The sequence below is a fragment of the Pseudoalteromonas nigrifaciens genome (assembly GCF_002221505.1).
Taxonomy (GTDB): domain Bacteria; phylum Pseudomonadota; class Gammaproteobacteria; order Enterobacterales; family Alteromonadaceae; genus Pseudoalteromonas; species Pseudoalteromonas nigrifaciens.
Genome location: NZ_CP011037.1, coordinates 403700 through 519042 on the forward strand (window position 1 = coordinate 403700; position 115343 = coordinate 519042).

Genomic DNA, 115343 nt, shown 5'->3' on the forward strand with positions numbered 1-115343 from the left:
GTGAGTTTAGTCAGCATGTAAAAGAGCATTTAAGCTTAGAGTTACCAACAAACTACAGCCCAATAGAGTTTACCTCGTGGATGGGCGGAGATCGTGACGGTAACCCTTATGTAACCGCACAAGTAACCAAAGAGGTGCTTGATCATGGTCGTTGGATGGCACTGGACTTATATGGCCGCGATTTAGAAACGCTAAGTACAGAGCTGTCGATGTCTGATGCTAGTGATGAGCTGATAGCCCTTGCGGGGCAAGAATTTGAACCCTACCGCTGCGTGATTAAAACACTCAAAAACCAAGTGTTAGAAACCGTGATGCATTTAGGGGCAAAAATAAAAAATCAGCGCAGCGAAGCCCAAGACTTAATTACCGATATAAACCAAATAAAACATCCAATTGAGGTGTGCTATCGCTCGCTATTAAAATGCAATATGAAAGTAGTTGCTGATGGCCTATTACTGGATGTATTACATCGTATTAATAGTTTTGGTTTGCGGTTAGCTAAATTAGATGTACGCCAAGATTCATCGCGCCATGGTGATGTGTTTTCAGAGCTTACGCGTTACTTAGGTTTGGGCGATTACAACCAATGGCAAGAGCAAGACAAACAAGCCTTTTTACTCACTGAGCTTAACTCGCGCAGGCCGCTAATACCTAAGCGTTGGCAGCCAAGCCCAGAGGTACAAGAAGTACTCGACACCTTTGACGTGATTGCACAGCAAGACGAGCAAACATTTGGCTTATATATTATTTCGATGGCGCGCACAGCCTCCGATATTTTAGCGGTACAATTGCTGTTAAAAGAAAGTGGTTGTAGCTTTAAACTACCGGTTGCGCCGTTATTTGAAACCTTAGATGATTTAAATGATGGCCACAATGTTATTACTACTTTGTTGGATAATGACTGGTACAGAGGCCAAATTAACAATACCCAAAACGTCATGATAGGTTACTCAGACTCAGCAAAAGACGCCGGTATGATGGCAGCTGGTTGGGCGCAGTACGAAGCAATGGATAAGCTAGTGCAATTGGCCGACAAACGCGGCATAGAGCTGGTGTTATTTCATGGCCGTGGCGGTACGGTAGGGCGAGGTGGCGCACCTGCTGCACAAGCCCTACATTCACAACCACCGGGGTCATTAAAAGGTGGTTTGCGAGTAACTGAGCAAGGCGAGATGATCCGCTTTAAATTTGGTTTACCCGATGTTGCGCTACAAAGCTTAAATATTTACGCCGGCGCTGTACTGCAAAGTAATTTATTACCACCGCCAGAGCCTAAACCACAATGGCGCGAAGTAATGGCTTTGATCAGCGAAGAGTCGTGTGAGCATTATCGTAACGTGGTACGCCACGATGAAAACTTTGTACCTTATTTTAGAATGGCAACCCCAGAGCTTGAGCTTTCTAAACTGCCGCTTGGCTCGCGCCCTGCAAAACGAAACCCTACAGGTGGGGTCGAAAGTTTGCGGGCAATACCATGGATTTTTGCATGGAGCCAAAATCGTTTAATGTTACCTGCGTGGTTAGGCGCATTAACAGGATTACAAGCGGCCTTGGCAAAATACGGCGTTGAAACCTTGCAAGAAATGAGCTTACAATGGCCATTTTTTAGATCGCGCCTAGAAATGCTCGAAATGGTATTTAGTAAGGCCGACAGCTGGTTAAGTGAGCATTACGATAACGCGCTGGTGGAAGATATGTACAAACCACTTGGTGTTACCTTGCGCAAAGAGCTCGCTGAAGCGATTAGTTTAGTACAGTCGCTTAGCCCGCAAAAAAGCTTATTGGCCGATCAGCCATGGATCAAAGAGTCAATTGCGCTGCGTAACCCTTATACCGATCCGCTTAATGTGTTGCAGGTAGAGTTACTTCGCCGTGCGCGCTCAAGCGACAACGGCAGTGAAGGCGATATAGATAACGCGTTAATGATCACCATGACCGGCATAGCAGCAGGTATGCGCAATACTGGTTAATGGCTAAATAAAAATAAGGGGATTGCGCAGCGCCGTAATCCCTTATTTTATGCATATGCGCTGGCATTTTATGCGCTAACCTTTTAAACTACTTAGCCATTGAATAACAAAAATTATATTATGGCTTCTGCAACCTTTTTAGTACAAGCAAACACCGCACTAAGTAATACCCACATCTCTTTAAGCGTAGCGCAAACACAGGCTTTACGTAGCCAATTAAAAACCCAGCGCGGTATTTTAAACGCAAATAATATTAACCAACTATGCGCGCAACTTAATGTAACAAACGACGCCTTATTACAAGGTTTAGTGCCTTTAGCGTCTGAGTTTGCGGTAGCACCCGTATCGAACTTTCATGTAGGTGCAATCGTTAAAGCACTCGATGAAAGCGGCGAGGTTAATTTTTACTTTGGTGCTAATGCCGAGTTTAACCGCCAAGCACTTAGTTTAGTGGTGCACGCAGAGCAGTCTGCAATTAATAATGCTTGGTTAAATGGCGCGAAAAAAATACTAAAAATAGCGATTAGTGACGCACCTTGTGGTTATTGCCGCCAATTTATGAACGAATTAGCTGATGCGCGTGAATTTGATATTTTACTGCCCGAGCAGCAATTTAAACTTGCAGACTTGTTACCGCATTCGTTTGGCCCCACCGATTTAGGCAATCAGTACAGCTTATTTAATCCAGCCCCGCAGGCTCGCTCATTTAATAATACAGAAGTAGAGCAACAGCTGGCAGCCTATGCGTTAGCAGCTTATGTACCGTATAGCAAAAACTACAGCGCAGTAAAAATCACTACGTTTAACAACGGTGACTTTTATGGCAGTTACGCAGAAAACGCTGCATACAGCCCTAGCTTATCGCCATTGCAAAGTGCATTAAGTCAGTTGTTTTTAGCTGGTTTGAGTTTTGATCAACATACCGTAAAGGGAATAACACTGTTAGAAACCGCTGGTCATGAAAACCAAGCAGGAGTGGCTCAAGCAGTGTTAGCAAGCTTTGTAAACTTGCCACCACTTGAGCTAATTAGTGCGCCATTAAGTGAGTAACTTGGCAAACTGACACACTAAAAAGTACTGTTACTTAGCGAGCAGTACTTTAGCGGCTTCTAATACTACCGCAACTGATTTTCTTTCAATTTCGCCGTGGTCAACATTAGGAATTTCTTGGCGAGTACGATTAACTAATACACCGGCTACGCACGCTGCTTGTAAACCAAGTGCCGCACACATAGTAAATAAGGTTGCCGATTCCATTTCGTAGTTCATCACCCCCAATTTTTGCCACTCTTCGCAGCTGCCTTGTAACGACTTTGGCACATAACCAGAGTGTGTATCGTAACGCTCTTGCCCTGGGTAAAATGTGTCGCTTGATGCAGTAATACCAATATGAAAATCGATATTAAGGTTTTCACAGGCTTTAACCATAGCTTGGGTAGCAAAAAAGTCAGATACCGCAGGGTAGCTAAGCGGCGCAAAATGCTGGCTTGCACCATCTAAACGCACAGAGGCTTGGCTAATTAAAATATCGCCTTCGTTAATGTGTGGTTGAATTGCGCCAGTAGTACCAATACGCAAAAAGCTGTGCACGCCAAGTTGGGCTAATTCTTCAACGGCAATCGACGTCGATGGACCGCCAATACCGGTAGAGCATATAACCACAGAATGGCCATTAAGCTCACCTAAATAAACATGAAATTCACGCGTTTTAGCCAGGCAAGTTGGGTTATCTAAAAATTGCGAAATACGTGCAGCACGATCCGGATCGCCCGGAACAATAGCCAGTTTTGCACCTTTAAGATCGTCAATACATAACCCTAAGTGAAATACCTTTTCCATAACTAAGCCTTTATAAAATTACTATCAATTTAGCATCATTACTATAATTGTTTGTTTAGTACAGGACGTATGTCCGTGTTGATTTGTTTTGATTTATTCACCCACATTGAATATTCAAGCATATATTAAAATTACCCGTAAAATGAGGCGGTTGACTTGTATAGGCAGACATTATATTGATCGTCTAAAGTAATCAGTAAATTATCATAAACAACAGGCACATTTACACTAAGTTGTTTTTATTCATATGGTTAGTTGTTATTTTTTGGATGGTATATACATTAGTGAAGCAAGGCTAATTTAACGTTAGTTTGCTTTTAGCAAGCAGTACTAATGTTATTGTTAGTATTTAAATATTAGCAATTTTGCATAACTAATCAGTACCACGCAAAACATATAGATTTATAAGGGTTTACCATGAGCACCGAATTTCAGGAATTTAAAAGCAAAATTGAGCATTGTTTGTGCGCACCAGGTGATGGTGTATATACAGTTAACACTGCAAAAGAGCGCAAAGCTGCATTAAGAAATAAGCTTTATGGGCAAACCGAAAACATTGGCCCATTATGGCGTGAGTCGCTTAACGAGTTACCCAATTCGCCGCATAAAGCGGTTATGCTAGGTATTAGCTCAGATTGTGGCGGCGGTATTTTACGTGGCGCAAACTGGGGGCCGTTATTTTTACGCTCAGCATTACTTGATCAGCAACCTCAGTGCCGCTCATTCGATTTAGGCGACGTACGCGTTATTCCTCATTTATTACATGATAAATACTTAAACAAAGCCACTATAACCAATTGCCAAAAAGCATTATACGGCAACGAAAATAACGACTATTACGTTAGCCCACTGTCGATCACTGAAGATGTGTGCGACAGCTTTTATGCAACATTTGAAAATAAAGGCATTTTTGGTATTGGCGGCGATCATTCAATTAGTTACCCATTAACAAAAGCGTATTTAAAAGCTAAGCGCACACAAGGCAAGCGTACCGCAATTATTCATTTTGATGCCCATACCGACTTATTGGTTGAGCGCTTAGGCATTGATTTATGTTTTGGCTCTTGGTGTACGCATATTTTAGAGTTTTTACCTGCGCCGCATCATTTAATTCAATTTGGTATTCGTTCAAGCGGTAAACCGAAAGAGCATTGGGAAAGCACTTTTGGTGTTAAACAACACTGGGCGCATGAAATTATAGAGCGCGGTGCAGCAGCCGTTGCCGCAGATGCCATTGCCCAGCTTAAAGCCGACAACGTTGACGAAGTGTATGTTAGCTTTGATATTGACGCCCTTGATGAAAAATTTGCCTCTGCAACAGGCACACCAGAGGCAAACGGCTTAACGCCACAGCACGCACTGGATATTTTATCAGCCATAGCCGATGAATTTCCGATCACCGGTGCCGATATGATGGAAATTGCGCCTTTTACCGACAGCTCGCTAGTAGGGCAGTCAAGTTCAGAAACCACCTTACGAGAAGGCGCTAAAATTTCGGCGTTTTTGATTAGTGCGATGAACAAGTAATCTTAAAGCAGGTCGAAAGGCCTGCTTATTGTATTGATAATAAAAGCCTTTTAATAAATATTAAATTTAAATTGCCCCGTTTAAAAAAGCGACTATAATCCAGCTGCTTTTGCTATAAAAGCGTATTTTATTGGAGCTATAAATGGGTGATTTAGTCGGGATTGGCTTATTAATCTTGATCAGTGCGTTGTTTGCAATGTCGGAAATTGCGATTGCAGCATCGCGTAAAATAAAGTTAAGAGTGATGGCTGATGAGGGCAATGTTCAAGCAGCTGCAGTATTAAAGCTACAAGAACAACCTGGGGCATTTTTTGCCATGATCCAAATAACCCTTAATGCTATTGCTATATTAGGCGGCATTGTGGGTGAGCAAGCACTTTCGCCTTATGTGCAAAATGTATTGCAGTTTTTTTATCAAGGCCCATTACTGGCACAAATTAGTTTTTTACTGTCGTTTTTAACCATTACTTCACTGTTTATTTTATTTGCAGATTTACTACCTAAACGTTTGGCAATGATTTTGCCAGAGGCCGTTGCTGTGCGCGTGGTAACAATAATGCGCTGGGTTACCTATGCCTTAACGCCCTTGGTATTATTTTTTAATGGTTTAACAAATATTATTTTGCGTATTTTTAAAGTACCAAGCGAGCGCGAAGATATTGTAACCACAGAAGACATTGTTGCCATGATGGATGCAGGTGCAGAATACGGTAGCCTACAGCAACAAGAATACGATTTAATCGGTAACGTATTTGACCTAGAAGCGCGCTTTATATCGAGTGTGATGTCGCCGCGCGACCAAATAGTTTATTTTGATATTAATGAGTCGAGCCATGATATTGCTAACAAAATAATAGAGCATCCACATAATCACTTTTTAGTGTGTAACGATAATTTAGATAAATTAATCGGCTCTGTAGAATCAAAAGATATTTTACGCCAAGTACTTAAAGGCGATGCAGCGAATATTAATAGCGAAATGCTCGAAAAAGATATTTTTTATCTACCCGAAACCCTTAGTTTATCAGAGGCATTAAATGCGTTTAAAACAGCCGTACAGCCTTTTGCTGTAGTAGTTAACGAATACGCATTAGTGGTAGGCATAGTAACAGTAAAAGATTTAATGAAAGGCTTTATGGGCGACTTAATTACTCACAGCGATGATGAGTTAATTGTTGAGCGCGACCAAAACTCCTGGCTAGTTGATGGCTTAACCCCCATAGTTGAGCTGGCTAAAGTACTTGATATTGATGAGTTTCCTCATCAAAGTCATTACGAAACCGTGGCCGGATATTTAATTTATACCATGAAACGCATTCCAAAACGTGCAGAGTATATTCAATACGCCGGCTTTAAATTTGAAGTGGTCGATGTTGAAGGCATTCGGGTTGAGCAGTTACTGGTATCAAAAATAGTACCCACGCCCGAGCCACCGCAAAGCTAAGTACAAACTAAGTTAGCAAGTAAAAAGTAGCAAGTAAACAGTCAAAATCACAAAGTAAAAACACCTTATTTTATTATTTTAAGGTGTTACTACGTAGGTTGGTTTGAGCGCAGAGAAGCCCAACGAAAAAAGGCAGCCTCAATTAACATTAGCGTTTTGTATTATCGATTACCTAAAAAGTACCGAATGTAGGTCGGATAAGCAAAGCGCCATCCGACACAGTAAAATACCTTTCCAATTATTATCAGCATTTTATATTGTCAAATTGCTAGAAAATGCCATGAACGGGCCTTCAAGGCGTGAATCTGAAACTTTGTTGGGTGGCGCCTTCGGCTTAACCAAACTACCTTTTGACGTTGATTGAGGTAGGTTGGTTTGAGCGCAGCGAAGCCCAACGAAAAAAGCAGCCTCAATTAACATTAGCGTTTTGTATTATCGATTACCTAAGGAAGCACCGAATGTAGGTCGGATAAGCGAAGCGCCATCCGACACAGTAAAATATCTTGCCAATTATTATTATCATTATGTTATCGAATGGCTTGAAAGAGAATCGAAGGGGTCAAATCTTGACTTCATACATCACAATTCTTGACTGACCGTTTATCGTTCTATGCAGCTCAACTAAATGTCTATACCAATCACCATTCAAAGCATAACCACGCTGAATTCAGCCCTATTTGGGCTTTACCCAATGCCCTCGGGGAGTTTTGACTGTAAGCAAATAGTCGCTTTAGTCAACCAAATTTACATATGTTTACAGTATTAAATCTAGTTAAAAATAATTCTTAATTAGCATTGGAAAGTGCATGTAAATAATTTAGAATGAACGTTCATTCTAAAGTTTAAATTCAAGTTAAAAGGTAATTTAATATGCAGCGTTCCCGCATCGCGCTATTGGTATTTTCGGCCCTCGTTGGTTCTGTCGTTTTAACTGGTTGTGATCAGGCTACTGAGCAACCTAAAGCTACTGCTTCTCAAGGCACTCCAGTAGGTGTAGTTACGATAAAAAGCCAAACACTTACACTTAAACAAGAATTACCAGGGCGTGTAAGTGCATATCAAATAGCAGAAATTCGTCCTCAAGTTAGCGGTATTGTGCAATCTCGTTTGTTTACAGAAGGTACGCAAGTAGAAAAAGGCCAAGCGCTATATCAAATAAATCCAGCCATTTTTGAAGCTGAGCTTGCAGCAAGTGAAGCAGCTGTAGCCCGTGCTGAGGCGAGTATTGCCAGCAGTAAATCAAAAGCTGCGCGTTATAAAGAGTTATTGGCAATTAAAGCTGTAAGTCAGCAAGACTTTGACGAAGCAGATGCAACTGCTAAGCAGGCAAAGGCTGAGTTACTTACTGCGAAAGCGCAATTACAGGCTGCACAAATTAATTTAGATTACAGCCATGTAGCATCGCCTATTGGTGGTCAAATTAGTAAATCGAGTGTGACTGTTGGTGCTTTGGTAAGTGCTAATCAAGCAATGGCATTGGCAACAGTCACGCAGCTTGATCCAATTTATGTTGATTTAACACAATCGAGTAATGAGTTAACCAAGCTTAAAAAAGCGTTGTCGTCGGGCTCGTTAAGTGTTGATGCAGATATTCAAACCGAGGTTGAACTTTATATGGAAGACGGTTCGGTTTATCCGCATAAGGGCACCTTACAGTTTTCAGAAGTAACGGTTAATCCAAGTACGGGTTCGGTAACATTGCGAGCTAAATTTTCTAACCCTGAGAAACTACTTTTACCGGGTATGTATGCCCGTGCATCTATTGTTGAAGGGGTTCAAGAAAATGCTGTTTTGGTTCCGCAGCGTGGTGTAACGCGTAATTCCAAAGGCCAGCCAACAGCTATGGTGGTAAGTGAAAATAATACAGTAGAGAGCCGAGTACTAGAAGTTGATAGAACAATAGGTTCGAACTGGTTAGTGACTAAAGGTTTATCTGCTGGTGATAAGTTAATTGTTGAAGGCTTACAAAAAATTCGTCCTGGCGCGCCAGTGATTGTCACTGAAGCAACACCTTTAGCCACTCAAGCGCAATAACGGAGAGTTTAAATGTCACGATATTTTATCGATAAACCGATATTTGCTTGGGTACTCGCTATTATTGTTATGTTAGCGGGTATTTTAGCAGTTAAAAGTTTACCTATTGCACAGTATCCTTCTATTGCACCGCCTGCGATTAGTATTACTGCAAATTACCCAGGTGCATCAGCGCAAACCTTAGAAGACTCTGTAACTCAAGTTATTGAGCAAAAAATGAAAGGGCTAGACGGCTTGTTATATATGTCGTCAACGTCAGAGTCGAGTGGCTCAGCAACGCTTACATTAACGTTTAATGCTGATACCGACCCTGATATTGCTCAGGTTCAAGTACAAAACAAATTAGCAACCGCAACGCCGTTGTTACCAGAGGAAGTACAACGCCAAGGTGTTGTAGTAGCCAAAGCGGCGCGTAACTTTTTATTAGTATTAGGTTTTGTGTCTAAAGATGGCAGCATGACTAATATTGATATTGGTGATTATGTAGCCTCAAACGTGCAAGATATTGTTTCTCGTGTTGATGGTGTAGGTGAAGCGCAGTTATTTGGCTCGCAGTACGCTATGCGTATTTGGTTAGATCCAGCAAAATTACAAAACTTTAAGTTAACGCCAAACGATATTGGCGCGGCAATTACTGCACAAAATGCGCAGGTTTCTGCCGGCCAACTCGGTGGTATGCCTGCGATTGCAGGGCAGCAGTTAAATGCGACAATAACGGCACAAAGCCGTTTGCAAACACCTGATCAGTTTGAAAACATTTTAGTTAAAACCAATAGTGATGGCTCAGTAGTACGTCTAAAAGATGTAGCGAGAGTAGAGCTAGGCGGTGAAAACTATGGTGTAGTCGCACGTTTTAATGGAAAACCCGCATCGGGCTTAGGGATAAAACTGGCCAGTGGTGCGAATGCGCTAGATACGGCAAATGGTGTTAAAAAAGCCCTTGAAGAGCTTAAACCGTTTTTCCCTCAGGGCTTAGAAAGTGTTATTCCTTACGACACCACACCATTTGTATCTTTGTCGATAGAAAAAGTAGTACACACGTTAATTGAAGCTGTGATACTTGTGTTTGTTGTAATGTATTTGTTTTTACAAAACTTTCGTGCGACGTTAATTCCGACTATTGCAGTACCTGTTGTATTACTGGGTACGTTTGCAATTTTGTATACCTTTGGTTATTCAATCAATACGTTAACTATGTTTGCTATGGTACTTGCCATTGGCCTGTTGGTTGATGATGCGATTGTTGTAGTAGAAAACGTAGAGCGTTTAATGACTGAAGAAAAACTCTCGGCATTAGATGCAACACGTAAATCAATGGACGAAATTAAAGGCGCATTGGTAGGTATTGCTATGGTGCTGTCGGCAGTATTTATTCCGATGGCGTTTTTTAGTGGCTCTACCGGTGTTATTTACCGTCAGTTCTCTATTACTATTGTGTCGGCAATGGGCTTGTCGGTATTAGTGGCACTTATTTTAACGCCTGCATTATGTGCAACCTTACTTAAGCCAAGCCATGTACACGATAAAACATCATTTATTGGACGTTTTTTCTCTGGCTTTAACCGTGGTTTTGATAAAACAAACCGCGGTGCACAAGGTATTGTTGGGCGTATGATCAGCCAATCAAAGCGCTACTTACTTATTTATGGTGTGCTTGTGGGTGGTATGGTATATGTGTTTTCAAGCTTACCAACTGCTTTTTTACCAGACGAAGACCAAGGTATATTATTTAACCAAGTAATGTTGCCTGCAGGCTCTACCATTGAGCAAACGTTAGGTGTAGTGGAAAAAGTAGAAAACCATTATTTGAATGATCAAGCCGAAGCGGTAAGTTCTATCTTTACGGTAACAGGCTTTAGTTTTGCAGGTTCTGGACAAAACTCAGCAATTGGTTTTGTGAGCTTAAAGCATTGGGATGAGCGCCAACGTGACGACCTATCGGTAAATGCAGTAGCAGGTAAAGGAATGGGGTATTTTTCAACCATAAAAGAAGCGTTTGTATTTGCTTTCCCACCACCGGCAATTGTAGAACTTGGTACAGCTAATGGCTTTAATATGTTTTTACAAGACCGCGTTGGCTTAGGCCATGACGAGCTATTAAATGCACGTAATATGTTGTTGGGTATGGCAAGCAAAAGCCCTGTTTTAGCGGGTGTGCGTCCAAATGGCCAAGAAGACATGCCAGAGCTGCAACTTGATATTGACCTTGCAAAAGCAGAAGCATTGGGTGTTACTCAAACCGATATAAATAGTACTTTGTCTACCGCATGGGGTAGCCGCTATGTTAATGACTTTATTGACCGCGGCCGCGTGAAAAAAGTATACATGCAAGGCGAAGCTGATTCGCGCATGGTGCCAGAGGACTTAAATAAGTGGTACGTGCGTAATAATACTGGCGAGATGGTGCCGTTTGCAGCATTTGCTAGTTCGCACTGGTCTTATGGCTCACCACGCTTGGAGCGCTACAATGGTTTTTCTGCGATGGAAATACAAGGTAGTGCAGCACCTGGCTATAGTACAGGGCAGGCTATGGATGAAATGGAGCGTTTAGTTAAGCAATTACCAAACGGTATTGCCTCTGAGTGGTCGGGTATATCTTATCAAGAACGCTCAAGTGGTGGGCAAGCGCCTTTACTGTATGGTTTATCGCTGCTATTTGTATTTTTATGTTTAGCTGCGTTATACGAAAGCTGGTCGGTACCATTTGCGGTAATGATTATTGTGCCACTGGGTATATTTGGTGCCATTATGGCGGCATTAATTGGTAACTTATCAAACGATATTTACTTACAAGTAGGCTTGTTAACCACCATAGGTTTAGCTTCTAAAAACGCGATATTAATAGTTGAATTTGCTATTCATAAAATGGAAGAAGGCCTGAGCTTAGTGGATGCTGCAATAGCTGCTGTTAAACTGCGTTTACGCCCAGTATTAATGACCTCGCTGGCCTTTATTTGTGGTGTTGTACCTTTGGCTATTGCGTCGAGCGCAGGGTCGGGTGCACAAAATGCGCTGGGTATCTCTATTATTGGTGGTACATTAGCTGCCTCTACCTTAGTGGTGTTATTTGTGCCTTTGTTTTTTGTTTTAGTACGTAAAACATTCTCAAGTAAATCGGCAGTAGCAACGAAGGAGAGCGAATAATGAACTTAAAAACATTAGGTTTAAACGCACTTACTTTAGCTGTATTAACGGGGTGCCAACTTGCCCCAGAGCAACAAGAAATAGCTTTACCTGTGCCTGATGCGTATGCATCGGGTGCAGAGCAAGCGCAAGCTACGCAGCTAAATTGGCAGCAGTTTTTTAATGATGAAAAACTGCAAGCGTTAATTGCACAGAGCCTTGAGCATAATAAAGACTTACAAATTGCTGCATTAAATGTGCAGCGCGTGCGTGGCTTATATCAAATAGAAGACTCGGCATTATTTCCATCGCTTGATATAAATGGCTCTGGATCGCGTCAGCGCTTGCCGGGTGATTTATCGAGTACTGGTGAGCCGCGTATTAATTCGCAGTACAGTGCTACCGTAGGTATTACCTCGTATGAGCTTGATATATGGGGCAAGGTGCGCAATCAGTCAGCGCAAGCACTGCAAACCTTATACTCTACGCAGCTGAGCCAATACAGTATGCAAGTGTCGCTTATTGCTGAGCTTGCTAATGCCTGGCTTAACTATGCAACCGACCAGCAGTTATTAGCACTGGCCGAGGAAACCCTAACGTCGCAACAGTCGTCGTTATCACTTACTCAACAAAGTTTTGATTTAGGTGCTGCATCAGCAATTACCCTAGAGCAACTTAAAAGTACGGTTGCTACAGCTAAAGTTGATATAGCAAAGTATAAGCGTTTATTAAAACGCGATAAAAATGCGCTTGATTTACTAGTAGGTAATAGCGTTGCCAGTGATTTACTGCCAAATGCGTCACTTAATCATTTACTCGACTTACCAGAAGTACCAGTTGGTTTACCGTCTGATTTACTCACGCAACGCCCTGATATTAAAGCGGTTGAGCATCAGTTGTTAGCGGCTAATGCAAATATTGGTATTGCGCGTGCTGCGTTTTACCCAAGTATTAGTTTAACCGCTAATGCGGGTACTGCATCAAGCGACTTAAGTGGTTTATTTGATGGTGGCTCGGGTACGTGGAGCTTTGTACCTACTATTAATTTGCCTATTTTTAATATGGGCCGTAACCAAGCTAATTTAGATGTTGCTAAAGCGGCGCAACAAATAGCGCTTACCACCTATCAGCAAAAAATTCAGCAAGCGTTTCGTGAAGTTGCTGACGTACTTGCAGATAGAGAAGGTTATAACGCCCAGCTAAGCGCACTTGAGCAGTTAGTGCAAAGCCGTCAAGCAACCTTTGATATTTCGCAAGCGCGTTACGACAAAGGTGCCGACAGTTACTTGCAAGTTCTTGATTCGCAAAGAACTTGGTACAGTGCCCAACAGCAGTTAATTACGGGTAAGCAAGCATTACTTGCCAGTAAAATTAACTTATACAAAGCAGTTGGCGGCGGTTGGCAAGTTACCTCACCAGCGGTGCAAGATTAAGTAGTCTATATGGTCTATAGCTTTTGCTATAGGCCATCACTAGAATGTTAAATTTATAATACTTCTAATTTAACAGCGCTTTATTTGCTGTAACTAAATATTTAGATGCAATTGGTTTTTATAATAGACAGGTTAAATAGTGGAGTTGTAAGTGACCCATAAAAGTAAAAGACATGCAGATCCTGCATTAGTCGAAGCACGGCGCACACAAGTACTAGATGCTGCAGCAGACTGCTTTCGTCGCAAAGGCTATCATGGGGCAGGCATGGCTGAAATTGCAAGAACTGCGGGTATGAGTGCCGGCCATATCTATAACTACTTTGAAAGTAAAGAAGCAATAATAGAGAGTATTATTGAGCAAGATATGCAAGAAATGTTTTCTATATTTCAAGAGTTTGAAGAGCAGCCTGGCGATATCCTCACAATACTTTTAGGCAGTTTGCACAAAGGAGTGCAAAGGCATATGGATACCGGGGCGTGTGTAATCGATTTAGACATGATGGCAGAAGCGGCCAGAAACAATAAAGTGGCTACGTTACTACACGAGGCTGATACCCAAGCGCGCGATAGAATGAGACAGTTATTAATTAGCGACAGAAGCTTGTTAAAATCACACTCAGAGCAAGAACTCGATAGCCGTATTAATGTTATTTTTTCGATGATGGCGGGCTTATTTCTTCGAAAAATGCTCTACCCAGAACTCACCGAAGAAACAGTATTAATAGCACTTCGCCCAGCGATGAAAACGCTACTCATGCCTTTTGAAGTGCATGACGAAGTACTGTAAAAAGCACTATAAAAAGTGCTCAAAATTGGTATTAGGGCGGTTACAGGTTAAAACCGCTCGACTGACCATTGTAATGCAATCAGTGCTATAGCAAATGAACCCACCGGCATTAACCATTTCTTATACCACTGATAGCCTCTTATGCTGATTAACACCGGCAATGCTATGAGTAAAATACTGAGCTGACCAATTTCTACCCCTAAGTTAAATGCTACAATACTCAATAGCTGATAATCGCTCGACAACCCCAACTCACCCAATACACTGGCAAACCCCATGCCGTGCAATAAACCAAAGGCAAATGTTACCCAACCTAAACGTAATACCAGTGGCCATACATTATTAAGTGCAGCAAAAAGTACTGACAGGGCAATACCTAGCTCTACCCAGCGGCTATTAGGCGATACTAAATTCATAGCGGTTGCAGTAAGCGTAATTGAATGGGCTAGGGTAAAGGCGGTAACTATCCACGCGGTGTGTTTAATAATTTGTTTTTTTGAGCTAATACCTTGCCATTGTTTTTCGGTGCGGGTAAGTACGCAGGTAAGTAATAAGGCGATTAAAAATAAAATATGATCAATACCAATCCAAATATGCAATATTCCTTGATATACATATTGATTAAAGGTGCTTAAGTAGCTTGATTGGCTAAAATTAAATGTTTGTTTTGCGTTAGCTGCGCTAAACACTCGCGATAAATTATTAATATTTACAATGGCTTTGTGGTTACCATCGGTATTAAAAAAGGCGCTGTAATGTAAGCTAGTTTCAGTTTGATCAGCGCAGCTAAACAGCAGCGGTATTACTAAATAGGGTTGATTAAAGTGACTATCTAATTGATACGCCCCTTGGGTAGAGAGCGTGCATGCCTGTTGTTGCTGAATTAGCTGTAAATTAGCATACACAAAACTATTAATAGAGCTGCGTTTGGCTTTTATTTCAGCCCAGGTTATTTGTTTATCGTTATTAATATCGAACGCCACGACTTGCTCTAAATCGGTTATATTTACTTGCCACTGACCACTATACTGATTTTGGCTAGCAGCGGTATTATTTAAAGTTATATAGCCGGTACTTAACTGATGAGCAAAGCTATTAGTGGCCACTAAACTCGTTGCTAAAGTGAGAATAAATACACAAAATGTTTTCATAGTGTTGCTCGCTGCATGGCTTTGGCTTGTATTAATAATTGCTTATCGGTGCTCATTTTAGCTTGTTGCCAATTTATATTGGCCCAGTACAGAGCTTTATCACTATTTGGCGCTACTGCAATATAATAGTGGGCCAGATCACTGGCATGAAAGGTATCTTGACGCAGCTCGCGCAGCGCCACACGGCTTTTCATCATTGTTTGCCACTTTGTACTAACCGCATTAGTATTTTTTTCAGCAATAGCCAACCTGAGTAGAATAGCATCTTCTAAATTACTGTTATCTGTTAGCAAACCAGCTAAAGTATTGAGCACTTGCTGCGTGTTATTAAGTGCTAATTGAGTATCGGCCCACAGTACAATAAGGCTCACCGGCGCAGACTGTAAATCGACATGGCTAATGTAGCTCAGCGCAGTTTGGTAATTATTTAATCGATAGCTCATTTCACTTAGTACATGGGCAGTGGCTAAGCTAATATTTTTATTATGGGTAATCTTTTTTAATGCATTATAACTTTGTATTAGTTGCTCTTGCTGGCTTTGTACATCTAACACGCAAGTACTTACGGTAATAAGGCTTACTTGCCCAATTAATGCCGTACAATGCCCTTTGGCAGCAGTAAATTCACCTTTGGTCATGTAAATATTAGCCAGTAATAAATGACTATTACTGTGATTTGGCTCAGCAACTAATACTTCAGTGGCAATTTTAATTGCAGCATCAAATCGGTGCTCTTTTTGTAGTACTCGTGCATATAAATAACCAATTAGTGGAGTGGGGTTTTGGTTATACAAAGTTGCTAAATGTGTTTTTAACACACCTTGCAAACGTTCAGTTTGCCCAGCATATTGGCTATTTATAACTAGTTCGTTTATTTCAGCAACAGACAGTTGAGCTACTATATTTGAGTTGCTAGGGGCAATAATTGCATTATCGGCGGGGGTAAAAGCGCTGGCAAATACATTGCTTGAAAATAACATACCCATAAGTAGCAAAATTAATTTAGTGTAAGGTAATTGCATTTTATAGTCCTTTTGAAAAAGCCATCCGTGGCCTGTCAGCTTTGATTATGACTTACTGATTAATTACCTGTTGCAGGGTGGAGGCCACCGACATCTGTTTCGGTGTTGGTAAATACCCGGCCGTTAATAGACAGTGGCTCAGCGTTAGCAGGTTGATTAAATGCATCGGTTGCAAACTGAGCAAAGTCGACTTGCAACGCTTCAATAGTAATACTTATCGTTGCTGTTACTTGGTTGTTAACCCCATCAGACACACCAAACATAAAGCTATCTGACCCTGTTTGTTCTTTATTGGGCGTGTAGGTGTATGTGCCATCGGTATTTACAACTACGCTGCCGAGTGTGGGCTGTGTTGTTATGCTGTAGGCAAGTGTGTCGCCATCGGCATCTGCTGCGTCAAGCATGTCGTTAATAGCCACCTCAGTTTGCGTGGTAACCATGGCATCGCTTGCTGTGGGAGCAACATTAACAGCCACTGTTGGCTCGTTGTCATTATCGCTACCACAGCCGCTCATTGCTAAAACACTTATAAGCAAATATGCCTGTGTATATTTTAAATTACGCATTCTTTTACTCCTTATTTAGAACCCGCAAGTGGGGTAGTAAGGTAGGGAAAGCTTGCATCCATCATAGTGGCATTTATTGGTGCGCCATCGGTAAATTGCACAGTACCTACTTCAGCATCCTCTGGTTTACAAAGCCCTAAATCAGTGTCTACGCCTGCTACAGGGATAGGATGACATAAACGACCCATAACAACTCTTAGTGCTATATCAACAACGTCATCACCTGGGCGACGGCCATTTGGGAATCCGGCTAAATCATTACCTGCTACCCCAAATGTTGATTGTTCAGCTTGTGCTGTTGCTGCAATTTTAGTGTTTAAACGCAGCATTTCTGATGGCGTTACTGTTGTTTGCTGGTTAACACCGGCAAAACCAGTTAAAAATGCGGTTATAAGGTCATTACGTGGAAAGTTTGTAGGTGCAAGCGTTGCAAAATTTGTCCCTAGGGTGGTATTAACCGCATCTTTAAATAAAATATTTAATAGTTCAGGCAGTGAAGGATGCGACACATAATCTAAAAATTGGCCATCATCTTTAGGATGCGCAGTAGAGAAGGTGTCTTTATCTTTAATACCAATTACTAGCTCATTAACCAGTGGGTTACCTAAACGCGAAACTTGCGTTAATGCGCCGCCGTTAACTGCGTTATTTGCAAACTTAGCATTAGGATTTAAAATACGCGCTTGCGGTAAGCTTGCTGTTGTCCACGAACCAATTACGCCATTACTTGAGCCAACCACACAGCTTTTAGGTACTTCAATTGCTATAGAGGTAATGTTTTTATCAGCTAAATCATCGTTATCTGCCGATTGTGTTATGCCACCAGGAAAGCCCGAGCCATCACCAGCACCCGCAGCACTGTCGCCTTCAACGGGTACGTAGTTTACTAAATCAAAGGTTTTGCCTAGGTTAACTACAAAAGGGTCTTTACGTTGACCAACGAACACTTTAGCCATGCCATCACAGTTCGCAATAGCGACTTGATACATAAATTGGTCGGCATACATTTGGTAATCTTGCTTTGAGGTAAAGGTTTTATTACCTACATAATCAAGCGGTTTATTAAAAGTAGTTGAGCTAGTAGTAGTGTTACTAAGCTGTACGCTAGTGCCTGTTTTTTGCGGGCCGCTGATCATTCTTACGGTGTAAGATTCACTAAAGTTAGCAGCACTATCATTACCTGCCGTAATACCGCCGACATTTTTTAGTGGTACAGATACAGTACGCTGATTACCCTCAGGGCCTACGGTTAATTGGACACCTTGATTATTATTAGGCAACATACTTTTAAAGTTAAACGCAAAAGTAATATCTTCAACAGCGTCACCATCGTTATCAATGTGAATGCTGTAAGTAGCATCAGGATCCATGGCAAAGTAATTAGGACCACCGTAGGCATCTTGCAATGGAATGTAATTAGCAATCAAGGTAACAAAGTCACCACGACCTTGCTCATAACTATTAAAAACATAAAAGTCGGTAGAGTCTAATGTTGGAAAGCGACTAATATTAGGCGCTTCTCTGTGGCTTGATGCTTCACTTGGTGCACTTACAAAAGTAGCACATATAACAACTGCGAGTATTGATGGAGTAAAAGCTTTCATGACTTTGTCCTTTAGTTTTTGATTGAAGTCATTAGTAATACGAGGCAGGGTTTAAATTGGACGCAGGGAAGTTAATTTATTTTTAATTAATGTGATTTATTTGTTAATTCACGCTATTTAGCTCTAATACCTTATTACTGAGAAAAGATAAAAGAGCTGTTTTTAGTAATTTATAAAAGTAGTAATTCAGTAGTATAGAGTACTTCGCTTGGCTCGCCGTTTGGCGAGCCGCCAATAGGTTCTAAACTTACAGCCAATAGAGCAACATTACTGGCTTTAAAGCGGCTGTTTTTAGCTAGCGTTTTGCTACCTGTTTTAGGGAGTAAGCCCAGCGATATTGGTGCGTCTTGGTCTTTTAGTATCATCCACAGCTCATAGTCTTTATCTGTTTTAGCCACAAGCTGACTACTTGCCTTAATTGATAAAGCCTGCTCATTAACATCAATAAACCATAACGGTTGCTGCGCTTTATTTTGCACTAATGCAATTTGCTGAATATTGCTAACATTAGTGGCCGGTTGCATTACTAAAAAGGCTAATACAATTGAAGCTGCTGTAGCAACAAGCGACCAAGTGCGCCAAATTGAAGGTTGTGTACGAATTATTGTTTTCGTTGGTTGGGGCTGGTTTTCAATTTGTTGTAATATTTTTGGCCATAAGTCGTCACTTGGTGCTAGTGGCGTAATAGCGCTGGCTAAATTATTTAAATTTTGCTCCCACATTGTTGTGGCCTCACGTGCTTTGCTGGAGTTGAGGAGTAATCGCTGAAAACGCTTACGGGTTGAGCTTGATAGGGTACCAAGTACATATTGCCCTGCAAGTGCATTTAATACCTCGGGTTTATTATAATTCATAGGGTTAAACACCTTTGTAGCTGAACTAGTCCACGGCGGATCCAACTTTTTACCGTACCTAAAGGCGTGTCGATATGTTCAACTAATTCACTGTGGCTTAAGCCTTTGTAATAGGCCAAGTGAATCGCTTGTTTTTGCTGTGGCTCTAATTGCTCTATACAGCTTACGAGTTTGGTGTTTTCGGCATAACTTACCTCAATATCGTGCTCGTTTATATCGTCGTCGCCTAGTGATTGCTCCTTGCGCACTTTGTTGTAGCGCAGCGCATCAAGGCTTCGGTATCTAACAATGCTGATCATCCAGCTAATAACCGTTCCCTTAGATGAATTATACTCAGATGCGTTATGCCAAATTTTAATAAAAGCTTCTTGCAATACTTCTTCCGCATGCGCTCTGTTTGTTAACATATTTAAAGTTATAGCAAATAATTTTCCGCTGGTTTGCTGATAAAGATTAGCGAATGCGTGTTTATCGCCTTGAGCGGTTGAACACAAAAGGGGGAGTAAATCGTCGTTTTCCATGATTACCTTAATATTTTTATTATTAGTTAAATAAACGTGTGAGAGTTGTTTGTGGATGCAAAAACATGCTTAGATGTGCTTATAGATTAGCTGTAATACAGCTCAATACAAGTAAACAAAGAGTATTGCTGTTACTTTATACCAGTGTGAACAATTGACCTACTATAGTGTAAAAATAGCTACGGTTTATAAGTGGGCTAAAAAAAGGCTTAATAAATAAAAGTTAAAATGTTAATTATCAATAATATAACTAACGAGGAATAAGTGAATGCTGGCGTGAAATTTGCTCTTACAATATCAAGGCATGATTAATAAATATAACAACAACGAGCATATATTATAAAAGGAGAACATATGTGGGCTGCAATTAGTTACTTACTATTGGCATTTATACTCATATTTATTGGCTGGGAAGTTAACTCAATTTACTTTTCGATTGTATTTTATTGGAGTGCATTGTCACTACTTTTAGTGGGGGGCGCTTATATATTCGATATAGCAAAAGTGTTTAGAAAACGAGAAAACGGCGTTATCCCTTTTTATATTCGCTGGGCGTTTATTCCTTTTTTATTTGGCGCTCAATTATACAATGCGTGGGCTCGTAAACACGATAAAGTGCCGCCTATTCAAAAGATTAATGAACATTTGTTTTTGGCATGTCGATTATTTCCCTCTGACATAGATACGCTAAAAGAAAACGGTATTACCGCAATACTTGATGTAACGTGCGAGTTTGACGGTTTAGAGTGGAGCTCTACGCAAGAAAACATTAATTATTTAAACATTCCGGTACTCGATCATAGCGTTCCTACGCATTCGCAGTTAAACCAAGCAATTAATTGGATCCATCATCATGTACAAAAAGATCGCCGTGTGGTGGTGCATTGTGCTTTAGGGCGCGGGCGCTCTGTGTTTGTAATGGCGGCCTACTTGCTTAGCCAAAATAAAGATGCCGATGTGCATCAAATACTGGCACAAATAAAAGAAACTCGCGAGACAGCTAATCTTAATAAACGCCAATTACATCACTTAGCTAAGCGCCATAAAAAAGGTGAGTTAGTAATTAAAAACAAAGCATTTTTGATTGCAAATCCAGTATCGGGCACAAAAATGTGGCAAGACAAACAACACCTAATTGTTGCTAGTTTATCGGCTTATTACGACTTAACCGTATTAACAACCTCAAAAGAAGTTAATGGCGTAGCGCTTGCTAAACAGGCAATAAAAGAGCAGCCAGATATTATTATTGCTTGTGGTGGTGACGGCACAGTGACAGAAGTGGCCAGTGTATTAGTGCACACTAAATGCAGGTTGGGTATTATTCCGCTGGGCACGGCTAACGCATTAGCGCATGTGTTAATGGGCATAAAATCAAAATTTATTCCTGTTGAACAAGCCTGTGATTTAATTATTGATGGGCAAACAAGTTTAATCGACACAGCTTATTGTAACGACGAGCTAATGTTACTACTGGCAGGAATTGGCTTTGAACACTCCATGATTGAAAAAGCCGACCGTGAAGCTAAAAACAAATCTGGGCAACTGGCCTATTTAAATGGTTTTTTACAAGCTTTTGGTGAACAAAAAGCACAAGTATTAACGATAAAGCTTGATGATAACGAACCAACGCAAGTGAGTACCAATAGTTTTATTGTTGCTAATGCCGCACCCTTTACTACTTTGCTAGCTCAAGGTGGCGGGCAGCCTGATCATAGTGACGGGCTTCTTGATGTGAATTGGTTAATACCCAATAAAGAAAATGGCACTACAGTACTGAGTATTGCCGAGCTTATGTTTAGCAGCATTACACAAACACATTTAGCTATTAATTCGCATCATACAAATGCTAAAAGAGTGGAAGTAAGTGCAGAGCAAGAGATTAAATACGTAGTAGATGGAGAGGTGAAAACTTCTAACAAATTAGTTATTACAATCTCACCTGGATCATTAAACGTTATTTGCAAAGAACAGTTTGATAAATAACACACGGCTATAAACTATAAAACGGCGTTATTACACGCCGTTTTATAGTTTATTTTTTCATCGAAGGCCAAACAAAGGCTGATGTATCAGGTGCTCTATCGGAAGTGGGCCTTGGTGCACTTTTAGGCCTACGAATTGGCTTGTTATTTATGGTATGAATATAAAGCGCTTCTACTTTATCTCGTGCCCATGGGGTTTTACGCAAAAATTTTAAGCTCGATTTAATGCTTGGTGCATCAGTAAAGCATTTAATTTTAACCTGTTCACCCAAAGTTCTCCAGCCAAGTCGTTGCTCTAACTCAACAAGTATTTGTTCTAACGTTACCCCATGTAAAGGGTTTTTAGGTTGATTATCCATAGCTACACTACTTATTTAAACTGCGCATAGTGTAACTTAATTCACTCGTAGAGGCTAATTCACTGTAATTGTAGCGGGCTTAGTAGGGTAAATTGCATTGCCTTGTTTATCGAGTTTAAGCCAAATTAGTTGACTGTTGTTATGTTGTACAAATTTAGCCCCGCAAATAAGCGTAAATGAGTGTATTTGTATTAACGCTCCTTCGCTGTAGCGTTTATTGTCGTACCAACAACTTGTGTCGGTATTTACAAACTGATTAGCATCGATAACAGAGTGGGTTTTAATTGTATTAGCATGGCTGAGTAGCGAATAGCTTAAGCAGCTAATATAAAAACATAAGATTAATAAATGGCGCATTTTAGTCTCAAATTGTCGAGGGTTTAAAAATAATACACTAAGCTAAAAAACATGCTAGGGTAAGGTATACACAAACACCATAAAAATGCGTAATTGGGTATTTTATAGCACCTTAACATTAGACAGCTGCTTATAAAAAAGGCGCTTTCTTGATTTGGGTATATTTATATTTAGTAAAACACAGAACAATAAATAGGTGAAAATATATGCAATTTAACCAAACAATGATCGATGAATTTACACTATTAGCTAAATTTCCGCGTGAAAGTAAAATGCAGGGAATTAAACTTCATTCAGACGCAGAGCCTAGCTTGTTAAGCGCCGCACAACGTTTATTTGATAAAGGAATTATAGATAGCCCAGATGGCGGTTATTTAACTGATCTGGGCTTAGAATTAATTGACCATGTAACTGTGGTGCACAGTGCCTTACAAGGCTAATTTTCTGGGTTAATTACCTAGGCTAATTATTTAGACTAGGTTGCATCAGGTTGATTTTGTGGTGCGGCATCAATAAATGCATCGAGCTTATTACAACGCTCATAAATGGCTGCTATTTTAGGATATGCGGCCATATTTACATTAAAACGAATAGCATTAAATACCTGCGGTACTAAGCACACATCGGCAAGGCTTGGTTGCTCACCCACACAAAAAGCGTTATTACGATCAAGTAGATGCTCTACTTTTTCAAACCCTACTTCTACCCAGTGGCGATACCAAGTGTTTTTAGCCTCATCGTCTACCCCTAGTTCGTTACTTAAATACTTGAGTACGCGTAAATTATCTAACGGATGAATGTCGCAGGCTATGGCGTAACTTAAATTACGAATTTGTGCTTTTTGCCACGCGTTACCAAATAATAATGGCGTTGTGTTTGGATGGCTTTCTTCAAGATACTCTAAAATAGCCAGAGATTGCCCAAGCACACCGTCAGCTGTTTCAAGTGCTGGGAGGAAACCTTGTGGATTTTTATCTAAGTAGGCTGCACCTAATTGTTCAGACTTTAGTAAATTAACACCAACCAATTCGTGATCAATGTTTTTTAAGTTAAGCGCAATACGCACCCGGTATGCGGCAGATGAGCGAAAATAACTATAAAGTTTCATGGTTTATTATCCTTGTGATCCAGTAAATTGCTTTTTAATTGTGCGCCAGCAATCAGTGTAGTTAGTTTGGCGCTCTTTGCCCTCAAGAGCGTATTTAGTTGGGGATATGACATAACGTGATTCAAACATAAATGCCAGCGTATTATCATAACGTTGTGGCTCAAGCTGGGCATTAGAGGCTTTGTCGAACACGTCGGCTTCAGGTCCATGTGGCGACATACAATTGTGTAGACTCATACCCCCGGGAACAAAGCCATGCTCTTTAGCATCGTAAACGCCTTCTATTAAGCCCATAAATTCACTCATTATATTGCGATGAAAGTAAGGAGGGCGAAAGGTGTTTTCGGCCACCATCCAACGTGGAGGAAAAATAGCAAAATCAATATTAGCCACGCCTTCAGTACCTGATGGCGATGTAAGTACGGTAAAAATAGAAGGATCTGGGTGATCAAAGCTCACTGTATTCATTACATTAAAACGTGCTAAGTCATATTTATACGGCGCACTGTTACCGGTCCACGCAACTACATCTAGAGGCGAGTGGCCGATATCACAACGAAACATGTTGCCGTTAAATTTAGCCACTAATTCAAACTTACCTTCTATATCTTCAAAAGCAGCAACTGGGTATTGAAAGTCACGATCGTTGGCAAAACCGTTAGAGCCGACCGGGCCACGCTCAGCTAATTCATACTGATGGCCATAGTTTTCACAAATATAACCGCGCGCAGTCGCTGTTAATAGTTGTACCTGAAACTTTATACCACGGGGAATAACCGCTATTTCGCCCGCTTTTATGGTTAAATTACCACACTCAGTTTTGAGCAATAATTCACCTTGCTGCGGTACAAACAACATTTCGCCATCGGCATTATAAAAATAACGTCCGTCCATCGATTTATTAGCAACATAAACATGAATAGCAATACCGGTTTGGCCATTTGCACTACCATTAGCGGCCATAGTAATTAAGCCATCAATAAAATCAGTTGGTTGCTGCGGAATATCGATAGGGTTCCAGCGCAGCATAGTTGGTGGAGTTACTACTTCGGTAATAGGCGCAGTGCGAATTAAGCCATTATCCATTGCGATATAATCGCCTTGAATAACAGAGGGGCGAATACGGTACAGCCAACTACGACGGTTTTGTGCACGCGGCGCAGTAAACGCGGTTGTACTAAATTGCTCTGCATATAAATCGTACTTTACTTTTTGCGGACTAAATTGTCCGATAGGCAATGCACCTGGCAAGGCTTCAGTTTCAAACTCATTGCCAAATCCTGTCATGTATTGTAATTCGCTGGTCATCACTCGACTCCTTATCGTTTTACTGTAAGATACTCTCAAGTGAGAGTAAATTCAAACATCATGCTTTTTGTCACTGTACATATTTATGAACACTTAAACATGATTGTAAATTAAGAGGACATAGCACAATGGCACTCGATTTAGAGACATTTTTACCTTATCGACTAGCAAATTTAGCCAGTAAAATGAGTGAGGAGTTTGCGCCCGTGTATCAACAACAAAGTGATTTAACTATTCCTCAGTGGCGCATTTTATTTAATTTAGCCCAGTTTGGGCAAAGCCATGCAAAAGCACTGTGTGTGCAAGCAGCAATGGATAAATCCACTGTATCACGGGCAATAAAAGCGCTGAACGATAAGCACTATGTGGTGAGTTTAGTTAACCCAGATGACAAGCGCGCTAGCTTATTAGCGTTGAGTGGGCAAGGGTGGCGCTTGTATCAGCAGTTAGCACCAGCAGCTTTAGCGTGGGAAAAGAATCTATTGGGTATTTTAACTCAAGCTGAGTATCAAACTTTACTTAGTTGTTTAGATAAGTTAACTAGTAAATTAGATGAATAAAACAAAAAGCCCATCAAAAGATGGGCTTTAAAATTACTTTAATTTGTTAAGTTACCTTAGCAAATTAGAAAGTGTAACGAACACCGATACGCATTTCCCAAAGTGAGGCATCACGTTGTACATAAGTACCAACATTGCCTGAGTTGAAACTTTCGTAAACGTAACGACCTTGATCATCACGAGATGTTTTTACAACCGGGTTACCCACAAAGTTTCCTTTTTCAAGTTTACCCCAATCATCGTTTAGGAGGTTGGTTAAATTATCAATAACAAAGTAGGCTTCACCTTTATGACCTTCCATAAAACCTGGTAGCTCTTGAGTTACTTTGAAGTCGAATTTAATAAACCAAGGCGCGTATTCACTATTACGACCAGTGATACTACCGCGTTTTAAATTTTCATCATTAACAAAGGCATTGAATGCATCAATATCAAAGTCATCTCCATAAACTACATTTGGATCATTGACTTGTGGGACATAAAGTAATTGACGGTTTTTATCAGCAAATGACGGTGACCATAAATTATCTGAGTCAGCAAAGGTATAGCTATATGGCATACCTTTTGATGCTTGGCCAAATAAATTGAAGCGTGTTGCATAGCCATCAAAGAACTCATGCGCGTAACCTAGTTTCAGAGTAAAGCGATGTGGTACTTCATAATCTGATGTTGCGATACCTGGATTGTTAGGATTTACAGTTGCTAAGTTATGATAATTTGAATCCGCTACTGAACTGGTCATTGGATTGATATCTTTAGCATCGGTATATGAATACGCAAGCGTAAAGTCAATACCATTTTCATAACGTTTGCTAAGTGCCGTTGAAAGTACCAATGCATCGCCACCATTATCAGCATTGGTTAGCATAAACTCACCATTACGACCTTCAGGTGCTGTGTAGATTGGGCGTCCATCTACTGGCTCATAGCCATTTTGCGCTACCCCTAAATCAGTTAGTACTGCGGCATCATTTTTACGTGAATAAAGCGCATCAGCAGAAATAACATAATCGTTATCAGTAGTAAATGTAGCACCTAAGGCATATTTCCATTCTGAAGGCATTTTAAAGTTTGGATCAATTACATTTGCAATACTATCACCTAAACGAATGTTAGTATTGGCAACTTCATCGAACATTTCTTGTGGTACATCGTAACCTGGCGTACCACCATCAAAATTAGTCATTGCAGTATTAAATAGATCAACATTATTACGGCGAGTATAGATATTTGTTACACCATCATTTGAGTAAGCATTAGATACCCACACATTTGGATTACCACCAGTGTATAAGCCAACCCCTGCACGCACTTCTAAGGCATCAGTGGCATACCAATTAAAGCCTACACGAGGTTGGATAAGATCCATACCGTCTAAGTTTTGTTGGTTTGAAAACCCGTAACGATTAGTAAAGTTTTCGTTAAAGTTTGGTACATCACTGCTGTCATAACGGTCATAGCGCAAACCAAAAGTTAAACTGGCATCAATGTTGTCGAAGTTATATTCATCTTGCAAATACAAAGTGTGTTGTTTATAAGAAAATTCTGCTGCAGCATCAGCAGGATTATTAGTACCAGCAGCATTATTATATTCAATTCGTGAAGCTAAACCATTTTCAAAATCTTCAATTGAATTAAAGCGAAACTCACCTTGTGTGTGTTGTACAAACATATTAAATACATTTAACTTCTCATATTCATAGCCAGCACTAATTGTATGTTTATCAAGATAGTACTTACCAGCTAATTTAAATGTAGTTGTGTCATATTTCAGCTTATTGGAATGACGAGAATCATCTGGGCCTATGTAAACCGTTGCACCACCTGCAGTCTTAACTTGAAATTCACCAAAACCTGATGCTGCATCAAGTGATTGTACGCGTGCATCTACTTCAGATTTTCCAAAACGAAGCTCGGTTGAAAAATCATCGTTCCAATCCGAATAAAGAGAACTAACAAAAGAGGTAAACTTGGCGCCTTGTTCATAATAATGGCTATCTAATGATAAACGACTTGACCCAGTGTCTGATTGAGAAATAGTAAAAGCATCATTGTAGTTATAAATGAAATTTGCACGATGGTTATCATTTATAGTCCAGTCAAGTTTAACTAAGATTTTTTCATCTTCAACTGGCATGCTGCCAGGCATAGTACCTGCGTTGTAGTTATATTTTTCTTGGGCAATACGTTGAATATTCGCAATATCGCCTGCTGTAACACTTGGATCATCACCTTGGGCTGCGCCATAGTTGAATTGTGCGATGCCTTCTTGCTTTTCATAAGTTCCGAAGAAAAATAGCTGATCTTTAATTAGTGGTAAACCTAAGTTAAAACCATAACGTTTATCAGTATAGTTACCATTATCGGCTTTCACACCTTCAACTTTATCACCTTTATAACTGTCGCTGGTGAAATCAAAGAACACACCACCGTGCAGCTCGTTAGTACCAGATTTGGTTACAGCATTAATATTACACGCGGTGAAACCGCCGTATTGTACATCAAATGGGGCAAGCTCAACGGCAACTTGATCGATTGAATCAAATGAGAAAGGAGCGCCGATAGTCGGATAACCGTTTGAGCTTAAACCGAAGTTATCGTTCATGCGGATGCCGTCAACTGTTAAGCTGTTATAGCGAGGATTATTACCACCACACTGAATTGCACCACGGCTTTCATCAACGTAGACACGTGGATCCGCGCGAACAATATCTCTCAGATCACGGTTAATAGCAGGGGCATTTTCAAGGTCTTCTAGTGTAAATGTTGAAGATGGTCCTGTACCACCGGACATTGCACTAATAGGGCGACCAGTAACAACAATTTGTTCAATATTTGAAGCCGGCTTTAGTTGTACGCTAACTGGATAATCAGAGCCTAGAGTTAGGAAAATATTTTCAACGAGTTGATCTTCATATTTATCTGAGTCAACTATAATGTTGTATGGTCCGCCAACACGAAGGCCGCTAGCACTAAAATAGCCAGCATCATTCACGTAAGTTACCTTAGAAGAGCCGGAAGGTACGTGAATAATAGTTACTTCAGTACCTGTAGCAGGGTTACCGTTAGGGCCAACAATTTGACCTTTGACACCCGATGCAGTTGTATTTGCTACTGCAGCGCCACTTACACCAACACATGCTGCGATAGCGAGTGATAGTGCTGTTTTGCGAAGTTGAATTTTCATTTTGTTTTCCCATGTGGTTTATTAAACTTTTTATATTTATAAAGTATTTGCACTAAACAAACGAACCAAATTCATGCAGTACTAAATCTATACATATTATACTTTAGTTTATGTTTACAAATAAGCTACAAGTGTAATGTTTTTTATGTTTATAGATTAATGCTACGGATTATTAATGTTAATAATGAAATGTTCGTGTTGTAAAAGAGAGTAAATACTATTTATGACAAATAGATGAAAAAGGGAGTTTAAATGAAAAAACCCATTACAAAGTTGTAATGGGTTTAACTAATATAAAGCGTAATGTTTTATTAGGTATTAAAACTTATAGCTCACACCAATTTTAGCTTGCCATGCAGATGATGACGTAGAAATTTGGCTATAATTGCGTACATCAGCACCGTTATGACGATTGTTGATAATGTATCGGCCTTCATCATCTATTCCAGCTAGGTCATATACAGCTTGATCAGAGTAGCCTAAACGCTTTTCAACACCCCAGTCGCTATTAAGTAAGTTAGCAAAGTTATCAATCATAAAGTAAACCTCACCTTTATGGCCTTCAGCAAAACCTGGGATCTCTTGTTTAACACTAATATCCATAGTAGTAACCCAAGGTTGAGTTCCTGTATTACGGTTTAGAATTTGGCCACGCTCAGAAATACCAGCACGGTTAAGTAGCGTTTCAAGTTCGCTCCACGACAAACCAGATTCATCCCAGTTTACATTTGCATCATCAGCACCCGTTGGGATGTATGCAAGGTAAGCCGAGTTTGAATAAAAGTCACGTGTATCGCCTAAATCATCTATTTCATAAAGACCCATTGTATAGCTAAATGGGCGGCCAGAGCGACGCTCAAAGTACATATTAAACTTGGTTTGGTAGCCAGAAAAAAGCTCAGTATTATAGCTCACATTAACCTTAAAGCTATGCTCCACTTCGTAAGCACCACGCTGTGCTAAATCAACATTACGGCTTTGTGTTATTGTATGTTTATAATTACTTTGTGCTTGTGATGATGAACCACCTGAAGCTTCTGTAATATCTTGATGTGCATAACTGGTAGATATATATAGGCCGTTATCCCACTCTTTAGCAAGTGCAGTAGAGAAGATTACCGAGCGCCCATCTTCAGCTGAGTTGGTCATTGCTATATCAAAGTTATCTTTTAAGTCACCTTCGTAGATACCTTCAGAAATAATACGATCGCCATCAGCGGTTGTTCCAACAGGCTTGATTGCAGTGTTATGCCATACAGCCTCATTTTCTTTTTTATGGTAAGCAATTTCTGCTTGCCATTTAAAGCCATTACCTAAAAATTCTGAGTCAAATTCATAATCAAAACCAACTTGCGCACGGATGCTTGAAGGTAATTTAAAGTTAGGATCAATATAGTTAGTGCTACCCGCACCTTGTACTAATGAACCTTTTATTTCGTCTGGAACTTGAGTGAAATCGACGTTATTATTTGCATAGTAACCATCAATTACGCTTTGTGGTGCGTCAACAAAAGTAAGACCGTCTTTTTGGAATGAGTTGTTATACCAAACGTTAGGAATACCGCCTTGGAAACGACCTACGCCACCATTGATAGTAAGAGCCTCTGTTGCATAATATTTGAAACCAACACGAGGTAAAATAATATCTACACCATCAAGGTTTTCTTGGTTAGTAAAACCATAGGTTTCTAAAAACTTTTCATTCAATGTTGGTTTATCGTCAGATGCCAAACGCTCATAACGTACACCTGCAGTTACTTCTAAATCATCAGTAGCATAAAACGTATCTTCTACGTAAAGAGCAAACTGACTGCGCGTTGCATCGTAAGCAGTATCTGCTGAGTTGTTGGTATAGGCATTACTGTAAGTAAAGTCATGTTTACCTTTGTAATTACCTACTTCGCGGTTTTCGAAACCAGCAAAGTTATCAAACTCCCATGAGCCTAAAGAGTTGGCTGCAAATAAATTATATAAATTTAAAGATTCATACTTAGCACCAAACTTAATTTGATGTTCGTCTAATAAGTATGTGCCATCAAAAGTTAGTGTTAAATTTTCAGTCGCTGCTTTATTGGCATGACGGTATTCATCAGTACCAAACTGATAAGCTGGTCCACGGAAATATTCTTCAACTTTAACACTACCAATTTTAGAATTAGTGATGCTGTCAGATGTTACATCTTTATAAGCAATACCAATTTCAGTAGAGAAGTCTTCATTCCAATCTGAGTAAAGCTTGGTAGCAAAGTTGTTGAATTTAGTCGCGTAAGTGTAACGATTTGAAGCAAGTGAAACGGTACTGCCACCAGTACCAAAATTACGCTCGTCTTTATCGTCTTGCCATTGGTATGTAAAGTCTAAACGATGGTCATCGTTGATGTTCCAGCTTAACTTAACCAATAATGACTCATTGGTGTCTTTAGGGTCGCCACCAAGAGAATCTTGCATACCGTACACGTTATCTAATATAGATAAAAACTGATCAAAGCTTTCTTTAGTTACATCGTATTCATTAGCAGCACCAGAGCCTTCAAAACCATAGTCTAAATCTAACTCGCTCTTCCATGCATTGTAGTTTACAAAGTAAAAAAGCTTATCCTCTAGTATTGGTCCGCCAAAGTTAAAGCCGTAACGCGCTTCTGTTTGGATTGGCTTTACTTGTTCAGTAACAAATGTTCTGTGGCCATCTTCATCTAAAGCTGGTCTGCCATTTGCGTATACTTGTGAAATACTGTCTACATCACCCGCCATATCTGGGGTTGATGTTTCGTAAAAACCAGAGAACTTAAACTCGTTAGTACCTGACTTTGTTACTGCATTTATAGTACCGCCACCAAAGTTACCTTTAGCTGCTGAAAAAGGAGATACGTCTACAGAAATTTGTTCAATTGCATCAAGTGCAACAGGTGGTTGCGAAGTAGGGTAACCGCCGAAGCTCAAGCCAAAATCGTCGTTTTGACCAATACCATCAACAGTTAAGCTATTACTACGTGGATTATTACCAGCAAAGGTTAGCTCTCCATTACCGTTAATATTTGCAAGAGGATTTAAGCGAGCAATATCTTTAATATCGCGGTTAAAACTTGGCATGTTTTGAATTGTATCTTCGCCAAAAGAGCTGCTAGAGCCACCTGATTGTTGTACTATTTTATAGCCAGAAACTTCAATTTTTTCCATGTTTAATGGTCTAAGCTGAGAGTTTAAGCGATAAGTATCACCTAATTCTAGATAGATGTTTTCAAGCGTAGTGTCGTTAAACGTATCAGAGTCGATTATTACTGTATATGGACCCCCAACACGTAAACCATTAGCTATAAAAGTACCACTTGAATTGGTTGTAAGTTCACTTACAGTTCCAGTAGGACCATGAATAACTTTAATTTTTACATTTGCAGCACTTTCACCAGATGGAGTAGTGATTTTACCGCGCATTGCAGATGACGTGTCAGCAGCCATAGCACTTGCAGAAACACCAAGAGCTAAAATAATTGCTCCGGTTAATTTCGAAAGGCGAAGTTTATTCATTATGTTGTTTTCCCGTATTAAAAGTTACTTAGTTAGTTGTTTTTTCGCTAGTTTGCATCTTAAGTGCACTGACTAACGGTGTTGCTGATTCATCAAATAAACTATTTAATAAACCGGCGAGTCTTATTCCGCCTTGTTGCAGCCGAGTTTTAATTATTGTCATATGGTCGAAAATGTAGCTGTAGCTAATATTTGTTTCATTTTTATTATAAATTGATTCTGCTAAGTTGTTTGATTCTACTAACCAACTTGTAGGGGTACTGGTTAGGTACTCGCTAATTAAAGTTTGATTATTAGTATTGATAAAGTCAGCAAATTCAGTATATGAGAGGTTTTCGCCTTCAATTAACTTACTGTCCCACAAACTGTGTAGGTTGGTTTCTTGACCAAAGTGCTTCACTTTAATATTGTTACCACCACGGTCATCTGCACGCCCAGCATGAAAAGGCTGATGGCTGTCGCCTACCAGGTGTACTAAAAAGCGTAAGCTAAACTGCTTAGCATCTAATGAACTTTGCTCGTCTTGAAGTACTTTAATTGAGTAATGAATACCTTCAAGAATGTTGGTAACAGATTCTTTGTTTTTTGTATGAGAATGATTGAGTGAAATAGGTTTGTTTGCAGATGTATTAATATAATGCCAGCGTGATGATTTTCTTTGCCAAAACTCACCAGGAGCAGAGCGCATTTCATCAGGCCAAGTAGAAACTTGTGCTAAAGATTCATTATTTAATAACGGCAAAAGTTTTGTTTTTGTTGTCTCACTAAGATGAGACTCTGCAATTTTAGCTATGATCCTGTGTCCATTTTGACCCCATGCATGAGCATTAGTACAAACAAGTACAGCGCTGACGACCAGCGTTGCTTTAACTGAGGACATTAAGTTGTTACGCATTTGGTTTCCTTCAAATTATTATAGGGTCAAAATCACTAATCCGGTCAATTGTCCTTGTTTATTTGGAGGATAGGAAGGCGTTAAGAATATTCATATTAACTTGTAGGTAAATTAATTAAATCAGGTGCTTATAGTTAATAGGTGAAATTACTTATTGCAATAAGTAATTAAAATTGTTCAAATAGGCTAATAATAATATTAGGATGTTTTGTTTGAACATTAAATGCGTCATTTACAATAAAATACTGTTAATTGTATTTTTATATTTGTTAATTGTTTTGGTGTGGGTGTGTGGTCAACTAAGTGTTGATAGCAGTGAGTTACGCTTTGCAAAATTAATAGAAACATCAATTGAATGCCAAACATCTGCAATTAAAAATGAAAACCAGTTAATCATTTTTGCACCATCAAAAAAAATAGCAGGTACATTAGCACATAGCTTATGTACAGATGATGTGGTAGCTAAGCAGTACGGGGCGGTTGTAAGTTATTGGCGCTATAACACGACGGAAAGCTTTGAATTTGTAGGAAAAGGCATTGCCGATCTCATTTTAACTAAAAACAATATTATGGAAGCATTTAAAGCAGAGACTACCTATAACTACCAACCTGTAGTTGGGTTTTCTGATTACACTGCATTTTTTATTTCGGCTAAAGAAAAACCTAAAATAGCAAAGGAATACTTTTTGGGTAAGCGCATTGGGTTGTTAGATTACCCTACGAGCCGCTCAGGGCATATATTGCCCAAGCAAATATTTAAAGAGTTGGATATTAACCTCGAAAACTTAAATATTGTTTATGCTAGCTCTCACGATGCCTTACGTGATTTATTGGCTAACGGAAAAGTAGATATTATAGCTTCGTTTTGGCAAGAAAGTGATGCAAAACGCTTTTCAAAAAACTATATTACCCCGCTAAAAAATAATATTGCAGGCACGCGGTGGTATTTAAAAATGCCACATAATAATACCGATCTATTATGCTCGGTACAGGCGCATTTATTAGCCATGTCGCAAGAGCAATCTCTTCATTACTATAAAGGTGCGCAGTCATTTTGGCAGTGTGATAATGACGTTGTAACTTTTAAGCGAGATGAAATATGAGTAAGCAGTTATTTTCATTTATTACGCTATTCATTTTTTTATTACTTTGTAGCGTATTTTATTACTCTGTAAGCTATAAACAACAGCAAGTGCAAAAGCTTAATATAGCCACGATAGAAAAACAGGTAGCGTTGGATTTACCTTTACTCGAGCTATCTAATGAACTGCTTAAGTACTCCAGTGATATAGATAATATAAATAGTTATTTAAAGCAGTTAAATTCGCAACTAATCGGCACTAATTTATTATTGTTAAATATTGTCGCTGATAAAAAGCTATCAACCACATTAACCGGAGCGCAGTTTTTTACGCGTTTAACGACCAGTATTGGCCCTGTTTTTTTAGTTTTTGATATAAAACCACAGCCATTGCCGTGGCGTTATATTTATTATTATGTCGCTATTTTTATGTTAAGTGCTTTTGTTAGCCACTGGCTGAAAACGGTTATTACAATTGAGCTAAAAAGTAAGCAGTTAGCTACGCTGCAGCCTGAACCTGTTGAGGAAAGTAAATCACCCGTGTTAGTTATTAATCTAAATACTAAAACGGTGTCAGTTAATATTAATCCGCAATACCAAGTATGTTTAGCAAATAAACCACTTAGCTTTTATTTAGCGCTTATTGAATTTTGTAACAGTAATAGCGATGTTGTGCTCAGCCATAATAAAGATGTACCTGATGAGCTAATTGAATTAGCTAATAAATATTTTTATCGATTAGTAGAGCTGGGACACACGATCCGCAAGCGCCCTAACTTTAATAATAGCCTTGAAAAAACATTGAGCGAAATACGCGCGGCGTTAGATGAAGTGTTGAGTGAATACCCGCAACAAAAAGAAATTTTTTATCCGCCTAAGGCATTTGGAGAGGGTTCTCGTTCGCGGCTACACAGTTACGGGTTAGTTAATATTGCTAAAGGCGATGTAGAAATAGTAGGCAAGTAATATACTCGTTCCTACTATCTCCAAAAAATAGATTATTTAGGGGCAAACTGGGCCGCATCTATCGGGCTGTGCTCTGCAAAAAAACGCTTTAATGCGTTAGAGTCTGTTTCATCAGTAACTACAAAACCTTTTGCTGTGGTTAGTGCAGGGTAGCCATCACCACCTGAGGCGTTAAAGTTATTAATGCTCATACGGTAAGTTTTACTTTTATCTAATGCTTGCCCATTTATTAATACCTTTACTAAGGTGTTGTTTTTATGCTCAAACGATAATTTGTGGTACTGCATGTAAGCGCCTGAATCAGGCGGGAAACGCGTTACAACTTCTAAATATTGCCATAAATCTTCTCCTGCAATATCGATATAAGCCACTCGATTTTGAAACGGTTGGGCTTTTAAAATATCTTTATAACTTACTTCGCCTGCAGCAATACTGTCGCGTACACCGCCGCCACTCATAATGCCAAAGTCAGCATCGGTACTGTTCATTTGCGCTTGAATAATCACGCGAGCTAAATTTGTTTGTTGGTAGCGTACTTTATTGCGATCGCCCTCAAGTCTGGCATTTACATAACCAATTTTACCTTCAATTTGTTTAGCGCCTTTTTCCTGATACTCGGCTAAAAATGCGTTTAACTGTGGATTAGGCGTAATGTACTCGTTAGCTAATACACTAGAAGTTGTGCCATCCGCGTGTTGTTTATCAACATATAAATTAACGGGTAGCAGTTTATAATTTAAGAGGGTTAGCTGGCCATTTTCAAGTTTAAATTCGGCTTTACCAACATATTTACCCCATTCGTGGGCTTGCATTATCCAAGTGCCATTTTGTTGATCGGGCGTGCAGGCTAGGCCGGGTTTAAAGTTATCGTCATTTACGTTTTTAGCCGCCATACATACAGGCTCTTGAGAGTGACCACCGATGATCATATCTAAGGTGTTAGTTGGCAGTGAGCGCGCAAGTGTTACATCTCCAGGCGCATTAATTGCGTGGCTGGCATCCACATAATGCCCCATATGAGTGAGCGCAATAGTAATGTCGGGGTTATATTGTGCTTTAATTTTTTGTGCTAATTGTGCCGTGATTTCGATTGGATCTTTAAACTCTAATTGGCGAATATATTCGGGATTACCTATTTTGGCTGTATCAGTGGTGGTTAAACCTATAACAGCAATACTCAGCCCATTTTTATTAAATACTTTATAGCTATCAAATACATTTTTACCGGTCGATTTTTCAAATATATTTGCCGATAAAAAAGGAAAGTTAGCCCATTGCTGTTGCTTTTTAAGCACGCTCATCGGGTTATCAAATTCATGATTTCCAAGGGCCATTGCATCATAGCCAATTAACGACATGCCTTTAAAGTCAGGTTCAGCGTATTGTAAATCTGACTCTGGAATGCCGGTATTTATATCGCCACCAGAAAGCAGCAGTACTGCATGTCCCTGCGCGATTGCTTTATTGCGTAGCGAGTCAATCAGGGTTTTACGGGCAGCCATGCCATACTCACCTTTTTCATTGTGCCAAAAGCGACCATGATTATCGTTAGTATGCAGTACGGTTAAATATTGTGGGGTGGGGCTAGTGAGTGTAGTACTACATCCAAGTACACTAAAAGCAATGACAAACAAAAAAATTATGCGCATAAAACACCTATTGATTAAAAGCACTTACGTTTATTGGCGCATAGTTTAACTAGTTTGCTACAAAAACACACTTTTACATTCTTTAATCACACTTTAATTTTTTAGTAGCAGCTAACTCTCTGCGTTTTAGCTCTTCGCTGGCATATCTGGCTTTTTGATGATTAATACCTACCATCCAGATTAAAAAACTAGCAGGTAAGCGTGTGTAGGGCTCTCCCTTATGTAAACCAAAATCACAAATTTGGTTGTTTTTTTCTGACATTACAATTCTCCATTTACGAATTTGCAGAGGAATCATAACAAAAATAAAACAATTTATAAGTGCATTTTCATTAAACAGCGTTTTTACAAGGATAAGTTCAGTAGGAAGGTGATGAAATGTAATTAAGTTGTAACCGACTTGGTTTGAATTGTATCAGGGGCTATTTTGCAGTCGATTTTTAGTCTTACTCGCATTACTCTAAGAATCACTAAACTTTACACTAAATAAAATAATAATAGGGAAAAACGATGAAAAAGCTTTTATTAGCCTCGTTACTTAGCGCAGTAAGCTTTGCCAGTTCAGCAACCATTGTAGAAGTAAGTACCAGCCAAGGTGTTATTAAAATTAATTTATTTGATCAAAAAACACCAAAAACTGTAGAAAACTTTATGAGTTATTTAGATGATGCAGCGTATAACCAAACAGTGATTCATCGCTCAGTCAAAGATTTCATAATCCAAGGTGGCGGTTTTACCTACTCAGATGATTTTGATCGAATTACAACCAAGCCAGCAGTCATTAACGAACCTATTTACTCTAATGTTAAAGGCACGATTGCCATGGCTAAACTAGGTGGAAACCCAAACAGTGCAACTAGCCAGTGGTTTTTTAACTTAAAAGATAATAGTGCCAACTTGGATGTGCAAAACAGTGGTTTTACTGTGTTTGGACAGATTACGGATGATAGCCAAGCGACTTTAGATAAAATAGCTGCTTTAGTACATTGTGGTGAAATACCGGTAGTTGGTATCACTACAGAGCAGTGCTTAAAAAGTGATGTAACCATTAGTAATGCTAATTTAGTGACTATTCAAAGCGTATTAGTTATAGATGACGATCCTAATTCAGCGCAGAACCTTACGCCGGCTAAAAACATATTAATTAGCCAAGTAGTGCCACCTTCGCAAAAAGAAGATTCAAGCGGTAGTATGGCTTGGTTACTAGGGGCTTTATTATTAGTGTTACCACGTTTAAAACGCGCTAAATAACAAATGCTCAAAATAAAGAAACCCCGCTATGGGTGTTAAATAGCGGGGTTTTTAGTTGTTTAATGTAAGAGTTAAAACAGTAATACCCGCCAAATTATTACCAGCCATAACGCAAATACACTGCCACAGCCTATTAAGAATAGATTAAAGCGTATTCTTATTTTATTACTGCCTAAGTGAACAACGCTATGTAAAATACGCGAAATCACAAACAGCCAAGCTAAAACAGCCACCAGAATGCTTGCACTATTGAGTTGCATTGCAAGTAAGCACCCAGCATAAAACAACACGGGTATTTCAAATTGATTGGTAAAGTTTCTATCAGCAACACGCACATTGTCACCTGCATTATCTAAACGCATAGTGGCAAAGTCGGTTAAATTTATGTGTTTATTTTTAGCTGCGGCAAAACGTCTTTTACCCATAATAATCATTACAATGAGTGAGAGTAAAACTTGGGCGAACATAGCTAAAATGATCAACTTTTCCATGGTTTTTCCTTATTATTATTTGAATTAGTTGCAGTATGCAGGTGTTTTTCACAATGTGTTACACAATTAACGGATAAATTGTGGCAAAACATTAATCTAAAATGTTAATTTAGGCTGTAAATAGCTTTTTAAATAAGCGTAGATCGCAGTTGCGACATACTTTTAATGGAAATAAAATGAAAAAAATTATTGGCTTTAGTGCCATTGCACTTGCTGTACTAAGCGGTTGTTCAAATACATCATCTGTATCTCAAGCACCTCAAACTGTTTTATTATCAGACTCGCTGGTTGTAAGCCCTAATGATAATCGCGAATATAAAACGCTTAAATTAGCTAACGACATTGAAGTTATTTTAGTATCAGACCCCAGTGCTGAAAAATCAGCCGCGGCATTAAGTGTTGGAGTGGGTTTATTACATGACCCAATGAGCCAACAAGGCATGGCCCATTATTTAGAGCATATGCTGTTTTTAGGCACAGAGCGCTACCCAGATACTAAAGGGTACTCTGACTTTATGACCAAAAATGGTGGCGCACACAACGCCTATACTTGGCTCGATATTACCAACTATATGTTTAAAATTAACAACGATGCGTTTGATGAAGGGTTAGACCGTTTTGCTGACTTTTTTAAAGCCCCTAAGTTATACCCTGAATACACAGACAAAGAAAAAAATGCAGTAAATGCAGAGTGGTCAATGCGCCGCGAAATGGACTTTTTTGGGCAGTTTAAACTAGCGCGTAAAATGATGGGTGAACACCCAGCTAACCGTTTTTTAATTGGCAACCTAGAAACCTTAGGTGACAAAGAAGGCAGCTCATTACACAAAGAAACAGTTGATTTTTATAATAAATACTACTCTTCAAATATTATGAAAGTAGCGCTTATCTCTAATTTGCCAATTGCGGCAATGGAGCAAAAAGCACAAAAATACTTTGCTGATATTAAAAATAAAAACATCGAAAAACCAACAGTAACCGCCAAGCTTAACTTTGATAATGCCGGTGGTAAGCGCGTGTTCTATGCCCCTAATGAAGATGTAAAACAGCTACAACTTGATTTTACCATTAGCAATAACAATAACGAATTTGCACTCAAGCCTAATCGCTTTGTGGCCTACTTATTAAGTAATGAAATGCCTGGCAGTCCAGCGCAAATATTACGTGATAAGGGGTGGGTATCGCAATTGTCAGCATCGGCAGTGCCAACCCACTATGGCAACTACGGGTCGTTAAACGTTAACGTAGAGCTTACAGATACAGGCATGCAAAATCGTGAAACGATAGTGGCGACTATAATGCAGTATATTGAATTGATTAAAAAAGAGGGCGTTGATAGTAAATACTTTAACGAAATTCGTACCTCGTTAAATAATCAATTTAAGTTTTTAGAAAAAGGCGATGAGTTTAACTACGTAAGTACATTGACTCAAAGCATGCAAGATTATCCATTAAATCATGCCATTAATGCGCCTTATTATTACGCTAAGTTTGATGCAGACTCAGTAAATAAAGTGCTTAAACAATTAAATGCCGACACTTTACGCATTTGGTATGTATCGCAGCAAGAAGAAACCGACTCACAGCTACACTTTTACGACGGTAAATACCGCATTAGTGACATAAGCGAGCAGGAAGTTGCAAGCTGGAACAAAAAAAGCCAGTTTAATTTAGCGCTCCCTAGCGTAAATAACTTACTGCCAGAAAATTTTGCTATTAAAACCCAAACATTTAAACAGCAAAAATCCCCAGAGCTTGCTTATGATAAAAATGGCGTGAAAATATGGCGTCAGGCAAGTCAAAAATTTGCCGAGCAACCAAAGGGACTTGTTGAAGTTTATATAAATACTCAGCCGGGGCTAAACGATGTAAAAGCGGAGGTTTTATACTCTGTTTGGGCCGATCTGTACAACATACAGCAAAGCCAACTAAGCACTGAGGCTGCTATTGCAGGTATGAGCGTAAACCTTGCACCAAGTAATGGTTTAGTTTTGTCTATGAGTGGCTTTACAGATAAGCAAAATGTACTGCTTAAACAAGCATTAAGTGGGTTAAACAGTGATATTAGTGGGCAAGCATTTAACCAAGCTGTAGATCGTTTTAAACGTAATTTACTTAACCAGCAAAAACAATTTCCTTACGCGCAAGCATTTGCTGAATATACAAAATTAAGCCGTACCGGTAGCTTTGATACTGATACTTTAATTAGCACAGCCAACACTTTAACTTTAGCTGATTTTAATGCTTTAAAACAAAACACCTTTGCTAATAACGATTTACGCGTATTTAGTTATGGTAACTATAACCAGCAAGACATAGCAGCAATAGCATCCGAGCTGAGTGCTATTTTGCCAAGTAACTATAAACACACTGAGTTTGCGCGCAGTAAAGCATGGTTACCACAATCAGGTGAAACCATAGTGTTACAAAAAGATATAGATGTAGCCGATGTAGCTTTGGTTGATATGACAGTTCATCCAACACCGGGTTACAAACAAAAAGCACAAGCTGCCGTGCTACAAGGGCATTTTAGAACCATTGCATTTGATAAAATGCGTACCGAGGAGCAACTTGCGTATGCCGTTGGTGCGTTAGCTCGCCCCATAGAGGATTACTCAGCGATTGGTTTGTTTATTCAAACACCAGTAAAAGGGCCAAAAGAAATACAAACGCGTTTTGATCTGTTTAAAAAAGAGTATGCAGTTGAGCTCGACAACATGAGTGAGGAGACGTTTGCACAGCTTAAAAATGCCACGTTAGTATCGCTTAAAGAGCAACCTAAAAACTTAAGTGACGAAATGAGCCCACTATTAAATGATTGGTATCGTGAAAACTTTAATTTTGATTCAAAGCAACAGCTAATAAATGAAGTTGAGAAAGTAACGCTTAGCGATATTAAAGACTATTACCAACAAACAATGCTTAACCCTAATGCGGCACGTTTAAATGTGCAATTACGCGGGACTAAGTTTATAGAAAGTGACTTCGCCGATTTACCAAATCAAACAAAAATCACCACGCTAGATGCCTATTACAATGGTATTAAACTACAAAAATAAGCTTTATTTTTACAGCTAAAAATAAACCCCAATGTATTGCTACATTGGGGTTTTTATTTATTTCAGTTAATTTAAGCCATCACTAAAACTTAAGCCATTAGTAAAAAGCCTATCACCGCAAGTGCTGCAGCAATAAGCGTATAAGGCAATTGTGTAACAGCGTGGCTCATTAAGTTACAGCCAGCGCCTTGGGCTGCTAATACCGTTGAGTCTGAATAAAAACATGCTTGGCTGCCAAACGATGATGCTGATAATAACGCGCCAATGACTAATGGAATATTAGCATCTACCGCCGTTGCCAGCGGCATAACAATAGGAATAGACACAGCAAATATTCCCCAGCTTGAGCCCGTTGCAAATGCTAAAACAGACATTGCAATAAATACCACTGCAGGCAAGTAACCCGCGGTCATGTATGGGCTTAAACTATTAATAACATATTGCGGCAAGCCAATTAAATCGCACACATCTTTAAATATAAACGCGGCTATAACCGTGCCTATAGCCGGTATCATGCTTTTAAATCCATCGAGCATACGTTCAATCATTTCACTAAACGACATTAATTTTTGTAACGCATAAAATGGCAAAATTATAGCCATAGTGGCCAGTAAACCTTTATAAACGTCTATCTCAAAGTAAACGGTAAAGCCGACTAATAAAATAATAGGCAATAAAAAGTTATGTAATTTACCTTTAGGATCAGCATCTTCAAAATTTTCTTCTACTGCTTTTACCGCGTACTCGTCTGCTGTTTGTACTTCACTGTATTGCGCCGGATCGACTTGTGCTTGCTCAATTTGTGCCATCTGTTCTGCTTTTTTCATTGGGCCAAAAGCAGGGATCACACCAAGTACCACTAACAGCACAACGAGTACCGCAAACCATGCGTAAAACATATACGGAATAGCCTGAATGTAAACAGCAATGCCTTTGCCTTCTTCAGCAATACCGTTATCTACGAGTAAACCACCAAAAAATACCGCCCACGTAGATAGGGGCACAAGTACGCAAATTGGTGCCGCAGTTGAGTCGACAACGTAGGCTAGCATTTCGCGGCTTACTTTAAATTTATCGGTAATGCGTTTCATGGTTTCACCCACAGTAAGCGCATTTAAATAGTCATCAATAAAAATAACTAATCCAAGGCAAAAGGTCATAAATAATGAAGAGCGTTTGCCCTTAGTGTATTTAAGTGCCAACTTACCAAATGCAGAAGCACCACCGGTACGGACTAATAAGGCGATTAACGCACCAAAACCACCACACACCAATATTAACCAGCCAATGGTTTCGTCACTCATTACTTTAAGTGAGGTGCTGGCAAAATTAGCCAATACCTGCGAGGGATCAGCCATTATGAGCCCAACAAGGGCACCAATTAATAAAGATAAAATAGGGCGGCGTAGTACTACAGCCAAAATAACTACCACTAAAGGCGGCAGTAAGCTTAACGCAGAAGGTTCAAGCATTTAAGTATTCACAAAATTAAAAGCATATTTAAAAATTTAAACTGCTTAACAAAAACAAAGAAGATGATAAGTTAGTTGTCTTATCACTTTCCAAGTCACTGCTTTTGCACGCGATATCACTAGGGAACTGTTATTTTAAATTAATAATCAGCAGTAATATGCGTTGGCTTGGCGCCAGACGGTGCAAGGAAGGAGTGCAACCGCTTTTGTTATGCCTATAAAAACATCGGCGCAAAAGTAATCTGCTTTACATCTTCAGTCAACAAATAAATGCTTTAATTGACTCATTTTTATAATTTAGGTGACTATAGCGCTACAAACCAAAAGGATAACAATACATGCGAAGGCAATTTAATACCGAGCGATTAATTATTCGCCATGCTGTTGAAGCAGATGCTGGCGATTTATTAAAGTTAGTAAATCAAAAAAGTTTTATAAAATACATTGGGGATAAAAAAATTTATACCCTTGAGGATGCTATAACCTATATTAAGCAAGCTTTTAGTGAGGCGCACCAATCGCAAGGGTTTGGCCCTTATGTGATCACTTTAAAAAATCAGCAGTTAGTGGGGGTTGTTGGTTTTTATAGCCGTGCAATGTTGCAGCACCCCGATATAGGGTTTGCGTTATTAACAGCGTTTGAAAAACAAGGGTATATTTACGAAGCTGCAAAAGCGTTAGTTGAAAATAAAAGTATATATGGCATTAATAAATTATGCGCCATTACCTCAATAGATAATAGCGCATCACAAAATGTGTTAATTAAGCTTGGCTTTAAGCCACAAGGGCAAGTAATAATAGATAAAGAAAGCCGCAGCGTTGTTTCTTTATTTTTATATCATTAAATAATTTTAGTAATGATTATTTAAACCGCGTTTGTTCAATTTGCTTGGCTACTGCTAGGTTGATTTCTTGCCAGGTTTTTTCAAGCGTTGCTACCAGCGCATCATAGCCGTCACCGTCGAGCTGCGTTACATTAGCAAAATTATGCAAACTTAATAAGCGTCGGCCTGTTTCGGGGTGGGTATAATATAAACGCCATAGCCCAGATATATCTGCGTTGCCTTGAAGGTCGCCATTAAAATGATGAATTTCATATTCTAATTCATAAAAAGTTTGTTGATCTAGCTCGGTGATCACCGGTAAACCTTTTATTACCATCCAGTTAGGTAGGGCATTAAAGAGTGTTTGTTGTGCACTTACGGTGAGCATCGAATCAGGTGACTCACCCCATAAGTGATAGTTTGCAGCATGAATTTGATTGTGATCTATTTTCATAGCAATGCCGCGATTATTTAAGGCGCCCCTCAGTACAACTGTTTGTACTCTTAATTGCGCATCAGTTGCACTTACATCTCTAGAGGAGGCAACAATAGGTTGTTCAAACTGATAATACGCGATGGCAGTTTGAATTGATGAACTACAACCGCTAAGCAGTAAAGCGAGTAAAATAACAAAAAAAGATGATTTAACCATTATTGCTTCCTTGGTATTGGATCTGCGGGTAATGCTTTATCAAATATAAACATATTAGGCTGCTCATTTAGGCCTTTAGTTAGCGGCTGTAGCTGCTCACTTAAACGTTTAAACTCTTGCAAGGTTTGCTGTAGCTGATTATTAAACTGCGAACCTGCTTGATAGCTGGCCATGGTTTTATCAAATTGGCGCATAGTGACTTCAAATTGTTCCATACTCTTGGTCATTTTTTTGAAATTTTGATTAAAGTCACCCGGTAAATTTTGTGTGTCTTTTTGGTTTAGCAAATCGCGCATGTCGTTGGCCAACCCTTGGTAGTCGCTAAAAGTGGCTTGCATTTGTGCTAAGCTATCTTCGATTTTTAGCTCGTTTACCTTATTAAGTACATCAGAAACCTGATCGGCTAATACAGTAATACCGCTAGATATACTTGGAAAAACATCATATTGAGCCAGTTTTTCTAGTTTTGCATCAGGCGCATCTGTATAAATGTCAAAGTCGACATACACAGCACCGGTAAGTAAATTACCCGGTTTAAGCGAAGCGCGCATACCATTGTTTACCCAGCCATTTAAACTCGTTTGCCAATACTCTTTAGCTAAATCGTTATCGTGGTATAGGCGCCCATATTCTATTTTAATAAGCACAGGTACAGCCGTATTTTGGTTTTTAAAGTGAGCTGGTTTGCCGTTAATAATCACATTGGCAGGGGCTTCTACTACTGTACCAATTCGAGTTCCTCGGTATTCAACCGGAGCGCCAGCGCGCAGGCCGCGAATTGATTGCTCAAACTCAATAAGATAGTAGTCAAAGTCGTAAAAGCGCTCTTCTAGTGCTTCTTTATAGCTTTGACTAAGCGAAAAGCTATGCTCATTTTGGGCAATATCGCCAGGTGCTTGTTGATCGGGTAAGCCCACCGATATACCGCCTTTTAAAAGTTTACTAAGCGATCCGGTATTAATGTTTATGCCATCAGCAGAAAGGTCAATTTCTATACCAGAGTTAACCCAAAAAATAGAATTTAAGGTGATCAGGTTTTCGTAGGGTGCTTTAATAAAAATACCGTACTTCATGGCTTGGTTTTTCCAATCAAATGTCGCGGTTTCTATTTGCCCAATTTTATAGTTTTTGAAAAATATACCGGTACTTACTTCAAGTACCTCAGCGTTGTAGCTTAATAACTTAAAGCGTCCGCCTTTAACATCTTTACCAATTAAGGCAGGCTCGTCTTGTAGTTCAAACTTTTCTTTTTTCTTTTTACTTTCTCCAGGCGAAAACTCTAAATATACACCTGATAAAAGCGTACTCATGCCACTAATGCCGGTTTCATCTATACGCGGTTTTACCACCCAAATTTTGGCATCTTCGGTGAGTAAGTTATCGTAGTTTTTATCTATTTGAGCGCGGGCAATAACACTGTCTTGCGAGTCGGATAAACGCACATGATCTATTTGGCCAATTTTAACACTGCGTACTTTAATTTCGGTTTTTCCCGCAACTATCCCCTCCGCTTGTGGCATGGTTATATAAATAGTGGGGCCTAAATTAGTTTGGTATTGATAAAGCATCCAAACACCCACAAACAGGGCAATAACGGGAATAATCCAAATTGCAGAAATTTTTGATTTTTGTGTAATATTAGCGGTTTCGGTCATGCATTATTCTCTGCGTTATTATTTTTAGGTGAATCCCATAGCAAACGTGGGTCAAAGGCGTGAGCTGCCATCATTTGACATAGTACCATAACAGTAAAAAAGGCAACGCCTAAGCCGGGCGTTACCGACATTAAGTTACCCAATTGTACCAAAGCAACTAAAATGGCCACAACAAACACATCAATCATAGACCATTTCCCAATAAATTCAGTAAGTTGATAAATACGTGTATACCCTATGGTGTGATCATTTGCGGGTTTGGCAACCATAAAACACAAAAAGCTCAATACTAAAGCCTTTGCAAGTGGGACTACAACACTGGCAATAAATATAATCATAGCAATAGGGTACGAGCCATTTTGCCACAGTGCAATAACACCAGCAATTAAGGTTGAAGGGCTTTCATCACCTAAACTGGTGGTATACATAATGGGTAAAACATTGGCTGGAATATAGCAAATAATAGAGGTAATTAACCAAGCCGTAGCTTTTTGTACACTGTTGGGGTTTCTAAGATAGGTTTTACTATGGCAACGATTACAAACACTTTGCGTGCATAGTTGATGGCACACATGGCAAGCTTTTATATCGTTATCAATGGCGCGATGAGTAAGGTTTATATTTTCAAGTTTTTCTACTGGGCCAATTTGTGCCCACAAGCGGGGGCGGTTTAAATGTGTTAACGCACTAATATATAAAATAACAAAGCCCACATAAGCCCAAAAGCTCACCCCAAAACTAATATCGGCGAGAGACATTATTTTAACCATACTAACAAGTACGCCAATGAGAAAAATCTCCGACATAATCCAAGGTTCAAGCGCTAGGGTAAATTTTAATAATCGTCGAGCAATACCTTGAGGTAGCGCTCTAAGCGCACCTAAGTGTAATGGTATTAGTATAATAAGTAAGCTCATAGGCAAGGCTATAATACTTAAATCAATAAACAGCCCCAACAAGTTACTATCGTAATTAAATAAAATACGCGCGGCATCGGGCAAGGTTATAGTTTGCGTAATACCACTGCTGCTAAACGAAATAAAAGGATAAAACATGCTGCTGAGTAGCATTAGCAAGGCACTAAAGCTCAGCGCTACAACTCGGCTGTCGTGATCTGTATCTGAGTCAGAAACCTTATGCCCGCAATGGGGGCACGTTGCGACATTTTTAGCCTCAACCTGGGGGACCTCAATAATATAGTCGCAACAAGGACACGCTATTTGCAAAGTGTTCGCTTAGAATTAAACAAAGAGTTAAATTTTGCTATAATTATCGCCTAAATACAAATGTTATAACTGTTGTTGAGCGTAATTAATTATTAGTTAAGAGTGCATTGCAGTGGCACTCGCTACATTATATATAGCTAATACCACTGCTTATACATCAATCAAATAATGCCACTGTTTGGCGAGTAAGGGCAATCAGCTCACCCGATTGCGACCAAATACAGCCGTCTTCTAAGCCGTAACCACCTTTTGCATGATGGGTAATTGCTTCAAAGCCCAACCATTGACCAGGAGTTAAGTTAGGCGCTTGCACAAACTCTAGATACCACGACATGCTACTGGCAGGCGCTGGTTGTTTAAACATTTGTAATAAAGTAGGAGGCCATGCATCGGTTAGCGCTATAATATGTGCTTCAGTAATGGCCGCTGGAGTTTCTTTAAAGCGCATCCACCCACCTAAATGGGAGGTTTCTGCACTGCTAAAAGGCATAGCACCTTGTTGTGGGCATAAATCAACATGTTGAAAAAACTCCGGCATTTGCCCTTGTATAAATGGCAATGTATGGCGCTCATTAACTTCTTGTAAGCCTAACGACTTTGCAACGGGTACATTAATAGCTGAGTTGCGATTACTAGCAAAGCAGGCTTGTACAATTACACACACTTGCTCGTTTTGAATTGCTTTGGCCAGTACTTGAGTACTACTTTTGCCTTCACGCAGTATTTCTACCGATAAAGAAAATGGCGTATCGGCAAGCAGCGGGCCAACAAAGTTAGTACTTAAAGATAATAACCGGCGCTCACTATTTACTTGAGCTCTCATTGCTTGATATAAAAGTGCTGCAGATAACCCACCAAAAGCGGTGCGCCCTTGGCACCAATTAGCTTCAAACTGCATGGTGTTTGCCACATTATTAGTGTCGTCTTGATTATTAATATTAGCGGCTTGTTGCAGTAAATGATCGAAATTCATTAGTTAGCGTGTCCTTAAAAGTACGAATTACTAAATATATAACACAGCCAAACTTGTCAGACCAGCAATTAAAGTTCAATACAAACGGCGTAAAAACCAGCGTTGCTAGCAAATATTGCACTTTATTTAGCTTATTTTGTAAAAAAATCAAAAAAAATGATATTTTTTTCATTTTTACAGTTGAATTAAGTTTGCAGCATCCCTATTAACTAGTCATCGAACGTATTAACGAATATTGAAGTTGGAGAAATTTCATGAGTAGAATTATTGGAATAGACTTAGGTACTACAAACTCTTGTGTTGCAGTACTTGATGGTGGCAAAGCACGTGTTATTGAAAACGCGGAAGGCGATCGCACAACCCCGTCTGTTATTGCTTATACGCAAGACGGTGAAACTTTAGTTGGTCAGCCAGCTAAACGTCAAGCGGTTACTAACCCAACAAACACAGTATTTGCTATTAAGCGTTTAATTGGTCGTCGTTTTGAAGACGAAGAAGTACAACGCGATATCGGCATCATGCCATTTAAAATTGTTAAAGCCGATAACGGTGATGCATGGGTTGAAGCGGGCGGCGAAAAACGCGCTGCACCACAAATCTCTGCTGAAATCCTGAAAAAAATGAAGAAAACGGCTGAAGACTTCTTAGGTGAAGCAGTAACTGAAGCGGTTATCACAGTACCGGCATACTTTAACGATTCACAGCGTCAAGCTACAAAAGATGCGGGTCGTATTGCTGGCCTTGAAGTTAAACGTATCATCAACGAGCCAACTGCTGCAGCACTTGCTTACGGCATGGACAAAAACCGTGGTGAAAACATTGTTGCAGTATACGACTTAGGTGGCGGTACTTTCGATTTATCAATTATTGAAATTGATGAAGTTGAAGGCGAGCACACGTTTGAAGTACTTGCTACAAATGGTGACACGCACTTAGGTGGTGAAGATTTCGATAACCGCGTAATCAACTACCTAGTAGCTGAATTTAAGAAAGACCAAGGTCTAGACTTAAAAACTGACCCACTTGCAATGCAACGTGTTAAAGAAGCTGCTGAAAAAGCGAAGATTGAACTATCTTCTGCACAATCTACAGAAGTAAACCTTCCGTATGTAACTGCAGATGCAACAGGTCCTAAGCACATGAACGTGAAACTAACACGTGCTAAGCTTGAGTCACTTGTTGAAGACTTAGTAACTAAGTCAATTGAACCATTAAAACGTGCACTTGCTGATGCTGATTTATCAGTAAGCGACATCAACGACATTATTCTTGTTGGTGGCCAAACACGTATGCCTTTAGTACAAAAAACAGTTGCTGAGTTCTTTGGTAAAGAGCCACGTAAAGATGTTAACCCTGATGAAGCTGTTGCAGTAGGCGCGGCAATTCAAGGTGGTGTACTAGCTGGTGACGTTAAAGACGTACTATTACTAGACGTTTCTCCATTATCTCTAGGTATTGAGACAATGGGCTCGGTAATGACAGCACTGATTGAGAAGAACACCACGATTCCTACTAAGAAATCGCAAACTTTCTCAACAGCTGAAGATAATCAGTCTGCAGTAACAATTCATGTACTGCAAGGTGAGCGTAAGCGTTCAAGCGACAACAAATCTCTAGGTCAATTTAACCTAGAAGGTATTCGTCCAGCACAACGTGGTACACCACAAATCGAAGTAACATTCGATGTGGATGCCGATGGTATCTTACATGTATCTGCTAAAGATAAAGATACAGGTAAAGAGCAAAAAATTACGATTCAAGCATCTTCAGGCTTAAGTGATGAAGAAGTTGAACAAATGATTCGTGATGCTGAAGCGCATGCTGAAGATGACAAAAAATTCGAAGAGCTAGTAGCGACTCGTAACCAAGCAGATGCAATGGTTCACGGTACACGCAAGCAAATTGAAGAAGCTGGCGATGCACTTCCAAGTGAAGACAAAGAAGCGATTGAAGCGGCTGTAGTTGACCTTGAAACTGCTATTAAGAGTGACAAGAAAGACGAAATTGAAGCTAAAACTCAAGCGCTTGCTGAAAAGTCTCAAAAGCTTATGGAAATTGCACAAGCTAAAGCTCAACAAGGTTCAGCTGACGCAGGCGAGCAACAACAATCTGCTAAGCAAGATGACGACGTAGTTGATGCAGAGTTTGAAGAAGTTAAAGACGACAAGTAATTGTTGCTTACGCTTCTAGCTAACACAAAGCACTGTAACTTAGTTAAGTGTTTAAGTTAGAATGAACGATTGAGGCGCGCAGGCAATAGCTTGACGCGCCTTTTGCATGAGAATTAGGTGGTAAATCGATACGATTTATCGGTTTATCAAGCAGCCTAGCTGCAAATAGAAAAGAGTAGTGTGGTAGATATGTCAAAACGCGATTATTACGAAGTCCTCGGCGTAAGCAAAGATGCGAGTGAGCGAGACATTAAAAAAGCGTATAAACGCTTAGCGATGAAATATCATCCAGATCGTACTTCAGGCGACAAAGAGCTTGAAACAAAGTTTAAAGAAGTAAAAGAAGCTTACGAGATATTAACTGACGCGCAAAAACGTCAAACTTACGACCAATACGGCCATGCAGCTTTTGAGCAAGGTGGCGGCGGTGGTGGTCATGGTGGTTTTGGCGGCGGTCATGGCGACTTTGGCGATGTTTTTGGTGATGTTTTTGGCGATATTTTTGGTGGCGGCGGTGGCCGACGTCAATCTCGTCAGCAACGTGGATCTGATTTGCGTTACAACATGGACTTAAGCTTAGAAGAAGCGGTTCGTGGTAAAGAAGTCGAAATTAAAATACCAACTTGGGTAGGTTGTGATCCATGTGATGGCAGCGGTGCAAAAGCCGGATCCAAGCCTAAAACATGTACTACGTGTCATGGTGCTGGGCAAGTACAAATGCGCCAAGGCTTTTTTGCTGTTCAGCAAACGTGTCCTACGTGTCAGGGGCAAGGTCAGATTATATCTAACCCTTGTGACAGCTGTCATGGACAAGGCCGCGTAGAAAAAACGAAAACCTTATCGGTTAAAATTCCTGCGGGTGTAGATACCGGCGATCGTATTCGCTTAACGGGTGAAGGCGAAGCGGGAATGCATGGTGCGCCTTCTGGCGACTTGTACGTGCAAGTATCTGTTCGTGAACACCGTATTTTTGTACGTGACGCAAATAACTTACATTGTGAAGTTCCTATTAGCTTCACTACAGCGGGTCTTGGTGGCGAAATTGAAGTGCCAACACTTGATGGTCGCGCTAAGCTTAAAATTCCTTCTGAAACACAAACGGGCAAAATGTTCCGTATGCGTGGCAAAGGCGTTAAATCTGTTCGCAGTGGTGCAATTGGCGACTTAATTTGTAAAGTGGTTATTGAAACACCAATAAACCTGAACGAACGTCAGCGTGAATTATTAGAAGAATTAGAAGAAAGCATGGGCAAAGATAGCTCAAAAAACCGTCCTAAAGAGCAAGGCTTTTTTGACGGTGTTAAAAAGTTTTTTGATGATTTAACTAAATAATTAATGTGTTTTATAATATTAAACGGCGCTCTTTAGAACGTCGTTTTTTTTGCTTAAAATAATAGCGTAGCAACATATGACACCAGCAATAGAGTTACTGAAAAAACAAAAAATTGGTTTTGAATTATTAAGCTATGAGCACGATCCAAACACCACTAACTTTGGCCTTGAAGCAGCCCAAAAGCTAAACCTTAATAGGGATCAGGTTTTTAAAACCATAGTGCTGGAAAACCAAGATGGACAGCTCATAGTCGCCATTACACCTGTTTCTCAGCAAGTTAACTTAAAGCTGCTTGCCTCATTGTGTGGCGCTAAAAAGGTAGCTATGGCTGCGGCAAAAAAAGTGCAAGCAAGCACAGGTTATGTATTAGGAGGCGTGAGCCCACTGGGACAAAAAAAATGTCTTGCCACTTTTTTGCACAGCAGTGCTGCACAATTTGCATGTATTTATGTAAGTGCAGGTAAACGAGGCTTAGACATTGCAATTAACCCCCATGAGTTAGCCAAATTAACAGCAGCAGTGTTGGGGGAATTTTAATCAGCATTGATTTTATAACACTTAGTTAATTAAATTACTGCAAAAATGGAGGACAAATGGCAAAGCCAAATAAAAAAGGGCCAACCAAAACGGTCGATATATTTTGCTCAAGCTGCAGGGCACCTCTATTTAAGTATCGTAAAGGGGGAAAAGGTGCGTTAGTTAAATGTTTTATTGAGCGCATTAGCCAAGACTATACTAAGCAGCCTTGTATTTGCCCAAAATGCGAACGCCCATTTGCGCGGCCTGCAATTATTAAAGGCACAGCTGCATATAAAATGATTGGTGGAAAAGTTACTTTTAAATAAGGCATCTGTAGTGGTCAATAAAATTTGGCCACAGTTTTAGAATCTTTGTATCTGATCTCAGACTCATTTGGCGCTAAACCAGCATTATAATGATGCGGCCTAACGTTGTTATAATATCCGTTGATATAATCACTTACACTATATTTAGCTTCTTTAAAGTTTTCATATCCAACCTTTGGCATCCATTCCGTTTTAAAGCTTCTAAAAAACCGCTCCATTGGCGCATTATCCCAACAATTTCCGCGTCGACTCATGCTTTGTGTAATTTTATAGCGCCACAAACGTTGGCGGTACTTCAAACTCGTATAATGGCTACCTTGGTCTGAGTGAAACATCAATCCACTTGGCCTGCCTCTGCTTTCATAAGCCAACTCAAGCGCTTTTAGCGTTAAGTTAGTATCTGGCGACAACGACATTGCCCAGCCAACGACTTTGCGCGCAAATAAATCAATAACGACTGCTAAATAAGCCCAGCGATTACCTGTCCAAATATACGTCACATCACCGCACCACACAGTATTCGGTTCAACAACATCAAACTGCCTATCTAGCAAATTTGGGATTTCAAAATGCTCATTACCACCACGTTTATATTGATGTTGTGGTACTTGGCAGCTCTCTAGTTTTAGTTTAACCATCAGCTTAGCGGCACGATAACGGCTTAATTCAAAATCGTTATTTGTTGCTATTGCTGCTATTGTTCGCGCCCCTGCTGAACCACCGCTCATCGTATGTATTGCTTTAACTTCAGCTTCTAACCTTACTTGCTCAGGTGTTGGCGTTGTATCCCGTATAGCCCAATATCTATAGCTGCTACGATGCACATTGAATACGCTACACAGCAGACTAATTGGATAACGCTCTCGTTGATTTAACTTCTCGATTAACGAGAATTGTTCAGGGAGTCGGACATCAAGAGAGCGGTAGCCTTTTTTAATATATCCTTTTCTAATTCAATGCTTTGTATTTGCTTTTTAAGTTCACGGATTTCAATTTGTTCGGGCGTCATTGGTGAAGCAGCTGGTGACTGACCATTACGTTCTTGTTTTAATTGAGTAACCCAGTTACTTACGGTTGATTTACCAACCCCCATAGCTTTGGCTGCTTCTTCTTGTGTATAGCCTTGGTCAACTACAAGCTGAGCTGTTTCTAATTTGATTGCCGCAGAATATGTTGCACGTTTTAATTTCGTCATTTTTTCACCCAAATTTGTATGCTTATTAGCATAACACTTCTTTCTTAATGGGTGGCCAAAATCACTGTACCACTACAATCTGTTTATTTCAATATTCCGATTAGGGCGGACATAAGCCCTTGATTGAATTTGCTACATTGATAAACTTAACCGGTTTTGCTGTTTCAATGATTGAAAAATACCCTCCCCACGGATCGGGCCAGTCAATTGGGTTTTTAAAATGGAAAAGGATAGACGTGTGATTGCACTTTTATTTGATATTGTAGGTATGACGGGTACTGCTTTAGTAGTGGGTTCATTTTTTTTGTTACAACTAAATAAAGTATCACCAGCGAGTTTGCTTTATAACATGATGAACTTAACCGGCGCTATATTGCTGCTTATTAGTCTTTGTTATAACTTTAATTTAGCCAGTTTTGTAATTGAAATATTTTGGATTGCAGCCTCTTTAATTGGTTTATATAAATATGTTAAAAATAAACCAAAGCTAGGCAAAGCTTAATTATACTTTTATACCGTGAAATTGCCTTATTTCACGGTTTTTATGTTTTTAATACAATTGTTAACAAAAAGTTTATATCTCTCTTTGCATTATGCAGATAAACTATACCCCATTATTAATAGCTAACATTACCCGTTTTATAGGCGTTTATGTTCTTCATTCCTAAAAAAATTATTTTCGCATTTTTATTGCTACTCTTGTTGTTAACAGTCACTTTTTGGTTTGGTCGAATACATGACTTAGAGCAAGCAAAAAAACAAGCCGACCAACAAGTAAGCCAATTAAATAACTACATTGATAATGAGCTTGCTCGATTTGCTGCGATCCCGCAATTACTCACCAATAACAACTTACTCATTCGCTTTACTAATAATGAAGAAGAGCATTATAGCGCTATTAACAACTACTTAGCGGATATACAAAAAGCCAGTGGCGCATCTGATATTTATATACTTAATACTCAGGGCGAGGTCGTTGCGAGTAGCAATTGGCAGGCCGATTATACATTTTTAGGGAGTAACTTTTCATTTCGACCGTATTTTAAACAAGCATTTGCGGGTGAAAAGGTAGCTTATTTTGCGCTTGGTCAGCGTTCAAAAGAGCGTGGATTATATTTTTCGCAGGCTATTTATCATGAAGGTAAAGCAATTGGGGTTGTGGCGCTAAAAGTAAATGTTGCTAAGTTTGAAGACGACAGATCGCTGCTTAATACGGCAGCAGGTAGTCATTTTTATTTACAATTAGCAGATAATGTTATCGCTATGTCGGATGAGCCTAATTGGCGTTTAAACAGTTTTCAAGAGCTGGATATTGCAGCCAGGCGGGAAATAAATCAACGTCGTGCTTATTTAGATTACCAGCCTGGTCTTATTCCTTTACAACAATTTAATAGCCAAGATATTACACAATTTAAAATTGCTAAGCGTTTATATGTAGTGGCCTCTAAGCCATTAAAACATTTTAATGCTCAAATGAGCGTATTAGTAGATGTTTCTAACATAGCGGCCATGCAGTTACCTCGGTTATTATGGTTGATGATTTTTTATTGTGTGTTTATTTTTATTGTTTATAGTTTACTTGCACGCTTTGCCGGTTATAAAAAACTACTTTATTCTAGGCACAGTTTAGAGCAAAAAGTGATTGAGCGTACCCAAGCACTTGAAAAAGCTCAAACCGCTCTAGTGCAGTCTGCAAAACTTGCCACCATAGGGCAATTAAGCGCTGGCATAAACCACGAAATTAACCAGCCTTTGTGTGCCATGAATGCTTATTTAGCCAGTGCAAAGATATTGCTCAATAAAGGTAAGTTAACAGCATTAAACGAAAACTTAGTCATTATTGAGGGCTTAGTAGAGCGGGTGCATAAAATTGTTGCGCAATTAAAACACTTTAGTAAACCTTCAAAAATGCAACTGAGACCGCACCCTTTGTCGGCATTATTAAATAACGCTTTAATGATCACCCATTCACAACTAAAACAAGATGATATTAGTGTTATTCCTCCGCAGTTTGAGCAAAATATTACCGTTTTGGTCGACTCGCTTAAGTTTGAACAAGTATTAGTTAACGTTATTACTAATGCATCGCAGGCAATGAGTAACTGCGCAACGCGGCAATTAAGTTTTGAAGTTGAATGCTTTGATGGACGCGTAAAACTATCGATATTAGATACAGGATCTGGCATAGAACACCATACTTTAGGCTCTATTTTTGAACCATTTTATAGTACCAAGTCGAGTACCGGTTTAGGCCTTGGTTTATCAATATCTAAGCAAATCATCGACTCGTTTGATGGTCGTTTAAGTGCGCATAATCGCCCAGAAGGGGGGGCGCAGTTTATTATTTGTCTTTGGAGTACTGCGGAGTCACAACATGATTGAGCCACTGCTTTGTAAGCAGGTAATGGTTATTGATGATGAGGCGATGATCCGCGATTCGTTAAATCAATTACTCACTTTGGAAGGCTACCAAGTTCAATGTTTTAGTGATGGGGCAACGGCGCTTAGTCGCTTAAGCCGAGGCTATAGCGGCGTGGTCCTTAGCGACATTAATATGCCAGCAATGGACGGGCTTACGTTACTTGAGCAAATAAAAGCGTTTGATAGTGAGTTACCGGTTATATTTTTAACTGGGTATGCCGATGTGTCGGTGGCGGTAAAAGCGATGCAGTTAGGCGCTTATGATTTATTTGAAAAACCCCTTAACGAGCATTTAATAGATTGTATTGCCAGAGCGTGCGATAAACGCAGCCTGGTAATGGAAAACCGCGCTCTTAAACGCGCGGTAGAAAAAACCTCAGCGCCGGGTGTGCGTATTTTAGGTGATACGCCTAAAATGCAGCACATGATGAAGCTGCTTAATACCGTGATAGATACTCCTGCAGATATATTAATTGAAGGTGAAACCGGGACTGGCAAAGAGCTGGTTGCACGTTACTTACACGACCACAGTAACCGTTCAAGCTGTCAATTTGTAGCGATTAACTGTGGTGCTGTGCCAGAGCAGCTCATAGAAAGTGAACTGTTTGGTGCTGTAAGCGGTGCATACACTGGGGCCACAAAAAATAGAAAGGGTAAATTTGAATTTGCCCAAGGTGGCACTGTTTTTTTAGATGAAATAGAAAGCACCCCGTTGTCGTTACAAGTAAAGTTACTGCGTGTACTAGAGGAGCGAAAGGTAACGCCGGTTGGCGCTAATCATACCGTTAACTTAGATATTCGCATTGTTGCTGCTACTAAAGTTGATTTGCTGGCATTGGTGAATGAAGGTGGGTTTAGAGCCGATTTATATTATCGCCTTAGTTTGGTCAAAGTAAGCATTCCAGCGCTGCGCGATCGAAAAGCTGATATTCCTTTATTATTTAAGCATTTTAGCTCAATTGCGGCAACGCGGTTTTATAAACCACTTGGGGCATTAAATGTAGAGTTAGAACAACGTTTATTAGCCTATGACTGGCCAGGTAACGTGCGTGAACTAAGAAACCAAGCAGAACGAGCAGTATTGTTAGGGCCTGAATTAGCATTTGCGCAAAGTGATTCAGCTGATCAACAAGTGTTATCACAAGATTTAAGTTTGGCCGAAAAGGTCAGTTATTATGAGCAATCTTTAATAGAAGAAGCGTTAGAGCGTAACCATGGCAGTATAAAAAACACCATGGGCACGCTGCAAATTGCGCGTAAAACCTTGTACGACAAAATGAGTAAATATGGTCTAAATCGGGATATGTTTACTGATTAGGGCATGTAGTAGTGTGCGATAAAGGTGATGTTTTTAAATAAAAGCGTGCGGATATCCGCACACTTTTTTGCTTTAAAAACAGTGTTAATCATTTAACTTGCTGAAATTTATGTTTATTTAGTAGTTGGCCATCATTTTGCTTAATGGGTGTACAACAATAAGTAGATTCTAATTTTTAGGACACATGATGATAAACAACACACACGTTAAACGCTCTGCGCTTACTTTATTGTGTAGCATAACTGCCTTACCTAATATGGTATTAGCTGCTGAATATTCTGTGTATGGTAAAGCAGAAGTACAAATAGCTAAAACCGATACAGGCGTTATGCGCTACGCCGATGAAGGCACACAAATAGACGCGCCATTTTCACGCATAGGGATCAAAGGACAACACACACTTAACGAGTACGTTAGCGCAGTATTTAAATACGAAGTACAAGTAAAGGGCTTTGAACATGACGATACTAACGAGCCGTTTGCAGCGCGTAATACCTATTTAGGTTTAAAAGGTGCGTTTGGTGAAATAGTTGTCGGTAGAAACGATACCCGCTTTAAATACTCAGAAGGTAAGCTGGATAATTTTAACGAAACACAAGCCGATATAGCACAAGTTATTGCTGGGCAAGACCGCCTTGGTGATACCATAACTTACACTTCAAACTATTGGCATAATGCTCAGTTTTCATTTACTTATGCCCCCAAAGACGATAATAAAGATAACCAAGCGGGTTTTGCCGCTACACTTATTTACGGTGATCGTAATTTAAACAATACGCCATATTATATTTCTTTAAGCCATATTGACTCACTTAATAATATTAAAGCGAGTCGGATTGCAGGTGTTTATAAGTTTGAGCAGTTACAGCTAGGTGCTTTGTATCAACACTCAGAGTCAATAGATGGCACTAAGTCAGGCAATGGCTATGTACTAAGTGCAAGCTATACATTAGATAAATGGGTTCCTAAATTACAGTTTGCAAAAGATGACTCAGCACTGCGTCAAGAGTCAGAAGCCACTCAGTGGAGTACAGGTTTAGACTATGTATTTGATAAACAAACCACGGCTTATCTTTTATATACAGACTTAGACTTAGAAGAAAACGCCGATAGCAGCTTAGCGCTTGGTCTCAGGTACAAATTTTAAGGTTTAGATAAATGACACAACAAATTTTGCAAAATAACGCGCCTAAAAACCAATTTAAGCAATGGTTATTACTGCTACTTGGGCCAAGCATAATGCTATTGACCTGTTTACTCGATCCCCCTACGGGCATGTCCAGTGCAGCGTTTAAAACTGCTGGGTTAGCATTTTGGATGGCGTCGTGGTGGGTAAGCGAAGTAGTACCTATTCCGGCGACTGCTTTATTGCCACTTGTTATATCGCCACTGGCTGGTATAGCAGGTATGAAAAGTGTAGCCGCGCCTTATGCTCATCCATTAATATTTTTATTTTTAGGTGGGTTTTTAATTTCTATCGCAATGGAGCGCTGGGGGTTACATAAACGCATAGCACTGAGCACCATGTTGTATGCAGGCACTAAGCCTAGCTTACAAATATTAGCTATGATGCTGGTTACGGCTTTTTTATCTATGTGGATGTCAAATACAGCCACTGCAGTGATGATGCTACCAATAGCTTTGTCTATTACACATTTAGTAAAGCAGTCAGATCCTAGCAATGAAGGATTTGGAAAAGCTTTACTACTTTCTATTGCTTATGGTGCCAGTATTGGTGGTATTGCAACATTAATCGGTACTCCGCCTAATGCTTTAATGGCAGCTTACTTGTCCGATAGCTACCAAATAGAAATTGGCTTTGCACAGTGGATGCTAGTCGGTGTGCCACTGGCGGTAAGTATGCTGTTTATTAGTTGGATTTGGCTTACAAAGTTTGCTTATAAAGTAGACGCAGGTATTAAAAATAATCAAAAAATAGACACCAAAGCTGTATTTACTGAACAATTAAAAGCACTTGGTGAAATGCAACGCGCCGAAAAAGGCGTGTTATTTGTATTTGTGCTTGCTGGTGCGTGTTGGATATTTAGACCTTTGCTAGGCGAGTTTAGTGGTTTGAGTATTTCAGACACCACTATTGCGATTGCAGCGGCGTTATTATTATTTGTATTGCCTGCAAATAAAGGCACTAACGAGCGTATTTTAGATTGGGAAAGCGCTGCTAGAGTGCCATGGGGCGTATTATTATTGTTTGGTGGTGGCTTAACACTTGCCTCGCAAATAAAGTCATCGGGCTTGGCGCAATATATTGCACAAATGATTCAAGGCGCGAGTGCTATTCCTCTCGTTATGAGTATTTTAGTGGTCGTTGCATTAATTACATTTTTAACCGAAATCACCAGTAACACCGCCACCGCGGCTGGTTTTTTACCCCTACTGGGCCCCGTTGCAGAATCGATTGCAGGCTCACCACTTGTGTGGGTTATTCCGGCGGCGATTGCCTGTAGTTGTGCATTTATGATGCCAGTAGCCACCCCACCAAATGCAATTGTGTTTGGCTCAGGGCAAATACAAATGCGCGACATGATACGTGCAGGCTTTGTGCTTAATATTGTGGCAATTGTTTTAATTACTCTAGTAACAATGACAATTGCAGCGCAAGTATTTGGCTTTTAAATTGCGCAGCTATTGGCTGCTAAACAACAGCCAATAGCTGCAATAGTTACCACTTAGTTCCAACCAAAACCAGAGTAGTTTTGTATATAGTTCAATACTATGCAAAATTACTCTTTATTGCTCGTATTACAGAACAAGGTTATAGTCTCAAATAACTTTAAAATTTGAGTAATCTATTTTGACTATCGACGCACCGCAAACACCTTCGTTAACTGCACAATTTGATGAGTTACAACAGTACTTTATAAAAACTCCTTACTTGTCGATTAATAAACGCATCACAGTGTTAAAGCAATTGCGCAGTCGTGTTGTAGAGTTTGAGCAAGAGCTGATAGACGCAGTATCAAAAGACTTTGGTTATCGCACCGCATTTGACACCTTGCTAGGCGATATATTACCCACCATGCAAGCCTTAGCGCACACCATAAAAAAACTACCAAAGTGGTCTAAACCAAGCAAGCGATCAGTAGGTTTAAGCTTGTGGCCTTCAAAGGTGAGCGTAACATACCAGCCTAAAGGCGTGGTTGGCATTATAGCGCCTTGGAATTACCCAATACAGCTTGCCATTGTGCCTGTTATTACCGCATTGGCAGCGGGTAATCGTACAATGTTGAAGCTCAGTGAGTTTACCCCCCACACCAATCAAGTGCTTGAAAAGCTATTTAGTGGTGAACTAGAGCAGCATTGTAAAATAATACAAGGGGGGAGTGACGTTGCTAGTGAGTTTTCATCGCTGCCATTTGCACACCTGTTTTTTACAGGCTCAATTGCGGTAGGTAAGTTAGTAATGGGCGCTGCAAGTGCTAATTTAACGCCAGTTACCTTAGAGCTTGGCGGTAAATCGCCTGTTATTATTACTGAAAAAGCAGATATTAAAAAAGCGGCGCAAGCAATACTCTTTGGTAAAATGGCCAATGCTGGGCAAATTTGTGTTGCCCCCGATTATGTATTTGTACCCAAAGAGCTTGAGCATCAGTTGGTGCAACACTTGTGTGAATTATATAAGAAACACTACAAACAAGGGGTAGAAGGTAAAAATTTAACCTCTATTGTAAGCGATGCTCACTATGCACGCTTATCTGGCTATTTAGAACAAGCACAGCAGCTAGGCGCAACCATAATTAAACCTCTTGAAGATAACCAGCAAGACCCAGATAAACATCGAATGGGGCTAAATATTGTCACCCAAGTAACCGATGAAATGCAATTAATGAAAGATGAGCTATTTGGCCCAATATTACCTGTAATGAGTTACACCAACTTAGAGCACGCAATAAGTTATATAAAGCAGCATCATCACCCATTAGCCTTGTATATTTTAGGGCAAAATAAACAAATTCAAGAATATATTATAAAGCAAACACTAAGTGGTACTGTTGCGGTTAACGACACCTTAGTGCAAGTAACTGCCGATGATGCGCCGTTTGGTGGAGTGGGGCATTCTGGAATGGGGCATTATCATGCTAATGAAGGGTTTTTAACCTTTAGCCATGCTAAAAACACGCTGGTTTCTGGATCATTCAATCCACGTATCGGCATGCTACTTAAACAAAGCAAAGTACTAATTAAGTTATTAAAGTGGCTTTATATTAAAAAGTAGTGAATATAACAAAAAGGCTAAACTCATCTTACTGCATTAGTTAGTATTAGCGAGCTTAGCCTTGTTATTTAAACGCTGTTTTAGAGCAATTAATTAAAACAGCGTTTAAAGCAGTTTATTAAAACAACCGCCCTTCACCAGCGTAAGTGCCGGCTAAAATTCTGGCATAAATAGCGTCGGCTTTTTCTTTTGCTTCTTCAACTTCTTTAGGCAGCATTTTTTGCTCGTCGAGCTTGCGACTATGGCTTGCTTGCATATTGCCGTTATACTCGGCAATGGTGTTCCAAATATATGACTTTTCTAAATTCTTAGGCATGCCTAAGCCTTCAAAGTACATTAAAGCTAAATTAAATTGCGCCAAAGTATAATTATTGGCTGCAGCTTTTTCATACCACGTTTTAGCAAGTTCATAATCTACGCTTACGCCATCACCATTGGCATACATAACGCCTAGGTTAAATTGTGCAGCGGGTAGGTTTTTGTTTGCCGCTTGTTCAAATAACTTTATTGCCATTTGTTTGTCGAGTTTTACCCCGTTGCCTTCATCGTATAAAACAGCGAGAGCAAACATAGAATCAGGGTGGTTTTTTGCTACCCCTTGTTGGTAAAGTTGAGCAGCTTTACGGTAGTCACGCGTTACACCATAACCACCTTCATATAATTTACCCAGCTCATAAATACCAGGGGCAAAGCCTTTATCTGCTAGGTAATTAAACTCTTTTAGTGCTTGTGCAAACTCGCCTTCATTAGCGGCTTTGATCCCTTCCTCCAACCCGGCATGAGCGAAAGGGCTGCTAAGTAAAATGCCAGCTAGGAGTAAGGTTTTTAAATTAAACTGTGACATAAGAATGTCTCCAATAAGTGATAGTTGCAATGTGTATTATTTAAACATTATTCTATTTAAAATTTTTGTGCTAAATGAGGTAATGCAACGTTTAAAGATTAAGTGCAAAGTTTATTGCTTGTTATGTTTTACGCTGGCCTTAGTATTAAGCACCGCATTAGCAAATGCAAAGTACGCTTATTATAGCCTAAAGCCGAGCAGAGTTGTTTTAGCAGTGTAAGATACAGATATTACAAAAAATTTAAAGCAGTAAAAAAGCCCTTTCGGGCTTTTGGGTCATATCAACCGTCACTAATATGAAAAATGAAGATGTAGGCTAAGCTTTGTTTATTACAACCCGAGCAACATAAGTATTACGGGCTTATAAAAATAACAGCATCCGTGCTGAAAGTTCATCCTTGGGCACTGAGGTCGGCACATTTAACTTATGCGAGTGATTATCAGTTAGATTTAAATTAAAGTCAAATGCAAATAAAAACTATTATCAACTTTGTGTGTGCGCAGGAGAGTTATGTTAATTAAAATAAATACAAAAAAAATAATACATTTAATGATAGCCGTCAGCTTTGTACTTTTAGCTAGCTGCTCTACTTCTTTTGCTTATAACAATTTACCTTGGCTATCATCATTTTGGGTAGATGACTACATAGACCTAAACAGTAGCCAAGCAAAACAACTTAAAATTATAATTAAACAAACCCGTAATTGGCATCGTCAGGTAGAGCTGCCTAAGTACAAGCAAGATCTTATCAAGTTACAAAAAACATTTAATAGTGAGTTTAATATCAGCGATTTAACACAGCAGGTTACTGTAGCTAAATTGCATTGGAGCAATTTATTAATACAGGTTAAAGCGCCTTTAATCGAATTGGCTAAAACACTTAGTACTAAGCAACAACAAGAGCTTGTAACTAACATACAAGCTAACTTAGCTGACGAGTTAAAACAGTATCAAGAGCAAACGGCGCAACAACTAAGCGAGGAGCGCCTAAAAGAGCAGCTTAATTATTATAAAGATTGGTTAGGGAAATTAACTAAGCAGCAAACCCAGCTTATAACATTGGCTAACGAGCAGCATATTAATACCTTTGTGCTTTGGCAGCGCTATAAGCAAAATAGGTTAAACGCACTGCAACACGCTTTTAATTATGAATTACGTAATGTTGAGCAGTTTGATCAGCAAATGGGCATTATAATTACCGAGCGTGAATATTTTATTAGTGAAGAATTAGCGGCCAAAAACCAAGCTAATTTAATGGCTCATGTAAATTTACTTGTTAGTTTAAATAGTACTTTATCGGATAAACAACGCCGCCACGTAAATAAGCACTTTGCTGAGTTGATAGAGACTGTGGATGATCTTATTGCTGATTAGGTTTTTTGCGCAGTACAGTAACGAATTTTTATATAATTATTTACCAGCAGGGCTGCTATTGTAGGTAAACTATTTTGTTATATTTATGTTTCACGCTAAACTAATTTTTTATTTTTTATCAAGTTTCATAAATGGATATAGCAGCACTTAATAGTACAGAGTTTTTAAGGAAAAATGTTCTCAAATGGGTCAGCTTATGCTTTGGTTGCTTGGCGTTGGTATTTTCAGGTTTTAATCTTGCTGTGAATAATTTAAGTGTGCTTGGTTATTTTGAAGCTGTTTTTGCGCTGTATTGTTTTTGCATTTATTTTCGTTTGGGTAAACACCCGGTGCAAGTTTGGCAGTCTGTTGTTATGTGTGCCTTTATTTCTTTTATTGTGGTTTTTGGGGCTTATATGGCCACGCTTAATAATGCGGTGTTTGTTTGGGCGTTGGTGCTGCCTACTATGTATTATTTATTGCTAGGAAAAAACTATGGATTTATTTTTTCTATGGTTTTGCTTAGCTTACAAAGTATTGTATTAATGAATAAATCCTCGTTAGCTCCTTTTACTTCTCTGAATTTATATTTAAATATATTATTTGCTTATATTGTTATTTGGGCTATTTCACATACATTTGAAAGCAACCGCGCACAGTTTTCAAAAAGACTTAAAAACCTTGCCATGCTTGACCCTCTGACCGGATCGGGTAATCGTTTGGCAATGAATCATTATTTTTCGGTTGAGTTACATGAGCGTACCCAGCTTTACTTATTTTTAGTTGATTTAGATTTTTTTAAGCAAATAAATGATAAATACGGCCACGATGTGGGCGATAAAGTACTGATAGAAGTAGCCACGCTATTAAAGGTCACTTTTGCTAAAGGTTATGTTTTTAGGATCGGGGGCGAGGAGTTTGCACTTATAAGCTCGTTTAATAGTGAGCATGCAGCGCTTGCTGTTGCCGAAAAAGTAAGAGCAGCACTGGAAAATAAATACATAAACGTTGATAACTATAAAATAAACCTAACAGCAAGTATTGGCGTTGCACGTTATAAACCCCAACAATCACTCAATGAATTGCTTAAAGCAGCCGATAAACAGCTTTATAAAGCCAAAGATTTAGGGCGCAATAGCGTTTATTATCCAGCGGTTAAAAGTGACAAAACAGCGCTTATATAACGATTAATACATGTGATCAAAATTTGGGATACTGTTTTCCCAAATCGGTTTATCTTTGCCTAAATACTCGCGCACAGCATCAAAAAATAGTCGCGTTCTGACCGGTAAGTCGCGGTGCGGATATAGCGCATACATAGCACTGTGGTCCATTATTTTTATATTGGTAAGTAATGGCACTAACTCGCCATCAATAACTTCGTTATCGAGTAAAAATGCAGGCGCCAAAAAGTAACTGGTGCCAGAGAGTGTTTTCATTAGCAATACTTCAGCGTCGTTAGCCCGAAACACACTCCTTATTTTTTGCTCGCAAGCCTCACCTTTATCGTTATAGTAATTTATTGCATCCACTCTAAATGCATTGCTTTTATAGCTTGCCGCCGGTAATTGAGCCAGATCGCTCATAGTTTTAGGCATGCCATAGGTTTTTACAAATTCAGGTGTTGCTAATATTAATAAACGATTACGGGCAATTTTACGCGCAATGAGCGATGAATCTTTTGGCTCGCCAATTCTAAATGCTAAATCAAACCCTTCAGATACTATATCGACCAAGCGGTCATCTAAACGTAATTCTACTTCTACTTGTGGAAAGCGTTTTTGAAAATCATTAATAACAGGTTGTAAATAACGGCGACCAATAATGGTTGACGCTGTTATTTTTAATAATCCACGCGGCTCTTGGTGATAGTTTTCGGCCATGCGCAGGGTTTCACCTAGCAGCTCTCTAAGGTCGGCTGCTTTTTTTATCATTTCGGCGCCCGCTGCAGTAAGCGAAAAAGAACGTGTTGTTCTGTTTAACAACCTCACGCCAAGCTCATCTTCTAAGCGGCTAATTTGTTTTGATATAACGGAGCGGTCAATATTACGTATTTCAGCTGCTTTGGCAAAAGAGCCTTGTTCAACCACTTCAAGTAACATTAAAAGTCGACTAGTTGTATCCATAACATTACCTAAAATAGTTTATTGATGCCATTTTGGCATTAATGAATTTAGAAATCTATTATTTTTGTCAGCACGATTGTTCCGTACCATGCAACGCTAATTATAAAGGAGCGTCGTAATGAACAAACATTTAATTGCTGTAGCACTGGCTACAGCATCCTTAACACTTACAAGTTGTGCCGATGAAAGCACGGCTCAGTCGGCTCCAACAGCGCAACATCAGCCAATAGATGTTGCCAAGGTTATTGTTAAACCGGTACAAAGCTGGCACACCTACACAACTCGCTTAGAATCGCCTCAAGAAGTTGCTTTAATGCCACGAGTATCGGGTGTTATCGACAGCATCGAGTTTAACGAAGGCGACTTGGTAAATAAGGGCGACGTGTTATTTCAATTAGATAACCGTTCATTTACAGCCAAGGTTGCCAGCCTTGAGGCGCAAGTTAACAGTGCAAAAGCAGCGCTTGAACAAGCAATCAGTGAAGCAACCCGTGCGGTACGCTTAACGCAGCGTAAAGCTATTTCAACTGAGCAAGCACAAGCACGTACTTCAACACTGCGCCAACGCGAAGCGCAACTAGCGGCGCTACAAGCACAGTTAACATCGGCGCAGCTTGATTTAGAATTTACCTCAGTTGTATCGCCTATAGATGGCATTATTTCGCGCGCTAATATTACTAAAGGTAATAATATTTTAGCGGGGCAAAGCGTATTAACGTCGATTGTTTCAAATGAAAAAATGTACGCTTATTTTGATATAGACGAGCGCACTTGGAATTCATCGTTTAATGATGTTAGTGCAGCAAGCCGCCAACCTGTGGTAATGCAAAAGGTAGGTCAAGATGATTTTGCTTATTCAGGTTACATCAACTTTATTGACAACCAAATTAACGCCGCTACGGGTACTTTACGCGTGCGAGCAGTGTTTGCAGATAATAGCGGGCAGTTACGTGCAGGTTCGTTTGCGCGTATTAAGTTAGCCGCTAATGCAATTACTGAAACAGTGATAGTGCCAGATAGAGCAATAGGTACAGATTTAAAAAATCGCTTTGTACTTACGGTCGGCGAAAACAATGTTCTGCAATATAAATTAGTAACCGTTGGAGAGCGTTATGGCTCATTACGCGCGATTACTGCAGGCCTTACAGAGGGTGATGTGATTGCTGTAAATGGCCCCGCTCGCGTCGGACCTGGTATGCCAATTTCTCCTAATACCGTCACTATTGATACCAGTGGAATTGCATTTACTTTAGGTAATAGCAACAACCAGTTAGTCGCTAAACAATAAGGTTTATTGATGAAGTTTTCGCACTTTTTTATCCAGCGCCCAATATTTGCGGCGATGTTGTCGTTAATCATTTTAATAGCAGGGGGAATTTCATTATTTCAACTGCCAGTAAGTGAATACCCAGAAGTTGTTCCACCTACCGTAGTGGTAACAGCCAGTTACCCGGGGGCAAACCCAACCGTTATTGCACAAACGGTAGCAACGCCATTAGAGCAAGAAATTAATGGCACCGAAAACATGTTGTATATGTTTTCACAAGCCACTAGTGATGGTCGTATGACCTTAACGGTGACGTTTGCGCTTGGCACCGATTTAGACCGAGCACAAGTACAAGTACAAAACCGAGTAAATAGCGCATTGCCGCGTTTACCACAAGAAGTACAGCGCTTAGGCGTAGTAGCCGAAAAGTCATCGCCCGACTTAACCATGGTGGTGCATTTATATTCTCCTGAAAACACCCACGATACGGCGTATTTATCAAATTATGCCGATTTAAATATTAAAGATGAAATTGCACGCTTATCGGGCGTAGGTGATATTCGCCTGTTTGGTGGCGGTAAATATTCTATGCGTGTGTGGCTTAATCCCGATGCTTTAGCATCGCGCGAGTTAACCGCATCGGATGTAGTAAGTGCACTGCGCTCACAAAACCAGCAGGTTGCTGCGGGTAGCTTAGGCGCTCAGCCAATTTCGAACGACAGCCAGTTTCAAATATTGTTAAATGTTAAAGGTCGTTTAAACAGTATTGAAGAATTTGAACAAGTTATTATTAAAGTAGGTGAGCAAGGGCAGTTAACCCGTTTATCTGATATAGCTCGTGTAGATTTAGGGCAAGACACTTATGCACTGCGCGCTGAGCTTGATAATCAACCAGCACTGGCTATGCCAATATTCCAACGCCCGGGTTCTAATGCAATTGAGCTCTCTGATCAAGTACGCGAAACCATGGCGCGTTTAGCGAAAGACTTTCCTACCGGTGTTGAATACGACATAGTGTACGACCCTACAGTATTTGTACGCGGCTCTATCGATGCGGTAATTACTACCTTGCTAGAAGCAATCGCATTGGTTGTTATTGTGGTGATTGTATTTTTACAAACATGGCGTGCATCTATAATTCCATTGATTGCGGTGCCTGTTTCACTCATTGGTACTTTTGCAGTGATGCAGTTGCTGGGAGTGTCTATTAATACCTTGTCGCTGTTTGGTTTAGTATTGGCCATAGGTATTGTGGTAGATGATGCCATAGTAGTGGTAGAAAACGTTGAGCGTAATATTGAAAAAGGTCTGTCGCCACTTGAAGCAACCCGCGTTGCCATGAGTGAAGTAACCGGCCCTATTATTGCAATTGCCTTGGTACTTAGTGCGGTATTTATTCCTACAGCGTTTATTACCGGGTTGTCTGGGCAGTTTTATAAGCAATTTGCCTTAACCATTACTATTTCTACTATTATTTCAGCTTTTAACTCGCTGACTTTATCCCCAGCACTCGCTGCATTATTATTAAAACCCCATGACGCAAAGCCAGACGCTTTTACGCGGTTGTTAAATAAACTATTTGGCCGTTGGTTATTTGCACCCTTTAATCGCGTGTTTAATCGTGGCGCTAAAGGCTACGAAAAACTGGTACAAAAGCTGATCCGCATGAGCGTGGTGGTCATGGTTGCTTACGTTGCTTTAGTGGGCGGTACTATTAAGTTATTTGACTCTGTACCCGGTGGCTTTATTCCTCAGCAAGATAAACAGTATTTAGTGGCGATTGCACAGCTCCCTGATGCTGCGAGCCTAGATCGTACCGAAGCGGTTATTAAACAAATGCAACAAATAGCGCTAGAAGTGCCCGGCGTTGCCCATACGGTTGCCTTTCCGGGGTTATCGGTTAACGGTTTTACCAACAGCCCTAACAGCGGTATTGTATTTACGCCCTTAGCTCCTTTTAGTGAGCGGACTGATCCTAGCCTATCTGCCATGGCAATTGCAGCGCAACTTAATCAGCGCTTTGCAGCAATTGACGAAGCATTTGTAGCGGTATTTCCGCCGCCGCCTATTCAAGGTTTAGGCACCACAGGTGGCTTTAAATTACAAATTGAAGATAGAGCAAACAAAGGCTTTGAAGCATTATTTAATAGCCTACAAGCGGTAATAGCCAAAGCGCAACAAGACCCAGCATTAGTTGGCCTGTACTCAAGTTTTCGTATTCAAGTACCACAAATGGATATAGATATTGACCGTGAACAAGCGCTTATTCAAGGCATACCACTGGATGAAGTGTTTAATGCGTTACAGATATATTTAGGCTCAGTGTATGTAAACGACTTCAACTTATTTGGCCGTACTTACCAAGTAAATGCACAAGCTGACGCCGATTATCGCGTTGATCCAGAACAAATATTGCATTTAAAAGTACGAAATCGTGCGGGTAATATGGTGCCATTAGGATCAGTGTTAACGGTAACTCCTACCATAGGCCCAGACAGAGTAATGCATTACAACGGCTACCCAAGTGCAGAACTTAATGGCAGCCCAGCGCCAGGTTATAGCTCAGACCAAGCGCAAGTTGCGATTGAAAAAGTACTTGCCGATACGCTACCTTCAGGTATTGAATACGAGTGGACCGAAGTAACCTATCAGCAAGTACTTGCGGGTAATACTATGGTGTATGTATTTCCGTTAGTGGTACTACTGGTATTTATGGTGCTGGCTGCACAATACGAAAGCCTACGTTTACCATTGGCAATTATAATGATTGTACCTATGACCATATTTTCAGCGCTAATTGGGGTGTGGTTTGTGGGCTCAGACAACAACATATTTACGCAAATTGCATTAATTGTGCTGGTGGCTTTGGCCTCTAAAAACGCGATACTTATGGTGGAGTTTGCCAAAGATCAACACGAAACCGGTTTATCACATTTAGATGCCATGTTAGCGGCATGTCGAATGCGCTTACGTCCCATATTAATGACCTCAATAGCCTTTACCGCGGGCGTTGTACCATTAGTATTAGCAACGGGTGCGGGAGCCGAGATGCGCCACGCTATGGGTAATGCTGTATTTGCAGGCATGATAGGAGTAACCGTATTCGGCTTATTATTTACCCCGGTATTTTATATGTTAGTAGCCAATAAAAAGCAAAAAGCACAGCAGGTATCACATGATTAAATTAGTGCAAAAAAACCTTAAAACGTCGCTTACCACAAGCGCTATATTAATTGCTGCTATGTTATCGGGTTGCGCCGCTAAAATTGACGCTGCCAGCGAGCAAAACGTGGTTAGTGAGTTTATAGCTAGTGCCAATATAGCCAGCGAGCTTAATAATATTGATGAGACAAACTGGTGGCAAAAGCTAGAATCAGCTCAGTTAAATCAGTTGGTTACAGACGCATTAGCCAATAACCACAACTTACAAACCAGTCAGTTAGTACTTAAAAGCGCCTTGGCGCGCTTAGGTGAGCAACAAGCGCAGTATTTACCGCAAGGCGGGGTAGAAATTGGCGCGCAGCGCAGTGGTTTAGGCGATACTAACAGTCGTCAATCGAGTGCTAATTTAGCACTTAATTGGCAGCTCGATTTATTTGGTCGTATTACGGCATTGGTTGATGCAGCGAATGCATCGGCCATGAGCCAAGCCGAGCAAGTACGTTTATTGCAAATTGAAGTGGTTTCGTCGGTTGTTAAAGGCTTTGTGAGCTATCAAGGTAATGTACAAAAGCAGCACATTGTTACGTTGCAAATAGACGCACTAGAGCAAAGTATTGCGGTACTTCAAGCCCAGGTTGATGAAGGCGTAGCAAACGAGCTTGATTTAAATCGTACTATGGCACAACTTAAGCAACAACAAGCACTAATGCCGGCAATTGAATACGCTAAATATCGCGATTTATCTACACTGGCTGTGCTTAGCGGACGACTAGCACAAAATGTTAAACTCACTAATGAGCAAGCCATTTTAGAGCATAAATTTACCGTATCGTTAAATGATGCTAATGAATCTATCGCACTTAGGCCCGATATTAGCCAAGCACTTTATGCATTTAGCCAAGCAAATAGTTTAAGTGTTGCTGCAAGTAAAGCGTTATTACCAGATATAAGCTTAAGTGGTTTTGCAGGCGTGCTTAGTATTGGTAGTAATAGCTTTAGTGATACACAGCAGCAATGGCAGGTGGCTCCGCAAATTCAGTGGTCAATACTGAGCTACCCGGCACTCTTAGCGCAGCGCGATGCACAGCAATTTTTAACTCAAGCGGCTTATAGCGATTATCAACAAGTGATACTCCAAGCGCTGAGCGAAAGTGAACTTTCTTTGCAATTGTTGGTCAACCAAGCTCAGCAAAAGAGCTTTGCTGAGCAGCGTTATCAGTTTGCGAATAATGCATTTTTACAAGCGCAAGCAATGTACGAAGAAGGGCAAATTCCTTACTTAGAGTTGTTAGATGCGCGTCGGGATGTTCTAATAGCTCAAGAAAATGCTGTTGATTCAACGATTTCATCACTGCTCGCTAAAGTAAATGCTTACCAATCATTTAACGGGCGATGGAGTTATGCGTTAAATAATACTAACCAGTAGAGTTTTTTGATGTCTGATACTGATATTTCACCGCAATACACGCTACCGCAGACTATGCGAGCAATTGTATTGCCTGAGCCTAATGAAAAAATTTGTTTAGCCGATGTTGAGTACGCTGTTCCTGAGTGTGCAGACAACGAGCTGCTTATTAAAGTTGAATATGTTGGCTTAAACCCAGTTGATGGCTTGTTTGCTAAATCGGGTTTTTGTAAGTGGCAATATCCACATATTTTAGGGCTTGATGCCGTTGGCGTAGTGGTAAAGGCTGGTAAAGGTGTTTTCCCGGGCGTTGGCACGCGTGTAATGTGGCATGCCAGTATTGGCGATCAAGGGGCGTTGAGTGAATATACCAAAGTAGCTAACTATGCTGTATCGGTTGTTCCTGCTGAGCTTGCAGGCGATATGGCGGCTACTTTACCTTGTGCCGGTATGGCTGCACTCATAAGCCTAGATAAAATTAATATTACCGAGGGCGATACCGTATTAATTGACGGTGGCGCAGGGGCTGTAGGGCAGTTTGCCATTCAGTTTGCAAAGCAGCGCGGTGCCGACGTATTTACCACAGCAGCTAAGCGTAATCATAAATTGGTAAAACAATTAGGCGCTGATGTGGTATTTGCTTACCAGGATAAAGACTTATGCGAAAAAATTCGCCGAGAGCTTGGCCCACAAGGCTTTGATGCGGTAATAGACACCGTTGGTGGCGCCTCTACAATACGCAATATAGAACTAATGCGTTTTTGTGGGCGCATTGCTTGTTTAAACCCATTACCACATTTTGAACAAGAGCTAATGTATCGTCGAGCACCCAATATTGGTGTTGTATCCTTAGGAGGTGCTTGGTTGGCAAATAGTTTATGTGCCCAGCAACGTTTAAGTTTTATGGGTAACTTATTAATAGAAGGTGCTTTGAGTGGTGACATTAAAACACCCGAAATTACAGCTGTCGACTTTAACGCACAAGCAGTATCAGCAGCACTACATAAACAATTAGACGGCGGTTTTACCGGCAAACAAGTGGTTAAAATAAGCACTTAGTTAATTTTATAATTGAGCGGATACTAATTAACGCAGCATATAATTATGCTGCGTTTTTTTATGCCCGTTAAAGTCGCTTTATCTTTAAGGCGTGATTTAGCTAAGTTTTGTTGTTTAATTAGCCAAATGAAGAAAAATAATGTTTTTCAGCGCATAGCCGTAAGCCCTTGTGTTTAAACAGTTTACGTTCACGTAAAGAAAATAAATTGAAAAAACTGTTAATTATTTGCATAGAGTAATTGATCTAATCGAATTTTTATGACGTAATGTAGTTATTATTATCTGGTCGGATGAGTTCAATCATGAGTTTACGTACAAAATTAAAAAAAGTATTACCAAGTATTTCAATTACTGAACAAGAAGCGCTAGACGCCGGCGATGTATGGTTAGAAGGGTCTATCTATCAAGGTAAACCTGACTTTAGTGCACTACGCGCCGTGCCAGCTGCAGTATTAAGCGCAGACGAAAAAGCCTTTATTGATGGCCCACTGCAAGACTTGTTGGGTATGATTGATGACACCGAAATTCAAAATGGCATTCATTTACCGGATTACATTTTAGACTTTTTAAAGAAAGAGCGTTTCTTCTCGCTGATCATTCCTAAATCGTTTGGCGGTTTAGAGTTCAGCCCATACGCTAACTCAACAATTGTAGCCACTATTGCCACTAAAAGCTCTGCAGTAGCGGTAACAGTAATGGTACCTAACTCGTTAGGCCCAGGTGAGCTATTACTGCATTTTGGTACGCAAGAGCAACAAGCACACTACCTACCACGTTTAGCAAATGGTACAGACATTCCATGTTTTGCATTAACTAGCCCAGAAGCGGGTTCTGACGCAGGTGGCATTCCAGATTTAGGTACAGTTACTAAAGGCATGTACAACGGCGAAGAAGTACTAGGTTTAGAAATTACGTGGGACAAGCGTTACATTACACTGGCGCCTATTGCGACTGTATTAGGCTTAGCATTTAAAGTTGTTGACCCTGATGGTTTGCTTGGCGGCAAAGAAAACCTAGGTATTACCTGTGCGCTTATTCCTAAAGAGCACCCGGGTGTAGAGTTAGGTAATCGCCATGATCCTATGAATATTCGTTTTTATAACGGTACTACGCGTGGTAACAAAGTATTTGTACCTATGGACTTTATCATTGGTGGCCAGAAAAACATTGGTCGCGGTTGGCAAATGCTAGTTAGTTGTTTAGGCGCAGGGCGTGGTATTTCATTACCAGCACTGGGTGTAAGTACGGCGCAAGTTGCATTTAAATCAGCGTCTGAGTACGCTGCTGTGCGCGAGCAATTTGGTTTAGCAATAGGCCAGTTTGAAGGTATTCAAGAAAAGCTTGCCGATATAGCAGGTAAAACATACCTACAAGAAGCAATGCGAGTGCTTACAACTGAAGGCTTAGGCATGGGCTTAAAACCATCGGTAGTAACTGCAATTGCTAAATACCACATGACTGAGTTGGGCCGTGATGTACTCGACTCTGCAATGGATATTCAAGCGGGTAAAGCAATTCAAAATGGTCCACAAAACACGCTAGCAAGCGGTTATGTAGCACAGCCAATTGCCATTACGGTAGAGGGCGCGAATATTCTTACTCGTAACCTGATGATCTTTGGTCAAGGTGTAATGCGTTGTCATCCATACTTACAATCTATGGTTGAATCAATTCATAGCGAAGATAAAAATGCAGATAAAGAATTTAACCGTATTTTACGTAAAACAGTAAGTTACAGCGTAGCAAACAGCTTACGTGCGTTCCGCTTGGGTGTATTACCATTTACAGCAGGTGCAAGCTCAACGTTACCAGAAGTACGTGAATACGAAAAAGCAGCACATAAACTGTCAGCTAAATTAGCTGTATATGCAGATTTCTCGCTACTTGTACTTGGCGGTAAGCTTAAGCAAGCAGAAATGTTGTCGGCACGTTTAGGTGATGTAATGAGCTTTTTATACGCGGCAATGGCGTCAATTAAATACTACGAGCAAAAAGTATCAAGTAGTGAACGTGAGCAAGCAGCACCGTATTTTCATTATGCAACTCGCTTTGCACTACAAAGTGCTGAAGAAGCGCTGCACAAGTTTTTAGATAACTTCCCTGCAAGTGGCACGCGTAAGTTCATGCGTTTTATTACCATGAATTACTCAACTAAAATGCCAAAAATTAGCGACGACTTAATTCGTGAACTAGCTAAGCAAGCTCAGCTAGATACGGCCTTTAAAGCGCAAATTACGCATTTAGTTAAGCCAGTTAAAGGTGATGGACATTACATTAACGAGCAAGCGTACAAAGCTAAAATGGCATCGCTTGGTGAGTTGGCTAAAGTTAAAAAAGCACTGCGTGCTAAAACAATTAAAGCGGGTATTCGTTTTTCAATCACACTTGATAACGCACTTGCGGCTAATGTAATTACAGCGGCTGAACATACTCAGCTTATTGATTACAACACTAAGCGCGAAAAAGCGATTCGTGTAGATGAGTTCGATTTTGATATGAACTTACTTGACGACAACGCACAACCGGTTAACCCACTTAAAAGTGTTGTAAACCAGTAATCACCCGGTGTAAATAAATTCAACAATGTAAGCGCCTGTAGTTTGGGCGCTTTTTACGTTTTTAAAGAAAGCCCCCAAAAGTTAATTGAGGGGCTTTTTGTAACTTAATGAGGAGCTATTTAAAATAAATAAGAAATAGTTAAGTTACCCGATACAGCAACGTAGGTGCCTGTGCGGTACATAAAATCTTCATATTCATCAGCTTGGCGTAGAGTTAAAACAAAATCTAAAGCCGCAGGGCCCCAGTTGTAGCCTAAGCCGCCACCAAGTTGAAAGCCTGACATAGTCTCATTTTCACCCAATGCACTCCACTTATCTGAAAAGAAACCAGCACCGCCATAGCCCCTAAAGCCTTTTTTAGACAAACCCACACCCCCGTAAGCCATTAGGTCGAATCCATCACTTTCTATCGCTGAAAAATCGTCGTTTTCTAATGAGAAGTAGGTAGCTCTAATTTGAAAGTGATTATTAACAGCATAACCAGCAGCTATATTAAAACCACTAAAATCCAAATCTTCGCTTGAGCTATTGTCATTGGCTAATGTGAACGCGTAAGCACCCGCCCCAATACTCCAATGTTTTTGAGGTACTGGTTCTAGCTCATTCGCTTGTACAAAAGAGCCTAGTAATAAAGAAGATAGCAGCAAAGTTCCCTGGAATGTTTTTTTCATTATTTTTCCTATTTTGATATTTTAAAAGTACGATTTAAAGATAATTCTCATAAAGCATATTCAGGTTTTAACGACTAAAAAATTTAGCCCGTTACACCAAGTAAGCAGCATGTATGATGTTATAGAGATGAAATCGGCGAGAGAATAGCGCATACAAAAGCAAGTGTCTAATGTTAGGTTATTGTATTTATTGAGTTATTTGCAATGGTGGTGTGGTTGGGATACTTATCATACTAATTGTGAGCGGTATGTGAGCGGTATGTGAGCGTGTATTGAGCAATGCTGCTAATTGTTTTCTGTTTTTTGATTTAAAGATGAATAGAGGTAATAGCTAACGTTAATGAAAATAAATTTATAAATAAAATTGTTCTTTGTCACTTAAGTAGTTTTTACTATTAAATAACACTTTTTATAATAACAACGCTTTGCGTTAAACTAACTAAAATTTATTAATATTAAGTGCGGCTATGGCTTTTTACCTTTCTTTATTACAGCAACAGTTTAAACAGATAAAAGTGGGGGCTACGCTGACTTCTTTGTGGAGTGGTTGTGGCAGCATAGTGGCTTGTGAGCTTGACGGACAGGCGTGTGTTATAAAGGCGGTGAATATTCCTGAGGTTATAAATCACCCAAAGATTAAACAAACGGCGTTTGCTGTTAATCGTAAGCGTAAATCTTATAATGTTGAATACTACTTTTATAATGATTGCAGCCAGCAGTTACCTAATAACGCTGCTGCTATTGGCTGTTTAGCCGCAATCCAAAATGATCAGCAATATGTGCTGGCGTTTAACGATTTTACCCAGCAGGGCTATGTACAAGCTTTGCCTCAAGACTATCGCGAGGTTATTAAATGGTTAGCGCATTTTCATGCGTTTAATTTAACAATTGAAGCTGTTACTCACGCGGCTGAAAAGCTATGGTCACAGGGCAATTATTGGCATTTAAGTACGCGTCCCGATGAGCTTACAAAGCTCCAGCAATCAGCTATTAAGCAGGTTGCAGCTAAGCTAAATACGACATTATGCAATAGTGCATATAAAACAGTAATTCATGGTGATGCCAAGCTGGCAAATTTTGCCATAAACAAACAGCAGCACGTGCTAGGGTACGACTTTCAATATGTAGGTGCTGGTGTTGGGGTTATAGACGTGATGTATTTTATGACAAGCTGCTTTAACGAAACACAATTGCATCAGCATGCTGATAGTTGTTTAGAGTGGTATTTTAGCGAATTGAAGTTAGCATTAGGCGTTTATCATCCTAAGGTAGAGGCAAGTAAAGTGATTAACGATTGGCGCAATTTATGGAGTGTTGCATGGGCCGATTTTTATCGTTTTTTAGCAGGGTGGAGTCCAGAGCATAAAAAAATAAACAGTTACATGTTGCTTCACGTAAATAGTGAGTTAAAAAAACACATTTAATTAACGCTTGAATTAGGTATATTGCCTTAATATCAGGCAAAATAATGTTATTTGGCAGCAATTGTGAAAACTTAACGAAAACTGCAGGCCAAATGCACTTTTTTACTATAAAATACCGCAAATTTTATTACTAGGTTTTTTTAATATGGCTATTCACGTTATAACTCATCCCCTTGTTCAACATAAATTAGGCTTAATGCGCTCCCATGGAATTAGCACTAAAAGCTTTCGTGAATTGTGCTCAGAAGTAGGTACATTATTAACCTACGAAGCAACTCAAAACCTACCGTTAGAAGATAACGAAATTACCAGCTGGGATGGCACAAAGTTAAATGTGCAGCATATTAAAGGTAAAAAAATTACTGTAGTGCCTATTTTACGTGCGGGCTTAGGCATGATGGACGGTGTGATGCAGTTATTGCCGGCTGCCAAAGTAAGTGTTGTAGGCCTTGAGCGAAACGAAGAAACATTAGAGCCAATTCCATACTTTGAAAAGCTAGTAAGTAATATTAATGAGCGTTTAAGCTTAGTGATAGATCCTATGCTTGCAACAGGCGGCACTATGATTGCCACTATTGATATGCTTAAAAAAGCAGGCTGTAAAGAAATCAAGGTGATTGTATTAGTTGCTGCTCCTGAAGGGGTTGAAAAAACATTAGCTGCCCATCCAGATGTAGAAATATATACCGCATCGGTAGACAGCCACTTAAACGATAAAGGCTATATTGTGCCTGGTTTAGGTGATGCAGGTGATAAAATTTTCGGTACGGTTTAAGTGAAAACAGTGCAAAACGATACGATGAAAAACAATGCCATGTTCTCAATAAAAACGATACTTACTGGTGCGCAAATGTTGTTTGTAGCATTTGGTTCATTAGTATTAGTACCGCTGTTAACAGGGCTTGATCCAAGTGTTGCTCTTTTTACTGCGGGCTTAGGTACGCTATTATTTCAGTTTGTTACTAAAGGCCAAGTACCCATATTTTTAGCGTCATCGTTTGCTTTTATTGCACCGATTATTGCCTCAATACAAATGTGGGGCATACCTGCCACTATGGGTGGTTTAATGGCGGCTGGTTTTGCTTATATGCTATTGAGCTTTTTAGTTAAATTTAAAGGCACTGAAACGCTACATAAAATATTACCACCAATAGTAGTCGGGCCAGTTATTATGGTTATTGGCCTAGCTTTAGCACCGGTTGCGGTAAACATGGCCATGGGCAAAAGTGGTGACGGCAGCACGCAAATTATTGCTTATGATAGTGCTATTTACATCTCATTATTTTCTTTAGTGGTTACGCTTATATTAGCGGTATGGGGTAAGGGTGTATTTAAACTTATTCCAATATTAGCAGGGGTGATAGCTGGTTATAGTTTATCGCTTGCTATGGGCGTAGTACAATTTGACGCCGTAACCAATGCACAGTGGTTAGCTGTGCCTAACTTTGTTTTACCTGAGTTTAAATGGCAAGCCATTTTGTTTATGGTGCCGGTGGCGATTGCTCCCGCTGTTGAGCATATTGGCGACATGATGGCGATTAGCCAAGTTACCAATAAAGATTTTTTGAAAAAACCAGGGCTACATCGCACTCTATTTGGCGACGGATTAGCTACCTCAGCAGCATCATTGTTTGGTGGGCCGCCAAACACAACTTACTCAGAAGTAACCGGTGCGGTAATGCTGACTAAAAACTTTAACCCAAAAGTGATGATATGGACTGCAATTATTGCCATTACTTTAGCCTTTATAGCTAAAATGGGCGCAAGTTTACAAACAATTCCAGTGCCGGTTATGGGCGGCATTATGATTTTATTGTTTGGCTCAATTGCAGTGATTGGATTAAACACTTTAGTTAAATCTGGGGATGATTTAAGCGAACCGCGTAATTTAAGCATAGTAGCGCTTATTTTGATTTGTGGTATTGGTGGAATGCATATTGGCAGTAGTCAGTTTAGCCTAGAAGGCGTAAGCCTCTGCGCTATTTTAGGCATAGTGCTAAACTTAGTGTTACCAAAAGCCGAGAAGAAAACCGCAGCTTAAATTTATAGATAAGTTAAACTAACCTAATAGCGCATATATATGCGCTATTTTTTTATCTAAAATAAAGGCGCAATAGAAATATGGATATCAGTGATTTTTTAGCAAAACATCAACTACCAATAAGCTATCAACAGCAGTGTGAACAGTTTTTTATTCCGGTAGCAAAAAATATATTGCACGCTAAAAAAACCAATACTCCGTTATTTGTTGCTATTAATGGCAGCCAAGGCTCGGGTAAAACCACCTTGGCTGATTTTTTAGTAACTTGGTTGGCAAAAAATAGTTCGTTTAATAGCATAGCGCTTTCTATTGATGACTTTTACCTTACTAAGCAGCGCCGACTGCAGCTTGCAAAAAATGTACACCCGCTACTTGCCACTCGCGGCGTACCCGGCACGCACGATGTAGCTTTAATGAAAAGCACACTTGAGCAGTTACTAGCAGGGCACAGTGGTGTGCCTCTACCTCATTTTAATAAGCATTTAGATGACAGTGCACCACATAACGAGTGGCCGCGTAATAATACCGCTGTCGATATTATTATTTTAGAAGGGTGGTGCGTAGGTAGTAAGGCACAATCGGCATCAGCATTAACTGCGCCATTAAATGAGTTAGAGCAAAATGCAGATAGCCAAGGTGTTTGGCGTAACTATGTGAACAATTGTTTAAAAACAGAATATTTAAACATTTTTGCTAAAGTTGATTATTTAGTGATGCTTAAAGCCCCTAGTTTTGCTGCCGTATTTGCATGGCGAAAAGAGCAAGAGCAAAAGCTTATAGCCTTAAAAGGGCAAGGTGCAGGCACTATGAATGACGCCCAACTTAGATACTTTATTGCTCATTTTGAGCGTGTCACTCGAGAAAATTTAAACACACTAGCATCAACAGCAAACGCCCTTGTAACACTTAACGAGCAACGGGAAATTAGTTGCTTGGAGTTTAAGCTGATTAATTAAAATGTTATGTCAGCAGCAACTGTGGCTTGCTATAACAAGGTTGAGTTTACTAAGCTCCTCAAAAAAGTCGCTCTTTACTCTTTAAGTTTGCATCTAAAGTGTAAAGGGGCTTTACACAGCGAACAAGGCTAAACATTACACACTTTCATTTGCGGTTACTTACTAGCGTATTATTGGTATAATCGACGGAGTTTTTAATTGAAAGGTTTATCATGAAGTACTTTTATTTTGTTTTTATTTTACTCACGTCATCAGTCTCAATTGCCAGCGCGCCAGTTGACCTTGAAATTAATATGAAAAACACGGGGCTTGCATATAAACAAGCAGTGCAAGCGACTAATATTGACGAGTTTAACCTTGCGATTAATGAATTCATCTCGTTAGTGGAAATAAGTAAAACAGCTAAGTTTTATAAAGAACCAGAGCAATCATTACAAGGGCTTGATAAAGTCATTGCTCAGGCTGAGCTTGCAAAACAAGCTGCTAACCTACAAGGTTTGAGTGCGGCTAAACAGCCACTAAAAAACATAGATAATTTACGTAAAAAGTACCATGAGTTACATGAGCCTCCAGGCTTTTTTGAATTACTATTTGGAAAATAAGGGACCCTCGATGGAAATTTCAGTTGCAATGTTAGATGGCCAAAAGCTCAGTGCTAAATTTGGCGATCATGAAGTGATAAGCGATCAGAGTTTGGCTGCAGGTGGCAACGCAGAGCACCCAGAACCGTTTGATTACTTTTTAGTGAGTATGGTGTTATGTGCAGGTTTTTATGCAAGAAAGTTTTGCCAACAACGCGATATTTCGACACAAGGGATGTCACTTAAGCAAAATAACGAAAATGTGGATGAAGATGGTAAAAAGTTATTTTCTATTGAGATAACACTCCCAGATGGATTCCCTGATAAGTATAAAAAAGCACTGGTTGCCGCGGTAAATACATGTACCGTGAAAAAAGTAATTCAGGCAGTACCTGAATTTTCAGTGGTAGTTAAATAACTAGTTAAATAAAGTCACTCTGTGTTGCACACAACACTGAGTGACTGCTTTATAAAGTGATAGTGGTTAAATGCTATTTCTTTTTCATACCCTGAACAGCTTTAAAGCGCGGGTTCTCCTTACAAATCACAAACACGCGTCCTTTACGTTTTACAACTTGACACCCTGCACGCTGCTTAGCACTTTTAAGTGAGCTTAATACTTTCATTTTATACCTCATTAATAAATAAAATAGGGAAATTCTCATAACAGCATTACGTTATGTGATATTATATCATTTTATTCATCAGGATCTATAGCCACTCAAAAAATTATTTAATAAGCATTTAAAAACCATAATTGCTGGCTATTTATGCAAACAAATCAAAAAATGAGCAGTTAAACCAAAAGTGCTGGCTATTGGCGTTTAGCCTGTTATAACTATAATTACATTCGTTAAAAATAGCATAAACAGTAGATCTCAGAGGTAACATATGAGCGACGCAATACAAAAACAACAACAAATAGATCAAGGAGTAATGGATACTCTAAAAGAGCGCGACCATAGTGTTTTAGCACAACAAGTAAACCCCTTAACTTGCACCCATAATGATATTATTGAGTTACTTGCCCAATATATGGCATTAAGTGAACAGGATAACGATGATCTATTTGATCACTGGTTTGATAATCTAACTAAAGAGCAGCATACAGTACTAAAAGTATTTGAAGTGTATCGTGGGCAATACGAACATCAAAACTAGCCTAATAATAATCTTATTTATTGCTATGAAAGCTAAATAACAATGCTATATAAGTATAGAAAAACAAAAAACCCACTTATAGCCAAGCTATGAGTGGGTTTTTAGTGCGCTTTAAAAACGCATCAGCTAAAACAGCTTAGATAGCTACGATGTTTTCAGCTTGTGGGCCTTTTTGACCTTGTGTAACAGTAAACTGTACGCGTTGGCCTTCAGCTAGAGTTTTAAAACCGTCGCCAGAAATTGCGCTAAAATGTGCAAAAACGTCTGCGCCAGATTCTTGCTCGATAAAACCAAAACCTTTTGCTTCGTTAAACCATTTTACTGAACCAGTAGTTGTATTAGACATAATAATATCCTTAAAAATTAATAAAAGTGTGCCTGAAAATAGGCGATTGAGCCGGAAAAAACCTATATTTAACTTGAGGATAACGCGAAGGATTATTACTAATATCAACGTGGTACTTACAAATAAACAGTATTTCTTTCAAACTTATATAAATAGATGGGTTATAAATAACCCATCAACTTAAACATCTTAGATACAAACGATGTTTTCAGCTTGTGGACCTTTTTGACCTTGTGTAACAGTAAACTGTACACGTTGGCCTTCAGCTAGAGTTTTGAAACCGTCGCCAGAGATTGCACTGAAATGTGCGAAAACGTCTGCGCCAGATTCTTGCTCGATAAAACCAAAACCTTTAGCTTCGTTAAAAAACTTTACTGTACCAGTAGTTGTATTAGACATAATTGTATCCTAAGAAATTAATAAAAAATGTGCCTGAAAGTAGGCGATTAAGCTGGAAAAAATAAATATTTAACTTGAGGATAACACAAAGGATTATTACTAATATCAACGTGGTACGTACAAATAAACAGAACTTCTTTCAAACTAATATTCATTAACGGGTTATTACTAACCCATTAAATTAAACAATTTAGATGCAAACAATATTTTCAGCTTGCGGGCCTTTTTGACCTTGTGTAACAGTAAATTGTACACGTTGGCCTTCAGCTAAAGTTTTGAAGCCATCGCTAGTAATTGCGCTAAAATGAGCAAAAACATCAGGGCCAGACTCTTGTTCAATAAAACCAAAACCTTTTGCTTCATTAAACCATTTAACTGAACCAGTTGTTGTAGACATAGTAGTATCCTAAAAAATTAAAGTGCGCCCTATATAAGGCAATGTAAAGAGTAAGAAAACATATATTTAACTGAGGATAGCGCGAAGGATTATTACTAATAACAACGTGGTACTTACAAATAAACAGGGCTTTCTATCAACCCGATGCGAAGTACTTTAACAGTAACCTCAGCCGGACATCAAGTTTTATTTAGATTTATTTTTACCACTAGCAAAACGTACTGGCTTTTACGGATTATAATTTGTTAAATTATTTCAGGTAAAGAACGTTATATTAAGCAGTAACTTAAAAGATGAATTACTTGTTAATTACAGTTTTTATTATATACAGCAAGATAATGAGCTGTACGAAGTTAAATTACTAACACTAGGGTCTTATATGGACTCCCTATTAATGTCAAAAATAAAATTGAAATAAATTAGATGCTAGCTTATATACGGGCTCAAATTGAGGAGCTACCCCTGGCCTCAAATGTATTCGCACCTTCATGACTTTTCTGTTGAGCAGTTTTTCAAACTTCAGACCCTAACAGTCTATTGAAGGTCGGTCTTACCTATTTCAATCGATCTTTCTGACAAGTTTTTAAGCCACAAGTAATTGTGGCTGATAATCTTTGTTATGCTTTTGCATTGCAAAAGCCGTTCTGATTGTTTTATTTGCTAACGCTATTGCGGCTACTTTTTTGCCTCGACGTACACTTAATTCTTTTAACCATATATCTTTTTGGCTACGAACTTCTCTTTTTTCTAGTTGTGAAACAACAGCTAATGCGCCTTTATACAAAGCACTACGCAGCTTCTCGACCATTTTTAAAATGGGTTGTATTACCTAGTGCTATTTTAATCAGTATTGCACAGACCGGTCCCACGCCTTCTAATGCTTGCAAGCGTATACAGGTTTGATCTTCTTTAATTACTTCATGCAATTGCTTTTCAATCAGCTTCACCTCTTCGACCGCCTCAGTAAAACGCTGATAAACTCGGTTAATTGTGAAGCGAAAAGCGCCTGTTAGGCTGTTTTCAGCATCTTCTAATATCTCAGGTATCGCTTGGGTCAACTTCGTATCCCCTTGAGCAATTGGGTAACCAAACTCTAACAATAAAGCTCTTAGTTGATTACCTAAGCTGACTTTTTGTTTGACTAATAAATCACGCATACATTCAATGCCTTGTAAGCATTGCTCTTGCACTGAAAGTAAACGACTTCCTTTTATATGAGGCTGTCTCGCTGCAACTGAAATAGCCAGCGCATCATTTGCATCGGTTTTCTGCCCTTGACGAAACGCTTTTACCTGTCGCGCGTTGATCGCTTTGATCTGGTGCCCTGCCTGTTTAGCAAATTGCGCCCAATAATGCGTACCACCACATGATTCCATAGCAACTAAAGATTGCTGTTCTTTAATTAATAACTCTTTAAGCTTGGCTCTGCTTATTGTTTTGTTATAAATAACTTTGCCATTGCTTTGCGTTTTGCAAACTTGAAATAAATTTTTTGCTAAATCAATCGCTATCACATTACAATTCAACATGTATGGGCTCCTTAGTAAAAGTTTGAACACTTATTACGTTACTTCTGATGGAAGTGGGAGTCCATACATCTGTTGATCTTTCAAGGTTAAATTTGCAGCAGTGTGTTTGGTATTTAGGCAAGGCTGAGCCTATGTGGTGTGGTTATTCCCCATAAATAGGCGATAACGTAGCATCAATGCCAAATATGCGCTGCCCGAAGGGTTCTGCCTAGGGGCGATTAACTCTTTGTTGCTCGGTTTTTACTTAGCCCACTAGGTTACAAACCTCACGCCGTGATTAAATCGCCCCTAGTTTGAACAAATTTCAATCCGTAAAGGTCAACAGACCCTAGAGTAATAATCAATAAAATCATTAATTAACAAAAGCTTATGTTGTTTTGTGTTTGATTCGGGTTACATGCACTTTTTAAATATAAAACGTATAAATTGGCAAAACGAATTTTGACTTTATACTGCTGGCCCACTAAGTTATTTACTTATGTCGAGTGTTTAACAGTATTGTTATAGCTGTATTTTAGGCTAATAAAAAGGGAGCTGTTTGGCTGGCTTTTGACTTTGCGACCTGTGCAGGGGAGCCTTGAGCAACAATTTGTCCGCCATGATCACCCGCACTGGGGCCCATGTCGATAACCCAATCGCTATTACTGGCAACCTGCATATCATGTTCGACCATAATAACGGTATTACCTGCATCTACAAGCTTATTTAATTGCACCATCAGCATTGCTATATCAGCTGGATGCAGGCCGGTAGTAGGCTCATCAAGTACATAAAGAGTATCACCGCGTTGTATGCGCTGTAATTCGGTTGCAAGTTTAATACGCTGGGCTTCGCCGCCAGATAACTCGGTTGCTGGCTGGCCGAGGCGTAAATATCCTAGGCCTACTTGTAACAAAGTGTCCAAAGCTCGCGATATTTGTGGTTCATCTATAAAAAATTGATGTGCAGATTCAACCGTTAAATCGAGTACTTGAGCAATGTTTTTATCGCGATAATACACTTCAAGTGTTTGCTCGTTATAACGCTGGCCTTGGCATACTTGGCACTGTGAATAAACACTTGGCAAAAATAACAGCTCAACACTAACAAACCCCACACCCTCACAATTAGCACAGCGGCCTTTTTTAACGTTGAACGAAAAGCGGCCCATATCGTAGCGTCGAGCTTTAGACTTGTTAGTGGATGCAAATAATTTGCGGACGTGATCAAATAAGCCAGTATAGGTGGCGAGGTTTGATCTGGGTGTACGCCCGATTGCCTTTTGGTCTACATTTACTAGACGTTTTACGTGCTGCATGCCATCTGTAATTTGCCCGCCAGTGGGAATTTCTAGTTCTTGCTCTAATAACTCGGCTTCGTCAGTTGGGCTCTCTAAAGTAGCTTTTTGTCCTAACGCATCATAGACCAGATCTACTAAAGCTTGACTAATGAGGCTTGATTTACCCGAACCAGAAACGCCGGTAACGGTTGTCATTACGCCCAATGGAAATTCAACATCTAATTTTTGTAAGTTATTACGCTCAATTGCTGCGAGCTTTAGCCAGGCTTGAGGTTGTCTGCAAGTGTGTTTGGTTATCGCGTCTGCAGTAAATAAAAATCGAGCGGTATGAGATTTAGCAACGCCTTGTAAACCACTAATAGGGCCGCTGTAAATCACTTCACCGCCATGCGTACCAGCATCTGGACCAACATCAACAATCCAATCGGCATGTTTAATCACGTTAATATCGTGTTCTACAACAAATACAGAGTTACCAGCTGCAATGAGTTGATCAAGCGCCCCAAGCAATGCTTGGGTATCTGCTGGATGTAGTCCTGCCGAGGGTTCATCTAAAACATAAACCACACCAAACAGTTGTGAACGAATTTGGGTTGCTAGTCGTAAACGTTGCAGTTCGCCTGCAGATAAAGTAGGTGTGGTACGTTGCAACGACAGATACCCTAAGCCAAGCGTTGTGAGTGCCTCTACTCGGGCCAAAATGTCGCTGGCAATTCGCTGAGCTACAATTGCTTTTTCTCTATTGGGCGCATTTTGGGTTGGCTTTATGTTAGCAATATCACGTAATCGCAGTGCTAGCTCTGTTAGTGTTAATTGTGATAACTCACCAATATCAAGGCCTGTAAACTTGACCGACAAGGATTGCTGTTTTAATTTTTTACCTTTGCAATCAGGGCATTCCGAAATTTGCATAAACTGTGATACGCGTTTTTTAGTTCGCGGGCTTTGCGTGGTAGCAAAAGAGTGCAAAATAAAACGTTTAGCACTTGAGTATGTACCCATGTAACTCGGCTTCTCATTTTTTTCAATGGCGTTGCGAGTTTGCTCTTTGCTATATTGCGGATAAACAGGTACAACGGGAGTTTCGTCGGTAAATAGAATCCAATCGCGGGTTTTTTTAGGGAGTAATTTCCATGGTGTATCAATGTCATAACCAAGAGATACAAGTATACGGCTGAGGTTTTGTCCTTGCCACGCAGGTGGCCATGCAGCTATGGCGCGCTCGCGAATTGTTTTTGTATCATCAGGTACAAGTAACTTTTCAGTTACTGCAAACACTCGGCCAATACCATGACACAAGGTGCAGGCACCTTGTGGGGTGTTAGGTGAAAAGGCGTCGGCGTAGAGTATATTTTGACCGCTAGGGTAGTCGCCTGCACGAGAGTAGAGCATTCGCAGGGTATTAGAAATAGTAGTTACACTTCCCACAGATGAGCGAACCGATGGGGTGCCTCGTTGTTGTTGCAGTGCTACTGCAGGAGGTAGGCCGTTTATGTCATCTACATCGGGCTCATCTACTTGGTCAATTAATCTTCGCGCGTAAGGCGATACTGAATCGAGATAGCGGCGTTGTGACTCGGCAAACAAGGTGCCAAAAGCAAGAGATGATTTTCCAGAACCCGATATACCAGTAAAAACGATGAGTGCATTGCGGGGTAAGTCTACATCAACATTTTTTAAATTGTGAACCCGCGCGCCTCGGACCTGAATACAGTGCTCAAGTGCATTGGAAATGCTGTGTGTTTGCTGTTGAGGCGTGTGGTTGACAGACTGTGTTGCGTTTTTGCTGGTACTGCTCATAAAATTGCTGCTCCGGATTATATCGTGCTTTTCAATTTTTGCTTTAGTTTGGCGTTGTTAGTCTAGCTTGTTTACCTTAACGTACCTGCATTTATACTTCAAACCTGCATTTTAGTTTATCTAGTTTGTATTATTACTTTATCGACAAATCGTATTTTAAAATAAGGGTATCTATATAGCGGGTTCTAAGTGTGTGTTGCTTTTCGTGATCGGCACCATGGCTCAAAGCTCGGTTTAGTAATTTTATAGCGGGGTGCAATTTTGCCCGCTCATCTTGATCTAACCCCGCTTTACTGCGTAATTCGGTTATGTCATCAACCACCAGGCGGCCTATATCAACAGCCACTATTTCGTCTATTAAGCCATTTTGAGTAAGCACGCCATATTTGCTGCATAAAAATTGCTGCCATACTTGTTGTACATGCTCTTCTATTTCGCAACCAAATAGTTCTTCGTTAAATTCAAACCCTTGCTGAGCAAGTTTAGTTAAGCTGGCGGTATATTGCCGGGCAAAGTAATTAAATGCCTGGCTGGATGAATCAATTTTTTGTTTTATTAGCCCTTGCCCCCAGTTTACACAACCTCGCGGGTAATAATCGTCGTACTCTTCGCATTCGTATAAACCCGAATATGAGCTACAACTTAGTTGGTTTTTAATACAATAACTAGGCTTAGGAAATACACTTTGCTGTTGCCAATGCTCAAGCTTATCTGCATCAATATTGAGTGCCTGGCATAGCTCGTCGGTATGATAAAAATGGGTTGTTAAGTACTGAGATAAACGCATAAAAGCTCGCCTAATATTAAAAATACAAACACTGTTTATATATACAGCTGTTCATTTTGTATTATCAAACTTAATATTACAAGCCATTTTATTACAAAATATGCGTTTACAGCTGCAAAAGCACACATAAATATGGTACAAATAGCGCAAGTTTTATAAAGAATGATTTTTTATGCGCAGCCTAGAACAAATTAAACAAGCAAGTCTTATTACAGCAATTAAAACACCTTATTTATCGAGTGGCGAAATTGACCTTGCAACATACGATCGCCTTGTCGAGTTACAAATAGCAGCTGGGGTTGATGGTATCGTTGTGGGCGGCACTACCGGCGAAGGCCAGTTAATGAACTGGGAAGAGCACTTAATGCTCATAGCCCATAGCGTAAATAAGTTTAGCAGTAAGCTAGTAATTGTAGGCAACACGGGCAGTAATAATACCCGAGAAGCGATTAAAGCCACTAAATATGGTTTTGCCAGTGGTATGGATGCTGCTTTGCAAATTAACCCTTATTATGGGCGCACCTCTATTGCAGGTGTAAAAGAGCATTTAAAGCGTGTTCTTGATATTGGCCCTGCATTTATTTACAACGTAGCGGGGCGTACAGGGCAAGATTTAACGCCTGATATTATTGAACCACTAGCAAAGCACGAGCATTTTATTGGTGTTAAAGAGTGTGGTGGTAACGAACGTATAGCTCATTATGAGAAGCAAGGCATAGCGTGTTGGTCGGGTAATGATGATGAAAGCCACGATGCTCGTCATATTCATGGCGCACATGGGGTTATTTCGGTCAGCTCTAATCTTATGCCAGAATTGTTTCGCCAGTTAATGGACGCGCCAAATGCTGCGCTAAATACGTCATTACAACCATTAATAAATTGGTTGTTTTGCGAGCCAAACCCAATTGCGATTAATACTGCACTTATGATGACTGAGGCAGTTAAACCGGTATTTAGATTACCATATTTACCCCTTAACGACGCGCAGCAACAGCAAGGTGAAAAGTTGATTAATCAGCTAAGCGCAAGTGATGTTGTTGGTGGCCATGCTCGCTGCATAAATGAACAAGAATTCTTTTTAATATCATAGAATTATTAGCCAGCGCTGAATGAAAATTCAGCGCTGGCTTTTTTTATTGTTTATTTTACTTTTTTTGTTAAAAAATGTAAGATCCTGCGTCCTATCATTAACTAAATATGTATATTTGTGAAATTTGTTGTTGAACAACTCGATACATGGATCCAGCCAGAACAGCGACAAATAGAAAGCGATCATTGGTATGATAACTCGCCTATAACGCTTGATTGGGTTGCACCTATGCAACGCCGGCGTATGACTCGTTTTAGCAAAATGGTATTACACAGTGCTCAGCAAGTAAGTAGCGCTGATCAGTATACTAATTTATCGGCGGTGTTCTCATCGCGCCACGGGGACTTTCATAAAACAGCCAATTTATTAGTTGATATAGTTAATCAGCAACCATTATCGCCCACAGGTTTTGGCCTGAGTGTGCATAATGCCGCAGCCGGACTTTTTAGTATTATAAAAAGTAATACCTGTGCAATGAATGCTATTGCAGCAGGGGCTGAGAGTTTTATGTGTGCAATTGTAGAGGCCTACATTCGCCTTGTTGATAGCAATGAGCCGTACATGTTAGTAGTCCATAGCGATGAAATCCTCCCCGATATATATAACCAATTTGCTGACGAGCTACAAATTACTCATTCCATTGCTATGATAGTGCGCCTTGCTCAAGCAAATGAGCCGTGCTTTAGTTTAAATAAAGTACTTAACCCTGCTGCAAAAAATAGTAACTTACCAATGAGCCTGCAAGGTGCTAAAGCCCTACACGATAAAAAAAGTGCGATATTAACCCACACTACATTGGCTCATCATTGGCAACTTACCTACCATGATTAAACACATTATAAAAATAACAGGGCTTTGTTGGCGTGTGCTTGCAACCGGTGTTTGTTTTAGCGTGTTTGGCATAGGTGGTTTAGTACTGACATTAGTGGTTTTTCCGCTGCAAAACGTATTAGAAGCAGATGTAAACACCCGTAAAAACAGAGCAAGAGCGACAGTACATTACTGTTTTAAATTTTTTGTTGGATTAATGCATTACACAGGCGTTATTCGTTTTAATATTAAAGACAAAACCCAGCTTGCTAATTTAAACGGAAAATTAGTACTTGCCAATCACCCCTCTTTAATTGATGTGGTTGTGCTTATATCTGTGATTAAAAATGCAGATTGCGTAGTAAAAGCCCATTTATTTAAAAACCCCTTTATGCGCGGTGTAATTAAAAGTACTGGTTATATAAGTAACGAAGATCCAGAAGGTTTATTACGTGAATGTGAGCGCAGTATAAGCAAAGGAAATAACTTAATAGTTTTTCCTGAAGGCACACGTTCACAGCCCCATACTGCACTTAAGTTTAAACGAGGAGCGGCCAATATAGCACTTAGATGTAATGTGCCAATCGCTACAGTATTAATAAAAATGCAGCCTAATACCTTAACCAAGGGTACTCCTTGGTATAAAGTAGCGCCTTATCAAGCGCACTTTAGCTTGCAGCTGGCCAGCAAGCAGTTTAACAGTAACCTGCCTTATGTTAGTGACACACCCGCTATACAATCTCGGCATTTAACTAACAGCTTACAACATTATTTTACAGAAGAACTGAGCAATTTATGACTGAATTAAAAGTACAAATTAAACAATTAATTATATCCAGCCTTGATCTAGAAGATATGACAACTGCAGACATTGCTGATGATGAAGCATTATTTGTTGATGGTTTAGGGCTCGATAGCATAGATGCACTAGAACTTGGTTTGGCAATAAAAAAACAATTTGATGTGAAAATAGATGCCAATTCAGAGCAAACAAAAGCGCACTTTGCCTCGGTGAATTCTTTAGCACACTTTATAGAACAAGCACGTTCTTAAATTATAAAAATATATAGGAATAACAATGAAAACCGCTGCTGAAATTTATGATGTATTACACGGCATTTTAGAAAACGATTTTGAGATAGACCCAGCCGACATAAACCTAGACGCCAACTTATATCAAGACCTTGATTTAGACAGCATTGACGCTGTTGACTTGGTAGTAAAACTAAGAGAAATCACCGGTAAAAAAATTGATCCTGATGCATTTAAGCAAGTACGTACTGTGCAAAATGTAGTTAGCGAAATAGAAAAGCTCGTTAACTAAATAAATGCTTAAAGCCTTGTTAACCACCCTTATTATGCTTTGTTTGGCCTGCTACCCAGTTATTGTGTATGTGGGCCTGACGCAGTTTAATAGCCAACTGCTATCGATCGTATTATTATTTTTGCTTGCACTACGCTTGTGGTTAAGCAAAGCATTATTTGACAAAATGCCGTGGTTAAAGCCAGCGACATTTTTAGCTGTGATAGCAATCGTATTGTCAAAAGTGTTCGACAGTGATGTGGGTTTACGTTTATACCCGGTGATTATTAACACTGTGATGTTGCTCGTGTTTAGCTACTCACTTTATAAAGGGCCATCAATAATAGAAACCTTTGCCCGCATCACTGAGCCTGAGCTCGATGAGCAAGGTGTGCAATACACTAAAAAAGTAACTCAGTTGTGGTGCGTTTTTTTTATAGTTAATGGTGGTATTGCCTTATATACCAGCCTGTTTGCTAGTTTGGCAGTGTGGGCTTTTTATAATGGTGTGATTGCTTATGTAGCTATGGGCGTGTTGTTTGCCTTAGAGTGGCTAGTCAGGCTAAAAGTAAAAAGGAAAGCGCGTGTTTAGTACCTTTCAAAGTAAAGTATTTCAAAGTAATAATGTTAGTGTGTGCTTTAATCATGAAAATAAGGCAGTGACACAACGCCAGTTTGTTAGCGATGTTAATCGGCTATTAGCTAAGTATTCACCGGGCACAGCGCCCACATCTGTGGTGTTATATAGCACTAACACTTATAAGTTTGCGGTGAGTTTAATGGCACTCACCTTGCGCGGTTGCACGGTTATACTGCCACCTAATGGTCAACCCGAAACACTCAAAGCCTTACTACAGCAAACGCCTTGTTTTTTAGGTGACTCAGAGCTTGTTGAACCACTGGGTATTGACTTTATCAATATAGAAAACTTGCCTGAACAGCCTGGCTTTTTTCCTTTAGCGCAACTTGTTTGGCCCAAAGAAGGGAACTTGGTGTTTTACACCTCGGGATCAACAGGTAAAGCTAAGCCAATTGTAAAGTCGTGGCAAACAATTAACAAAGAGCTGAGCATTTTATCAAGCAGTTATGCGTTAAAATGTATGCCAATGTTTATTGCTAGCGTATCGCATCAGCATATTTACGGGCTGCTATTTAGGTTGTTATGGCCACTTAGTACCGGACATGTCGTTGATACCGATTTACTACACTACCCAGAGCATATAGCCGCCAAGCTCAAGGACGCTAAACAAGTAGTGTTAATTTCTAGCCCCGCACAGCTAAAACGATTACGCGCAGACAACGTATTAATTGAACAAAAATCTCACTTACAATGGATATTTTCATCTGGTGGGCCGCTGGCAAACGAAGATGCAGTATCGCTATTCAGTCAGTTAAATAAACCAATAACACAAGTGTTTGGCAGTACCGAAACCGGTGGTATAGCGTATCGACAAGTTACCTCGCTTGAAAACGTGAGCTCATGGCAGCCGTTTTCAGGTATAAAAATGAGTGTTGGCACAGACGATAGACTCCTTTTAAATTCACCGTTAGTGAACCACAAAGATTACCCGCTTGACGATAGAGGTTTGGTGCTTAAAAGTGGTCAATTTAAACTACTTGGTCGATTAGACCGAATTATAAAATTAGAAGAAAAACGCCTCAGTTTGGATGAACTAGAATACCACCTAGCAAGCAGTGAGTGGGTAAACGACGTTAAAGTAATTGTATTACCTGGGGCAAGGCAAGTAATAGGTGCGGTAGTTGTGCTTAGCCAGCAAGGGGTAAAATATTTACAAAGTGAAAGTAAATTAGCCACTAATAAGCTTTTAAAAGAGCATGCACTAACGCGTTTTGAGCGCATTTGTACGCCTAAAAAGTGGCGTTTTATAGAGCAGTTACCTTATAACAGCCAAGCAAAATTAAACTTAAAAGCATTGGAGCACCTTTTTGACAAAGTTGATTAAAACGCAGCCGCAACTACTTAAATGTGAGCAAACCGAGCAAGGTTATCAATTAAGTTTATTTGTGCCCAAGGATTTAGATTACTTTAATGGCCATTTTAAAGACGGCCCTATTTTAGCAGGCGTAGTGCAGCTAGATTGGGCGGTTGCTGCAATTTGTAAGCAGTATAATATTCAATTAGCGGTAAAGAATGTCGAAGTGCTAAAGTTTCAGGTGGTGATTACGCCGGGCCTTACTATGGTATTAGCCATAGAGCAAAAAGCGCTTAATAAGTATGTGTTTTCTTATCGCTCGGCTAAGGGGCAACATGCATCTGGGAGGATTGTTTTTGAAAGTGTTGTTTAAATGAATAAGTTTTGTATTGTGATTCCAAACTACAATCATACCTCAGTGATAGCGGAGGTATTAACCAGCCTTGCTGAATATAACTTACCAATTATTATGGTTGATGATGCAAGCAATGATGCAGCTAAAGCAGTGTTTTCTGCACTTGCACAGCAGCATCCGTTACTTACCATTGTTACCCATGAGCACAACCAAGGTAAAGGTGGGGCGGTACAAAGCGGTTTGCATTATGCGTATCAGCAAGGGTATTCCCATGCTATTCAAGTTGATGCCGACGGCCAGCATAATTTGGCCGATTTAGTGCAGCTTTTGCGCCTGTCAAACGCAAATCCACAGGCATTAGTAAGCTGTTGCCCAATATACGACGCTTCAGTGCCTAAGCATCGCTATTTAGCTCGATACTTAACCCATGTGTGGGTATGGATTGAAACCCTTAGTTTTGAAATTGTTGACTCTATGTGTGGCTTTAGAGTGTATCCGCTGGGAGCCTGCGAAAAACTGTTAAAAGAAGTTAAGCTGGGCAAGCGGATGGACTTTGATCCTGAAATATTAGTGCGTTTATATTGGCGTAATGTGCCGTTTATATTTTTACCTAGCCAAGTGATCTATCCAGAAAATGGGCTTTCTCACTTTCAGCCATTGCACGACAACGTGCGTATATCTTGGCTACATACGCGATTATTTTTTGGTATGTTAGTGCGCTCGCCTTGGCTTATAGCACACAAATTAAAGAGACGTTATGGCCGTTAAACATTGGTCTAAAATGCAAGAACGCGGTAATTATTTAGGCATTCAAACTCTGCTATTTACACATAAAATACTGGGTCGCAAAGGGCTGTGGCTAATTTTGTTTCCTGTGGTGGTGTATCTCTTTATTACCGGTAGGATTGCCCGTGCTGCTTCAAAACAGTTTTTACAGCAAGTTAATTTGTACACCGGCACTGGGCAAAGCGTGACACTTAGGCAGCAACTAAAACACTTTTGTAGTTTTGCCGACAGCGCCTTTGATAAAATAGATGGTTGGCTTGGGCGTATTAGCTTAAGTGATATTGAATATACTAACGAGCATTTATTTAGCCAGTTAAATGAGCAACGCCAAGGAGCTATTTTTATTGGCTCGCATTTGGGTAATTTAGAAGTGTGTCGAGCGCTTAGCCAACATCGCAGTGGCAAAGTTATTAACGTGCTGGTGTTTACTCACCATGCAGTTGAATTTAATAAAATGCTGAAGAAAATTAACCCCAACGTAGCGGTTAACTTAATTCAAGTAACTGACTTAGGCCCAGGTTTAGCTATTTTATTGAAAGAAAAAATTGAGCAAGGCGAAATTATTGTTATTGTTGGCGATCGCACCAGTACCACCACTGCCGCGCGCTCTGTACAAGTGCCTTTTTTAGACAAGCCAGCCCCGTTTTCTCAAGGACCTTTTATTTTAGCGGCATTACTTGATTGCCCAGTTTATTTTTTGTTTTGTTTAAAAGATCAACAAAGCAGTAAGTACCACGTAATATTTGAGCAATACAGCAATAGCTTAAAAATGCCACGCACCCAACGACACGCAATTTTAAACCAAGTTATTACAGACTATGCGCAGCGTTTAGGTCACTATGCGGCGCAATATCCTTATCAATGGTTTAATTTTTACGATTTTTGGCAAAATGATCAGCAAGTCGCCCGCGATCAAGCAAAGGAGAAATAGAAGTGCCAGTTCAAAACACACAGCTTTTTGGTCAGCAGCGATTATCAATCGAAAACATTGTTGATATTGCACATAACCACACCCAAGTGCAAATTAGTGGTTGCAGCGAATTTAGTAGCAAAATTAATAGTGCGCTGAGTTTTTTAGATACATTATTAAAAGAAGACGGCGTTATTTACGGTGTAACTACCGGTTATGGTGACTCAGTAACCGTAGCAGTACCATTAAGTTTAGTAGATGAACTACCCCTACATTTAACGCGATTTCATGGATGTGGACTAGGCGACGTATTTAATAAAGTACAAGGACGAGCAATTTTAGCCACGCGGCTTACGTCTTTATCGCAAGGCTACTCGGGTATTAGCTGGGAAATGCTGAATTTACTGCGCGACTACTTAAATCACGATATTGTACCGGTTATTCCTCAAGAGGGATCGGTAGGTGCCAGTGGCGACTTAACGCCATTATCTTATGTTGCTGGTGCTATGATAGGCGAGCGCGACGTATATTATAAAGACACCGTACGTAATAGCTTAGCGGTAATGCAAGAAGTGGGTTTAACGCCGCTCGTGCTGCGCCCAAAAGAAGGCCTTGCAATAATGAATGGCACCGCGGTAATGACTGCATTAGCCTGCTTAGCCTTCGACAGAGCCAATTATTTAGCCAAATTAGCCAGTCGTATTACCGCCATTGCTAGCTTAGCGCTCAAAGGAAATAGCCATCATTTTGATGAAATTTTATTTTCGGTAAAACCTCACCCAGGGCAGCAGCAAATAGCACGTTGGATCAGAGATGATTTAAATCATCACGACCATCCACGTAATGCCGACCGCCTGCAAGATCGCTACTCAATTCGCTGTGCACCGCATGTTATTGGTGTGCTGCAAGACAGCTTGCCGTTTTTTAGGCAAATGATCGAAAACGAATTAAACTCAGCCAACGACAACCCAATTATTGATGGCGAAGGGGAGCATGTACTGCACGGCGGGCATTTTTATGGCGGCCACATTGCCATGGCAATGGACAGCATGAAAACCGCAGTAGCTAACTTAGCTGATTTAGCCGATCGACAAATAGCCTCATTGGTTGATACTAAATATAACAATGGTTTGGCGTCTAATTTATCCGACAGTGCCCCTGAGCGTCGTTATATAAATCATGGTTTTAAAGCGGTACAAATTGGTGCCAGTGCTTATACTGCTGAGGCATTAAAATTAACTATGCCTGCCAGTGTATTTTCGCGCTCTACCGAGTGTCACAATCAAGACAAAGTAAGTATGGGTACCATAGCCTCGCGCGATTGTTTACGTATTTTACAGCTTACCGAGCAAGTGATGGCCAGTACCTTATTAGCCGCTATTCAAGGGTTAAGGCTGCGAATTAAACAAGGCGAATTAGAATTTACGAGTTTAACTGACGATATGCAGCATATGTATAGCGATATAACAGGTTACTTTGAAAACCTGACCGAAGACAGACCAATGGAAGCGGTGCTAAGACAAACTATTAGCTATATTCAAAGCAAACGCTGGGCGCTTTATGAATAATAAAGGCGCATTATTTTCGCACAGCGTAGAAATAGAAATCCCTTTTCATGATTGCGATCCAATGAATGTAGTGTGGCATGGTAATTACCCACGCTATTTAGAAATTGCTCGTTGTGAGTTACTCAGAATATTTGACTACGACTACCTGCAAATGAAAGACTCTGGATTTGCGTGGCCCATTGTTGATATGCAAATTAAATACGTAGCATCAGCTGTATTTACACAAAAAATTAAAGTGGCAGCGTATTTAAAAGAGTATGAAAACCGCTTACGTATTGATTATGTTATTACCGATGCAATCAGTAATAAGCGCATTACCAAGGCGTCCACTACACAAGTGGCGGTAGAAATTAGCTCCAAAGAAATGCAATTTGTTTCACCCCCAATACTTTATGAAAAACTAGCCCCTTTTTTAAAGTAGCTGGCAATTAAAGGAGAAGGAATGACAATGTTTAAATTATTTATAACCAGCGTATTGCTGCTATTTTGTAGTGCATTGCAAGCAAACACTGTATCGCAGGTAAATACCACATTAAAGGCTGATATAGTAACGGGTGAGTTTAAACAATATAAACAACTTGCTGGTTTTGCATCGCCGTTCGTCTCCTCTGGAGTGTTTTCTCTAAATGCCAAAAAGCTAGTATGGCAAGTAGAACAACCGGTAAGAAGCGCATTGATTGTAGAAAATGGCCAGGTATTGGTTGAAAATGCTAAAGGGGAGTTTGTACCACAGCCAGGCAGTGAGCAGTTTGTAGGGCTTTTAACTGACTTACTCAGTGTAGATATGAGCGCCCTTGCAACACGCTTTAGTATAAAAGCGCAAAACAATTGCCTGCAACTAACCCCAAAAGAAGCGTTGTTACAGCAATTATTTAGCCACTTTACTTTGTGTGAAAGTGATAAAACGGTACACAGCATCATCCTTTATGAGCATTCAGGTAGTAAAACAACTATTGAGTTTAGTTACCCTGAGCAGCCTTAACGGCTCAATCGTTTAAATAGTTAATTAATGGAATAGTGGATTGAAGAAACGAATTGGCATTGTTTTTATTTGGTTTAGTGGTTTAATTTTGCTTTTAACCAGTATATTTTGGCTGACTAAACCTACATTTAGTGCTGATATGTTTAGTTTGCTGCCAAAATCGCATTCTCAATTAGCTTATGGCGAACAGCTGTTTTTTGAAAAAAATGCCCACCGTGTGGTGTTTTCATTTGCTGGTGAACAAAAAAATAACGCCCACGATGAATTTAACAATTGGCTTGAGCAGCAAGATATAACAAGCACATTTAATTTTCCCTCTATAAACGCTTTAACAACCACATTTGCGCCTTATAAATATGCACTATTAAGTAAGCCCTATAAGCAAAAAATAGCAGACAAAGCCAGCTTTGAGCAGTTTTACCTGCAGCAATTAAATCAGTTAGGATCGCCATTTGTTAGTGCTACATTAAGTACTGATATTAGTTTAAGTTTAGCTGGCTTTATTAGCGAAAACTTAAGCCAAAGCCAAGTTTTTACTATTAAACAAAACCGCCTCACTCGCCAGTATGAGGGAGTTGAATATGCAATGCTTTTTGCCACACTGCCAGAGCCAAACTTGAGCATTAATAATGCAATTAGCTTAGCTGCTAAAATTAAAACGCAAATAAACACCCTAAGTAAAGCGTACCCAAATACCACTATTTCCTATTCAGGGGTGCTGTTTCATACGGCTGAAAATGCCCAACAAGCAAAATACGAAATGAGTTTGTTTGGTGGTATTAGCCTAATGGCACTAATGGTTATGGTGTTTTGGGTATTTAGAGCGATTAGCAGTATTTTATTAGCGAGCTTTACAGTGCTTAGCGCATTAATGGGCGGCGCTATTGCTATGTTATTGGTGTTTAACAGCATTCATTTATTAACCTTGGTATTTGCCGTAACCTTAATAGGTATTGCTATTGATTACGCCTTTCATGGCATGACCGATTTAGCCAAAGCAGCAAATGAAACTGCACAGCAAGCCTCTTCTAACGGCTATAGCAAAGGGGTGAAATCAGCGTTATTACTCTCTTTTATTACGACCGCATTAGGCTACAGCTGCTTATTAGGTGCGCCGTTAACTTTATTAGCGCAAGTGGCAGTGTTTGTTATAGCGGGCTTATTTAGTGCATGGCTGTTTACTGTGTTAATTTTACCATTTTGGCAGCAAACACTGCGTGTATCGACATCAAGTTTATTACTCAGTAAAAAAATAACGCGGGTGTTTTTGTACTGTAATAAAATAAAAAAACCACTGTTTATTGCGCTAAGTATAGTGCTTGCAAGCTTATTGGTATTAAAACCGATTGAGTTTAATGATGATATTAGATTGCTTAATGCCAGCTCTGAGCAGCTAATGGCAAGTGAAAAAAAACACTTAACTTTACTAGATCAATGGCGCAGCCATATAGTATTTATTATTGGCGACAATGCACAACACGTGTTACAAAAACAACAGCGGTTAGTTAGCGATTTAACCGCGAGTAACCCGCATATTAAACACAATGCCATTAACCGATGGCTGCCTAGTATTGAGCAGCAAAAAAATAATTTAGCGGTGTTTAATCAAGCTAAAAAAAGTGGTGTATTTGCACTCACCGAGCAATTAACTGGGCGGCAATTAAGTAGCGGGCCCGCGCAATTTATTACCTATAACGCATTATTAAATAGCGAATTTAAACCCTTATTGTTAGCGCAAATGCATGTTGAGCCGCAGCAAGCCATAACCTGGATGACAATTAGCAATATTAATACACAGAGCTTAAGCGCCGCGCTTTTAAAAGATGATGGCTTATTGCTATATAATAAACCGCAGCAAATTAGTGCGTTATTAAGCGATTACCGAGCATACTTATTGTTAAGTTTAGTGCTTGCAGGGGCCATTAGTTGGTTACTTTTTAGTTGGCGTTTTGGCGTAAAAATTGCCACTTTACAACTGTTAAGCTTGTTATTAGTGGTTGTTAGCATGCTGTGGGTGTGTAATGCAATTCAAGGCAGCCTGTCGTTATTTAATATGTTGGGCGCGTTGCTAGTGGTAGCCTTAGCTATTGACTACCTTGTTTTTTATCAAATAAATAAGTTACAGCCAAAAAATATATTGGCAATTAGTTTATCTGCAGCGTCTTCTATGTGGGTGTTTGGTATGTTAAGTGCCTCAAGCACCCCTGCTATTTTTAGTTTTGGACTTACCGTAATGGTAGGGATTTTAGCGGTATATATTTTATCGCCGCTGAGTGTATTACCCTCGCAAAAGGAAGGATAAAGTGAATAACCCTGAGCAGTTTGATGTTGTTGTAATTGGTGCGGGCCCCTCTGGCGCACTTGCAAGTAGCCTTTTAGTGCAAAAAGGCTGGCGAGTATTAGTACTTGAGCAACAGATTTTTCCGCGCTTTACTATAGGTGAGAGCTTGTTACCGCAATGTATGGAGTATTTGGCCGACGCTAATTTAGTCGCTCCATTGCATGAACACGCTGCTAGTTTGGGGTTTCAGTTTAAAAACGGCGCTGCGTTTCATCGATCGGGTGAAAATACCGCGATTAATTTTACCGAAAAATCATCACCAGGGCCAGGTACTACTTATCAAGTGAAAAGAGGGCTGTTTGATAAATTACTAGCCGATAATGCACAGCTGCAAGGGGCTGTTATTCGTTATCAGCACAGTGTTAAAGACTACAAGGTTACTGATGTTTTTGAAAACAGTTCCGATAAAAACAATACCGATAAAAATGGTGGTGCAACCTTATTAGTACACGACGCGCAGCAGCAGCCTTACCAAGTTCAAGCACGCTTTGTGTTAGATGCCAGTGGCTTTGGCCGAGTATTACCTAAACTACTAAACTTAGAGCTACCCTCTAACTTTCCGGTACGCAGTGCTTACTTTAGCCACTTTGTAGATAATATTAGCGATGAAAATTTTGATCGTAATAAAATACTCATTACCGTACACCCAGAGCATCGAGATATATGGTATTGGCTAATTCCCTTTAGTGATGGCACCGCAAGTATTGGTGTTGTAGCAGAGTCTGAGCGTTTTAATGACGATGAAGCAGAGGTAATATTAAATCGCTTTTTAGAGCAAGATCCACATTTAAAAGCACTGCTAGCTAAACGCGAATTAATTGGGCCAGCTCGCAGCATAACAGGCTACTCCTCTAATGTGAGTAAGTTGTATGGGCAGCATTTTGCGTTATTAGGCAATGCGGGAGAGTTTTTAGATCCGGTGTTTTCATCAGGAGTAACCATTGCGCTTAAGTCAGCAAGTTTAATTGCCCCTTTGGTCGATCAGTATTTAAAAGGAGAGACGATTGACTTTGAGCAACATTATGCAAAACCGCTACAAGCGGGAGTTAACTGTTTCAGAACTTTTGTTACAGGCTGGTACGATACGCGCTTTCAAGACGTCATATTTCATACAGAGCAAAACAAGCAAGTGCGAGAGATGATCAGTGCAATTTTAGCCGGATACGCATGGGACACGAGTAACCCATTTGTTGCACAAAGTGAGCGCCGCTTAAATGTGCTAGCTCAGCTGTGCCGAACCTAATATGTCGAAATTAATATGTTGAAACTAATATGCTTAAACTAATACTCCAGCGTGCGCTGATATTGCTAACCTGCATAATGCTGTCAGCCTGTGCAAGTCAGTTTAGCTCCAGTGCAGCTATTAGCATAGCGCCTGCGGCTAGCTTAAATTTAAATAGTATGGCGCCATCAATGTTTGGCCGCTCTTGGCAGCAAGTGTTATTTATTACCACTGGGCAAGAGCAGCATACCTTGTTATCGCAATTGGCGGTTAATGAGGCGGGTGGGGTTAAGCTGCTGATGATGACCAGCCAAGGCTTTCCGATTGTAGAGCTTGAAAAGCTACCCAAAGAGCCAATTAAAGCTAAAAAAATGCTTGTCGGCGTCGATATAAATCCCGCTTATGTACTGGCTGATATTGCCTTAGTCCATTGGCCTGTCGCGTTTATAAATGAGCAGCTGAGCGGCGCATTGGTGGAACAAGTAGGCACACACAGGCAGGTGCTGCAAAATCATAAAACCCTGATCACCATTGACTATAACGACGATGCAATTACGCTGCATAATATTGTTCGTGATTATAAAATAATATTTAAAAAGGTAACTCAGTGACATATTGGCTAAATAACTTAGGTATTGTTAGTGCGATGGGAGTAAGCCAGCAGGCAACGCTCGATAGCTTAAACAGTTATAACTCTGCAACGCCTATATTAACTCTAAATTCTACACTTAGCGCGCAACAACAGCCGTTATATGTTGGCCAAGTAACCTCGGTTGCGTTGGCGCAAAAAAAACGTATAAATACCTTTATTGATATGTGCTTAGCGCAACTACAAACTACTATTGAGCAGTTTTCGCATATCGATAAATCGCGTATTGCGGTGGTGTTAGGCACGAGTACTTCGGGTATTGCAGATGGTGAACGGGCTCGTGCTCATTTTGAACACACAGCGCAATGGCCCAATGACTTTCATTATTATGAACAAGAACTTGCTACCCCAGCACACTATATTGCGCAAAAACTTGATGCGCAGGGACCTTGTTATAGTATTTCTACGGCCTGTACCTCAAGCGCAAAAGCATTACTAAGCGCCCGCGCACTGCTAAAAGCTGATATGGCCGATGTTGTTATATGCGGTGGCGTTGACACCCTATGCCAACTTACTCTCAATGGTTTTGATTCGTTAGCGTCGTTAAGTACCGGAGTTTGCCAGCCGTTTTCAAGTAACCGAGATGGTATTAATATTGGTGAAGGCGCAGCATTATTTGTAATGAGTAAAGGCGTAAGCGCAATTACAGATACGGCAATTGCGCTGTACGGTGGCGGCGAAAGCTCTGATGCACATCATATTTCAGCACCCGATCCCAATGGTATGGGCGCGCAATCTGCAATGCAAAAAGCACTAAAACAAGCGCAATTAGCTGCCCATGAAATTGACTACATCAATGCACACGGTACCGCAACGCTCAAAAATGATGAAATGGAGGCACTTGCAATTAATCGTGTGTTTGGCAACAATACGCCACTGAGCTCAAGCAAGCACTTAACCGGGCATACCTTAGGAGCTGCAGGCGCAATTGAAGCCGCGCTATGCTGGCTACTTCTAAAAGGGCAAGGCCAGTATGCATTGCCCTATAACGTATTATCAACAGGCGGTAACTTGGCCGATGTAAAAGTAATAAAACAAGCATTTAAGCCCAAATTGCGTTACTGCTTGTCAAACTCATTTGCCTTTGGTGGCAATAACGCTAGTTTAGTTTTAGGTATTGCTAATGAATGAGCTGAGCCGCAATCATTACGCAATTGAGCAGTTGCTTGCCCACGACGCACCAATGATTTTAATTGACACTTTAACGCATTATAGTGCCGAGAGTGCGCGTTGCCAGGTAACGATTACACCACAAAGTGCATTTTATAACGCCGATATTGCCGGTGTACCCAGTTACATTGGGGTTGAGTACATGGCGCAGTCAATAGCTGCTTACGCAGGCGCATTAGCAAACGATGCAAATGAGTCACCTAAAATAGGTTTTTTAATTGGTACGCGTAAATATCAAACCCATCAAGCGTGTTTTAAAGTTAATAGTAACTTAACCATTAAAGTGCATAAACTGTATCAAGAAGAGTCTGGGTTGAGTGTGTTTGAATGCCAAATAAACCACGGCGATACATTAGTATGCGAAGCAAAAATTAATGTTTTTCAGCCCGAAAATCCGCTGGAATTTATAAGAGAAAATCAATGACAAAACGAGTTTTAGTTACAGGTTCAAGCCGTGGCATAGGCAGGGCTATTGCGCTTAAATTAGCATCGCAAGGGTACGACATTACAGTGCATTGTAAAAGTGGTGTGGCAGATGCACAAGCAACTTGCGCAGCAATACAGGCATTAGGCCAAGCTACTAGCTTATTACAATTTGATGTATGCGACAGAGCCGCCGCCAAAACACAAATAGAGCAAGACATAGCCCAGCATGGCGCTTATTACGCCGTGGTATGTAACGCGGGTATAACCAATGATATGGCGTTTCCGGCAATGCAAGGCGAGGACTGGGATTGCGTTATTCGTACCGGACTTGATGGCTTTTATAATGTAGTGCACCCCACGGTAATGCCTATGGTGCAAAACCGTAAAGGCGGGCGTATTGTAACTATGGCTTCTGTATCGGGTATTGCCGGTAACCGTGGGCAAGTAAATTACAGTGCGGCAAAAGCCGGTATTATTGGCGCTACTAAAGCGTTGTCGTTAGAGCTGGCTAAGCGAAAAATAACCGTAAACTGCGTTGCACCTGGGTTAATAGAAACCGCAATGACTGACGAGTTACCGGTAGACGAAATGCTAAAAATGATCCCGCTTAAGCGTATGGGCACAGTAGAGGAAGTTGCGGGTACTGTGGCATTTTTAATCTCAGATGATGCGGCCTACATTACCCGCCAAGTCATTTCAGTTAACGGCGGTATGGTGTAATGAAGCGTGTTGTAGTGACAGGTATGTCGGTGATCACCGCACTTGGCGATGAATGGTCGGTATTTAAACAAGCACTGATCAGAGGCGAAAATGCAGTGACCACTATGGCACAGTGGGACAAAGCACCAGAGCTTAATACGCGTTTAGCGGCGCCGGTTACTCATTTTGAGCGACCGAGCCATTATAAGCGTAAACAAATACGCTCAATGGGGCGAGTGGCGCTTATGTCAACACGCGCTACAGAGTGCGCGTTAGAGCAAGCCCAATTGCTTAATCATAGTAGCTTAACCGATGGTTCTACGGGGATTTCTTATGGCTCATCTATAGGCTCAACCCCGCCGTTACTCGCGTTTGCTAATATGATGGAGTCGGGCTCTATGTCTGGGGTAACAGCCACTAGTTATATTCAAATGATGGCGCATACTGCTCCAGTTAATGTTGGAGTGTTTTTTGGCTTAAAAGGGCGAGTGATCACCACAAGCTCAGCCTGTACCTCGGGCTCACAAGGTATTGGTTATGCCTATGAAGCAATAAAATTTGGTCGTCAAAAGGTGATGGTTGCTGGTGGTGCAGAGGAGTTATGCATTACCGAAGCCGCAGTATTTGATACCTTATATGCTACCAGCACAAAAAACGACACACCCACATTAACCCCTAGGCCATTTGATAAAGACCGTGATGGATTAGTGATTGGCGAAGGTGCTGGCACACTGATTTTAGAAGAGTACGAACACGCAAAGGCCCGTGGTGCCACTATACTGGCAGAAGTGGTGGGTTTTGGTTGTAATAGTGATGGTGAGCATGTTACTCAGCCTACCTCTAAAACAATGCAAATAGCGATTGAACAGGCCCTACAAGATGCTAATTTAACTGCCCAGCAAATTGGTTATGTAAGTGCGCACGGCACTTCAACCGATCGAGGCGATATAGCAGAGTCGCATGCCACTTTTAACGCTTTAGGGGCAAAACCCATTAGCTCTTTAAAAAGTTATTTAGGCCACACTTTGGGCGCATGCGGTGCTATTGAAGCGTGGGCGACGATTAATATGATGAATGATAACTGGTTTGCCCCCACAATAAACCTCACCGAGGTAGATAACGACTGCGCTCAACTTGACTACATAACAGAGCAAGGGCGAGAAATTAACACCGATTATGTAATGAGTAATAACTTTGCTTTTGGCGGTATTAATACCTCTTTAATATTTAAACGCTATAAAACAGATTAAACCATGCAAAAGTAAAGTAATGACTAACTGTTAGCACTTTTTTACTGTATAATTTGCGACCCTTGATAATGTGGCCGCAGGTTATATACCATGAATTTTAAATCTTTTAGTTTTGCTCCTGAACTTGTTCAGGCGTTAGACGAACTTAACTATCACACCCTTACGCCCATTCAGCGCGCAGCAATTCCTGCTGTTCGTAAAGGTAAAGACGTTTTAGCAAGTGCACAAACGGGGACGGGTAAAACCGCCGCGTTTGCGCTACCAATTATTCAAAAATTATTTGAGTCTGAAGTAAGCACTACTAATGCCCCGCATGCTTTAGTTTTAGCGCCTACGCGCGAACTTGCAGAGCAAATAGCAAATAACTTTAAAGACTTCGCAAAACACACTTCGTTAAAAGTAGTCAGCTTATTTGGCGGTGTTAACACCGCAGGCCAAGCTAATGCACTTAAAGAAGGTGTTGATATTGTAGTAGCAACGCCAGGGCGTTTACTTGATCATATTCGCTTAGGTAACTTAAGCCTTGCCAGCGTAAAGCACTTAGTACTTGATGAAGCCGACCGTATGCTCGATATGGGCTTTATTGAAGAGATGCAAGGCGTTATAAAAAGCTGCGCTGACGATCGTCAAATCTTGTTGTTTTCAGCCACTTTCCCAGCAGCAATTAAACAGTTTGCATCTAAAGTATTAAAACAGCCAGAAATAGTACGTGTTGATCAAACAAACAGTACTGCTAGCACTGTAGCGCATGTGGTTTACCCAGTTGAAGAGCGCCGTAAGCAAGAGCTGCTTTCTGAGCTAATTGGTAAGAAAAACTGGCAGCAAGTGTTAGTATTTGTAAACATGAAAGAAACAGCCGATGAGCTAGTAACAGAGCTTAACCTTGATGGTATTCCGGCTGCGGTTTGTCATGGCGATAAGTCACAAGGTAATCGTCGTCGTGCGCTGCGTGAATTTAAAGAAGGTAAAGTACGTGTATTAGTGGCAACAGAAGTTGCGGCGCGTGGTATTGATATTGATGGTTTACCGCGTGTAATTAATATTGACTTACCTTGGCTTGCAGAGGACTACGTACATCGTATTGGTCGTACTGGCCGCGCAGGTAAAGAAGGCCAAGCAATTTCGTTTGTAAGCCGTGAAGAAGAAAACATGTTGTTTGAAATTGAAACCTTAATTGGTCAAAAAATTAAACGTGTTTACTTAGAAGGCTATGCAGTAAGTAACCGTGAAGTATTAATTGATAAAATTGGCAAAAAGCCTGCACACTTACGTCGTACTCGTGCTAATAAGCCATCTGGTCAAGCAACTGGCGAAGCAAGAGCAGTAAATCGCTCACGTATTTCTAAAATACGTAAAAGCTTAAAAGGCGAAAAACTGTCGCTTAAAAAGTAATTAATAATGCGCTAACCTAATATGGTTATTTGCAGTTACAAAAAAACCTGAGCTTGCTCAGGTTTTTTTATGGCTTAATTTAATAAAACGCTTATTTTGCGTTTTCTAGCATTGAAAGCGCCACCGCTTCAGCGGCTTTAATACCATCAATACCTGCCGATAAAATACCACCGGCATAGCCTGCGCCTTCGCCAGAAGGGTAAAGCCCTTTAGTATTAATACTTTGAAGTGTTTTATCGCGCTTAATACTTACCGGCGAAGAGGTACGTGTTTCTACACCTGTTAGTAAGCCATCATTAGTTGAAAAACCACGAATTTGCTTATTAAATGCCGGAATTGCTTCACGCAGAGCATCAATTGCATATTTAGGTAATACATCGGCTAAATCGGTTAATTTAATACCCGGCGTATAAGATGATTGCACATCGCCTAAAGCTGATGACGATTTACCCTTTAAAAAGTCGCCAATAAGTTGTGCTGGCGCATCGTAATTACTGCCGCCAAGTTCGTATGCTTTTTTTTCAAGTTTACGTTGTAACTCAATACCCGCTAATGGGTGACCCGGGAAGTCTTGCTCTGGCGAAATACCTACAACAATAGCGCTGTTTGCATTGCGCTCACTACGAGAATATTGGCTCATACCATTGGTAACAACTAGGCCTTCTTCAGAGGTGGCTGCAACCACAGTCCCCCCTGGGCACATACAAAAACTATATACGGTACGGCCATTATCACAGTGGTGAACTAGTTTGTAATCAGCAGAGCCCAAAATGGGGTTACCTGCATTGTCACCAAAGCGGCACTCATCGATCATAGATTGCTTATGCTCGATCCTAAAGCCCACCGAAAATGGTTTAGCTTCCATGTAAATACCTTTTTTATATAGCATATCAAAGGTATCACGGGCACTGTGACCCACAGCAAGCACTACATGGCGGGTATTTAGCTGCTCGCCATTTGACAAGGTTAAGCCCGTTACTTGGCCGTCTTCTAAATGAATGTCGTCTACGCGAGTGCTAAAGCGAATTTCGCCGCCAAGTTCTACAATATGCGCGCGCATTTTTTCAATCATAGTTACCAGTTTAAAGGTTCCTATGTGTGGCTTACTTACGTATAAAATTTCTTCTGGCGCGCCAGCGGCAACAAACTCGGTAATAACTTTACGGCCATAATGTTTTGGATCTTTTACTTGGCTGTATAATTTTCCGTCGGAGAATGTACCTGCGCCGCCTTCACCAAATTGTACATTTGACTCGGTATTTAGTGCGCGCTTACGCCAAAAACCAAAGGTATCTTTAGTGCGCTCGCGTACTTCTTTACCACGCTCTAATATAATTGGCTTAAAGCCCATTTGTGCCAACACTAAACCTGCAAATAAACCACAAGGGCCAAAGCCAATTACGACAGGGCGCTCTTTTAAATCGTTATTTGCCTGGGCAACAAACTTATAAGCGGTGTCGGGTGCTACTTTTACATGCTGATCTTTGGCAAAAGTTGTGAGTAACTGCTCTTCGTTATCAACGCTTATATCTAAGGTATAAATAAGTAAAATAGCTGTTTTTTTACGGGCATCGTAACCACGTTTAAACACATTAAAACTATGTAACTGTTCTGGCGTTATTTTTAGCTTACTGACAATGGCATCTTTAATTGCATTTTCGTCATGATCTAGCGGTAGTTTTATCTCGGTTAAACGTATCATTTTGTCTCTTTTAGGTGTCTTAGCGGGCTTTTAATTACCGCTCACAATAAGGGGAGTAGCGCAAATAGCACCACAAAACATTAGGCGCTTATTTTACGTTAAATTACGCTATTATGGCACTTATATATTGTATTTTAGCCTTGGTTGGGTATGATCCGCCGTTGTCGTTATAAAACCTTAGGCATTGAACCATTATGGCATTTGTAGTCACCGAAAACTGTATTAAATGTAAGTACACAGATTGCGTATCAGTGTGCCCAGCAGATGCATTTTTTGAAGGCCCTAACTTTTTAGCTATAAGCCCAATTGATTGCATTGACTGTGGTTTATGCGTACCTGAATGTTCAGCTGATGCTATTTATCAAGAAGATGAATTACCAGAGTCACAACAAGAGTTTACCGAACTAAATGCCGAGCTTGCACTTATATGGCCACGCATTACGCAGGCAAAACCAGCCCCAGCCGATGCTGATGAGTGGAATGGTATTGCTGATAAACTCAAGCTTATTGAAACCTAATCGCTGCGCTTAAATACTTCTTTATTATTAATTAGTTAATGTTATGCAAAAAACTATTTGCAAGGTATTAACAAATCCATTGGTATAAACTACAATCCACGCCAGAAATTACTCTTATTGAGTAATTTAAGTCTAAATGGATGTTTATGCAGTACTTAATAATAATAAAAAAACAATCAGTGTTCTTTATTTTAAGCTTTTTCTTTCTTTTACTCACCACTCCAAGCGCGCTTGCCAATAAACAACACTATTCACTCACGCGTATTAATAAAAATATAACAGTAGATGGGGTAATGAATGAGGCACATTGGCAAGATGCCACGCGCATTGCATTGCAGTTTCAAGATGAACCAAATGAAAAAGGTACGCCACCGGTAAAAACCGATGCTTATATATACGAAGACGGCAGTAACTTATATGTAGCGTTTGTTGCACACGATCCTGACCCAACGCACATTCGCGCTGCACTGCGAGATCGCGATACTCTGTGGCAAGATGACACCGTGGCACTAGTAATTGATACCTTTAATGATGAGCGCTCTGGTTGTGAATTTTATGTGAACCCGCTAGGGGCTCAGGGCGATATTCGCATGACCGACACCGATGGCTGGCAACAAGACCTTTCTTGGAATGCCATTTGGGATAGCGCAGGCAAGGTTACTGAGCAAGGTTATGTGGTAGAAATGCGTATTCCTTTTAAAGCGCTGCGTTTTGCACAAAATAAAGAGCAATTAACCTGGGGTTTTGCCCTAATGCGCAATTATCAACGAGATGTGCTTTATCAGTTATCAAACATTGGGTTTGATCGCGATATTAAGTGCAGCCTTTGCCAGTTTGATAAACTTACCGGCTTTGAAAAAATAACGGCCAGCAAAAACCTGCAATTAACGCCTACTTTAACTGCGCTGCGTAACGATACCAAATCACAGTTACCGGGTGATTGGGAAAATGGCGATGTAAACGCCGAAGTGGGTATAGATTTACGCTGGGGCTTAAGCCAAGACGCCGTTATAAACGCCACTATAAATCCAGACTTCTCGCAAGTGGAAACCGACTCTCTGGCGCTGGATATTAATACCACTTACTCTATATACTATGAAGAAAAACGGCCGTTTTTTTTAGACGGTGCGTCATATTTTAAAAGTAGTTTATTTGAGCTTTTATATACTCGCACCATTGCAGAGCCTAATCTAGGCGCTAAATTAACCGGCAAAACAGCTAATCACAGTTATGCGGTGATGTTTGCCGATGACGACAATAGCAATATTTTACTGCCAACTAATCAGGGCTCAGGATTTGCAAGCTTAAACGAAAATACCAAAGTGGCAGTGGCGCGTTACCAGTACGATATTGGCCAGCAAGGCACTGTAGGGATTTCAAGTACGCATCGTGAAGGTGATGACTATCGCAATACGGTTTTATCAGTTGACGGTAGTTACTGGTTTAATCAATCAGACACCTTAAGTTATCAAGTTGCGAGCAGTGATACCCGCAACTCAGCATTTTTAGTTGAAAATTATAACCTGTCACAAACACAATCCGATCAAGCGTATGCAATTAAGCTCACCCGCGATAAACGCGATTATAAATTATTCGCAGAGTACGAAAATATTGGCGCAGATTATCGTGCCGATTTAGGCTATCAAGCTAAGGTCGATTACGAAAAAGTTATTTTAGGAGGCGGGCAAACCTGGTATCGAGATGAAAATGATTTAGTTACCTCTTGGTCATATGTAGCTGATTGGGATAAAACTTGGGCGAAAAATGGCGATTTACTTGAGCAAGAGTACGAAGGTTATTTAAGCTTTAAAGGCCAAAAACAGTCTATTTTCGAAATAGGGCTGATACATAGGTATGAAAATTATAACACTAATTTTTATAATCAAAACATTGGTTATATTTACAGCGGATTTAAACCAACAAAAGATCTTAGGCTGTCTTTGTATGTTGAATATGGGAGTCGCATTGACTACAGTAATGAGCAACTAGGTGACGCCTTTGATACCCAAACTCAAGCGGTGTGGGATATAAACAATCATTGGCAAGTTGACAAAAGCATAGCTACAGCCAATTAGACAACCCACAAGGGGAGCGTGTTTTTACAGCTAACCTAATTGATTTTAGGCTTTACTATAAATTTAATATGCGCTCAATGCTAAAGCTTATTTGGCAATTTGAAGATATTGATCGCAACGAAAATGCTTATTTTTATCAAGTGAACCAAACTAATAAAGATTACGGCAGCCAACTCGTTTATTCGTACAAAATTAATGCGCAAACATTATTTTACTTAGGGTATTCAGATAAAGGTTACCAAGATGATTCACTTAAAAGCTTAGAGCGCGACCAGCGCACCTTTTTTACTAAAGTCAGTTACGCATGGCAGCTTTAAGTAAGGTAAAAAACAACTCGAGTAGGGCTAGCAAGGATGATGGTTTGGATAAGTTTATCAACGCTTATAAAAGTAGATGCTTTAATAATTTAATAGCTTGAAAACTATGTAAAAAGGGTATTACGATTGCCATTGATGATTTTGCACTGGTTTTAGCTTTGTAAGTACTTTGGCTGATTTACCTATACATGTGATTAAAATTGCTCGATCTTTTATTACTCAAGCAAATAAAAGTAAAAATGCCACTTAACTTAAGTGGCATTTTTTTGCTAAGTAATAGCATTCATTTAATTAATTAAGTTTATAAATTAAACGTACGTGATACGGCCAACACCAGGCGCTCATCTGTGTAGTCGTAATCTAAGCTGGTGTTCTCGGCGGCAACTTCAATATTAAAGCCTTCATAGCTAGTTTTGTATGCTAAGCGGTAATGGTTGTAAGATTTTTTTTCATTGCTATCCCACGCGTATTTTTTACCGTCTAATGAGTTTGAAATATCAAAACTTGCACGTAACGCATGGTTAGGTGCTAACTCATATGTATGCGCTATTTGTGATATAACATGCCCTGCGCCGCTGCCAAAGTAGTCCCAGCTGTACCAAAAGTTAAGCTCTGTTTGGCCATAATCACTCGCATAGCCAAATTTTGTATAGGCTTCGCCATAATTAAAATCACTGCTGTCACCTTGATACGTATAATAAGCAATACCGTAATCTAGACTAACCTGTTCGTTAAGTTGCATAAAACGCCCAACGTAAGCGTCAAGCTCAAAGTCTATATCGTCGAGACCAATAATATCTACGTTAGAGGCCCAAATACCCGCATACACACCGTTATCAAATGCATAATCAAGGCTTGCTTGAATTGCTGGGTCACTGTCGGTTTGGGATACACCATTAAAAGTATAGTCAGAAGCTGCAGTAATAGTTGTTGACCAATTAGCCGCTGCAGTTGTAGATAAAAGTGTAAAAGGTAAAGCGATAAAAAGTTGTTTTAGTTTATTATTCATAATGTTGTTCCTAGCTCATATTTTCAATTTTGGTGTAATCAATTTTGTTTGCTTTTGGTGAGCCTATAATGTCGTTCACCGTTTTTAATTTGTTGTAGCCAATATAAGCAATACAAATAAAGAACAAGGCAATAACTAATGCGCCAACCCATTGAATTTGCAAAAACTCTAACTTAAATAGTAATGTTAACAACGACAAAGCAACAATATTCATGGTTAAGTATTTAAATTTACCTAAGCGTTTAACCGTCAAGTTTAAGTTATCTGTGTATAACCGGATAAGCGAATCAAGAGAGTTAATTACAAAAATAATACCAACAAATACCATGGCAAAGTTTTTAATACCTTCGGTAGGAATACCAGCTTCGTGGTAGTGATAAAGCACACTAAACCAGATAGCAATTGGAATTGATGGGAAAATCAACATTGCAGCCAATACCTGGTAAGTTCTTAATCCACCGACAAAACGTGCAGTAAATTGACCTATCATAATGCTCCATGCAAACCACCAAAATAAATAAAACTCATGGTAGTCATTTAGCGGTAAAACAAATTCATTAATATTGGCAAAATAAGTACCAATAGCGCCTAAGTTATTCGAAAAGGCAGACAATTCACTGTCACCAAATACAAATGCACCCGCCCACATAAAGGCAATGAGCGCTAAAAACATCCAAGTAGTAGAAATACTTAAAATACGTACATACTTAATGTCGGTACTCGAGTAGGCAGCAAACGATATTGCAGCCAACACAATTAAATAAAACACCGGAATAACACTTGAGCCATCGCCTAAATCGGGTAAGTACCAAGGTAAATTAGTCAGTAGTAAGTAAGCAGTAAATGCACAGGTGCCAATGATGACAACGTTATTAATAAACTTAACCCAAGGAATGTCGAAAAATTTAACTTTAGGTTCTATTACACAGAAATAAAAGCACGTAAGAAAGTAAAATCCCCAGATTAAAAACCCCCAATAGCCAAACTCAATAGCTAGCGGATTGGCAAATGCGTACTCTGGGCTTGCTTTTATGTCTGCATAACCGGCAAATTCGGTTAACGGAAACATAATAAGGCCAACATCTAGGCCTGAGGTAAATAATATGGCTATAAAGGTAAATGTTCTAACAGGCGTTACGCCAACAACACGTACATTGCCCCATTTAAATAAAATAGCGATTACAGCTAATAAGGTGAAAATAATCCCAGCACTAAGCCAAATAGTCATTATCGCCCTCCCAAAATAAATAAAAGTAATTCATAAATACTCCGTTTATTGTTTTTTCTCGCGTTAACACAACATAACCAATTTATATCGTGAGCCACGGCGAGCCTCACAAAGGGTTAACTACCTAAGTAGCTAAACCTTTGCCAGTGGCTTAATTTATATCTTGCTATTACGTTGTGTTGTTTGCCAGTTAGCGCTCATTGCTACAGATGCATTGAGTTTTGCTAGTGGCTTATTACCTAAAATAATATCAGCGGCTTTTTCGGCCACCATAATGGTAGGGCCGTTTAAGTTACCGTTTGGTATGGTTGGAAATATAGATGAGTCAACTACACGTAAACCTGCAATCCCATGTACTTGAGTGTTTGAATTAACGACTGCCAGTTCATCTTCACCCATTTTGCAAGAGCAAGAAGGGTGATAAGCGCTTTCAACCGTTTGACGTACAAAGGCATCTATTTCTGCATCGGTTTGAATATGCTTACCTGG

General features: G+C 40.0%; 100 protein-coding genes and 2 pseudogenes (2 of these 102 running past the window's edge). 64 read left to right on the forward strand and 38 right to left on the reverse strand.

Annotated features, from left to right (window positions below):
• Both ppc and cdd read left to right on the forward strand, forming a co-directional pair.
• A protein-coding gene (gene ppc / locus PNIG_RS18330) for a phosphoenolpyruvate carboxylase (protein ID WP_089369198.1) crosses the window boundary here: on the forward strand, positions 1 to 1970 show its 3' portion. Its footprint begins 676 nt before the window's first position; only the last 1970 of its 2646 coding nucleotides appear in the window; its start codon lies beyond the left edge, outside the window; it ends in the stop codon at positions 1968 to 1970.
• 120 nt (positions 1971 to 2090) lie between these two features.
• Entirely contained in the window at positions 2091 to 3020 is a 930-nt protein-coding gene (gene cdd, locus PNIG_RS18335; protein ID WP_089369199.1) for a cytidine deaminase, read from the forward strand.
• A 30-nt stretch (positions 3021 to 3050) separates the two neighbouring features.
• Here the strand turns inward: cdd and udp are convergent, their stop codons facing one another.
• Positions 3051 to 3809, reverse strand: a complete 759-nt coding sequence (gene udp, locus PNIG_RS18340; protein ID WP_011329945.1) for a uridine phosphorylase — start codon at positions 3807 to 3809, stop codon at positions 3051 to 3053.
• 417 nt (positions 3810 to 4226) lie between these two features.
• Here udp and PNIG_RS18345 point away from each other — a divergent pair, with 417 nt between their 5' ends.
• The 6 genes from PNIG_RS18345 (at position 4227) to PNIG_RS18375 (ending at position 14157) form a co-directional block, all read left to right on the forward strand.
• The gene (locus PNIG_RS18345; RefSeq protein ID WP_089369200.1) at positions 4227 to 5336 is read left to right on the forward strand and encodes an arginase family protein; all 1110 of its coding nucleotides are present in this window, start codon (positions 4227 to 4229) and stop codon (positions 5334 to 5336) included.
• Positions 5337 to 5478: 142 nt separating this feature from the next.
• On the forward strand, positions 5479 to 6780 hold the full coding sequence (gene paeA / locus PNIG_RS18350) for a polyamine export protein PaeA (RefSeq protein ID WP_011329947.1): 1302 nt from the start codon (positions 5479 to 5481) through the stop codon (positions 6778 to 6780).
• Between the two features lie 870 nt (positions 6781 to 7650).
• On the forward strand, positions 7651 to 8814 hold the full coding sequence (locus PNIG_RS18360; protein ID WP_089369202.1) for an efflux RND transporter periplasmic adaptor subunit: 1164 nt from the start codon (positions 7651 to 7653) through the stop codon (positions 8812 to 8814).
• Positions 8815 to 8826: 12 nt separating this feature from the next.
• The gene (locus PNIG_RS18365) at positions 8827 to 11958 is read left to right on the forward strand and encodes an efflux RND transporter permease subunit (RefSeq protein ID WP_089369203.1); all 3132 of its coding nucleotides are present in this window, start codon (positions 8827 to 8829) and stop codon (positions 11956 to 11958) included.
• Positions 11958 to 13370: an efflux transporter outer membrane subunit gene (locus PNIG_RS18370; RefSeq protein WP_011329954.1), complete on the forward strand. Its 1413-nt coding sequence runs from the start codon at positions 11958 to 11960 to the stop codon at positions 13368 to 13370. Before PNIG_RS18365 ends, PNIG_RS18370 begins: the two co-directional genes overlap by 1 nt.
• A 151-nt stretch (positions 13371 to 13521) precedes the next feature.
• On the forward strand, positions 13522 to 14157 hold the full coding sequence (locus PNIG_RS18375) for a TetR/AcrR family transcriptional regulator (RefSeq protein WP_011329955.1): 636 nt from the start codon (positions 13522 to 13524) through the stop codon (positions 14155 to 14157).
• A gap of 47 nt (positions 14158 to 14204) precedes the next feature.
• On the opposite strand, the gene PNIG_RS18380 is transcribed toward PNIG_RS18375, so the two are convergent.
• The 6 genes from PNIG_RS18380 to PNIG_RS18405 all read right to left on the reverse strand — a co-directional run bounded on the left by PNIG_RS18380 (position 14205) and on the right by PNIG_RS18405 (position 19875).
• Entirely contained in the window at positions 14205 to 15308 is a 1104-nt protein-coding gene (locus tag PNIG_RS18380; RefSeq protein WP_011329956.1) for a HupE/UreJ family protein, read from the reverse strand.
• Positions 15305 to 16330: a tetratricopeptide repeat protein gene (locus PNIG_RS18385; protein ID WP_089369204.1), complete on the reverse strand. Its 1026-nt coding sequence runs from the start codon at positions 16328 to 16330 to the stop codon at positions 15305 to 15307. The genes PNIG_RS18380 and PNIG_RS18385 overlap by 4 nt, the downstream gene beginning before the upstream one ends.
• A gap of 59 nt (positions 16331 to 16389) precedes the next feature.
• Complete coding sequence (locus PNIG_RS18390) at positions 16390 to 16896, reverse strand: Ig-like domain-containing protein (RefSeq protein WP_089369205.1); 507 nt, start codon at positions 16894 to 16896, stop codon at positions 16390 to 16392.
• An 11-nt stretch (positions 16897 to 16907) separates the two neighbouring features.
• On the reverse strand, positions 16908 to 18500 hold the full coding sequence (locus PNIG_RS18395; RefSeq protein ID WP_089369206.1) for a DUF4331 domain-containing protein: 1593 nt from the start codon (positions 18498 to 18500) through the stop codon (positions 16908 to 16910).
• Positions 18501 to 18670: 170 nt separating this feature from the next.
• Positions 18671 to 19354: an anti-sigma factor gene (locus PNIG_RS18400; protein WP_089369207.1), complete on the reverse strand. Its 684-nt coding sequence runs from the start codon at positions 19352 to 19354 to the stop codon at positions 18671 to 18673.
• Complete coding sequence (locus tag PNIG_RS18405; protein WP_011329961.1) at positions 19351 to 19875, reverse strand: sigma-70 family RNA polymerase sigma factor; 525 nt, start codon at positions 19873 to 19875, stop codon at positions 19351 to 19353. Before PNIG_RS18405 ends, PNIG_RS18400 begins: the two co-directional genes overlap by 4 nt.
• Positions 19876 to 20229: 354 nt before the next feature.
• Between PNIG_RS18405 and PNIG_RS18410 the strand changes: the two genes are divergently transcribed.
• Entirely contained in the window at positions 20230 to 21858 is a 1629-nt protein-coding gene (locus PNIG_RS18410; protein ID WP_089369208.1) for a diacylglycerol kinase family protein, read from the forward strand.
• 49 nt (positions 21859 to 21907) lie between these two features.
• On the opposite strand, the gene PNIG_RS18415 is transcribed toward PNIG_RS18410, so the two are convergent.
• Together PNIG_RS18415 and PNIG_RS18420 are read right to left on the reverse strand one after the other, a co-directional pair.
• Positions 21908 to 22216, reverse strand: a complete 309-nt coding sequence (locus PNIG_RS18415) for a VF530 family protein (protein WP_089369209.1) — start codon at positions 22214 to 22216, stop codon at positions 21908 to 21910.
• A gap of 54 nt (positions 22217 to 22270) precedes the next feature.
• Entirely contained in the window at positions 22271 to 22573 is a 303-nt protein-coding gene (locus PNIG_RS18420; RefSeq protein WP_011329964.1) for a YnjH family protein, read from the reverse strand.
• A 206-nt stretch (positions 22574 to 22779) separates the two neighbouring features.
• Here PNIG_RS18420 and PNIG_RS18425 point away from each other — a divergent pair, with 206 nt between their 5' ends.
• A complete protein-coding gene (locus PNIG_RS18425) occupies positions 22780 to 23013 on the forward strand; it encodes a TIGR02647 family protein (protein ID WP_011329965.1) in 234 nt (77 codons plus the stop codon).
• Between the two features lie 35 nt (positions 23014 to 23048).
• Here the strand turns inward: PNIG_RS18425 and maiA are convergent, their stop codons facing one another.
• On the reverse strand, positions 23049 to 23681 hold the full coding sequence (gene maiA, locus PNIG_RS18430) for a maleylacetoacetate isomerase (protein WP_089369210.1): 633 nt from the start codon (positions 23679 to 23681) through the stop codon (positions 23049 to 23051).
• Positions 23682 to 23687: 6 nt separating this feature from the next.
• Complete coding sequence (hmgA, locus tag PNIG_RS18435; protein WP_089369211.1) at positions 23688 to 24989, reverse strand: homogentisate 1,2-dioxygenase; 1302 nt, start codon at positions 24987 to 24989, stop codon at positions 23688 to 23690.
• A gap of 128 nt (positions 24990 to 25117) precedes the next feature.
• Here hmgA and PNIG_RS18440 point away from each other — a divergent pair, with 128 nt between their 5' ends.
• Positions 25118 to 25549 carry a MarR family winged helix-turn-helix transcriptional regulator gene (locus tag PNIG_RS18440; RefSeq protein WP_086995704.1) on the forward strand — a complete coding sequence of 144 codons (432 nt, stop codon included), beginning with the start codon at positions 25118 to 25120 and terminating at the stop codon, positions 25547 to 25549.
• Positions 25550 to 25613: 64 nt separating this feature from the next.
• Here PNIG_RS18440 and PNIG_RS18445 read toward each other — a convergent pair whose 3' ends face one another.
• From PNIG_RS18445 to PNIG_RS18455, 3 genes are all read right to left on the reverse strand, one after another.
• Entirely contained in the window at positions 25614 to 28736 is a 3123-nt protein-coding gene (locus tag PNIG_RS18445) for a TonB-dependent receptor (protein ID WP_086995707.1), read from the reverse strand.
• Between the two features lie 318 nt (positions 28737 to 29054).
• Positions 29055 to 32261: a TonB-dependent receptor gene (locus PNIG_RS18450; protein ID WP_086995711.1), complete on the reverse strand. Its 3207-nt coding sequence runs from the start codon at positions 32259 to 32261 to the stop codon at positions 29055 to 29057.
• Positions 32262 to 32289: 28 nt separating this feature from the next.
• Positions 32290 to 33156, reverse strand: coding sequence for a S1/P1 nuclease (locus tag PNIG_RS18455; protein WP_089369212.1), 867 nt, complete (start codon positions 33154 to 33156; stop codon positions 32290 to 32292).
• 212 nt (positions 33157 to 33368) lie between these two features.
• Here PNIG_RS18455 and PNIG_RS18460 point away from each other — a divergent pair, with 212 nt between their 5' ends.
• Positions 33369 to 34259: a PhnD/SsuA/transferrin family substrate-binding protein gene (locus tag PNIG_RS18460; RefSeq protein ID WP_244181079.1), complete on the forward strand. Its 891-nt coding sequence runs from the start codon at positions 33369 to 33371 to the stop codon at positions 34257 to 34259.
• Positions 34256 to 35203: a hypothetical protein gene (locus PNIG_RS18465; RefSeq protein ID WP_089369214.1), complete on the forward strand. Its 948-nt coding sequence runs from the start codon at positions 34256 to 34258 to the stop codon at positions 35201 to 35203. The genes PNIG_RS18460 and PNIG_RS18465 overlap by 4 nt, the downstream gene beginning before the upstream one ends.
• 32 nt (positions 35204 to 35235) lie before the next feature.
• Here the strand turns inward: PNIG_RS18465 and ushA are convergent, their stop codons facing one another.
• Together ushA and PNIG_RS18475 are read right to left on the reverse strand one after the other, a co-directional pair.
• The gene (gene ushA, locus PNIG_RS18470) at positions 35236 to 36852 is read right to left on the reverse strand and encodes a bifunctional UDP-sugar hydrolase/5'-nucleotidase UshA (RefSeq protein ID WP_011329974.1); all 1617 of its coding nucleotides are present in this window, start codon (positions 36850 to 36852) and stop codon (positions 35236 to 35238) included.
• A gap of 82 nt (positions 36853 to 36934) precedes the next feature.
• Complete coding sequence (locus PNIG_RS18475; RefSeq protein WP_041454917.1) at positions 36935 to 37114, reverse strand: hypothetical protein; 180 nt, start codon at positions 37112 to 37114, stop codon at positions 36935 to 36937.
• 248 nt (positions 37115 to 37362) lie between these two features.
• Here PNIG_RS18475 and PNIG_RS18480 point away from each other — a divergent pair, with 248 nt between their 5' ends.
• A complete protein-coding gene (locus tag PNIG_RS18480) occupies positions 37363 to 38103 on the forward strand; it encodes a peptidylprolyl isomerase (protein WP_089369215.1) in 741 nt (246 codons plus the stop codon).
• Positions 38104 to 38174: 71 nt separating this feature from the next.
• Here PNIG_RS18480 and PNIG_RS18485 read toward each other — a convergent pair whose 3' ends face one another.
• Entirely contained in the window at positions 38175 to 38594 is a 420-nt protein-coding gene (locus PNIG_RS18485) for an MAPEG family protein (protein WP_086995727.1), read from the reverse strand.
• A gap of 176 nt (positions 38595 to 38770) precedes the next feature.
• Between PNIG_RS18485 and PNIG_RS18490 the strand changes: the two genes are divergently transcribed.
• Positions 38771 to 41653 (forward strand): insulinase family protein, encoded by a 2883-nt coding sequence (locus PNIG_RS18490; RefSeq protein WP_089369216.1) that lies wholly within the window; start codon positions 38771 to 38773, stop codon positions 41651 to 41653.
• Positions 41654 to 41742: 89 nt separating this feature from the next.
• Here the strand turns inward: PNIG_RS18490 and PNIG_RS18495 are convergent, their stop codons facing one another.
• Positions 41743 to 43125 (reverse strand): Na+/H+ antiporter NhaC family protein, encoded by a 1383-nt coding sequence (locus PNIG_RS18495; protein WP_011329979.1) that lies wholly within the window; start codon positions 43123 to 43125, stop codon positions 41743 to 41745.
• Positions 43126 to 43463: 338 nt separating this feature from the next.
• Between PNIG_RS18495 and PNIG_RS18500 the strand changes: the two genes are divergently transcribed.
• A complete protein-coding gene (locus PNIG_RS18500; RefSeq protein ID WP_089369217.1) occupies positions 43464 to 43970 on the forward strand; it encodes a GNAT family N-acetyltransferase in 507 nt (168 codons plus the stop codon).
• Positions 43971 to 43986: 16 nt separating this feature from the next.
• On the opposite strand, the gene PNIG_RS18505 is transcribed toward PNIG_RS18500, so the two are convergent.
• The 4 genes from PNIG_RS18505 to PNIG_RS18520 all read right to left on the reverse strand — a co-directional run bounded on the left by PNIG_RS18505 (position 43987) and on the right by PNIG_RS18520 (position 48455).
• Entirely contained in the window at positions 43987 to 44601 is a 615-nt protein-coding gene (locus PNIG_RS18505) for a PqiC family protein (protein ID WP_089369218.1), read from the reverse strand.
• On the reverse strand, positions 44601 to 46256 hold the full coding sequence (gene pqiB / locus PNIG_RS18510; RefSeq protein ID WP_089369219.1) for an intermembrane transport protein PqiB: 1656 nt from the start codon (positions 46254 to 46256) through the stop codon (positions 44601 to 44603). The genes PNIG_RS18505 and pqiB overlap by 1 nt, the downstream gene beginning before the upstream one ends.
• Complete coding sequence (locus tag PNIG_RS18515; protein ID WP_011329983.1) at positions 46253 to 47482, reverse strand: paraquat-inducible protein A; 1230 nt, start codon at positions 47480 to 47482, stop codon at positions 46253 to 46255. The genes pqiB and PNIG_RS18515 overlap by 4 nt, the downstream gene beginning before the upstream one ends.
• A 157-nt stretch (positions 47483 to 47639) precedes the next feature.
• A complete protein-coding gene (locus PNIG_RS18520; protein WP_089369220.1) occupies positions 47640 to 48455 on the reverse strand; it encodes an acyl-CoA thioesterase in 816 nt (271 codons plus the stop codon).
• A gap of 254 nt (positions 48456 to 48709) precedes the next feature.
• Here PNIG_RS18520 and dnaK point away from each other — a divergent pair, with 254 nt between their 5' ends.
• The 4 genes from dnaK (at position 48710) to PNIG_RS18545 (ending at position 52804) form a co-directional block, all read left to right on the forward strand.
• Entirely contained in the window at positions 48710 to 50626 is a 1917-nt protein-coding gene (dnaK, locus tag PNIG_RS18530; RefSeq protein ID WP_089369222.1) for a molecular chaperone DnaK, read from the forward strand.
• 189 nt (positions 50627 to 50815) lie between these two features.
• Positions 50816 to 51958 (forward strand): molecular chaperone DnaJ, encoded by a 1143-nt coding sequence (dnaJ, locus tag PNIG_RS18535; protein WP_011329986.1) that lies wholly within the window; start codon positions 50816 to 50818, stop codon positions 51956 to 51958.
• Between the two features lie 76 nt (positions 51959 to 52034).
• Positions 52035 to 52496 carry a Cys-tRNA(Pro) deacylase gene (ybaK, locus tag PNIG_RS18540; protein WP_089369223.1) on the forward strand — a complete coding sequence of 154 codons (462 nt, stop codon included), beginning with the start codon at positions 52035 to 52037 and terminating at the stop codon, positions 52494 to 52496.
• A 56-nt stretch (positions 52497 to 52552) separates the two neighbouring features.
• Positions 52553 to 52804, forward strand: coding sequence for a hypothetical protein (locus PNIG_RS18545; protein ID WP_041454920.1), 252 nt, complete (start codon positions 52553 to 52555; stop codon positions 52802 to 52804).
• A 14-nt stretch (positions 52805 to 52818) separates the two neighbouring features.
• Here PNIG_RS18545 and PNIG_RS18550 read toward each other — a convergent pair.
• Positions 52819 to 53999, reverse strand: a protein-coding gene (locus tag PNIG_RS18550; protein WP_089369332.1) for an IS3 family transposase whose coding sequence is annotated in 2 segments (ribosomal slippage) — positions 52819 to 53741 and positions 53741 to 53999 — 1182 coding nt in all. Because the reading frame shifts where the segments join, the coding sequence is not laid out codon by codon here.
• A gap of 238 nt (positions 54000 to 54237) precedes the next feature.
• Between PNIG_RS18550 and PNIG_RS18555 the strand changes: the two genes are divergently transcribed.
• The 6 genes from PNIG_RS18555 (at position 54238) to PNIG_RS18580 (ending at position 61972) form a co-directional block, all read left to right on the forward strand.
• Positions 54238 to 54501: a CBU_0592 family membrane protein gene (locus PNIG_RS18555; protein WP_041454922.1), complete on the forward strand. Its 264-nt coding sequence runs from the start codon at positions 54238 to 54240 to the stop codon at positions 54499 to 54501.
• 149 nt (positions 54502 to 54650) lie between these two features.
• Positions 54651 to 56381: a sensor histidine kinase gene (locus tag PNIG_RS18560; protein WP_089369224.1), complete on the forward strand. Its 1731-nt coding sequence runs from the start codon at positions 54651 to 54653 to the stop codon at positions 56379 to 56381.
• On the forward strand, positions 56374 to 57738 hold the full coding sequence (locus PNIG_RS18565; protein WP_011329990.1) for a sigma-54-dependent transcriptional regulator: 1365 nt from the start codon (positions 56374 to 56376) through the stop codon (positions 57736 to 57738). Before PNIG_RS18560 ends, PNIG_RS18565 begins: the two co-directional genes overlap by 8 nt.
• A gap of 187 nt (positions 57739 to 57925) precedes the next feature.
• On the forward strand, positions 57926 to 58885 hold the full coding sequence (locus PNIG_RS18570; RefSeq protein WP_089369225.1) for a porin: 960 nt from the start codon (positions 57926 to 57928) through the stop codon (positions 58883 to 58885).
• A gap of 11 nt (positions 58886 to 58896) precedes the next feature.
• Positions 58897 to 60372: an SLC13 family permease gene (locus PNIG_RS18575; RefSeq protein ID WP_089369226.1), complete on the forward strand. Its 1476-nt coding sequence runs from the start codon at positions 58897 to 58899 to the stop codon at positions 60370 to 60372.
• 178 nt (positions 60373 to 60550) lie between these two features.
• A complete protein-coding gene (locus tag PNIG_RS18580) occupies positions 60551 to 61972 on the forward strand; it encodes a coniferyl aldehyde dehydrogenase (protein WP_089369227.1) in 1422 nt (473 codons plus the stop codon).
• Positions 61973 to 62090: 118 nt separating this feature from the next.
• On the opposite strand, the gene PNIG_RS18585 is transcribed toward PNIG_RS18580, so the two are convergent.
• On the reverse strand, positions 62091 to 62816 hold the full coding sequence (locus PNIG_RS18585) for a tetratricopeptide repeat protein (RefSeq protein ID WP_086995764.1): 726 nt from the start codon (positions 62814 to 62816) through the stop codon (positions 62091 to 62093).
• Between the two features lie 511 nt (positions 62817 to 63327).
• Between PNIG_RS18585 and PNIG_RS18595 the strand changes: the two genes are divergently transcribed.
• Together PNIG_RS18595 and PNIG_RS18600 are read left to right on the forward strand one after the other, a co-directional pair.
• On the forward strand, positions 63328 to 64191 hold the full coding sequence (locus PNIG_RS18595) for a DUF6279 family lipoprotein (RefSeq protein WP_089369229.1): 864 nt from the start codon (positions 63328 to 63330) through the stop codon (positions 64189 to 64191).
• 131 nt (positions 64192 to 64322) lie between these two features.
• Complete coding sequence (locus PNIG_RS18600; RefSeq protein ID WP_167376946.1) at positions 64323 to 65354, forward strand: GGDEF domain-containing protein; 1032 nt, start codon at positions 64323 to 64325, stop codon at positions 65352 to 65354.
• 3 nt (positions 65355 to 65357) lie between these two features.
• Here the strand turns inward: PNIG_RS18600 and PNIG_RS18605 are convergent, their stop codons facing one another.
• A complete protein-coding gene (locus tag PNIG_RS18605; protein WP_011329997.1) occupies positions 65358 to 66296 on the reverse strand; it encodes a LysR family transcriptional regulator in 939 nt (312 codons plus the stop codon).
• Between the two features lie 118 nt (positions 66297 to 66414).
• Here PNIG_RS18605 and PNIG_RS18610 point away from each other — a divergent pair, with 118 nt between their 5' ends.
• From PNIG_RS18610 to PNIG_RS18630, 5 genes are all read left to right on the forward strand, one after another.
• Positions 66415 to 67584, forward strand: a complete 1170-nt coding sequence (locus PNIG_RS18610; RefSeq protein WP_089369230.1) for an efflux RND transporter periplasmic adaptor subunit — start codon at positions 66415 to 66417, stop codon at positions 67582 to 67584.
• Positions 67585 to 67593: 9 nt separating this feature from the next.
• Positions 67594 to 70746, forward strand: coding sequence for an efflux RND transporter permease subunit (locus PNIG_RS18615; protein ID WP_089369231.1), 3153 nt, complete (start codon positions 67594 to 67596; stop codon positions 70744 to 70746).
• Entirely contained in the window at positions 70739 to 72151 is a 1413-nt protein-coding gene (locus PNIG_RS18620) for a TolC family protein (RefSeq protein WP_089369232.1), read from the forward strand. Before PNIG_RS18615 ends, PNIG_RS18620 begins: the two co-directional genes overlap by 8 nt.
• A 9-nt stretch (positions 72152 to 72160) precedes the next feature.
• The gene (locus PNIG_RS18625; RefSeq protein ID WP_011330001.1) at positions 72161 to 73189 is read left to right on the forward strand and encodes a zinc-binding dehydrogenase; all 1029 of its coding nucleotides are present in this window, start codon (positions 72161 to 72163) and stop codon (positions 73187 to 73189) included.
• A gap of 302 nt (positions 73190 to 73491) precedes the next feature.
• On the forward strand, positions 73492 to 75747 hold the full coding sequence (locus PNIG_RS18630; protein WP_011330002.1) for an acyl-CoA dehydrogenase: 2256 nt from the start codon (positions 73492 to 73494) through the stop codon (positions 75745 to 75747).
• Positions 75748 to 75866: 119 nt separating this feature from the next.
• On the opposite strand, the gene PNIG_RS18635 is transcribed toward PNIG_RS18630, so the two are convergent.
• Positions 75867 to 76418 (reverse strand): outer membrane beta-barrel protein, encoded by a 552-nt coding sequence (locus tag PNIG_RS18635; protein WP_089369233.1) that lies wholly within the window; start codon positions 76416 to 76418, stop codon positions 75867 to 75869.
• Between the two features lie 467 nt (positions 76419 to 76885).
• On the opposite strand from PNIG_RS18635, the gene PNIG_RS18640 reads away from it, so the two are divergent.
• The 6 genes from PNIG_RS18640 (at position 76886) to PNIG_RS18665 (ending at position 81838) form a co-directional block, all read left to right on the forward strand.
• Positions 76886 to 77842 (forward strand): phosphotransferase, encoded by a 957-nt coding sequence (locus PNIG_RS18640; protein WP_089369234.1) that lies wholly within the window; start codon positions 76886 to 76888, stop codon positions 77840 to 77842.
• Between the two features lie 145 nt (positions 77843 to 77987).
• On the forward strand, positions 77988 to 78617 hold the full coding sequence (gene upp, locus PNIG_RS18645) for a uracil phosphoribosyltransferase (RefSeq protein WP_011330005.1): 630 nt from the start codon (positions 77988 to 77990) through the stop codon (positions 78615 to 78617).
• Positions 78618 to 78641: 24 nt separating this feature from the next.
• On the forward strand, positions 78642 to 79883 hold the full coding sequence (locus PNIG_RS18650) for a uracil-xanthine permease family protein (protein WP_041454985.1): 1242 nt from the start codon (positions 78642 to 78644) through the stop codon (positions 79881 to 79883).
• An 80-nt stretch (positions 79884 to 79963) separates the two neighbouring features.
• Positions 79964 to 80839, forward strand: coding sequence for a hypothetical protein (locus PNIG_RS18655; protein ID WP_089369235.1), 876 nt, complete (start codon positions 79964 to 79966; stop codon positions 80837 to 80839).
• A gap of 212 nt (positions 80840 to 81051) precedes the next feature.
• On the forward strand, positions 81052 to 81441 hold the full coding sequence (locus PNIG_RS18660) for a cytochrome b562 (RefSeq protein WP_011330008.1): 390 nt from the start codon (positions 81052 to 81054) through the stop codon (positions 81439 to 81441).
• Between the two features lie 10 nt (positions 81442 to 81451).
• Complete coding sequence (locus PNIG_RS18665; RefSeq protein WP_011330009.1) at positions 81452 to 81838, forward strand: OsmC family protein; 387 nt, start codon at positions 81452 to 81454, stop codon at positions 81836 to 81838.
• 73 nt (positions 81839 to 81911) lie between these two features.
• Here PNIG_RS18665 and ykgO read toward each other — a convergent pair whose 3' ends face one another.
• A complete protein-coding gene (gene ykgO, locus PNIG_RS18670; protein ID WP_011330010.1) occupies positions 81912 to 82046 on the reverse strand; it encodes a type B 50S ribosomal protein L36 in 135 nt (44 codons plus the stop codon).
• A gap of 265 nt (positions 82047 to 82311) precedes the next feature.
• Between ykgO and PNIG_RS18675 the strand changes: the two genes are divergently transcribed.
• Positions 82312 to 82581, forward strand: coding sequence for a hypothetical protein (locus tag PNIG_RS18675; RefSeq protein ID WP_011330011.1), 270 nt, complete (start codon positions 82312 to 82314; stop codon positions 82579 to 82581).
• A 136-nt stretch (positions 82582 to 82717) separates the two neighbouring features.
• On the opposite strand, the gene PNIG_RS18680 is transcribed toward PNIG_RS18675, so the two are convergent.
• The 7 genes from PNIG_RS18680 to PNIG_RS18705 form a co-directional block, all read right to left on the reverse strand.
• Positions 82718 to 82927: a cold-shock protein gene (locus PNIG_RS18680; protein WP_011330012.1), complete on the reverse strand. Its 210-nt coding sequence runs from the start codon at positions 82925 to 82927 to the stop codon at positions 82718 to 82720.
• A 189-nt stretch (positions 82928 to 83116) separates the two neighbouring features.
• Positions 83117 to 83326, reverse strand: coding sequence for a cold-shock protein (locus PNIG_RS18685; protein ID WP_011329603.1), 210 nt, complete (start codon positions 83324 to 83326; stop codon positions 83117 to 83119).
• 190 nt (positions 83327 to 83516) lie between these two features.
• Positions 83517 to 83723, reverse strand: a complete 207-nt coding sequence (locus PNIG_RS18690) for a cold-shock protein (RefSeq protein WP_011330013.1) — start codon at positions 83721 to 83723, stop codon at positions 83517 to 83519.
• Between the two features lie 583 nt (positions 83724 to 84306).
• Complete coding sequence (locus tag PNIG_RS20090) at positions 84307 to 84531, reverse strand: hypothetical protein (RefSeq protein WP_208619498.1); 225 nt, start codon at positions 84529 to 84531, stop codon at positions 84307 to 84309.
• Positions 84512 to 85237 carry an IS110 family RNA-guided transposase gene (locus tag PNIG_RS18695; protein WP_208619499.1) on the reverse strand — a complete coding sequence of 242 codons (726 nt, stop codon included), beginning with the start codon at positions 85235 to 85237 and terminating at the stop codon, positions 84512 to 84514. Before PNIG_RS18695 ends, PNIG_RS20090 begins: the two co-directional genes overlap by 20 nt.
• A gap of 529 nt (positions 85238 to 85766) precedes the next feature.
• Positions 85767 to 88331 carry an excinuclease ABC subunit UvrA gene (gene uvrA, locus PNIG_RS18700; protein WP_089369236.1) on the reverse strand — a complete coding sequence of 855 codons (2565 nt, stop codon included), beginning with the start codon at positions 88329 to 88331 and terminating at the stop codon, positions 85767 to 85769.
• Between the two features lie 133 nt (positions 88332 to 88464).
• The gene (locus tag PNIG_RS18705; protein ID WP_089369237.1) at positions 88465 to 89118 is read right to left on the reverse strand and encodes a DUF6058 family natural product biosynthesis protein; all 654 of its coding nucleotides are present in this window, start codon (positions 89116 to 89118) and stop codon (positions 88465 to 88467) included.
• A gap of 172 nt (positions 89119 to 89290) precedes the next feature.
• Between PNIG_RS18705 and dapA the strand changes: the two genes are divergently transcribed.
• The 21 genes from dapA to PNIG_RS18810 all read left to right on the forward strand — a co-directional run bounded on the left by dapA (position 89291) and on the right by PNIG_RS18810 (position 108005).
• A complete protein-coding gene (gene dapA / locus PNIG_RS18710; RefSeq protein WP_089369238.1) occupies positions 89291 to 90208 on the forward strand; it encodes a 4-hydroxy-tetrahydrodipicolinate synthase in 918 nt (305 codons plus the stop codon).
• A gap of 117 nt (positions 90209 to 90325) precedes the next feature.
• Positions 90326 to 91039: a beta-ketoacyl synthase chain length factor gene (locus PNIG_RS18715; RefSeq protein ID WP_089369239.1), complete on the forward strand. Its 714-nt coding sequence runs from the start codon at positions 90326 to 90328 to the stop codon at positions 91037 to 91039.
• Positions 91032 to 91817, forward strand: a complete 786-nt coding sequence (locus PNIG_RS18720; RefSeq protein ID WP_089369240.1) for a lysophospholipid acyltransferase family protein — start codon at positions 91032 to 91034, stop codon at positions 91815 to 91817. Before PNIG_RS18715 ends, PNIG_RS18720 begins: the two co-directional genes overlap by 8 nt.
• Positions 91814 to 92071, forward strand: coding sequence for a phosphopantetheine-binding protein (locus PNIG_RS18725; protein ID WP_011330019.1), 258 nt, complete (start codon positions 91814 to 91816; stop codon positions 92069 to 92071). The genes PNIG_RS18720 and PNIG_RS18725 overlap by 4 nt, the downstream gene beginning before the upstream one ends.
• Positions 92072 to 92096: 25 nt before the next feature.
• The gene (locus tag PNIG_RS18730) at positions 92097 to 92342 is read left to right on the forward strand and encodes an acyl carrier protein (RefSeq protein WP_011330020.1); all 246 of its coding nucleotides are present in this window, start codon (positions 92097 to 92099) and stop codon (positions 92340 to 92342) included.
• Positions 92343 to 92346: 4 nt separating this feature from the next.
• Positions 92347 to 92913 (forward strand): COG4648 family protein, encoded by a 567-nt coding sequence (locus PNIG_RS18735; protein ID WP_086995804.1) that lies wholly within the window; start codon positions 92347 to 92349, stop codon positions 92911 to 92913.
• The gene (locus PNIG_RS18740) at positions 92906 to 94285 is read left to right on the forward strand and encodes an AMP-binding protein (protein ID WP_089369241.1); all 1380 of its coding nucleotides are present in this window, start codon (positions 92906 to 92908) and stop codon (positions 94283 to 94285) included. The genes PNIG_RS18735 and PNIG_RS18740 overlap by 8 nt, the downstream gene beginning before the upstream one ends.
• Complete coding sequence (locus PNIG_RS18745; protein ID WP_011330023.1) at positions 94269 to 94628, forward strand: ApeI family dehydratase; 360 nt, start codon at positions 94269 to 94271, stop codon at positions 94626 to 94628. The genes PNIG_RS18740 and PNIG_RS18745 overlap by 17 nt, the downstream gene beginning before the upstream one ends.
• Entirely contained in the window at positions 94629 to 95378 is a 750-nt protein-coding gene (locus tag PNIG_RS18750; RefSeq protein ID WP_089369242.1) for a glycosyltransferase family 2 protein, read from the forward strand.
• Positions 95368 to 96327: an LpxL/LpxP family acyltransferase gene (locus PNIG_RS18755; protein WP_089369243.1), complete on the forward strand. Its 960-nt coding sequence runs from the start codon at positions 95368 to 95370 to the stop codon at positions 96325 to 96327. The genes PNIG_RS18750 and PNIG_RS18755 overlap by 11 nt, the downstream gene beginning before the upstream one ends.
• 2 nt (positions 96328 to 96329) lie before the next feature.
• Complete coding sequence (locus PNIG_RS18760) at positions 96330 to 97874, forward strand: HAL/PAL/TAL family ammonia-lyase (RefSeq protein ID WP_089369244.1); 1545 nt, start codon at positions 96330 to 96332, stop codon at positions 97872 to 97874.
• Positions 97867 to 98295 carry an acyl-CoA thioesterase gene (locus PNIG_RS18765; RefSeq protein WP_089369245.1) on the forward strand — a complete coding sequence of 143 codons (429 nt, stop codon included), beginning with the start codon at positions 97867 to 97869 and terminating at the stop codon, positions 98293 to 98295. The genes PNIG_RS18760 and PNIG_RS18765 overlap by 8 nt, the downstream gene beginning before the upstream one ends.
• A 21-nt stretch (positions 98296 to 98316) precedes the next feature.
• On the forward strand, positions 98317 to 98856 hold the full coding sequence (locus PNIG_RS18770; protein WP_089369246.1) for an outer membrane lipoprotein carrier protein LolA: 540 nt from the start codon (positions 98317 to 98319) through the stop codon (positions 98854 to 98856).
• A gap of 40 nt (positions 98857 to 98896) precedes the next feature.
• A complete protein-coding gene (locus PNIG_RS18775; RefSeq protein ID WP_089369247.1) occupies positions 98897 to 101158 on the forward strand; it encodes an MMPL family transporter in 2262 nt (753 codons plus the stop codon).
• A gap of 1 nt (position 101159) precedes the next feature.
• Entirely contained in the window at positions 101160 to 102440 is a 1281-nt protein-coding gene (locus PNIG_RS18780; protein WP_089369248.1) for an NAD(P)/FAD-dependent oxidoreductase, read from the forward strand.
• A gap of 29 nt (positions 102441 to 102469) precedes the next feature.
• Positions 102470 to 103030 carry a DUF3261 domain-containing protein gene (locus PNIG_RS18785; protein ID WP_089369249.1) on the forward strand — a complete coding sequence of 187 codons (561 nt, stop codon included), beginning with the start codon at positions 102470 to 102472 and terminating at the stop codon, positions 103028 to 103030.
• Positions 103027 to 104199: a beta-ketoacyl-ACP synthase gene (locus PNIG_RS18790; RefSeq protein WP_089369250.1), complete on the forward strand. Its 1173-nt coding sequence runs from the start codon at positions 103027 to 103029 to the stop codon at positions 104197 to 104199. The genes PNIG_RS18785 and PNIG_RS18790 overlap by 4 nt, the downstream gene beginning before the upstream one ends.
• On the forward strand, positions 104192 to 104662 hold the full coding sequence (locus PNIG_RS18795) for a hotdog family protein (protein WP_167376947.1): 471 nt from the start codon (positions 104192 to 104194) through the stop codon (positions 104660 to 104662). Before PNIG_RS18790 ends, PNIG_RS18795 begins: the two co-directional genes overlap by 8 nt.
• Entirely contained in the window at positions 104659 to 105384 is a 726-nt protein-coding gene (gene fabG, locus PNIG_RS18800; protein WP_089369251.1) for a 3-ketoacyl-ACP reductase FabG2, read from the forward strand. The genes PNIG_RS18795 and fabG overlap by 4 nt, the downstream gene beginning before the upstream one ends.
• Entirely contained in the window at positions 105384 to 106613 is a 1230-nt protein-coding gene (locus PNIG_RS18805) for a beta-ketoacyl-ACP synthase (protein ID WP_089369252.1), read from the forward strand. The genes fabG and PNIG_RS18805 overlap by 1 nt, the downstream gene beginning before the upstream one ends.
• A gap of 90 nt (positions 106614 to 106703) precedes the next feature.
• Entirely contained in the window at positions 106704 to 108005 is a 1302-nt protein-coding gene (locus PNIG_RS18810; protein ID WP_011330036.1) for a DEAD/DEAH box helicase, read from the forward strand.
• A 91-nt stretch (positions 108006 to 108096) separates the two neighbouring features.
• On the opposite strand, the gene PNIG_RS18815 is transcribed toward PNIG_RS18810, so the two are convergent.
• Positions 108097 to 109707: an NAD(P)/FAD-dependent oxidoreductase gene (locus PNIG_RS18815; RefSeq protein WP_089369253.1), complete on the reverse strand. Its 1611-nt coding sequence runs from the start codon at positions 109705 to 109707 to the stop codon at positions 108097 to 108099.
• Between the two features lie 194 nt (positions 109708 to 109901).
• Here PNIG_RS18815 and fdxA point away from each other — a divergent pair, with 194 nt between their 5' ends.
• The 3 genes and pseudogenes from fdxA to PNIG_RS20225 form a co-directional block, all read left to right on the forward strand.
• Positions 109902 to 110225 carry a ferredoxin FdxA gene (gene fdxA / locus PNIG_RS18820; RefSeq protein WP_011330038.1) on the forward strand — a complete coding sequence of 108 codons (324 nt, stop codon included), beginning with the start codon at positions 109902 to 109904 and terminating at the stop codon, positions 110223 to 110225.
• Between the two features lie 146 nt (positions 110226 to 110371).
• Positions 110372 to 112617 (forward strand): annotated as a pseudogene (locus PNIG_RS18825) (carbohydrate binding family 9 domain-containing protein).
• 101 nt (positions 112618 to 112718) lie between these two features.
• A pseudogene (locus PNIG_RS20225) lies at positions 112719 to 112855 on the forward strand (EAL domain-containing protein); the annotation flags it as partial.
• Between the two features lie 63 nt (positions 112856 to 112918).
• Here PNIG_RS20225 and PNIG_RS18835 read toward each other — a convergent pair.
• The 3 genes from PNIG_RS18835 to betA form a co-directional block, all read right to left on the reverse strand.
• On the reverse strand, positions 112919 to 113626 hold the full coding sequence (locus PNIG_RS18835) for a TorF family putative porin (protein ID WP_089369254.1): 708 nt from the start codon (positions 113624 to 113626) through the stop codon (positions 112919 to 112921).
• 10 nt (positions 113627 to 113636) lie between these two features.
• Entirely contained in the window at positions 113637 to 114854 is a 1218-nt protein-coding gene (locus PNIG_RS18840; protein ID WP_058375019.1) for a BCCT family transporter, read from the reverse strand.
• A 156-nt stretch (positions 114855 to 115010) separates the two neighbouring features.
• On the reverse strand, positions 115011 to 115343 hold the 3' end of the coding sequence (gene betA, locus PNIG_RS18845; protein ID WP_086995844.1) for a choline dehydrogenase. The gene runs 1335 nt beyond the window's last position; only the last 333 of its 1668 coding nucleotides appear in the window; its start codon lies off the right edge, out of view; the stop codon is at positions 115011 to 115013.

What these genes read in the sequence shown, in the direction of transcription:
- udp (WP_011329945.1), bottom strand. Translation starts at nt 3,809, where the DNA reads ATGGAAAAGGTATTTCACTTAGGGTTATGTATTGACGATCTTAAAGGT.
- fabG (WP_089369251.1), top strand. Translation starts at nt 104,659, where the DNA reads ATGACAAAACGAGTTTTAGTTACAGGTTCAAGCCGTGGCATAGGCAGG.
- PNIG_RS18660 (WP_011330008.1), top strand. Translation starts at nt 81,052, where the DNA reads ATGAAGTACTTTTATTTTGTTTTTATTTTACTCACGTCATCAGTCTCA.
- dnaJ (WP_011329986.1), top strand. Translation starts at nt 50,816, where the DNA reads ATGTCAAAACGCGATTATTACGAAGTCCTCGGCGTAAGCAAAGATGCG.
- PNIG_RS18345 (WP_089369200.1), top strand. Translation starts at nt 4,227, where the DNA reads ATGAGCACCGAATTTCAGGAATTTAAAAGCAAAATTGAGCATTGTTTG.
- PNIG_RS18765 (WP_089369245.1), top strand. Translation starts at nt 97,867, where the DNA reads ATGAATAATAAAGGCGCATTATTTTCGCACAGCGTAGAAATAGAAATC.
- PNIG_RS18840 (WP_058375019.1), bottom strand. Translation starts at nt 114,854, where the DNA reads ATGACTATTTGGCTTAGTGCTGGGATTATTTTCACCTTATTAGCTGTA.
- PNIG_RS18630 (WP_011330002.1), top strand. Translation starts at nt 73,492, where the DNA reads ATGAGTTTACGTACAAAATTAAAAAAAGTATTACCAAGTATTTCAATT.
- PNIG_RS18625 (WP_011330001.1), top strand. Translation starts at nt 72,161, where the DNA reads ATGTCTGATACTGATATTTCACCGCAATACACGCTACCGCAGACTATG.
- PNIG_RS18370 (WP_011329954.1), top strand. Translation starts at nt 11,958, where the DNA reads ATGAACTTAAAAACATTAGGTTTAAACGCACTTACTTTAGCTGTATTA.
- PNIG_RS18835 (WP_089369254.1), bottom strand. Translation starts at nt 113,626, where the DNA reads ATGAATAATAAACTAAAACAACTTTTTATCGCTTTACCTTTTACACTT.
- paeA (WP_011329947.1), top strand. Translation starts at nt 5,479, where the DNA reads ATGGGTGATTTAGTCGGGATTGGCTTATTAATCTTGATCAGTGCGTTG.
- ushA (WP_011329974.1), bottom strand. Translation starts at nt 36,852, where the DNA reads ATGCGCATAATTTTTTTGTTTGTCATTGCTTTTAGTGTACTTGGATGT.
- PNIG_RS18570 (WP_089369225.1), top strand. Translation starts at nt 57,926, where the DNA reads ATGATAAACAACACACACGTTAAACGCTCTGCGCTTACTTTATTGTGT.
- PNIG_RS18395 (WP_089369206.1), bottom strand. Translation starts at nt 18,500, where the DNA reads ATGAAAGCTTTTACTCCATCAATACTCGCAGTTGTTATATGTGCTACT.
- uvrA (WP_089369236.1), bottom strand. Translation starts at nt 88,331, where the DNA reads ATGAGCAGTACCAGCAAAAACGCAACACAGTCTGTCAACCACACGCCT.
- PNIG_RS18635 (WP_089369233.1), bottom strand. Translation starts at nt 76,418, where the DNA reads ATGAAAAAAACATTCCAGGGAACTTTGCTGCTATCTTCTTTATTACTA.
- maiA (WP_089369210.1), bottom strand. Translation starts at nt 23,681, where the DNA reads ATGAAACTTTATAGTTATTTTCGCTCATCTGCCGCATACCGGGTGCGT.
- PNIG_RS18405 (WP_011329961.1), bottom strand. Translation starts at nt 19,875, where the DNA reads ATGGAAAACGACGATTTACTCCCCCTTTTGTGTTCAACCGCTCAAGGC.
- PNIG_RS18365 (WP_089369203.1), top strand. Translation starts at nt 8,827, where the DNA reads ATGTCACGATATTTTATCGATAAACCGATATTTGCTTGGGTACTCGCT.
- ybaK (WP_089369223.1), top strand. Translation starts at nt 52,035, where the DNA reads ATGACACCAGCAATAGAGTTACTGAAAAAACAAAAAATTGGTTTTGAA.
- PNIG_RS18380 (WP_011329956.1), bottom strand. Translation starts at nt 15,308, where the DNA reads ATGAAAACATTTTGTGTATTTATTCTCACTTTAGCAACGAGTTTAGTG.
- PNIG_RS18770 (WP_089369246.1), top strand. Translation starts at nt 98,317, where the DNA reads ATGACAATGTTTAAATTATTTATAACCAGCGTATTGCTGCTATTTTGT.
- PNIG_RS18720 (WP_089369240.1), top strand. Translation starts at nt 91,032, where the DNA reads ATGATTAAACACATTATAAAAATAACAGGGCTTTGTTGGCGTGTGCTT.
- PNIG_RS18565 (WP_011329990.1), top strand. Translation starts at nt 56,374, where the DNA reads ATGATTGAGCCACTGCTTTGTAAGCAGGTAATGGTTATTGATGATGAG.
- PNIG_RS18410 (WP_089369208.1), top strand. Translation starts at nt 20,230, where the DNA reads ATGTGGGCTGCAATTAGTTACTTACTATTGGCATTTATACTCATATTT.
- PNIG_RS18610 (WP_089369230.1), top strand. Translation starts at nt 66,415, where the DNA reads ATGAACAAACATTTAATTGCTGTAGCACTGGCTACAGCATCCTTAACA.
- PNIG_RS18490 (WP_089369216.1), top strand. Translation starts at nt 38,771, where the DNA reads ATGAAAAAAATTATTGGCTTTAGTGCCATTGCACTTGCTGTACTAAGC.
- PNIG_RS18505 (WP_089369218.1), bottom strand. Translation starts at nt 44,601, where the DNA reads ATGGTTAAATCATCTTTTTTTGTTATTTTACTCGCTTTACTGCTTAGC.
- PNIG_RS18500 (WP_089369217.1), top strand. Translation starts at nt 43,464, where the DNA reads ATGCGAAGGCAATTTAATACCGAGCGATTAATTATTCGCCATGCTGTT.
- PNIG_RS18685 (WP_011329603.1), bottom strand. Translation starts at nt 83,326, where the DNA reads ATGTCTAATACAACTACTGGTACAGTAAAGTTTTTTAACGAAGCTAAA.
- PNIG_RS18390 (WP_089369205.1), bottom strand. Translation starts at nt 16,896, where the DNA reads ATGCGTAATTTAAAATATACACAGGCATATTTGCTTATAAGTGTTTTA.
- PNIG_RS18750 (WP_089369242.1), top strand. Translation starts at nt 94,629, where the DNA reads ATGAATAAGTTTTGTATTGTGATTCCAAACTACAATCATACCTCAGTG.
- PNIG_RS18640 (WP_089369234.1), top strand. Translation starts at nt 76,886, where the DNA reads ATGGCTTTTTACCTTTCTTTATTACAGCAACAGTTTAAACAGATAAAA.
- PNIG_RS18440 (WP_086995704.1), top strand. Translation starts at nt 25,118, where the DNA reads ATGGCACTCGATTTAGAGACATTTTTACCTTATCGACTAGCAAATTTA.
- PNIG_RS18810 (WP_011330036.1), top strand. Translation starts at nt 106,704, where the DNA reads ATGAATTTTAAATCTTTTAGTTTTGCTCCTGAACTTGTTCAGGCGTTA.
- PNIG_RS20090 (WP_208619498.1), bottom strand. Translation starts at nt 84,531, where the DNA reads ATGGTCGAGAAGCTGCGTAGTGCTTTGTATAAAGGCGCATTAGCTGTT.
- hmgA (WP_089369211.1), bottom strand. Translation starts at nt 24,989, where the DNA reads ATGACCAGCGAATTACAATACATGACAGGATTTGGCAATGAGTTTGAA.
- PNIG_RS18480 (WP_089369215.1), top strand. Translation starts at nt 37,363, where the DNA reads ATGAAAAAGCTTTTATTAGCCTCGTTACTTAGCGCAGTAAGCTTTGCC.
- PNIG_RS18735 (WP_086995804.1), top strand. Translation starts at nt 92,347, where the DNA reads ATGCTTAAAGCCTTGTTAACCACCCTTATTATGCTTTGTTTGGCCTGC.
- cdd (WP_089369199.1), top strand. Translation starts at nt 2,091, where the DNA reads ATGGCTTCTGCAACCTTTTTAGTACAAGCAAACACCGCACTAAGTAAT.
- PNIG_RS18675 (WP_011330011.1), top strand. Translation starts at nt 82,312, where the DNA reads ATGAGCGACGCAATACAAAAACAACAACAAATAGATCAAGGAGTAATG.
- PNIG_RS18615 (WP_089369231.1), top strand. Translation starts at nt 67,594, where the DNA reads ATGAAGTTTTCGCACTTTTTTATCCAGCGCCCAATATTTGCGGCGATG.
- PNIG_RS18415 (WP_089369209.1), bottom strand. Translation starts at nt 22,216, where the DNA reads ATGGATAATCAACCTAAAAACCCTTTACATGGGGTAACGTTAGAACAA.
- PNIG_RS18805 (WP_089369252.1), top strand. Translation starts at nt 105,384, where the DNA reads ATGAAGCGTGTTGTAGTGACAGGTATGTCGGTGATCACCGCACTTGGC.
- PNIG_RS18360 (WP_089369202.1), top strand. Translation starts at nt 7,651, where the DNA reads ATGCAGCGTTCCCGCATCGCGCTATTGGTATTTTCGGCCCTCGTTGGT.
- PNIG_RS18755 (WP_089369243.1), top strand. Translation starts at nt 95,368, where the DNA reads ATGGCCGTTAAACATTGGTCTAAAATGCAAGAACGCGGTAATTATTTA.
- PNIG_RS18725 (WP_011330019.1), top strand. Translation starts at nt 91,814, where the DNA reads ATGACTGAATTAAAAGTACAAATTAAACAATTAATTATATCCAGCCTT.
- PNIG_RS18690 (WP_011330013.1), bottom strand. Translation starts at nt 83,723, where the DNA reads ATGTCTACAACAACTGGTTCAGTTAAATGGTTTAATGAAGCAAAAGGT.
- PNIG_RS18785 (WP_089369249.1), top strand. Translation starts at nt 102,470, where the DNA reads ATGCTTAAACTAATACTCCAGCGTGCGCTGATATTGCTAACCTGCATA.
- PNIG_RS18420 (WP_011329964.1), bottom strand. Translation starts at nt 22,573, where the DNA reads ATGCGCCATTTATTAATCTTATGTTTTTATATTAGCTGCTTAAGCTAT.
- PNIG_RS18400 (WP_089369207.1), bottom strand. Translation starts at nt 19,354, where the DNA reads ATGAATTATAATAAACCCGAGGTATTAAATGCACTTGCAGGGCAATAT.
- PNIG_RS18600 (WP_167376946.1), top strand. Translation starts at nt 64,323, where the DNA reads ATGGATATAGCAGCACTTAATAGTACAGAGTTTTTAAGGAAAAATGTT.
- PNIG_RS18730 (WP_011330020.1), top strand. Translation starts at nt 92,097, where the DNA reads ATGAAAACCGCTGCTGAAATTTATGATGTATTACACGGCATTTTAGAA.
- PNIG_RS18595 (WP_089369229.1), top strand. Translation starts at nt 63,328, where the DNA reads ATGTTAATTAAAATAAATACAAAAAAAATAATACATTTAATGATAGCC.
- PNIG_RS18450 (WP_086995711.1), bottom strand. Translation starts at nt 32,261, where the DNA reads ATGAATAAACTTCGCCTTTCGAAATTAACCGGAGCAATTATTTTAGCT.
- PNIG_RS18705 (WP_089369237.1), bottom strand. Translation starts at nt 89,118, where the DNA reads ATGCGTTTATCTCAGTACTTAACAACCCATTTTTATCATACCGACGAG.
- PNIG_RS18520 (WP_089369220.1), bottom strand. Translation starts at nt 48,455, where the DNA reads ATGAATTTCGATCATTTACTGCAACAAGCCGCTAATATTAATAATCAA.
- PNIG_RS18575 (WP_089369226.1), top strand. Translation starts at nt 58,897, where the DNA reads ATGACACAACAAATTTTGCAAAATAACGCGCCTAAAAACCAATTTAAG.
- PNIG_RS18425 (WP_011329965.1), top strand. Translation starts at nt 22,780, where the DNA reads ATGCAATTTAACCAAACAATGATCGATGAATTTACACTATTAGCTAAA.
- PNIG_RS18605 (WP_011329997.1), bottom strand. Translation starts at nt 66,296, where the DNA reads ATGGATACAACTAGTCGACTTTTAATGTTACTTGAAGTGGTTGAACAA.
- pqiB (WP_089369219.1), bottom strand. Translation starts at nt 46,256, where the DNA reads ATGACCGAAACCGCTAATATTACACAAAAATCAAAAATTTCTGCAATT.
- dnaK (WP_089369222.1), top strand. Translation starts at nt 48,710, where the DNA reads ATGAGTAGAATTATTGGAATAGACTTAGGTACTACAAACTCTTGTGTT.
- PNIG_RS18445 (WP_086995707.1), bottom strand. Translation starts at nt 28,736, where the DNA reads ATGAAAATTCAACTTCGCAAAACAGCACTATCACTCGCTATCGCAGCA.
- PNIG_RS18665 (WP_011330009.1), top strand. Translation starts at nt 81,452, where the DNA reads ATGGAAATTTCAGTTGCAATGTTAGATGGCCAAAAGCTCAGTGCTAAA.
- PNIG_RS18495 (WP_011329979.1), bottom strand. Translation starts at nt 43,125, where the DNA reads ATGCTTGAACCTTCTGCGTTAAGCTTACTGCCGCCTTTAGTGGTAGTT.
- PNIG_RS18585 (WP_086995764.1), bottom strand. Translation starts at nt 62,816, where the DNA reads ATGTCACAGTTTAATTTAAAAACCTTACTCCTAGCTGGCATTTTACTT.
- PNIG_RS18620 (WP_089369232.1), top strand. Translation starts at nt 70,739, where the DNA reads ATGATTAAATTAGTGCAAAAAAACCTTAAAACGTCGCTTACCACAAGC.
- PNIG_RS18650 (WP_041454985.1), top strand. Translation starts at nt 78,642, where the DNA reads ATGAAAAACAATGCCATGTTCTCAATAAAAACGATACTTACTGGTGCG.
- PNIG_RS18465 (WP_089369214.1), top strand. Translation starts at nt 34,256, where the DNA reads ATGAGTAAGCAGTTATTTTCATTTATTACGCTATTCATTTTTTTATTA.
- upp (WP_011330005.1), top strand. Translation starts at nt 77,988, where the DNA reads ATGGCTATTCACGTTATAACTCATCCCCTTGTTCAACATAAATTAGGC.
- fdxA (WP_011330038.1), top strand. Translation starts at nt 109,902, where the DNA reads ATGGCATTTGTAGTCACCGAAAACTGTATTAAATGTAAGTACACAGAT.
- PNIG_RS18680 (WP_011330012.1), bottom strand. Translation starts at nt 82,927, where the DNA reads ATGTCTAATACAACTACTGGTTCAGTAAAATGGTTTAACGAAGCAAAA.
- PNIG_RS18385 (WP_089369204.1), bottom strand. Translation starts at nt 16,330, where the DNA reads ATGCAATTACCTTACACTAAATTAATTTTGCTACTTATGGGTATGTTA.
- PNIG_RS18655 (WP_089369235.1), top strand. Translation starts at nt 79,964, where the DNA reads ATGGATATCAGTGATTTTTTAGCAAAACATCAACTACCAATAAGCTAT.
- ykgO (WP_011330010.1), bottom strand. Translation starts at nt 82,046, where the DNA reads ATGAAAGTATTAAGCTCACTTAAAAGTGCTAAGCAGCGTGCAGGGTGT.
- dapA (WP_089369238.1), top strand. Translation starts at nt 89,291, where the DNA reads ATGCGCAGCCTAGAACAAATTAAACAAGCAAGTCTTATTACAGCAATT.
- PNIG_RS18545 (WP_041454920.1), top strand. Translation starts at nt 52,553, where the DNA reads ATGGCAAAGCCAAATAAAAAAGGGCCAACCAAAACGGTCGATATATTT.
- PNIG_RS18795 (WP_167376947.1), top strand. Translation starts at nt 104,192, where the DNA reads ATGAATGAGCTGAGCCGCAATCATTACGCAATTGAGCAGTTGCTTGCC.
- PNIG_RS18560 (WP_089369224.1), top strand. Translation starts at nt 54,651, where the DNA reads ATGTTCTTCATTCCTAAAAAAATTATTTTCGCATTTTTATTGCTACTC.
- PNIG_RS18815 (WP_089369253.1), bottom strand. Translation starts at nt 109,707, where the DNA reads ATGATACGTTTAACCGAGATAAAACTACCGCTAGATCATGACGAAAAT.
- PNIG_RS18475 (WP_041454917.1), bottom strand. Translation starts at nt 37,114, where the DNA reads ATGTCAGAAAAAAACAACCAAATTTGTGATTTTGGTTTACATAAGGGA.
- PNIG_RS18455 (WP_089369212.1), bottom strand. Translation starts at nt 33,156, where the DNA reads ATGCGTAACAACTTAATGTCCTCAGTTAAAGCAACGCTGGTCGTCAGC.
- PNIG_RS18485 (WP_086995727.1), bottom strand. Translation starts at nt 38,594, where the DNA reads ATGGAAAAGTTGATCATTTTAGCTATGTTCGCCCAAGTTTTACTCTCA.